Below are 85129 nucleotides of genomic sequence, written 5' to 3'. Positions count from 1 at the left end.
TGATTAGCCCCAAATAAAATACCTGAAACAATATCACATCCAGAGTTAGACCCTATTTTTAGAACATTAGATATCGTTTTTTCTAATTCACTATTTGAACTGGAAGTAAAAATCTCATAAACCAACCACATTACCGGCTGCGAAAAGTAGCCTTCTACCGCTTGCTTTAAATAGTGTTGGCTTACTTCTGTTGTCGTTCCCCACCTTTTCTGACATGCCTTGTTCACTTTGGTAAAAACTGATTTTTCTACAAAATCAGCCTCTTTGTGTAAGTATGTCAAAATAGCAAGAACACCACATATAAAATCATCACCAGAAGGTGTCAACCCCTGCCCTTTACCTATATTAATCACAATCTTTTCAGGTTCAGAAAGCAAGTCAAAGCTAAAGTAAATATCTTCTATTTTTAAATAATCAATATAACTATTTATGTGTTTATTATTTAAATTATTATTTACTCGGCTTAAAAAATAATTCTCTGCGTAAGAAATATTTTTTAATATTCTGTTTTTCTGATACTCCTCTGGCTTTGGTGGTTGTTGCCAATAAACCGCGCTCCGGCTATCAATCGATAACAAAGATTGTGCACCAAAGCGTAATATACCGCCACGAAAGTAAACTCTGTCATTTACTTTACACTGCCGAAACTCTGGTTGGTTTAAGATATCAACCTTTAATCCACAAGGTGTGTTAGGTAAAGAAGTATCAAGTAAGGAAACCCATGGCATAGTAGGATCATTGCTTATGATATTAATGGCTTTGTCAAATACACTATGAATATAACCATCAAATGCCTGATCCGGACATAGGTCTCCTTTTTCGGAAGCAAATAACATCACTATGTCACGATTATTTAATAGCCTCAATGATCGAGTTTGAGTCAGATACCCAACCAAAAATCGCACCTTGAGCTTTGATCATTTCAAGAGCGTACTTTTGGAACTCAGGGAAGTAAGAGCCAACACAATCTTCAGGAATAATACACTCATAACCACGGTCGTTTGCTTCACGAACAGTTGTATTAACACATACTTCTGTTGTTACCCCACAAACAATAAGCGTTTTAATGTTATAGTTTTGCAGAATTAAGTGAAGGTCGGTTTGGTAAAATGCACCTTTACCCGGCTTATCGATAATAGGCTCGCCTGCAGTAGGGTACAGTTCAGGGATAATGTCATGCCCCTGCTCACCACGAATAAGAATACGGCCTTTTGGTCCTTTTTCACCGATAAATGTCTTGCCAGCACGTGTTAACTTCGCTTGTGGACAATCCGTCAAATCTGCACGGTGGCCTTCACGAGTGTGAATAACCATAAGACCCGCTTCACGAGCGGCTTCTAAAACGGCCATGCATGGTTCAATTGCAGTACGTACTAGTGATACATCATTACCAAGCGCTTCACCAAAGCCACCAGGCTCAACGAAGTCACGTTGCATATCGATAATAACAAGTGCTGTTGTTTTGGGATCAAATTCTAGGGCAAAGGGCTCAGCTTTAAATGACTTAACCATAACTATCATACCTTTTGTTGTTAGTGTTTTTTGACGCTCTTTTGCGTACCCATATAGTCTAGAGCGATGCTAACAACAAAAAAAGCGAGAAAATAACGGCTAACCAATCAAAATAATTGATGCATTATTATCAAGAAAGATCCACGTCACACCAAATTCGATGTTTTGATAAACAAGGGTGTGAATAGTTAAGAAATGGTTACAACCACAAACCAATCAACGAATTTTTTGCATTAAAGCATCAAGGTTTTGCGGCATTTAGTTGTGAAAAATGAGAGCTAGGTACTGAGGGATCCCCTCATAATTTCCCTAAAGCGCAACCGTACTTGAATAGATTTTGAGCAAGTATGGTTGCCGCTACGAGCACGTCTTCCCTCGTTATTGCGTAGCCAGAATGCCGCAGAACTTCCATACCTAAGCGCACTGTTGAGAGTACCTTTCGATTACTGACAGTATTCGCTTGAAAGTGTTTATCCCAACCTTGTTTCTGTGCATGTACGCCAACAAGCCAAAATGTCAGTTGAAGCATTAGGGCGTTGACAGAGTAGCATGATACCAAAGCGCTCTGGGTTGCTAGTTCGGCTATGGCGGAGTCCTAGACCGTATGCAGAGCTTTTCAAGTCTCGGAAGGTTTCTTCTATCTGCATACGCTTTGAGTAGATCCTAACGAGTTGCTTGGGTGTTCGAATTTCAACGGGTAAGTTAGTCGCTAAAACCCATGGTTCTTTTGTCGAAGCGGAGTAGATTTTAGGTGACGGATGATGACAATTAGTCCGTGTCGAACGCTGATTTTTTCGGCCTTTAGGACGTGTATGTAGCGTCAATTATCTTGGCCGGTTTTCCGACAATTATCCTGGCCGGTTGATACCGATTTTTAACTACCGTTGCTCATCGCCATTTTGCGCCGGTAACTTTCACCTTCACAATGAAGGATTGTTGCATGATGCACCAGTCGATCGATGGCGGCGATGGTCATCGTTGAGTCGTCGAACAGTTCGTCCCATTGCTCGAATGACTTATTTGATGTGATGATCATGCTGTGTCTTTCATACCGATGCGCGATTAGTTCGAACAGCACACTGGTTTCCTGCTCGGTTTTGCGAACGTAACCTACGTCATCCACGATAAGCAGATTGTATTTATCCAGCTTCAGTAACTCGTCCTGCAGCCGAAGGTGTTGTTTCGCCTGTTGTAGCTGTTGCACGATGGCTGAGGCCGCGATGAACTTAACTTTATAGCCCTGCTCGATAAGCCCGTAACCGATGCCACTGGCGATATGAGTTTTGCCCAGCCCGCTGGCTCCGAACAGCAAGACGTTAGCGCCGAGTTTCAACCAACCGGGTTGGTTAACCAGATCGATGACCTGGTGTTTTGAGATACCGTCGACCCGTTTAAAGTCGAAATTGCCAAGGTTTTTTCCAGCCGGTAACTTGGCGTCTTTCAGCAACCGCTGTAAGCGTTTATCTTCGCGGTTTGCCAGCTCGATATGGCAGAGCTCGGATAAGTACTGCTGAGGGCTCCATTGCTCTTTAACCGCTTTATTGCCCAGCGCGTCCCATTCTTTAACCATGGTGGCGAGCTTTAGCTGCTTGAGCATGAGTGATAATAAGGCCGTTGTGTTATCCATGCAGGCCTCCCGGTATCATACTGGCATACGAGTTTAGGCTGTGTTGTTTGATGGTAAGTGACGGCTTTTTTGGCTCGATAACTAAAAAGCGTTCTTCGCATTCCCGGATGGCCGGTAATTGTCGCTGGGTAATTGACGCGGCAATAAATCGGCCTAATTGACGTTCACAACCGCTTTGTTTGGCTAAATGAAGCAGTTTTACCATGTAATAGCTGGCTTTATCGGCCGTTAGCGTGTCGTCGACATACTCCCAGATGGTTCTGTAATTGTCGTCCGGTAATAGGTCATCGCGCAGCTGTGAGTGCCGGAACGCACGCGGTTTCTTAACCAGTGCATCAATAACATGCCGGTAATTGACGCTGCGGGCGCGACCACCTTTGTCGGCATAGACACGCTCGAGCTCAAGCACGAAGTCGGTGCCGTAAAATAGGGCTAACCGGTTATCATAAAGCCGTACCAGCAATCGACTGTCAATAAGCCGTGATGGCACCGTGTAGGTGACGCGCTTGAGGCAGATCGTGCTTGTCCGCGAYACCGTGACATAATGCTCGGTGTAATTGAMRCTYATTGCCCGGGGCAGTGCCTGTAATTGTCGCTGCTCGAGTTGGTATTTGTCGCTGACGCGACGATTACGCCGAGCTACCACGCTGGCAACAAAGGCTTCATACGCATTACGGCTGTCGAAGTCGTAACTACCGCGGATTTTCAGTGCCTGCTCGACTTGGGACTTGGTGTGCCCGTGCGGACTTTCGATAGCACCGTTCTCATGCGCAACACCCGGATTGTTGCGGGTTGCTCTAAAACCATAGTGCTTAACAAGGTCGTTGAAGCGCTCCGTTAAATCATCAGCCGATGAGTGATTCTTATAAGCCGCACTCAAGCTGTCGGTACGGATTTCTTTGGGCACACCGCCGGCGGCATGTAGCGCATTTTGTAATCCATCAGAGAARGCCGCAAAACTCTCGCCGCCATAGATAACCTGGATGAACGCCCAGCCGCTRGCCGGCATCCGGTAATGAAACAGCATGTGCTTTAATGGCTCACCGGCAATGGTGACCGGCGATTTCACATGAGTAAAAYCGGTAATACCGAGCGCACCATATTCATGGGTTTGTATAAACACAACGTCTTTAGCAGGCCCGTGTAAAGAGCGCCATTTACGGATCCGGCGCTCAAGTGTTCGGCGCGATCCCGGGCTGAACTTATCGGTGTGATATTCGCAAAGGTAATCAAAAACGCCTACGGGCGTGATGTCTTTATCCAGTTCAAGTATGGGAACAACAATGCTTTCCCATATTGGCGCCAGTGGATCTTTNAAACACAACGTCTTTAGCAGGCCCGTGTAAAGAGCGCCATTTACGGATCCGGCGCTCAAGTGTTCGGCGCGATCCCGGGCTGAACTTATCGGTGTGATATTCGCAAAGGTAATCAAAAACGCCTACGGGCGTGATGTCTTTATCCAGTTCAAGTATGGGAACAACAATGCTTTCCCATATTGGCGCCAGTGGATCTTTACGTGTGCGCCACTGGCGCTTACCGTCGTTTGTTTGTTGATTGGCTTTATCAAGACGCCGGGCTGACCGCTCTGAAATACCTGCTTTAGCAGCAGCTTGGCTTTTTTGTTTTCTGTGAGTCATATAGATCGTGACCTGTTGATCCGTGATTCGTGTTCCCTGCACAGTGAACTCCCTCCGTTCTGCTGTACCGAACCTTATCAGATCAACCGGCCAAGATAATTGTCGCTAGACCGGCCACCGTAATTGTCGCTCAATAGACGTGATTTATACAGTGCAATTTGACATGAAATTGGGTTGCTCTTAGTCAACCTCTTATCGCCTAAAGTCTTTGAGCGACTTGAGGATATGCTATGTAAATTGCTGATAGGTCGACAGTTTTCCGCACCTAAATCTGCATATTGCACTTTTCCTCTGACTCGACTTAACCAGTACCAACCTAGCTTTTCAACGGATTTATACCATGGCACTTTAAAGCCTGCATCAGTAACAATGAGCGGTGTCGTATCACTCGGCAGAATGCTTGCTAGGTCGGCTAAGAATTGGTCATGAGCTTTCTTTGAACATTGCTCTGAAAGCGGAAACGCTTTCTCATAAAGAGTAACAGAACGACCGTGTAGTGCGACTGAAGCTCGCAATACCATAAGCCGTTTTTGCTCACGAATATCAGACCAGTCCACAAGAACAATCGGCATCGAATTGCCCGAACAGATAAAGCTCGCATGCCAACGGTATACAGCGAGTCGCTCTTTGTGTAAGTGACGATTACCTAATAATCGGTCGATTCGTTTGATGTTATGTTTTGTTCTCGCTTTGGTTGGCAGGTTACGACCAAGCTCGGTAAGAGTGAGCGTTTTACTCTCAAGTAATGCGTGGCAAGCCAACGTTAAACTGTTGAGTCGTTTTAAGTGTAATTCAGGGCAGAATTGGTAAAGAGAGTCGTGTAAAATATCGAGTTCACACATCTTGTTGTCTGGTTATTGATTTTTGGCGAAACCATTTGATCATATGACAAGGTGTGTATCCACCTTAACTTGATGATTTTTATCAAAATCATTAGGGGCTTCCTCAGAGCTAGGTAGGGATACAATACTAACGTAGCGCTAAAATAATGCAGAACTAACCTGCTTATAATCTCTAAAATATGCAATCTATGGAGTTTAAAATCGTGTAAATAGGAATATGGCCTATATTTCGAAGACACTATATATAATAAGGTCCTAATACTAAGCCATCTTTAGTTATTGCGTAATGATACCTTCGTCTAAAACGTCAATCTCAACGTTTCAGGCAAAGGGAAAGATAGATAGGACGCGAACGAGCTTTTGCGTTGAACGTGCGGCTTTAACAATGCCAACTCAACTGATGTTCATTTTTAATTAAATAATCGACGCACCACTCAAGGACTGGACTTTCACGTTGAGCATGCCAAGCGTAAAAAAGTTGTGTTGGCTGCTTATGCTCAATGATGGCTTTTTTTAAAACTTTTCCTTGATTGAGGCGCTCTTTAACGAGATGGTGAGGAACGTAGCCAACCCCAATTCCCTCTTCAATCATACGAATAGCAGTATTGAGCTCAGGAGCATAAATCATGGTTTGGCCGGTTAACGACCATGATACGCGTGGTAAGATGTGCTGTGAGGTATCACGAACAACGACCACAGGATAACCTCGCAGTTTCTCTGTGGTTAGTGTTCCAATATGCGATGCTAATGGATGAGTTTGGCCAACGATGAAGTCCCATTCCACTTGGCCTATCGCATGGTACACAATACCCTCCAGTTTAGGGGCTGAGTTTGGTGCGCCAATAATAAGATCAGCACGGCGGTCGTAAAGAGCATCCCAACAACCGTTGTATACTTCGACTTTAATACCTATCTGTGTGGACGGGAATTGCTTATTGAGGTCTCTCACAAGCTCGACAATGCCTCGACGGTTAATAATATTATTAATTGCGATGTCGAACGAGACATCAACTCCGCGGCTGATCATGGTACTGTTACGTACTAACTCTTCAAATGAGTCTAACATCCATCGACTTTGTTCAATAAAGTAGTGGCCAGCAGGTGTTAGCTTCACTTGTCGCCCCGTACGGTCAAAAAGAGCAAAACCAAGYTCTTCTTCAAGTTTTTTTACCGTATAGCTTATCGCGGAAGGGACACGGTTTAGGCGCTCTGCTGCAACCGCAAAGCTTCCTGAATTGGCAATAACATGGATGGTTTTTAGTGATTCTTTAGATAATGGCATGGGAACAATTACAATAAGGTCATGGGCATAATTATACTTAATTTAGGGAAAATTACTTCGCCCTTTCTGCGCAAACCACCAAAAACACTTGCCTTATCAAACTCAATTTGGTGATTTCAACTTTCCCGTTTTCTTACCAGGGCGAGATCGCGAACGTTTTTTGACCAAAACAGGATCGGTTTGACGATCACCTCTGGCTGTGATCATATAGGCCGATTCTAAAATAGTTCGGGATAGATACCGTGGATATCGATACATTTAAAGACTACTTCAGCGCCGTTGATGATAACCGCCAGAGTGCCAAGATAACCTACCCGCTTTTCGACCTGCTCTTTGCTTCATTGTCCGCGGTGATTGCGGGGTCGAAAGGATGGTACGAGATTCGAGAATACATCCTAGGGCACCATGAGTGGTTTAAGCGTAACGGTATGTTTGAAGACGGTATTCCTGCCGACGATACCATCGCTCGTGCCATCTCTTCGATTGAACCGAGTGCCTTTCAAGCCTGCTTTATCGATTGGATGAAAGCGGTCCATCAAATGACGGATGGTCAGGTGGTCGCGATCGATTGTAAAACGCTGAAAGGCTCTTACAACCGTGAAGATAGAAGCAGTACGATCCACATGGTCAGTGCGTGTGCCAGTGAAAATCATCTGGTGCTTGGCCAGCTTAAGACAGAAGAAAAAAGCAATGAAATCAGTGCGATTTCCGAGTTAATTCGCCTACTCGATTTACGCGGTGCGCTGGTCACCATCGATGCCATGGCCTGCCAAACGACGATTGCCAAGACGATTCCTGAGCAGGGTGGCGATTACTTATTAGCGGTGAAACAAAACCAGGGCAAGCTAGCGAACGCGATTACTGAGGCATTCAGTGAGCAACGTCGAACCTTCAATGACGATGTCGAGTTTGAATATGGTCACGGTCGTGTTGAATCACGTCAGTGCTATGTGCTTGATAAAGCGTGTTTATCAGGCGACTTTACCCGTTGGCCATCACTGCAAAGCCTTGTCATGGTTGAGTCTTTGCGTGTTGAAAAAGGGCGCCCGATGTCGCTGGAGTACCGCTACTATATCAGCTCAAAATCACTGACTGCCGATGAGGCAAGCCGTGCTATCCGCTCGCATTGGGGCATTGAAGCCATGCACTGGGTGTTAGATGTCAACATGGGTGAAGACGCCTGCCAAATTTATAAAGACAATGGGGCCGCGAACTTTGCCTGTCTGCGACACATGGCCTCAAACATGGTGCGGGCTGAGCCGACCAAGATCAGCTTGGTGGCCAAACAGAAGCGCTGTCTCATGAATCCCAGCTTCTTAGAGAAAGTTTTAGCCGCAGGCATACCGACGATGGTTGAAAAGTGAACACTCATGCGCTCGCCCTGGACCAGATACCTAGGTTCATCACTTGTGTTTGCAGGGATCTCGATAAGATCTGAGTCAGTCCACAAACCTTGAGCTGTATAGAAATCAGTTCCATTTTTCTCAAAATTTGATCTGCTTTTATTTTCATCAAATTCGAAATTCACCATGAGTAAAAATTATAGTCGTTTGTTAGTAGCCCATATCAAAGTCTAGTGCTAACATTTGTACACACACAAACAAAGGAATACATCATGGACACAAGAATTCAATTTCGTGTTGATGAAGAAACAAAACGTCTCGCTCAACAAATGGCTGAAAGCCAAGGTCGAACTCTGAGTGATGCTTGCCGTGAACTTACTGAGCAACTCGCTGAACAACAGAGAAAAACATTATCTCACGATGCATGGCTAACTGAACAAGTCAACCTAGCATTTGAGAAGTTTGACTCAGGAAAATCCGTTTTCGTTGAGCACCAAACAGCTAAATCTCGAATGGAAGAGCGTAAGGCCAGAATCCGTCATCGAGGTAAGTAATGATTTTATGGGAAGAAGCGTCACTTAATGATCGTGAAAAGATCTTCGAGTTTCTCTATGACTTCAACCCTGATGCGGCAGAAAAAACTGACAACCTCATTGAAGCAAAAGTAGAAAACTTGCTTGAACAACCTTTAATGGGTGCACAACAAGATGGCATCCGCGGTCGATTGCTCATTATTCCTGAGATTTCGATGATTGTTTCTTACTGGGTCGAGGGCGATATCATCCGAGTGATGCGTGTACTCCACCAGAAACAAAAATTCCCTACGGATTGATTGCTGCCTCTGGGGAACTAACGCTCGCCTAAGTGGTGAGCAACACAATACCGATGTTGCCGCAAACCACTGGGGGCCCAAAAGGCCATGTAAGAGACAGAAATATGACGGTTAGCGTACCAGAGTGCAGAATAGCTGTTTAGACAGAATCGCCTAAAATGTTGGTGAGGTCAGAGTTTGGGAGTTTGCGGGGGAGTAAATGCAAAAAAGCCGCTGACTGAGCAGCGGCTTTTTTGTATGTGGCGGAGAGATAGGGATTTGAACCCTAGAAGGGCTATTAACCCTTGCCGGTTTTCAAGACCGGTGCTTTCAACCACTCAGCCATCTCTCCGGAACGGGGCGTATAGTAGAGGCTACTCAGWGCGATGTAAAGTGTGTTTTTACTTTCTCGCGCTTAAGTGCTGAAATTATCAGCAAACACCTATTTGAATAGGTTTCCCCTCTGCCACCCCGTTGCTTATTTAACCAAAACGACCATTGATATAGTCAGACGTCAGCTTATGCTCAGGATCATTAAMCACTTTTTGTGTTGTGTTAACCTCAACCAAGCTACCAAGATGGAAATAAGCGGTGCGATCAGACACACGAGCTGCTTGCTGCATGGAATGCGTCACAATCACAATGCTGAAGTTCTTCTTCAAATCCGAGATCAGCTCTTCAATCACCCCAGTGGCAATCGGATCGAGGGCTGAACACGGCTCATCCATCAAAATAACTTCCGGTGCGACCGCAATAGTACGTGCAATACAAAGTCGCTGTTGCTGACCACCAGACAAGCCGGTTGCCGGCTGATCCAGACGATCTTTGACCTCATTCCACAAACCGGCACGTGTTAGCGATTGCTCCACCAGTTCATCCAAGTCAGTTTTACTGTCGACCAAGCCGTGAATACGCGGGCCATAAGCAACGTTGTCATACACGGATTTAGGGAACGGGTTAGGACGTTGGAACACCATGCCGACTTGTGAGCGCAATTCGACAATTTCACTCTCACGGTGGTAAATGTCAGTGTCTCCCAAAATGATGTCCCCCGTCACCTCACAGCCCGGGATCGTATCATTCATACGATTTAAGCAACGCAAGAATGTCGATTTACCACAGCCTGATGGCCCAATCATCGCAAGCACTTCTTTCTCGCCGATATCAAGGCTCACATTTTTAATCGCCGGCTTAGATCCGTTGTCATAATTAACGAACACATTTCGTGCTGTCATGCGTGGCATATCAACAAACGGAATACCACAGGTTTCACTCGGTGCTTGTGTGCTTTGTGGTGCGGCTTCCACTACATCTTCAGTCATGGTTAGGTTGTTCATTGTTGTCGTCGTCATGATTCTCTCTCCCGACTTACCAGCGTCGCTCGAGACGCTTACGCATAATCACCGCACAGGCATTCATAAAGGCTAAGAATGCCAGCAGTACCATGATTGCGCCTGAGGTGTTTTCGACAAAGCCCTTTTCAGGATTCTCTGCCCATAAATAGATTTGCACGGGTAACGCTGTGGCCGCATCGAGCGGACCAGATGGCACATCAACGATAAACGCGATCATACCGATCATCAGTAGCGGTGCCGTTTCTCCGAGTGCTTGTGCCATCCCGATAATGGTACCGGTTAACATGCCTGGCATCGCCAATGGCAAAACATGGTGAAGCACCATTTGCATCTTAGATGCACCCACACCCAAAGCCGCATCACGGACCGAGGGCGGAACCGCTTTAATCGCCGAACGACTCGATATAATAATCGTCGGTAATGTCATGAGCGTGAGCACTAAGCCACCAACGACTGGCGCCGAGCGTGGCAGATCAGCAAAGTTCAAGAAAACAGCCAGACCCAGCAAGCCAAACACAATCGAGGGGACGGCTGCTAAGTTGTTAATGTTAATTTCAATAATTTCGGTAATGCGATTACGTGGCGCAAATTCTTCCAAGTAAATCGCGGCTGCTACACCAATCGGGAAACTCAACGCCAGTGTTACCAACAAGGTGTAGAAAGACCCAACAGTCGCGCCCCAAATGCCCGCTAATTCAGCATCACGGCTATCACCATTGGTGAAGAAGCGCGTGTTGAACACGGTGCGCACGCGATTATCATCTTCCAGTTGGTTAAGCCAGTTTATGTGCTTGTCTTTAAACTGACGATTTGACTCTGGGAGTTTGCCGTCGATGTTGCCTTTGTTGAATTGGTTGACGTTATCACCCGCCAATGCCCAAATCTCAATCTTTTGTCCGACCAGATCGGGGTTTGCGGCAACACGGTCACGCAAATCATATTCCGCGCCCGTAGAGATAAAGCGAAGTAGATCACGTTTATCGCCCCGCGAGGTCACCTCTGGCATCGCATTAAATATGGCCTTCGCCAATACCGAGCGATAACTGAGGTACTCCAATGTTTCATCGTTAAGTGGTTTTCCCTCAATGCCCAAGCTTTGCTCAGTGAGATCAACCGTTAAACGGATTTCGGTGGTGTAAAACGCCGTATACCCTTGGGAGACAATCGACCCAATCAGCAATACCAAAAAGGTGAAGGCGAGAAAAATCGATGTCATACCATACCAGCGGAAACGCTTTTCTTTTCCGCGACGTTTCGCAAGGCCTGCTTTCACCCTAGCACGCTTCTCTTGCGCAATTTTTTCGATTTTATCAGTCATATTGTTCTCGATATTTTTTCACGATGCGTAGCGCCACGAAGTTGAGCGCTAGCGTCACAACAAACAGCGTGAGACCCAAAGCAAATGCAGCCAGCGTTTTAGGGCTATCGAACTCTTGGTCACCGACCAACAATGTCACGATTTGAACCGTGACCGTAGTCACCGATTCCAAGGGGTTCGCCGTTAAGTTAGACGATAATCCTGCCGCCATCACCACGATCATGGTTTCACCAATCGCGCGTGATACCGCCAGCAATAAACCACCGACAATGCCTGGTAACGCGGCTGGAATCACAACCTGACGCACGGTTTCAGAGGGGGTAGCGCCTAGCCCTAATGAACCATCACGCAGTGACTGAGGCACGGCGGATATCACATCATCGGACAGCGAGGAGACAAACGGAATGATCATAATGCCCATTACCGCACCAGCTGCGAGTGCACTTTCTGACGATGCACTGGTAAAGCCGATCGCATGGGCAACATCACGAATAAATGGCGCCGCAACTAACGCTGCGAAAAAGCCGTAAACCACTGTCGGGATCCCCGCAAGGATCTCTAAAATAGGCTTAACAATGCCACGAACACGGGGCGACGCGTATTCAGCCAAGTAAATGGCACTCATTAACCCAACCGGTGCCGCGATACACATGGCGATGAATGAAATCATCAAAGTGCCGGTAAATAGCGGGATCGCACCAAAAGAACCACTCGAGGCTTGTTGATCTGCACGCAGTGCAATCTGTGGCGACCATTCGGTGCCAAAGATGAACTCGGTCACGGGGATCATTTGGAAAAATCGCATCGCTTCAAACAACACTGAGAGCACAATGCCGAATGTGGTTAAGATTGCGAGGGTTGAGCAGAACAATAAAAAGCCCTGCATCACGTTTTCGACCCGATTGCGGGCACGTAAACGCAGTCGTAGCGAGCGCCAGCCAAAGGCTAATCCCGCCAACGCAAGTGCAGTCATTGCGGTGAATCGTAATGTGGTCCCTAAATGGTTCAGGGTTTGATAATGGTCCGCCGCAGCCAACAAGACAGCATCGTCAGTTTGGGTGATGCCACGAGCAATATTACCGATTTGACTGTATAACAAATCCGCATTGCCGAACTGCGTGACGTACGTATCGGAAATTTGTGCCATCACCAAACTGTGGATCAAGTTCGGTTCTACCGCTTGCCACAATAATAAAAGAACCAGTGCCGGAATCGCCGCCAAAATGGCGACATATGAGCCGTAATAGTTAGGTCGAGAATGCAGTTTGCTCAAGCCACCAGCCATGTTGGCAAGCTTAATAGAACGCGTTCGAGCAATAAAAAAGCCGGAAATTGCAATAATAGCAATCACGGTCATCAGCATGGGTGTTGTCATTGTTCCTCCTGAACACGAATAAAGGGGGTACGTGACACGTACCACCCTTTCGTATTCACAATGCGCTTACAAGTTTGGTTTTAAATCGACGGCAGCACTGCGTACTTGTTGCCACTCGTTTTCACCCAGTGGAATAAGGCCACGGTCAGCGAGATAACCCATGCTGCCCATTGCTTCTTCTGAGGTGAATGCTTTCACATAATCGGTCAGTCCAGGAATCACGTTCTCATGCGCTTTTTTAACGTAGAAATACAGTGAACGTGATACGGGATACTCGCCGGTACCAATGGCATCAAATGTTGGCAGAACACCCGAGATTTTAGAGCCTTGTACTTTGTCTGCGTTTTGCTCAAGAAAGCTGTAACCGAAGATGCCAAGCGCATCTGGGTTTGCTTCAAGCTTTTGCACGATCAAGTTATCGTTTTCACCGGCTTCGATGAAAGCACCGTCTTCGCGCATGCCGTGACAAATCGCTTTGAATTTGTCTTCGTTACTGTCTTCAAGTGCTGCGACTTCAGGATACTCGGAGCAGCCCGCTTCCATGGCTAGCTCAACAAACGCGTCACGCGTCCCTGATGTTGGTGGTGGACCTAGCACCTCGATTTTGGTGTTAGGCAGTGATGGGTTCACGTCTTTCCACGTGTCATTGGGGTTGTCGATAAAGTTGCCGTTAGCGTCTGGGACGGTTTTAGCGAGTGCGGTGTAGATATCTTTTAGCGTGAGATCATACTGTTGCGATACTTTCGAGTTTGCGATAGCAATACCGTCATAACCGACTTTGATTTCGACAATCTCGTCGACGCCATTTGACTGACAGCGTTCAATTTCCGAGCTTTTGATTTTACGTGATGCGTTAGTCACATCTGGAGTGTTTTCACCGACGCCCGCACAGAACAACTTAAGTCCACCGCCTGAGCCAGTCGATTCGATTTTTGGTACTGAATATTGCGACGTGCGACCGAAGCGCTCAGCAACGACAGTAGCAAAAGGGTAAACAGTAGAAGAGCCAACGATGCTAATGTAGTCACGGCTTGCCGCCGTTGCGCTACCTGAGGCCAGCACGGCCATTGATACTGTCGTCGCTGCAAAGAGAGCTTTAAGTTTCACATCAACCTCCAAGTCGATTATTTAAGTTAGTGCTGTGTAAATCAATTTATCTACACATAACGAAGAACTCGGTTAACGGGGAGACACGTTAAGCGCACAAAGTGACAGTTCCTTTATGCGATGATGAAGGTTTGATGACAGCCAGAGGCATTGGTAGCACAGTCAAAAGTTGCTCAAGGTGCGCTAGCGCTGCGCGCGGAAGTGGCTAGGATAGATGAAACATCGATAGCATAGCAGCGAGACAACATCACCATTGAGATGTTAGCTGCGAACAATTTGGATAAAGAAGGCAATGACAGATGCTAACCACAATGAGGACACACGGTTGAACACTGATGCCAAGCCATTGGTGCTCTTTTTGTGTGATGGAAAATACGGCGCGTCGTTAATGGCAGCCGCAATGATGAAAAGCAAAGCGAACAGTTTTTTTGATGTGCACTGTTATCACACAACGCAAACCATGAGCACCGATAAGGCCGCACAAGCGCTGATCCAGTTTCAAATATCGACTTACGATCTGGCGCCGGCGCCATTGGATGCGCTGACACTCGACTATGTCGATTATTTAGTTGCACTGAATCCCGCATCAGTACAATCGGGCCTGCCATTGCCAAGCTACGGCAAATTTATTCCCTGGGATGTGACCGAAAACAGCGACGCCGGGCTTGCTGCCGTTTTGCGTGCTATCAACCAAAATGTGAATTACTTTCTCTCTCTGTATTTATTTCGATAAAAAATGCGCCACTCAGGCGCATTTTTTGTTGTTATGCAATTACGGGTAACAAACCATGAAAAGCTACCACACTCAGGGTGAGCCGATCGCGCATCGTTTGGTACCCCGCTGGCTGATCGTTTTTTTGTTGGCGATGTCGAATCCACCGTTCGGTAAGCCACACGAAAAAGTAACCTGCCGTAAGCACGCTTACGGTCAGTGATAGAGGCGTCGCCCCTTTGACCAATGCACCCCATGCAAGCAAGGCGAACACATTACTGAGTACTAACGCATACCGACTCAATGTAGGGGGTGTGTTATCCAGGCCGCTCCCCCACAACACGCCGGATAAAAAGCTTAAAATCACGGCACTGTAGGTAATAAACAATTGTTCGCCAGCTAAGCCAAAAACTGTCAGCCCAGTCCAACTGACCACGAGGGCCCCCGCGAACGGTAATAGGCCAAGATAGCCTAAATTCAACATGGTGCGTTCCGATGACGATGAACGAACATCAGGTTGCGGCATTGTTTTACTCCTACTCATAAATCAGTCCAGTTCGTTTATACGGTATCACTGCCATGATGGCTGATAGCTCGTGTCGGTTTGCTGCTTTTCTCATCACTTTGCACTTCACTACCGTGATAAAAGCCTCTTTTTTTTGCAAAGAAAACGCACCTTGCGTAAATTGTTGCGCGTTTTGTTGTTTAAAAAGGAGTTACTCATGTCAACACGAAGTACGTCGGATGCGAGCAATGCCAGCACATTGCAGCATCCGTTTGCCGATTGCGTCACCCAAACGGGGCCGTTTAAGGGCGTTCATAAAAATATGATGATCGCCGCTACCCTTCTGGTTTTCGTCTTCGTTTTTTTTACCGGGTTTAACACGCACCTAGCAGCCAGTGTTTTTGCTGCTGCTCGCGGATGGGTAGAGTCTACGTTCGGTTGGTATTACATGTTGGTGCTTGTTCTCTTATTGGCCGCCAGCTTCATTATTGCAGTCACCCGTTTTGGTAATATTCGTTTGGGTGACGACGACGATCGCCCCGAATTTAGTACTTTTTCGTGGCTATCGATGTTATTTTCCGCCGGTGTCGGTGTTGGCATATTGTTTTTTGGGGTAGCCGAACCCACGCTCTACTTTGATACAAGTGGTGCGTTCGGCTACCCCAACAACCCATATGCTGATATGGCAGGCGCAACCACCATGGGATTTGATCGCGCGGCCGCTGCCCTGCGTGTTACCTACTTTCACTGGGGCTTTCATGGCTGGGCCGTGTACGTCATTGTTGGCCTCGCGCTGGCGTATTTCTCGTTCCGTAAAAAACTGCCGCTCGCGCTGCGATCCACTATTTATCCACTGATTGGCGATCGGATCTACGGGCCCATTGGCCATATCACCGATATTTTAGGTGTCCTGGGCTGCGTATTCGGTGTCGCCACCTCGCTCGGGTTAGGTGTCAGTCAGATCGCAGTGGGGCTCGATCGCTTATTTGGCATCGACCCCGGTGTCATGACTCAGGTTATCCTGATCGTTTTGATTTCAGTGGCCTCAATCATGTCGTCTCTGTCTGGCGTCGGCAAAGGGATCCGCGTTATTTCCGAGTGGAACATTATCGTCTCGGCATTGGTGATCGCTTACTTCTTATTTGGTGGCCCAACCACCTGGTTAATCCACGTCTTTGGGGCTTCACTCAGTGACTATTTGGTCGGTTTTATCCCAATGGGACTGTGGTTTCCTGAAGCACCAGGCCCAGCCGCATGGCAAAATGCCTGGACCATTTTCTACTGGGGTTGGTGGATTGGCTGGGCGCCCTTTATTGGCTTATTTATTGCCCGCATTTCTCGCGGACGTACCCTGCGTGAGTTTGTGGTTTGTGTGCTTTGCGCGCCAACGCTGATGATTTTTGCCTGGTTGGCCATTTTTGGCGGCAATGCGTTGCATCAAGAGCTTGTTGCTGAGACGGGTGTCGGTACGGCGGGAATCATTGACTTGGTGAATGGTTGGGACTTGCCTGCGGCATTGTTCGCCACAGCCGATGGCATTACCGGCGGTGGTATCTGGGGTTGGATACTGAACGCCATGATGATCTTTTTACTATTTAGCTGGTTTATTACCTCGTCCGATTCCAGCACCTTGGTGCTCACCACCATTCTGTCGATGGGCAATGATGATCCGCCGAAACGCTTCCGTGTTTTCTGGGGCACTATGATCGGCGCCGTCGCCGCGGTGCTTTTGGTCGCAGGCGGCTTAAGAGCCTTACAAACGGCCAACATGGTGACTGCATTACCTATCAGTGTATTGGTGATCTTAATGACCATCAGTGTGATGAAGTCTTTACTGGCAGAGCCGGTTGGCAAGCCCACCGCCTCGACGCCATCACAAGCGAATCGCTAGACCGGTTTCACTGACCAACGAAAGCGCCACCTCATACGGTGGCGCTTTTTATTCGAGGTCGTCGTCGCTTTTATGGATTCGCACCATCCACGGCCATCGCCAGCACACTGACCGGATGCAAGGCTTCCAACGGTGTGTTCTCTTCAATTTGCCATTTGCAGGTTTCACAATCGGTGATAGCAAAGTCAGCTTCTGCAGCTTTAATCTGAGCAAACAAACCACTACCGATGGCAATCGAGGTTTGATAGTTCTCGGTTTTAAAGCCATAGGTGCCTGCCAAACCACAACACTCGCTATCGAGCACAATCACTTCTAGCCCGGGGATCATCCGCAATAGCTCAATGGTGAACATCGCATTGCCACTGCGCTCCAAGTGACAAGGAGTGTGATACACCACCCGTTTATTGATGGGTTTTAGCTTGGGCATCTCGCCATTCATTGCCGCTTTGAGTAAAAAACGGGTCACGAAGCTAATTTGTCCTGCCACATGCTGATTGTCGACGCCCAATACATGCGGATACTCTTCTTTGAGTGTCAGCGCACATGATGATGACGTCGCGATCACTGGGCGCTCGTCGGCAACAGAATCGGCAATCATCGCGGTATTGGCGGTGGCATTGCGTCTTGCTTTATCATAAAAACCGTTAGCAATTAAGGGGACACCACAGCATTTGTGTTTCTCTAATAGCTGAACGCCATAGCCCATCGCATTCATTACTGTGACCAAGTCTTTGCCGAGCTGCGGATTGTTAAAATTCACATAACAACCGTGAAAATAGCTGACTTGTTTGGGGTATTCAGCTTGTGCCGCCGTTTGGCTTTTCATCCAGCGGCGGAAGGTACCAAAAGAATACTTAGGCAAGGATTTATGTTTATCTACCCCGATGGTGGCATGCATCACCGCTTTTACCGGTTTTAAATCCGTCATCGCATTCACAATCGGTGCCACCGGGTTCGCCAAGGTACCAAATAAATCGGTGTGGCTGAGCACGTAATCACGCATCAACTTAGGATTGATGTTTTTCTCGCCATGTTTACCCCGTGCCACGGCAATGATATCACCAATTTTCACCCCAGAGGGACAGGCGGTTTCACAGCGTTTGCAGTTGGTGCATAGTTTGAGTAGGTCGTCATAATACTCTGGATTTTTGATCCGCAGACGCTCGCCGTCCGGCCCACACTCTTTGGGGCCCGGATACGCCGGATTCACTTTCGACACTGGGCAGTACACAGTGCAGACGGTACATTTGATACACTGGTCAAAACTGGTGGGCTGCGGTGCATGGTCGCGATATTCTCGCTGTTTAAGCCATTCAGTTAACATATGGCCTCCTTAGCGTTTGCCATCACGGCAAGTGCTCGTTGTGCCGCGGCGTAGCCTGTTGCAACCGCAACGCCTCCGCCGCAACCTTCAAATACGGGGTCGTAACCACTGAGTACTGCCCCACATACAAACACGTTTTGACAACGTTTTCTGCGCGCGGTAGGTCGCAGTTGGTTATCCGTGTTAATACCGAAGGCCATAAACGGATGACTTTGCTGGCTGAAAAAGTCGTCATTGCGCCATTCACTGCGGTCAGGGCTTTGTACCATATCTAACCCCAGTGTTGGCTCGCTAACTTGGGTGCGATCCGCATTCAAGCCGCGGCTAAAATAGCTTCCCGTCGCCAAGATCACTGCCTCTGCGGTTAACGGAATATCCTCTAACTGACGGGTATGTAATGCGGTGAGGCGGCCACTGTCGTCAAACTCGCCGCTGGTGACTTGATCACCGCGTAGCAACATGCCACCTGCACTGGCAAACGCGCGCTGCAGGGCCTCTTCTATTCGAATCCCGAGTAACGAAGGCGGCATGGTGGGCACTTCATGGAAGCAACGATCGGTGCGCTGTTTAAGTGCATCCATACCCTGCTCGCCCGCGACGTTGGCAATAATAGCAGGCAAAATCACGAGCTCATCCGGTCCAGATTGCGCGATTAACTGCTCGCACAGGCTGTCAAAGGCGTTAGGCTCAGCCAGTAAGCGTGACAGATCAACCGAGCGCAATTCATTGCGGTTACGGCGCAAACGCTCCGCACCAGGAATCGAAAGCGTGATGGTGCGACTCGGGCAGGAGGCAAAATCACGCTGCGCGGTAATGGTGTCTTTGGCTAACGTCGGTTGCGCATCGCGATAGCCGTCAATGGCGGCAAAACAGAGACCCGAAAAACGACGCGGACCACGATGTTGATACACGTGCCCTTGCGATAACCACGTCGGACGCACGGTGCCCAGCGACGTGATCCGGCCATGATTGGCGTTGTCTTCTTGATGATACAAGCACACTTTTTGCGCACTGAGTTGCTGTTGGAACCAGGTTAACGAATCGGTGATCTCATCAAGGCTCACCTTGGCATAAGGGTGCTCAGGATGCTGGCGCACCAATTTGGGAATCGCCTCAAACGGTTGGGTAACCGGCTCACCATTAGGAAAATGGCCCAGTACATCAATTGAACCCGAGGAAAAATGCAGTGCACTTTGTCCCGCACTGATCATTACCGTTTTTTTGCCGGCTTCCAATGCACGTATCGCTGCCGTATACCCAGCAATGCCACCGCCAATCACCGCAATATCATAGTGAATCATTGTGAGACCTCCTGATCGACAGCTTGAGTGGACACTTGCTCATTCATTTCCGTTTTTGATTCCTCGCTCGACGACTTAGGCACATCACCGGCGCCAAATAATCCTTGATAAATCCAGTAACTAAATTCGGCTTCGCGTAAAGCGTYCCCCCAGAAGATAGGCTTGACGCCCTTCCAGCGCTCTTCAAGAAAGTCCACCAGCAGCCCAGCACTCGCTTGCCCATCTAATCCTCCGCACTCACTGAATAGGCTGGCGGCGCGATAACTGCACAACTCGCCCTGACACGGCCCCATTCCAAGACGGGTGCGACGGCGTAAATCAGTGATGTTTTTTGCATCCAACGATTGAATGGCATAATTCACCTCGCCTTTGGTCACCATTTCGCATTCGCAAATCACCGCTTGGCTGTCGTCACTTTCATCCAAAAAATGGCTGACGCGTTCGCCATGGCGATAATAGGCGGATTGATAGACGGGTTTGACCAAGCTTGCACTGGCTTTGCTGATCCCTTTGGAGGGCTCAGAGCCCGGTAGTGGCCGTGTCGCGGTTTGGCAGGCATTGCGGTTACCCAGTTTTTCAGCCACCAAATCTGTGGCTTGCTCGGCCATCAGTCGATAGGTCATGAGTTTGCCACCGGTTATGGTGATCAAACCGTCAAGGCCATCGCGCGCTTGGTGGTCAAGCAACACGATGCCGCGGCTAATATTACGACCACTGCCATCATCGTCCACCGAGACCAATGGACGTACGCCTGCATAAGCCCGTAACACCCGAGTATTGGCCATGATGGGAGCCAGCTTGGCGCCCTCGCGCATCAGCACATCCACTTCTTGTGGCGTCACCGCCAACTTATCAATTTGGTCGTACTCAATATGCTCAGAGGTGGTACCGATTAAGGAAATGGTGTCACCGGGCACCAAGATGTCCGCGTCGGCCGGTTTGCGACAGCGGTTGATCACTCGATTATTAATGCGGTAATCGAGGATCAGTAATGAGCCCTTGGCAGGAAACATTTTGATGTTGAGATCGGCATACTCACAGATAGTCTGGCCCCAAATCCCTGCCGCATTGATCACTTGCTGAGCCATAATCGAAAAGCGCTCACCCGTAAGAGTGTGGATACAATGAACCCCTTGTACCGTCGCGCCTTGGCGAATTAATCCAGTGACTTGGGTATGATTAAATACCTTGCCGCCATGTTCTTTACCGTCTAACACATTTGCCGCACACAAACGAAAGGGGTCAACCGTGCCATCGGGCACTTGCACGGCGCCTATCATGGCCGGGTTAGCATTGGGCTCTAGAGCGAGCGCCTCATGCGGTGTGAGTTTTCGTGTCGGAATACCGGCTTTATCACAACTGGCGATAAAGGTATCTTGGTAGGCCAGATCGTCTTCCGGCAAGGTAATAAACAGCCCCTTGGTATCTTCCACGCAATGACGCGCCACAGATTTAAGAATGGTGTTTTCTTGGATGCATTCGCGTGCCGATTCGGTATCCGTGACCGCGTAACGAGCCCCAGAGTGCAACAACCCATGGTTGCGACCCGAAGTGCCTGCCGCAATATCGTCACGTTCGAGCAAAATGCACGAGATGCCGCGAAGCGCACAATCGCGCATGATGCCAGTGCCGGTCGCACCGCCACCAATGATGACCACATCCGTTTCAATATAATGGCGAGTTGGCATGGGGCCTCCTTGTTACTTTATCGTAACCAGAGTGTGGCATTTTCCGTGCAACAATGACGGCGACAACATCACACTATGCGCGAAAGCGAAAAGGAAACTGCGGCTTGTTTGATTTAGGACAAACTTTTGCGTGGCGGATAGCGCGCGAATGGTGACACGGCAAATGAGCACTACAAGAAACCAGGCCACGTTTATCCGCCATTTGAGGAAAACACCTAGGAATAGCATGGTCGTGAAAAAGAAGACAAAGAAGACAGAGAAGACAAAGGCGCCATGCTCGAAAACGCGCATTGTTAATACATTGTGTATTTATTGGCTATTGTTGCCCGACCTCAAACGTTGTCGAGTCATGGTGGCGCGATAACACAGTGCCACCACGAAGCATAATCCCGCCGGAAACAACAGGGCCGTAAAGTGGAAATGCGCAAATAACGCCGCCCCTACCACGCCGCCGACAATAAACCCCGACGCAATCAGTAAAAACAGCATCAGTTTACGCTTATCAACGCGGTTACCGCGCAGCTTGCCGCCTAACATTAAGCCTAAATCGGTGACAATACCGGTTAAATGGGTTGAGCGTACAATCGCACCACTATAGGTGGTCGCCATCGCATTTTGCAGGCCACAAGCCGCCGATGCCGCCAGTTGACCAATGGCAAGGCCGCGGGATAAAAAATAAAACGCCACCACAATTAACCCGGCTTCAACAAAAAGTGCCGAGTCATAATGGCGGCCCAGCTTTAGCGTGCTACCATGCAACAAGCAGCCGGACACCGCAGCACCAAGGAAAAAGGCCAACAATAAGCCACCCAGCTGAACAACGTGCATCCACTGGCCCGCAAACAGCCCCGAGCCAAATTGCGTCGCAGTGCCTGATACGTGTGAGACGGCTTGGTGTTCAAAGCCCAACAGACCGATCGCATTGATGGTGCCGGCGATCAGTGCCAACACGAACGCCCCGGATTCAACCCACCGAGGCAAACGGGTAATCATTGGCTTTCCTTGCGTTAGTTAGTCGATGACGATGCTGGCGGGTCGAGCCTATCGAGTTGGTTATGACGGATCATCGCTTGTAACTCTTCCACATAGGCCTGCCCACGCTCAGAGTAGCGCCCTAATCCATTGGCGAGCACCGCGCCTGAAAGCGTTTTGTTTTGCTCTCGCAGACGGGCGCGGATCTCGCGTAGTCCTTGATATGCGGCATGGGTATTAAGGTTGTTGATATAGCTTTCTACCGAGGCTTGTGGCCCTTCAAACGCAGCCACTTCATGGGTTTTGCCTTCCGTTCGCTGCTTAGGCACCAGACCACACCCTTTGCTGAAACACCACTGGCCAAAGTAGTTATTGCCTTCACGTGCAAACCGCGAGGTGCCCCACGCACTCTCATTGGCTGCCTGCGCTAACACCAGCGACGGCGGAATGATATCCACTCGTTGGATCAGCGCCATCCAATTCGCTTCCTGGCTAACATCAAAGTCTGCTAACTCGTACTGATTCGCCAGCGCTTGGACGCGTTTTGTTTCTCGGCTACTTAACGCATTTTTACGCGCATGCCATGCCAACAATGCGGTACGATCGGCCCGTATTTGGCTATTAATCGTATTGACAACGGGCGTAAAGTAATCAAAAAACGCCTGCTTGCGCTCTGCCCCCGCGGCAAAAGATTGGAAATCAGGAACAAGGGGAGCTTTGGGCTGCTGACACGAGATCAAAATGGTGATAGCCACAGCAACAATAGCCATGCCAATCAAGACAAAGTTACGATGTTTCATGATGCCCCTGATGTTGTCGATGTGAGCGGTATTATACGCGAAATACCCGTTGGCGACGAATACCGCCCTCTCAACTTCATACCGGCAGCGCCACATCTATGTTAACAGGGAAAAACCACCCGAAAGCATGCCCCACCTAAATCACTATGGTCAATCTCAACATGGCCGCCGTGACGAGTGACAATTTGTTTGACGATCGCAAGCCCTAAACCATAGCCGGAACGCTTTTTATCGCGGGAACGATCCGCACTGTAAAAGGCATCAAAAATAAATGGCCAGTGTGACGATTCGACCCCCTCACCATCATCGTGTACCGCGATCACCAGCTGAGTGTCCTCACAATAGACACGCACGGCTATTTGACTGGTCGCATACTTCTCCGCATTACCGATTAAGTTGGTGATCACTCGCTTGAGCAGGTGAGGGTCGGCCTCAACACTGGGCAAATCTTGTGGTGCATCCAAACTTACGGACTTAGTGCTCAGCGCTTGCCAACGCGGCCATTGTGCATTCATCCACACAGACGTATCGAGCGTTTGCAGCGAAAATAGCGTGTTAGGATGATCAACACGGGCCAGATACAGAAGCTCATCGACCAGTGACGTCATTTCATCAGTGTCTTCAATAATACTCGCCACTTTTTTTTGCTGCTTGCTATCTAACTGGCTTTCTGCCAACAATTCAGCTTGCCATTGAATTCGAAATAACGGCGATCGCAATTCATGCGCCACCGCATTGGTTAATGCTCGGCTACTCGTAACTAAATGACCAATGCGATCGGCCATATGATTAAAGGTGCGATTCAGTGACCCAACACGCTGGTGGCTCCGCGTGGACGCACGTGCGGTAAGATTACCGTCTGCAAACTGATGTGCTGTTTTCTCGAGCGCACGGACACGGCGACTTAAAAACCACACCATAAAGAAGCTATAGATGGCAAACCCGCCGAATAAAAACACAACCAGCAAGTCTTCATTAAACGCAACGGATTGATGTAGCTTAGAGTCTGGCGCATTTTGCATACTGTAAAACGTTTGATGATCCGATAGCTTGAGCCATAGCGTGTCTTCATCATCGTAAAAGACATCAGCTTCACGGCTTTGCTGGTTAAAATAGGTTGCAACAGTTGCCGGGACAGTGTGCGTGTTGTACACATCCAGCTCTAATTCGACCTTGTCAACGTAGCCTCGGAGTACCTGCAAGGCAGCCTCTGTACCAGACGTTGCTTCAATGGCATCGAGCATATCTACAATGCCATCCGCTCTTCTTTGTTCGAGTATGGCTTCATAATCACCGAGCACGCCCTCTTCAAAGACAAAAAAAGAGGTCATGGTGATAAAAAAAACAACCACTAACCCCACATAGAATTCAATATATATTCTGCGCATGCCCGTACCTTAAACGCGAATGATAAGTATGAATAGACAGCCCTTGCTGCTTGTCCAGATAGTGCTCATGCAGATAATGCTTATGCAGAACCAGACGATATCATGATACTAAATCATCTGCGCATCGACTTCTGTCGGTGGTTTGTCACGATCCTGCACCTTATTTTTCAGCGCATTACCTTGATGGCGACATCCATTGACCACTTGTCGACATAGACAGACAAAAAAGTGACATTCATCGCCCTTTATATTGAGTACCCTGCAGCCCTATAACAATCAGGGGTGTAAATCATGAAAACACATTCAATGCTCGTTATTTTAGCATTAACGTCATCAGCCTCTGCGATGAGTGTCAATGCAAAAGAAAATACAGAAAATCGTTACTTTATCGGTTTTAAACACGGCAACACTATTTTTACAGACGCCAAATCACCGAAAATAAGGCATTGGGACATAGCAGAAGGATGGAGCAGTCATCCTGACTCGCCGTCAGGTGCAGACTTTGATGAAGTGTCAACAACATCGATCAACATCGGGAAAAACGTTTATCAGCATGGCAGCCATAGTATCGACATGTATGGTTTTTATGATTTGGGACGCTCTACGTTTACGTCCTTGAAAGACCGTTCAGAAACCAAACGTCATATAGATACCTTCGGTCTAGGCGGAAAATATAAGTATTCGATCAGTGCTACTCTTTATAGCTTTGCTGGATTGGAAGTAGGTCATTATAAAGACACGCTCAAGCATAAGGCGATAACCGAATGCAGTAATAGCAGCTATTGCTACGAAACCGAAAAAAGTCAAACCTCCAAATCTGGACTAATGACTGCCGCATTTATTGGTGCAGGTGTTAACTTAAACGAAGATGTAGACGTTGAGTTAGGGTTAAGACACCAACGCCTCAATAAAAACAAATACGATGACGAGTTTGATTTCAAAAAGTCAAACCAAATCTATCTCGGCCTTAACTATCACTTTTAATCTTCTACTAGGCAGTCATACCATGGCTGTCTAGTTCTACTATTCATACGGTCATGTTAAACAGAACATTAGCCCTCATTGCCACACTTGTTATAGTTTTATATTGTTATTTTATATCAACAACTTATTCGCCTAACAACCAACGAAACATGGCGCTTGTTGATCGCGTTATGCTCAATGAATTAGACGCATTATTTTCTTTTCCACCTCAGGACATATGGAACAATCAGTATGTGTTACAGGATCACCCTATAATATTGGTGAGTAAAAAAAAGTGGAATATATACAGCACAATATTTATCGTCAATAAACCGGACAACTACGATAGCGTTTGGCTAAAAAAAGTCGATACCTCGCCATACCAGAACATTAGCAACCTCTACAGCACACGCTGGTATGATCTAAGCACGCTGTTATGGCGATTTATTGCGAACTTCACAAACACAATGATTGAGGGTAAAGACGCATTAGTGTTTTATTATTCTGAAGGGTCTTTCCTCATTAATGACAATAGAGGTGCAGGGTTCTCACAATTCATGTCTCATGAAGCATTCCACCTGTATCACCAAAAAAGATGGAATTATGATCAAAATGGTAATGAATTTATCGCACAATACCCACATAATCATGAACACTATCAGCTACTCGCGCGCGAAATGACGCTACTTGACCAAGCGTTAGACAATTTATCAGACAAAAACGTATTAAAAAGCACGCTGCGAGACTGGGTTGCGATTAGAGAAAAACGCTATCAGCAATGGCCCCAACTCGTCGCGGAGACGAACAGTGAAACAATGGAAGGAACAGCAACATACGTAGAGCTCAAACCCTTTCTTCTATACTATGATGAAATGTTTGTTCCTGCCGCAAATGACACTGTTCTCTCATTTAATGACTATTTTAATTGGATCATTAGCAGTAACAATCACCATTTACTCGAACGAAGAATGTCTTATGAAAAGGGATTGGCGCTATGCCTCATACTTGACCAACTCTCAGAGACGTGGAAACAAACCCTTGGTGAAAATGCGCCTACGCTCTACGCGTTGATCAAAACAAGGGTCGTCACGTCAGAGCAAGCTTACCAAGTGTCAGGAACAAATAAGTAACCTTTCCCCCGTACCGTGATAATACGGTGCGGGCTCGCCGCGTCATCCATCAGTTTTTTTCGCAGTGTAACAATCTTATTGTCTACCGTTCTGTCGATACCGTCATATTCAATGCCCCGTAGCGCTTTGGTCAGTGTATCTCGAGACTGAACCGCATCGGGGTGTGACGCGAGCTGCCACAGTAAGTCAAACTCACTTTCCGTTAACGTAATGCTTTGTTCATCCAACTGGCACTGTCGGCGCGCTTGATTAAGCACAAGCCCACCATATTGCAACAGCCTTGACGGTGTTGATGGCAGGATAACTTCTGATTGACGACGCAATAACATCCGTACTCGCGCCATCAGTACTCTTGGTTTAATGGGTTTACTAACAAAGTCATCGGCGCCAATTTCCAGTGCCGCGACATGATCAAAGTCGTCATCACTGGCGGTTAACATCATAATAAGTCCGTGAAAATCATTGCGTATCTGTCGACAAATTGTTAATCCATCATCGCCAGGCAGCATCAAATCCAGCAAGACTAAATGAGGCTGATCCGCTAAAATGCGTTCTGCCGCCCCAGTACCCTGCTCTAATGCCGTTACTGTGTAATTTTGTGCCTCGAAGTACTCTGTCAGCATTTCGCGCATTTTCGGATCATCTTCAACCACAAACAAATGTATTTTTTCTTCCATTTTCACTCATAACAACGTGATTATCTTACCTATGATTACCTCAATTGTAGCCTAATTTCTACCGATTATTTCGTTTACAAACACCAGACAATTCCATACCAACTTAAGATACTTTTATTGCATCGCTGCGTTTAGAGTACTGCCAATCCGAGCGTTAGACACTTTTAAGGTAAAACACATGAAAAAACTAGCTATTATTATCGCAGCGATCGCGTCAAATGCAGCCTATGCGGGCGACACATATATCCGTAACGGCAATATCTACTCACATGAAGGACAAGCGGTCGCTGAAGTGGGTATCAGCACGACAAGTGATCTTTACAAAAGCCAAGATGACACTACCTATCTGAACCTAAACCTTGGCTATCGCGGTGAAGACTTCAACGCTGATCTAACAAATGGCCTTAACTACCGTTTTTTCGGCAATAATGATGACAGTGTGAATATCAACGCTTTTATCGGTCATGCATCAAAGGGTTACGAGAGCAAAGACGCTGATAGCCTGGCTGGCATGAAAGATCGTAATGCAGGGATCAATGGCGGTTTTAATATGGATATCAATACCGGTATGGGTGGTGTTCTTTCTACATTTGTAGGGCACGACATCACGGGCGAATACGACGGTCTAAACGCTGGCATGAAGTACATGCATATCACACACTTTGGTAAAATCGACTTCGTTCCATTCGCGGGTGTGAACTGGCTAAGTGATGATTATGTTGATCATTATTTTGGTGTAAAAGACAGTGAAGCGACCATGCAACGTTCGGCTTATAAAGGCGATAACAGCTTTACTTACAACTTAGGATACAAGCTTGTGATGCCAATGGGCGAAAACTGGGATATCAGCCAAAGTACGCAATACACCCGTTTGGGCAGTGACATTGCTGATTCGCCAATCGTAGATAGCGCTAATCAGTGGGATGCACAAGTGACCATGAGCTATCATTTTTAAGATCCCGAGCTCAGATCATAACTATTTCAATAAGGCCTCCGCTTCATCCGGAGGCCTTGTCACGTCATGGAGTTCGTATTCTTTAGCCGGATGAATATTGGGATTATAGAAAAAACTACTAAAGCGGACTTCGGAAAGAGAGGGTTAAAATAGATACAAAAAAGCCGCTGATTTTTCAGCGGCTTTTTTAGATTTGGCGGAGGGACAGGGATTTGAACCCTGGAAGGGCTATTAACCCTTGCCGGTTTTCAAGACCGGTGCTTTCAACCGCTCAGCCATCCCTCCGAACAGTTTTGTATACTAATGATGCCCTAGTGCAATGTAAAGTACTGCAACACTATTTTTTGTTTAAGTGATGGATATTCATCCGTTACTGACATGTCGCGGCTTCACATTCGGTGAACAAGTTGGTACAACGTGCATATACTCTCCATTGAGAGCTCGCATGTTACTAACTCAGGAACCGACATGACCTTAGACAGCTTTCTCGCCAAAGTCACACAAACACCCGATATGGTAATGTTTGATGAGACGATGGCGGTGATAGATGCACATTACGACTACGCGCCCACGCGATTTACTAACGGTAATCTCGCCAATAAAGCTGGACAAAATACAGGCTCTTGCAAAGTGCTCGCGTTTTGCCGGCTGCATGAGTTAACAGAAGCGCAAACGCTCGCGTGTTTCGGAGGGTACTACCGCGAGGACGTGTTGAGCCATCCCTCTGGGACTGATCATAAAAATATTCGCAATTTTATGGTAACTGGATGGAAAGGTGTGTCGTTTGACAAAATGCCCTTAAAAGCAAAAACGCGAACGCATTCTTAAATGACGTCCGATCAAAAACGGCGACCCGCGGTCGCCGTTTGCCTATGACGCCATACTTGATCGAACGCTAGCTAGTATGCTGACGCGGCAGAAATATCTCCCCCATCATACAACGTACGCTACCGCCGCCAATTGTCTCTATTGTTGTGACATCGATAGGAACCAGTTTCCCAAACTGGCGTAATGTACGCTTTTGCGCTTCTGTAAAAGCACTGTAAGCAGACAACGACATCACAATCACCGATTCGCCATGTCGATTTCGCAATTGCAAGATATTGCCACAAAGCTGATTCATTTGTGATTCACTGATCGAGACGAGCGTTTTGTCTTCGCTCAGTGTATTGCAGACCAAATCCCGCTGCCCGGCCTCTATTACCTCATCACAAACCACGGCAAACGCTTCGCCCACAGCCATCATCACATTGGTATGATAAACCGGATTGCCATCGCTCATCTCGGTGTTAAAGCTCACGACTTGTCGCATGCCCACCTTTGCTGCCCATTCGGTCAATAAAATACTGTCACAACGGTGTGAAAGCGCCGCATAAACACGCTGGTTAAGGTGATCGATAACCATTGCGCCTGTGCTTTCGAGAAACGCCTCTTCTTTATCATGACATTTGACCTTGTGCACATGATTAACGTCATAGCCGGCACGATCCAATGCTGCCATTAAACGCTCTGGCTTTACCTCCAACTGACGGTTTGGGCATGCCATAGGGTAAAGATAAAGCTCACCACTGGGCAAGGTGCTAAACCAGTTATTCGGGAAGACGGCATCCGGTGTCGCCGGATCCGAGTCAGGGTATTCCATCACCACCACATCAATACCGTGGCGACGCAAAATCATCACCATGTTATTAAACTCTGCCATGGCGCGCGTTTTTACTTCCTCGTCGGGCAATGAGGGAGCGTGTTGAAAACCATTATCCTCACTGGTTTGTGCATTAAACTTAAAATGAAGCGGGGGCACCATCAACACGGCCGACGCTGCGTGGGGATGGGATAGCGGATATTGGGTATCATAGCTCGCTAAAAACGCCATAAGCAAACCTTCTAAAACAACATGACTTAAAGAGTATAGATGGGCTATGGGGTACGCGATCAGTTTTAAACGCGCAACAGCCTCACCCGGTGGAATGAATAACCGCAGGAAAATATCATTGAAACAAGTTTTTTACAAATAGGGTTTTTTACACCCCGGTTTTTACAAATCATTTTTTTACAAATCCAGGTGAATCCGCACATTGCAGGGCGGAAGTTTAGTTAACTACACTATTAAAATAAACAGGGAGAATAGAGCATGAAACCAGCGCAGCCGACTCGCCACGAAGATAAGCGTCTTCACGCCTTGTACGATCTAGGGATATTAGATACGGGCCGTGAAGATCGATTTGAGCGAATTGTGCGTGTCGCAGCCTACGTATCTGATTGCCCGGTGGTTGCGATTAGCCTGGTTGATGAAGATCGCCAATGGTTTAAAGCCAAACGTGGGTTAGCCGTTAATCAGACTGGGCGCAGTGAGTCCATTTGTGGCCATGCTATTCATCAACTCGAACCATTTATCATTGAGGACACGCTTAATGATCGTCGATTTGATGATAACCCATTGGTAACCGGCCCTCCTAACATCCGTTTTTATGCTGGATTCCCTTTTAGTCTTGATAGCGAGCACTTGCTTGGTACCCTCTGTGTCATCGACCACAAGCCTCGTCAGCTCACTGACGCCTGTGAGCGCGCGCTGTCAGATCTCGCGCGAATCGTGGAACATGAGCTGGTCATGACTCAACAAAATGTGATCGACCCTTTGACAAGCGTATTTAATCGCCGTGGCTTTTACCGAGAAGTAACCAGCTATTTGACCGATGAGATGGTGATCGAAGATCAACATACTTTGCTGCACTTTGACGTCCGTCAGCTACAAGGCATAAATCGGCACTATGGCAAGCATGCGGGTGATGGCGTCCTGAGAGCATTTGCCGCCTGTTTAAGGGATGTCTTTGATGATACAGGCTGGATAGGACGTTTAGAAGGCTGTGAATTCGCCGTATTATTGATTCAACAAGACGTTGACGCCGTCGAAGCCCAATTAGATCGATTTTACCTAAGGCTCTGCCGGCGTTTATCGTCAGAACGTTATCCGTTTGTCTATTCGGTCGGCCTCGCCCACTTCACCCAGATCGATGAAACAGTGACATTAGAAACCATGTTATTAGACGCAACGAACGACACTCGGACATACCCTGTGCCTTCGGAAACACGTGATATTGGATAACGCTAACAAAATAGGTGAGATAAACGATGAGGAGATTGGAGCGACATACGAGGTTCGAACTCGTGACCTCGACCTTGGCAAGGTCGCGCTCTACCAGCTGAGCTAATGTCGCTTATTCAATCAAGCGCCTAAAAGCGCTTAGAAAATTGGTTGCGGGAGSCGGATTYGAACCRMCGACCTTCGGGTTATGAGCCCGACGAGCTACCAGACTGCTCCATCCCGCGTCCGTAACATCAATCATGCTTGATGTGGGCAAAACTTGGAGCGACATACGAGGTTCGAACTCGTGACCTCGACCTTGGCAAGGTCGCGCTCTACCAGCTGAGCTAATGTCGCCTATGCAATTAAGCGTTGCATCACGCTTTGTAAAAATTGGTTGCGGGAGSYGGATTYGAACCAMCGACCTTCGGGTTATGAGCCCGACGAGCTACCARACTGCTCCATCCCGCGTCCGATTTTACTGTGCACCTAGAGGAACTTGGAGGCGCGTCCCGGAGTCGAACCGAGGTACACGGATTTGCAATCCGCTGCATAGCCACTCTGCCAACGCGCCTTTGTTTTGTTTCCGTCTCTGCGGTACGGGGAGGCATTCTACGGATAAACGTGATCGAGTCAACACTTATTATTTAATAAAAGTTTCAGATGGCTGTTTTACAAACAAAAGCGTCAAACTTCGACCAATCCGCTGTTATTTTCAGCATTTATTACTGCCATTCCCCTATTCGTTGCTAAAAATCTCACGCGTCTTTCCTAAAAATTTCACGCGATCGCATAGACGAGGCGTAATGCGATAGTGACTTGTTCACCGCAGGCGATCAGCTTGCTTTACTTAGCCTCTTCACTGTTTAACCAACGAAACGTCAGGTTGATTCGCTCACCCAGCGGCTTTTGCGTTTTGGGCACACTATGTTGCCAGTGGGTTTGCGTCTCGCCTGCCATCACTAACAGTGAGCCATGATCGAGTAAAAACTCACGCTTTAGCTGTCGCTTGGGGTGACGGAATAAAAACCGACGACTCGCGCCCAGACTCACCGAGGCAATGGTCGGCTGCTTCCCCAATTCCAATTCATCGTCTCTATGCCAGCCCATGTAATCGCTACCATCTCGATAGAGATTGAGCAAGACGGTATTGAAACGGGCGTGGGTGGCGGCTTCAACACGCGCTTTCAAATCCAGTAACTCTGATGTCCAAGGACGGGGAGATAATGTGAGTCCACTGTAGGTATAAGCATGATCACCATACCAAGCTAACAAGCGCGGCTGCATCACGGTCCGCCCAAACATCGAAATAGGAAGTTGCTGCCAAGCCGTTTGTGCGCGAAGCGATGTAAAAAACGCATCCGCTTGATTGCTCGCTAGCCAGTTTGGGGACCAATAGACGTCAGCTTGGGGCATAGCTCCACCTTGCTGCGGATCAAACGTCGTGTCGGTAAAAAAACATTGTTGCTGTGGGGGGCGTGCCATACACAATTGTCACCTCGGTTCTCATATGGCATTCAGTATGGCTGTGGTTAACGAATTGGATCAACACGTCGGCCACTCATGCCATTTAACCGATACCAACCCGCAATACTAAACCGTTGCCTTTTGGCCGGGAGCACTTCATGGGGAAACGCTTCGGATAAAAAAGTGACCAGCCGTCCCGCTTTGGGCCACAGCGTTTGGCGATGCGACCCATCAGGGTTGTAAATCACGATTTCACCACCGTCTTGCTCAGACCAATCGTGGTTTAGATAGAGTACCGTCGTGACTTTACGATTTGATCGTCCCTCAAACGCATCATAATGTTTGGCATAAAAATCACCGGGATTGTACTTAGCAAAATGCGCCTCGTACTCAAACAATCCCAAGAATAAATGCCGATTGAAGGCATACTGCAAATTCGCCATTTTATCCAAAAGCGTATCGATAGCGGGCGCCATATCACGTTCTAACCAATAGATTTTGTCGCGACGAATTTGGGTGTTGGTATGCTGTTTACGCTCTCGGCCGATTGCCGCTTGATTCCACTGAGCGGGTAAGCATGCCTGCAAATCGCTAACCGCTTGCGCCGATAAAAAATCGTCACAAACACTAAGGCCATGAGTCGCAATATCATCGATGATGGTCAGTTCGTTCAAATACTTATCTCCGTCGCCAATTAGAACGGTTACCTTACTGCCTTTTGACTGGGGGGCAACCTATTTTCTTTATTGTGACGATAAGGACTATTTATAGAACCGTCGGTGTCATCACCCATATCACTCACCTTGTATTCGGCGCGAGTTTTAGGGGGCGAGCACGGCATTATGCTACTGTTAGCGGAACCTTTAAAAAGGCCTAGATTGATCACGAAAAGGCTTTTATACAGAGTCTGGGTGCAATATTATGCGCTTGACGTGTACTCGGCCAATTAGCCATTGAAGGACCATGATAATGAAGAAAATCACTCAAGGAATCACCGCAACAGCACTTGCACTCACGACTGTATTCGCAAGCGGCGTCCATGCCGAAGATAAGGTACTCAATCTTTATAATTGGGCAGAGTATATGCCCATGGATGTCATTGAAGCGTTTGAAGAAAAATACCAGGTTGATGTGAACTACTCGACATTCGAGAGTAACGAATCCATGTATGCCAAGCTTAAGCTGCTAAACAGTGAAGGCTATGATCTGGCGTTTGCCTCAACCTATTTTATTGAGCGCATGATCAACGAGGATATGCTCGCTAAAATTGATAAAAGCCAGATTGGTCATTTTAACCAGTTACGCCCAGGCTTGCTCGGCCAATCATTTGATCCAAAGAATGACTACTCGCTTCCTTATGTTTTTGGTGTCACGGGTATTAGCTACCACAGCGATTACATTGACGGTAGCAAAGTGACAAAATGGGCAGATTTATGGCGCGACGATTTTCGTGGCCAAGTCATGCTGCTGAATGATGTGCGCGACGTGTTTGGGATGGCGTTAAAAGCCCAGGGCCATAGCATTAACAGCACCGATGAAGCGGAAATTAAGCAAGCCTATCAGTCCCTGCGCGATCTGCGTGATAACGTGGTGGTTTATAACTCCGATGCGCCACACGTCCCGTTTATTACAGGCGAAGTCAATATTGGTCAGCAATGGAATGGCAATGCTCATATGGCTCAACAAGAGATCGATGGAATTGAGTTTGTCTACCCGCAAGAGGGCGCGATATTATGGATGGATAACTTTATTATCCCGAAAAACGCTGAGCACAAAACCTTGGCGCACAAGTTTATCGACTTTATGTATCAGCCTGAAAACCAAGCAAAATTAGTCGAAGAGTTTGGCTACCCCGCCCCCAACACTGGCGCCGCGGAGTATTTAGATGCCGATCTACGAGAAAACAAAACGATTTTCCCGTCTGATGAAGCCGTCAATAACGGTGAATTTACTGATGATGTTGGTGAAGCGGTGACGATCTACCAAAAATACTGGCAAATGCTGAAAAGCTAAACAGTGACGCTTTTCGAGCTTACGCCAACCGTAGGCCCTCGCTGATAGGGGGCCTTTGATGATAAGGATGTTGCCTGATGATTGATTTTCGTTCTGACACAGTGACTCAGCCTGACGAGGCGATGCGAACGGCGATGGCGAATGCCCCCGTCGGCGACGACGTGTATCGCGATGATCCTAGCGTCAATACACTAGAAGAGTGGGCCGCTTCACGCCATGGCTTTGACGCTGCCCTCTTTACTGCCTCAGGAACCCAAGCCAACCTACTGGCCTTAATGGCCCATTGTGAGCGTGGTGATGAATATTTATGTGGTCAACAGGCCCATAATTATAGGTATGAAGCCGGAGGCGCCGCCGTATTAGGCTCGATTCAGCCCCAACCGATAGACAATGCCCCAGACGGCAGCCTTCCCTTTGATAAGCTCGCGGCTGCAATCAAGCCAAACGATTTCCATTTTGCGCGAACGAAACTCTTAAGCTTAGAAAATACCATCGGCGGTAAAGTTTTACCTTTATCCTACCTGGCCGAGGCGCGCATTTTTTGTGATCACCATAAGCTGCAATTACACCTCGATGGCGCGCGCGTTTACAATGCGGCAGTCGCGTTAGGCGTCGATATCACCGCCATCAGTTGTCACTTTGATTCAATGACCATTTGTTTATCCAAAGGACTTGGCGCCCCCGTTGGCTCTCTTCTTCTTGGTTCTCAAGCCTTTATCAATAAAGCAAGACGCATACGGAAAATGCTCGGTGGGGGGATGCGCCAAGCGGGAATTTTAGCGGTTGCCGGTCAGAAAGCGCTCAATGAAAATGTTGATCGCCTGGCTCAAGATCATGCCAATGCGCAGTACTTAGCGAGTGAATTGCATCAACTTGACGGCTTTTCAACTGACGCTTATCCGGTCCAAACCAATATCGTCTATGTCGATATCGCCGATACGATCGAGCGTACACGGCTTCAAATGCGGCTGATTGAGAAGGATATTCGTGTCACATTCAGTGGTCATCCCGCTCGTTTGGTGACCCATAAAGACATCAGCCGTGAGGATATCAATACCCTTATTCGTGCGATAGCCGACTCTCTTTAGCCGCTATCATCGAAGCGCTGACTTTCTTCCTTCGCGATAAAATCGATAAAAAGCGGGCACATTAGCCCGTTTTTTGTTTATAAAATAACCAGCCAATGTAAAACTGTGACCCTATCATCGCTTTCTCCACCAAAGTCACTAAAACAATCACTTACAGTCGCTACACTAAAATCAGTAACGATTAAACGCCAATACGGGGACAGCCATGGCTCTCACTCAGCTCACCAGCGATCGCTTGTATCGTGAATCTAGCTTGAAGCACAGCGACATTACGTCAACCAAGCATCTTGCGCCACTTGACGAAATTGTCGGTCAAGATCGTGCTCGCCACGCCGTTGAATTCGCGATGTCAATTAAAGAGAAAGGTTACAACATTTACGCCATCGGTCAGAACGGACTCGGTAAACGCACCATGATGATGCGCTACCTTAACCAACACTGGCAGACTGATTCACCCGTTTATGATTGGTGCTATGTTGCGAATTTCCAAGAAGCACGTTCACCACAAGTCCTAAAACTCCCCGCGGGAAAAGGTAGTGAATTAAAAAAGCATATTGAACAGCTCATGGGTAAGCTCGCCAATGCCCTGCCAATGGCGTTTGATAATGAAATGTACTACCAACGTGCGGAAACATTAAAAAATCAACTCACTGAGCGACAACAAACGATTCTGCAAAGCTTAAGTGAAACCGCAGAAAAAAACAGTGTTAGTCTTTCTATCACGCCACAAGGGGATTATCAGTTCGTTGCCCTTAACGGTGAGGAACCACATACTGAAGACACCTTTGATGCTTTATCACAAGATGAACAGATGGCCTTCGGCAAAGTGATTGATAAGCTTGAGACTGAATTACGCGGCGTTGTTCGCCAATTGGGTGAATGGGAGTCAGAATACGCAGATAAGCAAAAAGCGCTTGATGAAGACATTGGCCAAGAAGTGATTGCCACCCATATCGCGCCACTGAAAAAGACGTTCGCAGATCTGCCCGAGATCATCACTTTTCTCGAGGCAATGCAGGCCGACATGCTGGAACACCTTGATATTTTTTTAGAAGACAGCGAAGAGCAAGCGGCACTCGCCTACGCGGCGTTAGATAAAAAGCTCCCTCGCCGTTATCAAGTCAATGTATTAGTTAGCCAACACGACGCGCAAGCCCCCATCGTGGTCGAAGACAGCCCCAGCTATCACAATTTATTTGGCTATGTTGAAAACGCCACCTTTAAAGGCACGGTCTTCACTGACTTTTCTCTCATTCGCGCCGGCAGTTTCCATCGCGCCAATGGCGGTGTGTTGATGATGGATGCCATCAAAGTGCTCGAAAAACCTTACGTATGGGAAGGCATTAAACGTGCCTTGAGCAGTCGTCAGCTCAGCGTCAGTGCGCTAGAGCGAGAGGTAACCCTCAGCGGAACCGTGTCACTCGATCCAGCCCCCATTCCACTTGATCTCAAAATTGTTTTATTTGGCGATTATCAAACGTATCAGCTTTTACAACGCTACGATGCAGAATTTAGTGAGCTGTTCCGGGTCACAGCAGATTTTGAAGATGACATGCCGCGTACAGAGAGTACTGAGCACCAATACGCCAAATTTATTTCCAGCATTATCCATGATGGCAACCTGTTGCACTGTAGCCGCAGTGCTATCGCTCGTATTATCGAGCACAGTGCACGACAAGCTGAGGATCAAAACCGTTTGTCGCTTCATTCAGCTGACATCGCTAACTTATTGCGCGAGTCCAATTACTGGGCCACGCAAGCAAAAGCGAATACCGTTGGCGCACTGCATGTTGAAAAAGCCCTTGCCAGTCGAAACATGCGGGTAAGCCGCTTACGAGACAGCATGATGCAGAATGTAGAAAACGGGGTAACGTTGATCAACACCCAGGGAACGGCTCTCGGACAGATTAACGGCCTGTCAGTGCTCAGCACCTCTGACTACAGCTTTGGTTTACCTAATCGTATTACCGCGACCACCGCGTTTGGCGAAGGTGAAGTACTCGATATAGAGCGTAGTGTCAAACTAGGCGGGCGTATTCACTCAAAAGGGGTAATGATTTTATCCGCGTATCTTGCCACGCTTTTGGGTAAAACCGATAAGATCCCGCTAAAAACACATCTGACCTTTGAACAATCGTATGGCGGCGTCGACGGTGATAGCGCCTCCATGGCGGAATTTTGTGCGATTTTCTCGGCAATGACTGAGGTGCCACTGCGCCAAGATATCGCCATCACAGGATCCATGAACCAATTTGGCGAAGCACAACCGATTGGCGGTGTGAATGAAAAAATCGAAGGCTTCTTTGACGTCTGCACACTCAAAGGGCCAAACCACCAGCAAGGGGTAATTATTCCTGCCGCCAATATTCAGAATCTGATGTTGCGCAAAGATGTGGTGCTGGCGGTTGAAAAAGGCGAATTTCATATTTATGCCGTTTCGCACGTCAGTGAAGCACTCTCGCTTTTATCAGGAGAGAAAGCGGGATTCGGTCCCGAGGGTAAAGCCCCCAACGGACTATTGACCATCGCGATGGATAAACTGAACAATCAACGCGATGCACATCGTACTTCCGCAAGTTAAAGACAGCGGCCACACTGGCCGCTTTTTTCTTCTTAGTTCACATCAGGATCGTCACTTCTCATTGTGGCAGCAATCACGTTATTGACTTTCACCATAGCTTGATCCGACGCAAAAAAAATAGCGACCTTTGCGCGTAATATGCAATGAAAACCATTCTTATTTGGATCTCGCATTATGAAACTGTCAACGCTTGGTCGCGGTCAGTCCGCGCGTATTACCAGTGTCCATCATGTGCCCGCTGTTATCCGTCACCGCCTTGCTGTTATGGGGTTAATCCCGGGCACCGCGGTGGAGCTGGTTCGGCGAGCACCGCTTGGAGACCCATTACAAATCCGGCTCGATAACGAACAACTCGTCGTTCGTCGTGACGTTGCCAAATTGATTGATGTGGAGACACTGTGATGAAAAAAAAACGCATTCTTCTTGCCGGTAACCCAAACTGCGGCAAAACCACATTATTTAATGCGTTAACCGGCTCTCGCCAAAAAGTCGGTAACTGGGCTGGTGTCACGGTTGATAAGAAAGTCGGCCAGCTCACGTTCAATCAAACAGCGAACGACAATACAGAGTGTGAAATTACCGATTTACCCGGTTTATACGCCCTAAATGCAGGCTTTGATGCCAGTCTAGACGAACAAATCGCGACGTATTCAATTGATAGCCACGACTGTGATGCGATCATTAACGTGCTAGACGCCAATAGTCTTGAAAGAGGACTGTACCTTACCTTGCAATTACGCGAGCGCGGCGTCCCGATGATAGTGCTGATCAATAAGATGGATCGGTTAGATCGCAACGGACAACAGCTCGATATCGGGAAGCTACAAGAATGGCTTGGTTGTCCCGTGCTTACCGTTACCGCATGCCAAGCCGACAGTGTGGCGACTTTCCGCCATCAGCTCGCCCACATGATGATGGAACTTCCGCATTGCGACGCCATGCAGTTAAACTATGGTGAGCATATCGAGGCATGGATCCAATCTCATCTTGGCGCCCCGTTTGCAGGCTCGGCAGCGGCACAAGTGAATCAACGCGCCCATTTGCTTGAGTGCCTAGAGCGAGATCGTTTGCCCGATGGCAATGATACGTCCCTACAAGCGTCATTTTCCCAGGCTTGCCAATCGCTGGCCGGACAAGATACCGACATTCTTATCGCCGATACACGCTACAGCTATATTCGCGATCTGGTACATGACACACGACGCGAGCACCGCCATTTAAGCCGCAATAAAACCGAAAAACTCGACAAGGTGATCCTCAATCCTTTTTTATCGCTGCCTATTTTGCTTGCCGTACTCTATGCCATGTTCGTATTTGCCATCAATATTGGCGGCGCCTTTATCGACTTTTTTGATATCGCCGCTGGCGCTGTTTTAGTGGATGGCACCCATCAACTATTAGATGGCATATTGCCCGAAGCGATAGTGACACTCGTTGCAGATGGTGTCGGTGGTGGTATTCAAACCGTAGCGACCTTTATCCCGGTGATTGCTGGGCTATATCTTTTTCTCACCGTTCTAGAAAGCACCGGTTACATGGCGCGCGCCGCCTTTTTGCTCGATGGTTTGATGCAAAAAATTGGCTTACCGGGTAAAGCTTTTGTCCCCCTGATCCTCGGCTTTGGCTGTACAGTGCCCGCCGTCATGGCAACGCGCACTCTTGAGCAAATTCATGAGCGCAAAACCGCCGCAGCAATGGCCACCTTTATGTCCTGCGGTGCACGGCTCCCCGTTTACGCCTTGTTTGCCGCAGCGTTCTTCCCGCAAAACGGACAAAACCTAGTATTTGCGCTCTACTTACTTGGGATTGCAGCGGCCGTGCTCACTGGTTTGATTTTGCGCCACACCCTTTATCCGGGCCAGAGTGAAAGTCTGTTAATGACACTACCGGACTACGAGCTCCCCCGTATGCGCCACGTGTTGAGTCATACCTGGCAAAAGCTGCGCCGTTTCGTATTGGGGGCAGGTAAAACCATCGTCATTGTGGTAACCCTCTTAACTTTCTTTAACTCTCTCGGTACCGATGGCAGCTTTGGCCATGAAGATAGCGAGACATCCGTATTATCGAAAGCGGCTCAAGTCGTCACCCCTGCTCTCTCACCCATTGGTATCGAAGAAGATAATTGGCCAGCCACTGTCGGCTTAGTGACCGGACTATTCGCCAAAGAAGCAGTTGTTGGTACCTTAAATAACCTCTATGCCCCAACCAATGCAGAACAAGACGAAGGCTCGATCAGTGATGCGCTTGTTGACGCCGTTCAAAGCATTCCCGAAAACTTATTTGGCATTGATTACAGCGATCCATTCGCGATGAGCGTGGGAGAGATAGAAAACACCGAAGCCGCTGCGCAAGAGCAAGCAGTGAGTATGGCAACGTTTGACAATTTACACCGCCAATTCACGACGACGGCCAGTGTTATGGCTTATCTGATAGTCATCCTACTGTATACGCCCTGTGTTGCCGCGATAGGAGCCTATACCCGTGAGTTTGGCCGTCGATTTGCGCTATTTATCGCGGGATGGTCAATGCTCTTAGCTGTCAGTGGCGCCACACTGTGCTTTCAAGTCAGTCAAATCGGCGTGGCGACCACTCAGGCGACAGTTTATATTGTCAGCCTTTCTGCCCTACTGATTACCATGATCGGCGTAATGCGTTATGTTGGTCGCCATCCTCATTGGTTTAAGGAGACCTATTATGATCCTGCAAAAGCTCAAAGCCAGTGTCACTCAGGCGGGTGTCATTAGTCGAGAAGCGCTTGCAAAAGAGTATGGCCTCAGTCCCGACGGGGTTGAGGCCATGATGGAGACTTGGATCAGGCGGGGCACGATCATCCGCCAATGTACTTGTCACAATCAGCAAGAGGTTCAATACCGTTTAGCGCATCATAACGAAATACAATGCTTTAGTATGGTATAGCGAGACATACAAAAACGGCGACCATTAAGGTCGCCGTTTTACTTTATAATGGTGCCCCGGGCCGGACTTGAACCGGCACAACGCGAACGTCGAGGGATTTTAAATCCCTTGTGTCTACCAATTCCACCACCAGGGCACGCAATTTTTTTTCAGCCGCTTACGCCACTGTTTTTAATTTGGAGCGACATACGAGGTTCGAACTCGTGACCTCGACCTTGGCAAGGTCGCGCTCTACCAGCTGAGCTAATGTCGCTTTGGTTGCGGGAGGCGGATTTGAACCACCGACCTTCGGGTTATGAGCCCGACGAGCTACCAAACTGCTCCATCCCGCGTCCGTATTGTACTAGCCAGAGTTCTATGGAGGCGCGTCCCGGAGTCGAACCGAGGTCCACGGATTTGCAATCCGCTGCATAGCCACTCTGCCAACGCGCCTTCGCGCTTCACCTCTCGGCTAAGTGGTTTGAATTCTACATAAGTTTTTCTGGCTGTCACGTACAAATTGTCGTTTTTAGGTTTAACCGTCGATTATTTATCCAAACGTCACATTAACACCCTTTTATTGATCACAATTCGTCCGAAACATGAAGATAAACACGATGAAAAATACCGCGATAAAAAAGTCGTCGATCCGCAGATCGGCACGCGCGCCTTAAAAAGGAGATCAAACAGCAGATAACAGGCGCTCACGTTCATCTTCTTCAATCAGTTTCCAATGCCGGCCTTGTTGCGCCCCTGCCAATTTCCAAAGCAAACATAAATCAAGATCGTTACCATGCGTCACTTGCAAACGACGAAAAATCTCTTCCGGCGCCATGCTGTAAAATGTGGAAATATCTTCTACCCCCGACTTTTTCAACATCCGCTCTATCGTCAAACGCAGGTTAGGGAGATCGCGCAAACGACGGTGATGTCCCCCAGTTTTATATGCTCTATCATTCAGCGCATGATCGCGCGACGCCTTAACCAACACCGCCAGTTCAACATCGTCCTCAATAAAGAGTGCAGTCACGTCATAATAATTCACAACCGCAGACGAGCTTTTCTTTACATGAACAAACTTTTTACACCCTTTATCAACCAACGCAGCCGTTACTATGCCGCCACCACGCAGATAAAATCGCTTATCGGTGAGTAGCGCAAACATCGCATCCTGATGGAAAAAACCAGTACCACCAAACATTGAGCGCTGCTCCATCTCGCCGAAAGTGTTTAAAAAACATGTCACTTGGGTTTTTAATTGCTTTTTCATCAAGGGCTCCTCCTGATATTTGCGTAGACATAATAACAATCCCGAAAATGACTGATAAAGTAGTCAATCTGCATGAATATTCGAGCAAAGAGGATGCATTAATTTAAAATTAAATACTATGTATTGGATCACTCATCCCCATAAAGACCACTTTCATATTGTGGAATATGTCGCATTTATGACAGGTATTTTCATCAGCTTAAAAAAGCCTTTCCATTGAGAAAGCTTTATCCATCGCACTACAGTGCGCTAAATTAGGAGTAAGCCAGTCATGAGTAGGGAGCCGGTATGTCGATACACCCTTTGTTGATTGAAACCAATCATTTATTACCAGGTGGCGTAAACACGTATATTGTGTCTGAGGCTTTCTACTTAGACGCACTCCCACAAGCAGGCGAGCCACCGCGATTACTTGTGGCCATGAAAGACATGGACGAAACCAGCTCCCAGGTTCCGCCCACTCAGCGTCCTTCCACGATTTCCCCGATTGTGACACTTTGCCAAGTGGCTGATTTTAATCGCCATGCCCCCCAGCAGATCGCACTGACATTACAGGGCATTGAAAGTGTCAAGGTGGAGGCTATCGAACGAGGAGAAAGGGATATTGACTTGGCACGGCATACTCCGTTGCCGATATGGCGACGTCAAACCGTTCCTGAGCCCTATCACTATCTGAGTGACAAGCTAAAACAATACTACCGTTCCAATCCTGGGTTGCATGACCATTTTCAGCTGACCCAATATGACGACATAGGTTGGGTCTGTTTACGCTGGTTAGAGCTGCTTCCCATTGAAGTTAAGCAAAAACAATTGTTACTTTCACAGCCTAACGCCTTATTCGTTGCCGAATTTATTGATAAACTATTGCGTTATCCGCTTACCGACCCTGAATAGGCGCGAGTTTGCTGTTTAAACCATCACCAAAGACGCCATCAGGCGCACTGATTCGATCAAAGGCGGTTCTATTTTGCTTTTGGCCGCATTACCATGCCGTCTGGTGACAAACACTATCGGGACTTATGGATCATCTGTCATTTTTCTGGGTCTCACCGGATCGCGATAAATATTTGCGCTCCCTCGAGACCGAATTTTATAAACGCGCTGTCGAAACCGTTCGCGTTAACCGCCTCTCCCTCCCCCCTTTACCGGACGCCATTCTGTCCATACAGCGCGCCAGCAAGCAGCCTGAAACCACGATGCGAGATATTGCTAACTTGTTGATGGAAGACCCTAGCTTGTGCGGCGCGGTACTCAAAGCGGCAAATTCCGCCCTTTTTGCGCCGAGGGCAACCGGACAATGCAAAGACGTTCAAACTGCCGTTTCACGTCTAGGGGTCGACCGTGTTTTAGGTATTATTACCGCAGCGGCCATTCACCAATTGAAAAGCGATGCGACGTTTTCTCGCGACTGCAACGCGCTTTTGAAGCAARGTGCACAGAAGTCGCGTGAATTTGCCGCGGCAATGGCGTTAGTGACCCAAACCATCAGACATTATTGTGATGAGCCGCTATCGGTCGAACCAGAAAAAGCACTGATTGTCGGTTTACTGGCCGACATCGGTTTGTACAGTGTGATTGGTGAGTTCCAGCGCTTTATTCATGAAGGTCACTACCTCCAATTTGATATTGCTGAGCAAGTCTTTTTTGCGCTCGCCGGCGATTGTAGCCGGTTAGTCCTGAAGCAATGGGCATTCGATCGCGATTTTATTGAAGTGGCTATCAATAACAAGCTTTACACCAAACCGCGTCCTGATATCACCTATCTTGATGTGGCAAGAATGGCGAACCACTTATTGATGTTTCGCAACCACGATGACGCGATTGAAGAGCATGAAGTAGAAATGACCGCGCCAGGCGCCGAGGCGTTATACGAGCTCTCCAATCTGGATGATCGCGAGTTTTCACGTCAACTCAACCATGTTATCGACGCCACGAGTATCTAGTAGGATATAAACGTTTGATGCAAACGTCTCATACTAAACCCGCTGAATACTCTCTCCGCTAGCAAGTAACTAGAGTGGCTCTGATGTTGAAGGCGCAAGTCACTCTGGTCTGATTTTATTGACCTGCCTATTAACTGATTGATAACCTCGAAGTCCCTTTCTTAACACCGAGCATCATCTAATGTTTTCAGGGATGTTATTTATCTTCGCGCCACTTATCGTTGGCTACTTGATCCCACTCAAGCAGCCCCGCCATATTCATACCGTGAATACGCTGACGATGCGATTGGTCATGGTTATCCTGGTGTTAATGGGGCTTAGCCTCGCGGGCTTAGACAACCTCGGCCAACATATCTCCACCATTTTGCATTTTGCCGCCACTTTCTTCATTTGTATTGGCGCCGCTAACCTTTTAGCGCTGCCGATTCTCGATAAATGGATGCCGACACAAACGCAAGGCCACCAATATAAGCTGACGTTACGTGGCATGATGTCTGAATCTGGAAAACTGATCGGCGCGGTCGCCACAGGTTTAATCGTTGGTCTACTGTGGCAACAAGATCTCTCTTGGGTCGACGCCGCCAGTGAAGGTATTTTGTTATTGTTGCTATTACTGATTGGCATCCAGCTACGCAATAGCGGCATGACGCTAAAACAAATCATCCTCAATAAGCGTGGTTTGATGATTGCCGCACTGGTGGTGGCAACGTCTTTACCTGGGGGGTTACTGGCAGCTTGGTGGTTGGGTATTCCTTATCACCATGGTTTAGCGATGGCCTCTGGGTTTGGCTGGTATTCTTTAGCCGGCATTTTAATGGGCGATGGCTTAGGCCCTGTCTATGGTGGCGCCTCGTTTATTCTCGAGTTAGGACGCGAGCTTGTAGCGATTATGATGATTCCAATATTGATTCGTCGCTATCCACTCACTGCGATTGGCTACGGCGGCGCAACCGCGATGGACTTTACTCTGCCGATCATTCAAAGCACCGGGGGTATCCGCTGTGTGCCGATTGCAATTGTCAGCGGGTTTATTCTCAGCCTCCTGGTTCCCGTCCTTATGCTCTTTTTTCTTTCTTTAGGCGGTTAATCACCCAGCCAGTTGGATCAAAAAAGGGGTAGCACCCGGCTACCCCTTTTGCAAAATGGATAATGGTAGCGCTTATTGCGCGCGCATCCAGTTGTCCATTTCAGTTCGTAGGTTGTCTGACTTAGTACCAAAGATAGCTTGTACACCACCTGATACTTTTACAACACCCGCTGCGCCAAGCTGCTTCAACTTCGCTTCGTCAACAATGTCAGTATCCGCCACAGAGACGCGCAGACGTGTGATACATGCGTCTAAAGCAGTAATGTTGTCTTTACCACCGAAAGCTGCAACCAAGTCACCCGCTAGTTCAGAGCCTGTCGCTGTCGATACATCCGCCACGGCTTCGTCTTCACGACCTGGGGTTTTCAGGTCAAGGGCGCGAATCACCACGCGGAAGACAATGTAATACAGCACACCATAACCAAGACCAAGTAGTACCAGAGTAATCACATTTTCAGCACGTGGCATCTGTACGATAAAGTCAATGAAACCGTTCGAGAAGGTATGACCGTGAACCACACCCAGTGCGTTCGTCAGCACATAAGCAGCACCCGCCATGATGGCGTGAATACCGTAAAGTACCGGTGCGATGAACAGGAACGAGAACTCAATGGGTTCAGTGATACCGGTCAGGAACGACGTCAGAGCGGCCGATGCCATGATACCCATGATTTTGGCACGGTTCTCTGGCTTCGCTGAGTGAGCGATAGCAAACGCAGCGGCGGGTAGACCGAACATTTTGAACAAGTAACCACCGGCTAGCTGACCAAAGCCGTTACCTGCTTCACGCGTTACGTCGTTAGCGGTCAAGAAACACGTCATGATACCGTTGACTTGCTCACCGGCGTTGTTAACACAGCTACCTGCTTCATAGAAGAAAGGCACGTTCCAGATGTGGTGCAGACCAAATGGGATCAATGCACGCTCTACCACACCGTAGATACCAAAGGCGGTAACAGGGTTTTGCTCTGCGGCCCAGTGAGAGAAGGTAGCGATCGCACCACCGACTGGCGGCCAGATCACAGACAGGATCACACCCAGAGCAATCGAAATAAAGCCGGTGATAATAGGCACAGAGCGTTTACCGGCAAAGAAGCCGAGGTAGTCTGGCAGCTGAATCGTGTAGAAGCGATTAAACGTCCACGCAGCAACACCACCCGCGAGAATACCACCAAGCACACCTGTCTTGATCGTATCTACACCCATAACCGGTGCCATCACATCCAGCGTAGCCACCATGATGCCGTAACCGACAATCGCAGATAGGCCCGATACACCGTCGTTATTGGTGAAGCCAAGTGCCACACCCACCGCGAACAGCAAGGCCATTTGACCAAACACCGAACCACCCGCTTGTTCCATCATGTGAGAAATGATGTCTGGCATCCAGCTAAAGTTGGCCGCACCAACACCTAATAGTATACCTGCAACCGGTAGCACAGATACTGGAAGCATCAGCGCCTTACCGACTTTTTGCAGATTAGCAAAGAGGTTTTTTGACATAGTTCTTGCTCCTAACAAGGACGTTTAACAATTGTGTCTCTGAAGACAGACCTTTCGATTCCCCCCGCAAGAGGTCACACGATACAACAGGTGCCCAGAGAACAAACGATTTGTGATTATTGAACTCACCCAAACTATAAGGGGGGAATCAGTACCTTGCCTATCCGTAACGACTTTACCGATTAAAAAGTAAATATAGATCACAAACCGAACGGGTGACAAAAACAACAAAAATAAACGTAAGATTATGATTAAAAATGACTTTTTACACTGACGGCAGATAAAAAGACCGCATAAAAAAACAGCGACTTAAAAACCTCAAAAGTTATTTCATGTAACGAAAAATCTCATGCACACGATAAACGTTACAATGGCCACTTTTTCTTTATTTTCCATGTATTTATGAGCAAATTGCGCCAGATCAAATTTCGAGATGCATTCAGTGCAAAGCAACAACCTGAGGAAAAAACAACCGATTATTGACGACAGTATAGCCAGATCATCATCAAAACGACGCGCTTGATAGCGATAAAAAGCCGCGCTTTTTGTCGTTATCATTCATGGGTACATTCAGGTAGGAAAAAGCCCGATTGAACAATCGGGCGACGTGGATTATTGCGGATTCGCACTCGAAAAAAGCGCAAAAAAGTTCCGGCTAGTGATATCACACACCGTTTCAACAGACTCACCTTTTAACATCGCCACGTATTCGGCGACCTCTTTCACGTAAGCCGGTTGGTTTTGCTTGCCACGATGCGGCACCGGAGCCAAATAAGGCGAATCCGTTTCAACCAGCAATCGTTCAAGCGGCAAACGCCGCACCACATCCTTTAGCTCCGTCGCTTTATTAAAAGTGACGATGCCAGAAATCGAAATGTAGAAACCCAGCTCAATCGCCGCCTCTGCCATTTCATAGCTCTCTGTAAAGCAGTGTAGCACACCGCCCACACGCTCAGCGCCTTCCTCGCGCAAAATCGTCAAGGTATCCTCTCGCGCGGCACGGGTATGAATAATCAGGGGCTTATTTAGCTCGACAGCGAGGCGGACATGCTGACGGAAAATCGCTTGTTGCTGCTCGGCCAGTTCCGGTTGGTAGTGATAATCCAACCCAGTCTCCCCGATCGCGACCACGCGCTCATCCGCGGCCAGAGCTTTCAGTTGCTGATAGTCAAACCCATTTTCTATATCTAAGGGATGAACACCACACGAGGCAAAAACATGAGGATAAGGGCGGATCATGTCTAACATCGCCGGGAAACTATCTAATGTAACGCCAACAGAGAGAAAATAATCGACACCCCTTGCCTGTGCTTTATCCAGAACATCTTCCACATTCTGGTGCAGCGAATCATAGTCCAGTTTGTCGAGATGGCAGTGAGAGTCTATTAACACGTTATTCTCCAATCGATAATAGCCATTGGCTAAGTACCAATTCGGTATTTAGCCCAGTATGCGTTTGCAGCTGACGCTGCAGTTGATGTAATTGTCGCAATTGCGTATGAACGTGATGAGTCGCCATCACATTCGCCACCTCAGCCACCAAGGCGTGATGATGGCGATGCAAAATAGCGTGTTTTGCGCCTTGTCGCCACTTGAGCACATCAAGTAGAAAGTGGCTCAGCCAGTCCAGTGAGGCAGGATAGTGTGCGACCAACACCTCTGATGTGTCAAATAAGCCAGCACGGCTTTTTACGTAGGTCGCGAAGCCATTGATCACCGCATGATGATGATCGAGTCCTCCAGATTCAACAAAATCACGTGCTGCCAATGGCGCACCGCGGTAAAGCGTGACCGCATGCTCAGGAACCGTGCGCTTCAACGCTTGCTCAATCCAATGCTTCGCGGTTTCGTTATCCGGCTGTGGCGCTTTCCAGACGCTGCATCGACTGATAATCGTCGCTAACAAGCTATCAAGTGACGCGGTTAGCAACACGAAGTAACATCCTTCTGGCGGCTCCTCTAATGATTTTAATAGCGCGTTAGCCGCGGCCTCACCGAGGTTTTCAACGCGCTCAATCACGATAAAACGGGCACCGCCTAGCTGCGACGTTTCCATCGCTTGACGTTGCACCTTACGCACCGCATCAATGCCTATCTGCTTACCGGGTTTTTCAGGCATCAACCAGTGCATATCAGGGTGATTACCGGCATCAAATAACTGGCAACTATGACAACACCCACATGCTTGATCGGCCTGCTGCTTGCACAAACGCACCTTGGCCAAATGACTGGCCATTGCGCGCCGACCGCTTCCTGGAGGGGCAGCCAGTAATACGGCATGTGGAAAGCGTGCGGTCACTAACAGTTGCTGCCAGTGCGTCCATACCGTATTAAACCAAGGAAACACGTGCGGGGCGGGATGGCGCGCGACGACTGACTCACTCATAACGTTTTCAGTTGCTTAAGCCACGTCAATAACGCCGTTTTAATGCTGGCGGTCACCACCTCGAGTGGTTGACTGGCATCGATAATCACCACACTCGGATCCTGGTGCGCTAACGCCAAATAACGCGCGCGAGTGCGCTCAAAAAAGTCGATCTGCATTTGCTCAATCCGATCGAGCTCACCGCGTCCACGGGCACGCGCCAACCCCATTTCAGGATCAATATCCATATATAGCGTCAAGGCGGGAGCAAAGTCACCGAGGACAGTCGCTTTTAAGCTTTCCATTAGTGCAGTATCCATCCCGCGTCCACCGCCTTGATACGCTTGGGAAGACATATCATGACGATCACCAATCACCCACTGCCCTTTTGCCAACGCTGGTTTGATCACGTTTTCAACCAGTTGAACACGAGCCGCGTATAGCATTAATAACTCGGCTTTATCTGTTAAAGGCTCCTCAGGATGGCCTTGTTTTACCAAGGTTCGTAACTGCTCCGCAAGTGGCGTCCCACCTGGCTCACGCGTAGTGATCACATCATGAATGCCGGCATCGTGGAGTACCTGCTTCACTTGACTAATGGCAGTACTCTTACCCGCCCCTTCAAGGCCTTCTACGACGATAAAATGATTGTTCATTGATTTCTCAACACTTTTAGGTAATCACGCACAGCTCGATTGTGTTCGGCCAATGTCGTGGAAAATTGATGGCCCCCTTTGCCTGTCGCGACAAAGTAGTAATAATCAGTATGTGCCGGTTGCGCGGCAGCCATGATCGACGCTTTACCTGGCATCGCAATGGGCGTAGGCGGCAACCCATTAATCACATAGGTATTATAGGGTGTCGGCGTACGCAAATCGCGCTTACGGATATTGCCATCATATTGCTCTCCCATGCCATAAATGACCGTGGGGTCCGTTTGCAAGCGCATGCCTTTGCGCAACCGGTTAACAAATACAGAGGCCACGTTTTCACGCTCACTGGCAACGGCTGTCTCTTTTTCGATGATAGAGGCTAAGATCAATAACTCATAGGGCGTTTTAATGGGCAAGTCGTCGGCACGGTATTGCCATGCTTTCTCGAGTGTGGCCTCCATGGCGCGCACGGCACGCTGTAACAGTTCAATATCCGTATCATTCACGTCGTACGCATAGGTTTCAGGCAGTAACAATCCTTCCAACTTGTCACGTGATACTCCGAGCTGTTCGGCAATGACAGCTTCACTGACCCCCTCTAGGGTATGATCTAAGTGCGGTGCGGATTGCAGCTGTGCACGCCACTGTGCGAACGTGCTCCCTTCGACAAAAGTGATTGATGCATGATACTGCTGTCCCGATCGGAGGGTGGTGAACGCTTGCGCGAGCGTTTGCCCAGGTTGAAGTTGAAATGTCCCCGCTTGAACGCGGGTTAACTCAGGATATAGATGAGGGGCAAACTTGGCCCAGAGACTTGATGCCACCCAACCTTTGGCTTCAAATTGCCTTATAACGCGTTGATAGTGCGCACCGGCCGGCACAGTGAATAATTGAGGCGATTGAATCGACAAGGGCGTCGCAACGAATGCTTTCGTCTGCCATATTACCACGGCGGCCGCTAGCACAACCAACGCCATTATCACGCTGATCCCCCCTAAAAGTCGCTTTTTTAGCACGCGTTTAACCTCTGTTGTAACACCCGAGTCAGGGTATGTGTGTTAAATGGTGTGTCGTTGATTGCCGTGACCGGCACTACTTTCATTAAGGTGTTGCAAATAAAGACTTCATCGGCCTGGTAAAGCGCTTTCTCATCAGTGTTCACCGTATGGCACTGCACATCCCCAACGCCCTCTATCACAGCCATCACTTTATCGCGCATCAATCCAGCCATCACTTTATCGCGCATCAATCCAGCCACACCGGCATACTGTAGCGCCGGCGTATAAACCACTGGGCCACTACGCCAAAAAATATTTGCAGCTGAGGTTTCCACTACATGGCCAAACATATCGCTTACCACCAGATCATCGGCTGTGGTATCAGCGAGTGCCTGTTTGAGTAACACTTGCTCGAGCCGATTTAAGTGCTTTAACCCCGCCAACGGTGAGGCGCCCAATTGAATGAGCGTGGTTGCCAGCGAGATCCCCTGTTGCTGCCACTGGTAGTAATGGGAGGGAAAAGGATGCAGACTAACGATAACCGTCGGTGCCGTGCACCCTTGGGGGCTATAGCCACGCCCACCTTGACCACGGGTGATGATCACTTTCAGAACCTGCTCACCTTGAGCCTGTTGACAGGCCAAATCAAGGGTGTGCGCTAATAGGACCCAATCAACGTCTGCAATGGCTAAACGCTGACAGGTATCCTGGAGGCGAAGAAGATGTGCATCGCGATCGAGCAACACCTTGGAATACACATGACCTGTGGTAAAACAACCATCACCAAATTGTAAGCCCCGATCGGACACCGCTATCTCAGTGCTAAGCTGTCCATTAACCCAGTGCATGATTCCTTGCCACCTCACCAATAAAAACGGCCCGACAAATCGGACCGTTATTATATCAAAATCTCTCAATCAAAATCTCTCATTACGCAGCGCTCACTGCGCGTGTCATTAGATTTTTTTGAAGATCAAAGAGCCGTTGGTGCCACCAAAGCCGAATGAGTTACACAGCGCATAATCCATTTTTACATCACGCGCATGATGTGGCACATAATCGAGATCGCACCCTTCATCAGCATTATCAAGGTTAATCGTCGGCGGTACAATTTGGTCAATCAATGACATCGCGGTAATGATCGACTCCACCGAGCCTGCCGCGCCAAGAAGGTGTCCTGTCATTGATTTGGTCGAAGACACCAAAACGCTATCCGCGGCTGCCCCCATCGCACGGCGCACGGCCTTACTCTCGGCGACATCACCCGCCGGGGTTGAGGTGCCATGGGCATTGATGTAACCAATTTGCTCAGGCGTGATGCCTGCATCACGAATGGCAGCTTCCATCGCAAGTGCAGCACCAGAGCCGTCTTCACTGGGTGATGTCATATGATACGCATCACCACTCATACCAAAGCCGACGAGCTCACAATAAATCGTCGCCCCGCGAGCTTTAGCGTGTTCATATTCTTCAAGCACCATCACACCAGCACCGTCGCCGAGGACAAAACCATCACGATCTTTATCCCAAGGACGCGAGGCCGCTTGAGGATCATCGTTGCGGGTCGACAGCGCTTTCGCTGCAGCAAAACCACCGATACCAAGCTCTGTCGAGGCTTTTTCGGCGCCGCCTGCCACCATGGCATCGGCATCACCAAACGCAATCATACGCGCCGCATGGCCAATATTGTGTAGGCCGGTGGTACACGCGGTTGAAATCGAGATATTTGGACCGCGCATGCCATAGTTAATCGACACGTGACCGGCAATCATATTGACGATGGTTGATGGCACAAAGAAAGGGCTAATTTTACGTGGACCCTTCTCCACAAATGCACGGTGGTTCTGTTCAATTAAACCAAGGCCACCAATGCCCGATCCGATCGCAACACCAATACGGTGCGCATTGTGGTCGTCAACTTGCAGTCCGGAGTCTTGAATGGCTTGAACACTGGCCGCGATACCGTATTGAATGAACAAGTCCATTTTTCGTGCATCTTTTTTCGACATGTAGTCTTCACAGTTGAAGTCTTTAACCATGCCGGCAAATTGAGTAGCAAAGGCACTGGTATCAAAATGCTCGATGGCAGAGATACCGCTTTGCCCGGCTAGCAGAGCTTTCCATGAGGACTCAACTGAGTTACCGACGGGTGATAACATACCCATGCCAGTCACAACAACACGACGCTTAGACACGATGATATTCTCCGGAGAATATTAATTTGGATTGTAGAGTAGAGTAAAAAAAACACAGGCGGTCAAGGAGACCGCCTGGTAGGATTCTGAGATTACGCTGAAGCGCCGACTACGTAGTCGATAGCGGCTTGTACAGTCGTGATCTTTTCTGCTTCTTCATCTGGAATCTCTGTATCGAATTCCTCTTCAAGAGCCATTACCAGCTCAACGGTATCCAGAGAGTCCGCGCCCAAGTCGTCTACAAATGAAGCTTCGTTTTTCACTTCTGCTTCGTCGACACCTAGTTGCTCAATGATGATTTTCTTTACGCGTTCTTCGATGTTGCTCATATTAATACTAGTCCTTACAAGATTCGCAGATGCGATATGTGCTGTAGTTTATTCATTAATGTGGAAGTTGCAAGACCTCCACGGCTGGTCAAACCACGATTTGGGGACAAATCAATCGGAGTTTGACGTGTGTCATTCCAGATTGCAACGGTCTCGATCAAATCATGTACATGCCGCCGTTAACGTGCAAGGTCTCGCCCGTCATGTATGCGGCATCGTCTGATGCTAAAAAAGCGACCGTCGCAGCAATCTCTTTAGGATCGCCTAAACGTCCCGCGGGCACTTGTGCCAAGGTTGCTGCACGCTGATCGTCACTGAGGGCCTTCGTCATATCGGTTTCGATAAACCCAGGCGCAACGGTGTTAACGGTAATGCCACGCGCAGCCACTTCACGTGCCATGGATTTAGTAAAACCAATGACACCTGCTTTTGCCGCAGCATAGTTGACTTGTCCCGCATTCCCCATCACACCGACGACAGAGCCGATATTGATGATTCGACCGCAGCGTTTTTTCATCATCGCACGCAAGACTGCCTTTGATAAACGGAAAATCGACGTCAAGTTGGTATCGATGATATCTTGCCACTCGTCGTCTTTCATACGCATCAATAGGTTATCACGAGTGATACCCGCGTTGTTAACTAGAATATCAACATCACCAAATTCTTTTTTGATCGTGGCTAAAACGTCCGCCACTGAATCCGATGATGTGACATTCAGGGCCAACCCTTTACCGTTTTCACCGAGGTAGTCGCTGATCGCTGCGGCACCGTTTTTACTGGTTGCCGTCCCGATCACTGTTGCACCGCGCTCAGCCAAAAGCTCTGCCGTTGCTCGGCCAATACCTCGGCTCGCACCTGTCACTAGTGCTACTTTTCCATCTAGTTTCATTCGGTTACCCTTTTAATTGATTCTGCCGACATCGGCCGGCAGTCACAGAATACTGTTACCGCACAGTCACACTTAGGCTGTTGCTGCCGCCAAGCTGGCGCTATCGTTAACAGTCGCACTGCTCAATGATTTGTTGATGCGTTTGGTCAATCCGGTTAGGACTTTACCTGGCCCAAACTCGAGCAGCTGCTCAACGTCTTCAGTCGCCATACGCTCAACGGTTTCCGTCCAGCGGACTGGACTATGCAACTGGCGCACCAGTGCTTCTTTAATAGCGGCTGGGTCCGTTGGTGTCGCCACGTCGGCATTATTGATCACAGGAATGACAGGCACATTAAACGTGACAGATTCAAGTGCTTGCGCTAATTTTTCAGCAGCAGGTTTCATCAGTGCACAGTGTGACGGCACGGATACCGGCAACGGTAGCGCCCGCTTAGCGCCCGCTTCCTTGCACAGTATATTAGCACGTTCAACCGCGTCTTTATTCCCAGCAATCACGACTTGACCGGGCGAGTTGAAGTTAACCGGCGAAACAACCTGATCTTGAGCGGCTTGTTCGCACGCCGTTGCGATAGCGTCATTGTCGAGACCAATAATCGCTGACATCGCACCGACGCCTGCAGGGACCGCTTCTTGCATCAATTGGCCACGTAACTCGACAAGCTTGATGGCTGCTTTAAAGTCCAATACCCCTGCACAGACCAAAGCTGAGTACTCACCCAAGCTATGACCCGCGAGTACCGAAGGCGTTGCCCCACCTTGCGATTGCCAGACCCGCCAAATCGACACTGACGCCGCCAACAAAGCAGGCTGAGTGCGGTGGGTTTCATTCAAATCTGCCTCGGGACCTTGTTGAACCAACGCCCACAGATCATAGCCAAGCACCTCAGAGGCCTCTGCAAACGTCTGCTGAACCACACCATATTGTTCAGCTAACTCACCGAGCATACCCACGGCTTGCGAGCCTTGGCCCGGAAATACGATCGCTGTTTGAGTCATATTCGTTTCCTATTAGTTTAGAACCTGACCAGTGCAGAACCCCATGCAAAACCGCCACCAAATGCTTCAAGCAATACCGTTTGACCACGTTGAATGCGTCCATCACGCACCGCTTCATCAAACGCAGTCGGTACAGAAGCCGCTGATGTGTTGCCATGACGGTCTAGGGTCAACACCACTTGATCCATCGACATCGCGAGTTTTTTCGCGGTCGCTTTAATAATTCGGTAGTTCGCCTGATGAGGAACTAACCAATCAATGTCTGATTTTTCGATTTGGTTCGCCTGAAGGGTTTCCGTGACAATATTCGCCAGCTGCGTTACCGCCACTTTGAACACTTCATTGCCGGCCATATAGAGCCAGGCTTCATCCGATACATGGGATTGGCCCCGATCGGGATACTTCAGTTTCAAAAGCTCACCAAATTTTCCATCCGCTTTTAAATGGGTGGACAAAATACCATCTTGCTCATCGGCCGAGAGCACGACGGCTCCCGCACCATCGCCAAACAAAATAACGGTAGACCGATCCGCGGGATCGCAGGTGTGCGAGAGGCGATCGGCACCAATCACAAGAGCATGTTTTGCCAGCCCATTTTTAACGTACTGATCGGCCACACTCAACGCATACACAAAACCAGAGCATGCAGCGGCAATATCAAACGCTGGACAACCTTGTATCCCCAACATCGCTTGCACATCACAGGCCGCAGCTGGAAACGCACGTTCACCACTGGTCGTGGCAACAATAATGAGATCGATATCATGTTTGTCGATGGCGGCCATTTCAATCGCCTGTACGCCGGCTTGATAAGCCATTGAGGCAACGGTGTCTGTCGGTGCAGCAATGCGACGTTCTTTGATCCCCGTACGAGTCACAATCCACTCGTCACTGGTGTCTACCATTTGTTCAAGGTCAGCATTGGTGCGAACCTGTTCAGGCAAATAGCTGCCTGTGCCCAAAATCTTACTATACATGAAGACTACTAATGCCTCTCGAGAAGAACTGCCTCTAAACGGTCACTTATCTTAGTTGGGATTTGCCGTTCGACCTCGTGCACCGCTTCAAAAATAGCGTTTTCGTAAGCGGCGATATCTGCGCGTCCGTGGCTTTTTACAACGATGCTGCGCAATCCTAGCAAACTTGCGCCGTTGTACTGGTCGGGTTTCAGCTGTTGGAGTTGATTTAAAAGCTCAGAAAATAGCCATTTCGCGATCCAGCGCTTGATAGGATGAGGATTAAGGTGCGCTTTCACCTTATCGGTGATCAAACGGGCGACGCCTTCGCTGGTTTTTAATGCGACATTGCCAACAAAACCATCACAGACAATCACATCCGTTTCACCGGTGTAAATCTGGTCGCCTTCGACATAACCCGTGTAATGCACCGATGGGCTATGCAAAAGCAAGTCAGCACAACGACGCACCCAGTCATTCCCTTTGATCGCCTCTTCACCGATATTTAATAAGCCAACCCTTGGCGTACGGCCAAGCTCTGCTTCGGCTAACACCGCCCCCATCACCGCAAACTGGAAGAGCGTATCCGCGTCACAGGCCACATTCGCCCCTAAATCAAGCAACCATTTACGTTGATGATTGGCTCCGGGCAGCGCAGTCACTAGCGCCGGTCGATCGATACCGGGTAATAACTTCAGAAGGTATTTGGATAACGCCATCAAAGCACCGGTATTGCCGGCACTGACACACGCATCCGCCTCACCACTGGCGACGCATTCAAGCGCGACACGCATGGAGGTATAGGCGCTACGTCGCAATGCGGTAGACGGGCGCATATCATTAGGGATTACGTCCGGGGCATGGACGATCGATAGTCGGGGATGATGCTGGGCATTAAGTTGACGAAGCGACGCTTGGATGCGAGATTCATCGCCCACTAGCATCACTTTTAGGTCCGCAAAACGCGACAATGCCTGCACGGAGGCAGGCACTGTGACTTGGGGACCAAAATCCCCGCCCATCGCATCGAGTGCAATGGTTAGCCTAGTCAAGGGTCAACCTTACTTGTTGATAACCTTGCGGCCACGGTAGAAACCGTCTGCAGTCACATTGTGACGCAGGTGAGTTTCACCGCTGGTTTTGTCTACAGATACAGCTTGAGTACCCAGTGCATCGTGTGAACGACGCATACCACGCTTAGAACGGGTTTTACGGTTCTTTTGTACGGCCATTGACCCTACTCCTCGTTACTTTGCTTTAAGTTTTTTAGTGCGGCAAACGGATTTGGACGCTCATCAGCAAGTGGGATTTCCCCGAACACCATGTTGTCCGTACTGACTTTGCAGTCTGTATCTTCGTGCATGGCAACTTGTGGCAAGGCCACAATCAACTCGTCTTCGACCAATTGAATCAGATCAATCTCACCGTTTTCGTCGACTAATGCCGGCTCATAAGCATCCGGTAAATTGCCCACCTGGTCTTCATTGAAAACCGGGCTATAAACGAATTCAGTTTCATAGCGATACGAGAACGGCCCCCAACAACGCTGGCACTCAAGACTCACTGAAACGGATGCTCGACCCGTTACAATTTTCAAACCTTGGGCATCAATGTCGAATGAAAGCATGACCTCTGCATCGCTATCGATGCTTTGGGTTGCCTCACCGAGGCGCAACAATCGCGACTTGTCTACAATACCATCGTAGTCGAGTTGCTTTTGGGCGCAACGGAACGGATCAACCGTCAGCGGTAGCTTTACCTTCTGCATAGGGCGCGAATATTAGCCTCCAAATGCGCTGGAGTCAAAGAAAATGTTACCTACGCGTCGCTGTTTAGGCTCGATAGCCACTCGGCCGGTTTGCCGACATCGCGCAAGTTATCTTTTCAGGTTAGACTGAGTGCGAACAATTAACAAAAATCGATCACGCGCGAGTCGTTTAGACACACTGGCGCGCTTAAAAAAGGAACGGTCATGCATACCACACAACCGCCAAAAATTGTGCTGGCATCAAGCTCCCCCTACCGCCAGGCCCTCTTAAAAAAGTTCGCCCTCCCCTTTTCGACTTTTTCACCTGCCATTGACGAAAGTCGACTCGAGAACGAACGCGCCACTCACTTAGTGGAACGGCTCGCACTCGAAAAAGCGATGGCCGGGATGTCGCTGTTCGATAACGCCATCATTATAGGCTCTGACCAAGTGTGTGTGATTGACGAGGAAGTCTTAGGCAAGCCGCATGAGCGAGACGTCGCCATTGAGCAGTTAAAGCGCGCCAGCGGCAAGAAAGTAACTTTTTACACGGGGCTGGCGGTGATTAATAGTGAAACCGGTGAGCATCAATCGGACGTTGAACCTTTTCATGTCGATTTCCGTGAGCTCACCGAGCAGGAGATTGTCCGCTACATCGATATCGAGCAACCGCTCGATTGCGCGGGGAGCTTTAAATGCGAAGGCCTAGGGATTGCCCTCTTTAACGCCATGCATGGCCGCGATCCCAATACATTAGTGGGGCTGCCACTGATTCGGCTACGCGAGATGTTAGAGAAAGAAGGGATCAGGGTTATCTAACCGGCGCGTGATCTATCAATGCGGTGAGGCTGTCCAATACAGCAACGGGACCAAAGGTCGTTAGGCTAGCGTGATCTTCAACGCCCCAAGTAACAGCCAACCGTGCCATATCCGCATTGACGGCTAACTGCATGTCATGGCCCGTATCACCGATCATAATCGCTTTCTCGCGCGCGATACCTGTTTGCGCTAACACTTCGTCTAGCATTTGTGGGTCAGGTTTAGATGCCGTTTCATCCGCGCAGCGCGTCGCAACAAATAAATCCTGCGTGCCTGTCTCTGCCATAGCCCGATCTAAGCCTGCTCGTGATTTTCCGGTAGCAACCGCTAATTGAAAGCCTTGTGCTTTTAATGCCACTAATGTGTCTTTGACGCCAGGAAAAAGCTGGCACGGTGTTGGATTGTCGTGGACAAATTGCTGACGATAATGCGCAACCCAACCCGGATACCAAACCGGATCAGCGCCGGGATAGAGTAATTGATAGCCCTTTTCCAGACTTAAACCGATCATGGCTTGCAAGCGTTCAGGCGGTAACACCGGCAACTGGCCGGTTAAACGTGCTGCCCTATCAAGGCTAGACACAATCCGTCCAATGGAATCCATCACCGTACCGTCCCAATCAAAAATCAGTAACGAATAAGAGGCAATGGCAGGATGCGGCTTTCTTATTGCCATATTTGACGCCGCATCACAATCAACAGTGGTCGGTGGTTCAATGTGCATTTTTACCTCGTGTTCTCAACTCTTACTGTTGCAAGACGCAGCGACAAAATACTGCGTATTGGCGATCTGGGAATACGGAAAAAATTATGCGTTTTTCGCCCGTAGCCCTTCAAGGGCACGCTCAAGCTTGGGCTCCATCGGCGCGCTGAGCGTCATGGTGTCTTCATTCCCCGGATGCACAAAACGGATATTGGCAGCATGAAGGAACAAGCGATCCAGTCCGACTGACCGGGTGTATGCATCAAAGCGCGGATCACCATAGCGATCATCCCATGCTAAAGGATGCCCGACATACTGCGCGTGTACCCGTATTTGATGCGTTCGTCCCGTCACAGGACTAGCCTGCACCAAGGTAGCGTCAGCAAAGCTTTCAATCACTTTAAAACGCGTTTCAGACGGTTTCCCCTTAGGGTTAACACGCACAATGCTATTCACCTCATTTTTTAATAGCGGTGCGGTGACTTTGCGCTGTTTGGCTGGCCATTTGCCCATGACTAACGCGTAATACTCTTTTTGCACCGTCTTTTCTCGAAACTGCGCCTGTAAATGTCGCAGTGCCGAGCGTTTTTTCGCAATCAATAAAATCCCTGAGGTGTCACGGTCAATCCGATGAACCAGCTCTAAAAAACGCGCCTTAGGTCGCAATGCACGCATGGCCTCAATGGCACCGAATTGCAATCCACTGCCTCCGTGTACCGCGGTCCCCGATGGCTTATTAAGCACTAACAGATGATCGTCTTCATGCAAAATACAATGTTCAAGCGCCGCTACTTTGTCTAACTTGGTGCTGGGTGCGGCTTTTTCATCTTTGTCGGGAAGACGAATAGGTGGCACGCGCACCACATCTCCCGGTTGGAGTTTATATTCCGGTTTTATCCGTTTTTTGTTAACTCGCACTTCGCCTTTACGAAGCACGCGATAAATCATACTTTTCGGGACATTTTTCAGCTGATTTCGCAAAAAATTGTCAATACGTTGGCCGGCGATATCATCATCGATGTCGATAAATCGCACTTGAGATTTTTGTTCTGTCATAACTTATTATTCTACCTCTAAGTGTGCTGACATGCACCTGTTGAGCGTACTAAAGCCGTTAAATCACGTGATAGCTATGCCGCAAAATCGCGGCAAAATCCGTTGAGTTCCGCTCTCTTCCTGCCGGGCAATCGTGCAAAAAAACGCCATATTCACTGGGTTTTTCTATCAATGCAACATAAGCCAATAAAGCCGATTGCTGGACTCTGGTCTCCCTGCTATAGTTGCGGCGTTAGTCAGAAAAGCAAACGCTTAGCTGACACACGGTTTATCGCCTGCGATAGAGATATCGCGCTTGGCAAACACGTGGCGCTCGGGGTATAAAACGCGAGTGGCGCGGTTGCGAATCGAGCAGTCGGTAACCGTCTTGCGGTTAATCCCGCAAGAGCACCATAATTCCGAATGCTTTTAAGGCGTTACGCGGCAATTGGCGTAAGACGTAAACCCAAAGCACCCGTTAGTGTGTTGACACGAGGCAATGAGTCAGTGTCAGAGCTATCCGCCATCGGTAAAAAACGGCGGACGCCAACTGTGTAATCCGGTGAGCCATAAAAACCGTTGCAGCTGGCCGATTAAAACTTGCCCGAGCGCACCCCTGATTTTCTCCAGCCGGGAGGCTGCACCATATCAGACTTGGGGTCAGGCAGCATTGGCGACTGCTCTCGTCATCAACCGCTAATAACAACGATAAATAAATGAGAAAAATCAGATGAAAAGAATGTTGATTAACGCAACTCAGAAAGAAGAGTTGCGCGTCGCATTGGTTGACGGTCAACGGTTATACGATCTCGATATCGAAAGCCCTGGCCATGAATCGAAAAAAGCTAACATTTACAAAGGACGCATTACCCGTATTGAACCCAGCTTGGAAGCGGCATTTGTTGATTACGGCGCAGACAGACACGGTTTCCTCCCGCTCAAAGAAATCGCCCGCGAATACTTCCCTTCCGGTTACAGTTATCAAGGCCGTCCCAACATCAAAGATGTGGTGAAAGAAGGCCAGGAAGTTATTGTCCAAGTAGACAAAGAGGAACGCGGTAATAAAGGTGCGGCACTGACCACCTTTGTTTCTTTAGCCGGTAGTTATCTGGTTCTGATGCCAAATAACCCGCGTGCAGGCGGTATCTCTCGCCGTATCGAAGGCGAAGAACGCAGCCAGCTGAAAGAAGCCATGTCCGGCCTCGAGCTGCCACAAGGCATGGGGCTGATCGTCCGCACGGCTGGGGTCGGCAAATCGGCCGAAGAGCTTGAGTGGGATTTAAAAGTGCTTCTTAACCATTGGCAAGCGGTGAAAGAAGCGGCAGCGGCAAACCCTGCACCTTTCCTTATCCATCAAGAAAGTAACGTGATTGCGCGCGCAATCCGTGACTACTTGCGTCGCGACATTGGCGAGATTTTGGTCGACAGCGAAAAAGTCTTCACACGGGCGCAAGAACACATCAAGCTAGTTCGTCCTGATTTTGTCAACCGCATTAAGTTTTATGATGGCGAGGTTCCACTCTTTAGCCATTATCAAATCGAGAGCCAGATCGAATCGGCCTTCCAACGCGAAGTACGCTTGCCATCCGGTGGCTCGATTGTTATCGATCCGACCGAGGCACTGACGTCTATCGATATTAACTCTGCCCGAGCCACCAAAGGCAGCGACATCGAAGAGACAGCTCGCCAAACCAACGTCGAAGCGGCAGAAGAAATTGCCCGCCAATTGCGTTTGCGTGACTTGGGCGGCCTGGTGGTGATCGACTTTATCGACATGACCCCAGTACGTCATCAACGCGAAGTCGAAAACATGCTCCGCGATTCGGTACGAATGGATCGTGCTCGCGTACAAATCGGCCGCATCTCGCGCTTTGGCTTGTTAGAAATGTCGCGTCAGCGCTTAAGCCCTTCATTGGCGGAAGCCAGTCATCATATTTGCCCACGCTGTAAGGGCACAGGCGTCATTCGTGATAACGAGTCACTGTCTCTTTCCATCCTTCGCTTGATGGAAGAAGAGGCAATGAAGGAAAACACCGCACAAGTACTCGGTATTGTTCCTGTCCCTGTGGCCTCTTATCTGCTCAACGAAAAACGCCGCTCCGTCCAGCACATTGAGAAGTACCACAATGTCAAAGTGGTGGTGGTACCAAACGCCGACATGCAGACCCCGCACTTTGATGTGGTTCGTGTCCGCGGTGGTGAAGAGATGGCTGACCTGTCTTATCAATTGCCCGGTCAAATCGACGCGTTAAAAGAAGCAGAAGCACGCGAAGAGCCACAACAAGCACGTCCAGCGAAAAAACGTGAAGAGCCTGTTCTGCAAGGCTTTGCCGCACCCGCGACACCAGCGCCAAGTGCGCCAGCTCAAGCGGCGTCGACCGAGGCATCCGCTAAAGCGACAACACCGGGGTTATTGGCAAAAGTCGGTCAGTTCATTGCTAAGCTATTTAGCGCGCCTGCCAGTGATGAGGCGACGAGCCAAACCACACAAAAGCCTGAAGCATCAAGCCAGGAACAAGGTCAGAAATCATCACGCGACCAACAAAATCGTCGCAATCAGTCTCGCGGTAGTCAATCGCGTGGCAACTCATCGGCTAGCAACCATAAGCCCGATGCGCAAGACGAGCAACGCGATAACAGCAGTAACGATCGCGGTCGTAACAATAAGCAACGTCGCCAGAATAAATCCCAAGAAGAACGTCGCGACACCAATCGTAAAGGCAAGAAGCCTCGCAACGATAACCGTAGCGACAAAGCGAAGAAAACCGCAGAGCAAGCACCAGCGGTCGAACCACAAGCCGACAGCAAAGCGGCGAAACCGCAAGCTGAAAAAGCGGATAATAAAGGTCAGAAGCCAAACGATCAGAAGGCGGAAAAAACCGAACAGGTTAAACAGCGCCGTCAACGTCGTAAGCTAAACCGTAGCGTGCGGATTAATAAAGACATCGCAGAGACACACGCGCCGGTCGAGACTGCCGCCGAGCCAGGCAAAGACTTGCATCAAGTCGGTGCCGAAGTCGCCCAACAAGCGAAACAGCAACCGGAAAACGGCAAAAAAGAAGGCCAGCAGGACAAGCGTCGTAACCGTCGCTCACCTCGCCATCTTCGCGCCAGTGGCCAGCGTCGTCGTCGCCGTCCAATAGTGAAAAGCCCAATGCCGCTCACCACGGGCATGGCCTCACCGGAAATGGCAATGGGCAAAGTGTGGTCAGCAGAGCAACCGGTCAAGGTGAGGCAAGATCGCCGTCGCCAAGATAAACGCCAAACCCATCAACCGAGTGTGAGTGGTATTGTAAGTGGTGTGGCGCGTCCTGAAATGGCGATGGGTAAAGTCATTATCATGCAAAGCAAACCGGCTGACGCGGCCCCCGTCTCAACCCGCCCTGCATCTTCTGTAGGCACACCCGCGGCTGAGAAGAAACCTGTTGTGCAGCCCGTGCAGACGCCTGAGGTGGAAACCACACCGCAAGTGGCCATTTCACCCGCACCGGCCACGACACCGGAGCATGATCCGAACGTCGATTTAGTGACCGAGAAAGTGATTGAGCGCGAGGTGGCAATCAATGCACCGACCGCCACTATTCAATATCGCCGCGCAACATCACCGATGATGAAAGCGCCGGCACCGAATGAGACAGTCGATCACAGCCCTGTGGCTATCGCCGCGTTTAACGCGCCAAACGCAGACGCCAAAGCAGCAGGTAGTGCCTGCGCTCGTGCATCAGCGTATGCGCCTGCGACCAAGCCCCAGCACTAATCGCTAGGCTTAACGGCATTCTTCAAAGGCCTCGGCATATGCTGAGGCCTTTTTTTAGATTTATTCCGCCGACGCAATACCTGTCACCCTACCCTCACTTGCAGCGATACATAGAAAAGTGCGTCAATCAACACGATTCTATCGATACTTCCTTGTCAAAGCGAAAAAACGCAGTAACGTCGTAACAGGATGCGTTCCTCAAGCCTGATTATTCACGTTAACATTGACTCAGACAGGACGAGTGAACCCACAACCTTTATTAAAGTGCTGTAGGGAAAATGCTGTTTATTATGAAGAAGTTTCTCGCTGTCTACCCATTTAAACGCCTTCATCATACCCTGATGCTGGCATTCTTGTTATTAAGCCTTCTTCCACTCACTTTGGTAGCATTGTTTTTTTTAAATGCTTATAGCCAGGATCTGCAAAAGCAAAGTACCGCGCACCTTTTATCGGTTCGAGACAGCAAACAGCAGCAAATCAATGATTACTTGAATGCCCAAGAAGCCGAAGTGCTAGGCTTTGTGGCCTCTGAGCTCGCTTATGCCAGTGGCGGCCATTTTTATGGTTTGATCGATGCATTTCGCCGCTTACGCCCTGACATTGAACAAGCCCGTCAATACGCCCAACGCCGTTATCTTCCCGAGTCAGGGAATAAAATAAAAACGCCCGTCGCCAAAGACGATCCCAACTATTCAGCCACTGAGCGTTATCGGCTGCTCCATCAACGTTATCATCGCGCTTATCAGGCGTTACTGGCACGCGCGGATTTTGATGATGCTTTACTCGTCGATAAACAAGGCAACGTCACCTACTCGGTGAAAAAATACGCCAACTACGGCACCAATTTAATCATAGGGCCATTCCGAGATACCTCATTGGGGCACACCTTCTCAGCCTTGACACAGCACAGCGAAAAAACACAAGGCAAACTTGACCCGACGCCACATGTCGTTATTTCAGATTTCTCACCCGATCAAGACGGCATACCCGTGGCTTGGCTAGGTGCACCGATTATTCAACAAGGATACCTTCACAGTTATGCCCTGTTTCGGCTACCCAACCAGGCTCTTGCCGCATTAATGGCACCAAGAGAGTCCAATGGTATTCAAACCTTATTGGTGGGAAAAGACGGCCAAGTACGTGCGCAATCAGCAACCTCTAAAGCGATCACCAACAGCACGCCAGTGATGGACAAGGCGCTAGCGGGGAACACAGGTGTCACCCGTTACCAAAGCCCCTCGGGCAACACATTACTCGCCGCTTATACCCCCATTGATAGCCATGGTTTAAAATGGGGACTCGTCGCCGAGGTACCCACGCAAGTTGCGTTTGCACGGATCCACCAATTAGAGCAGCTATTTATTGTCGCTATGCTGCTCGCGACCCTCGCCGTGGTCGTTGCATCGCATTATGTGTCTAACTTTATTACTCGACCGCTCCTTCAGCTGACGTGGGCCGCCGAAAAAGTCAGTGCCGGTGATCTCGACACCCAAATCCATCACACACGCCGGCCTGATGAAGTGGGTCGGCTAGCAGTGAGTTTTGCGCGCATGCGTCATGCCATTCGCGAGAAAATCCAGTTAATTCAACAGCAAAATAAAACCTTAGAAGCCAACCTCACCATCATCAAAGCTCAGAACCAAGAGCTGCAGTTGGCCAACACGCTAAAAGATGAGTTCCTCGCCACCACGTCACATGAACTACGCACGCCGCTACACGGTATGATAGGTATTGCAGAAGCAATGATTGATGGTGCGAACGGCCCAATTAGTCGCGACCACCAATACCAATTGTCGATCATCGTGAACAGTGGTCAAAGGCTGGCAAAACTGGTTGATGATCTTCTCGATTATCACAAAATGCGTTATGGCCAACTGGATCTCGAACAATGCCCTGTCGATGTTAACGCAATGACACAATTGGTCCTTTCACTCGCCAAGCACCTTAAAAAAGATAAACCCTTGGAGATCATCAACCAGCTGAGCGATTCGCCAGTATGGGTATACGCCGATCCGCAACGGCTCGAGCAAGTTATGTACAATCTGCTTGGCAATGCGATCAAGTTCACCGATGCAGGCAAAATAGTGATCAGTGCCGATACCATTGATGACCGTATTCGCGTTCAAGTGGTTGATACCGGCAAAGGGATCCCCGCCGAACAACTCAGCCGAGTCTTTGAACCGCTTGCCCAAGCAGTAAGCGGCCACTATCACTATCAACACGGTGCGGGTCTAGGGCTATCGATTAGCCGACAACTGATTGAACTGATGGGCGGTCAACTCTATGTCAGTAGTCAACCACAGGTCGGAACCACGTTCAGTTTCACGCTTGCCAAAGCACATGAAATGCCCGCACTGACGGATGAGACTGATCAGCATATCTCGATGTCCGAGCATATCCACCCCTTAAACGCGGATCAACACTTCCCCGAGCCAGCTGAAGCCAGCGTCCCCGCTCCAGCCGAAGACGCGCTGCATATTATGGTTGTCGATGATGAGCCGACCAATCAACAAATCCTAACCAGCTTTCTTCACATGGAAGGCTACCGTGTTTCAACCGCCAGCGATGGCCGCACTGCGATAGATAACGTGATCGCCACACCGCCAGATCTAGTACTTTTGGATGTACTGATGCCGGGAATGAGTGGCTTTGACGTCTGCGAGCAACTCAGGACACACTTCGATCATGCCGCACTTCCCATCATTATGCTCACTGCACTCAACCAGCCGGATGACAGGGTCTATGGCTTTAGCGTGGGTGCGAATGATTACCTCAGTAAACCCTTTGATAAACGAGAGCTGGCCGCACGGATTGCCACCCACCTAACCGCAAGTCAAGCTGAGCAGCGACGCCAAGAAAATCAACGCCTTGAACAGGCACTAGAGCAAAGCGCACAACAACAAGCCAGCCTGCTCGAAACACAATCTTGGCTGATCTCACAGCTGTCTCTTGCGCCCGAAGCCATGCTCGGCATGAGTCGTGATGGCCAAGTTAGGTTCGTCAACGAAGCGGCAGCACGCTTGTTTAAGCGCGATAAGGAAGACGTAAAACGCATGCACGGCCACGCACTCGTTACCGCCCCCGACCACGCCCAACATAGCGAACGCTATCAAGGGCCACTTACCGCCTTTATTGACGGAACGCCTGAGCACCTTGATGGCATGTTGTTACGCTTTCCTGCAGAATCTGATATCGACAGCCTCTACGTGATCAACAACGATGCCCCCGTTTCTCAAACCCGTATACAAAGCCTTGAAAGTGCGATTGAAGCCCTCTCTGGGTATGCATTAGGCGGCGACATTCGCCAACTGGACGCATTAAAAGCCATGGGCGGTGAGTTTGAGGCGCTGGCAGAAAAAGCTGAACATCAACAAGAAAGTAAAATCAACACCCGTAGGCAGCTCATTGTCGAAGCCATGATTGCAGGGTTAGATTACTGGGAAGAAGCCACCGGCAAAACCAAGTTCGACTTTGCCGAACAAAGCGGCTTATGGCGCGTATACCTTGATCGTAGCAGCTTACAAACGCGCACTTTAGACAAGTACCTCTTGCTAGAAACCCTTCCCAAAACGCCAAGGTGGCGCACTGTGCTGAATTCCATTCGCTTTATTCTCGATCATTGCGACAAACGTAGCACCACCCGCACTCAGCTAGAATCTTACTACCAACAACTGCGCCAACTACTGTTAGACGATTAATAACACACCCACCAACGCAATAAAGTGCCTCCCCTTCCGGGGACAGGCACTTTTCTCCTAGCTCCTTACGAGTAGCTCCTTACGAGGACAGGCATGTTTCCCTTTAGGAGGACAGACACGTTAAGTCCATGCCGTTTTTTATCTTCTTCTTACAGGTATCTTCTTACGGGGACAGGCACCTTAGTCATAAGGTGCCTGTCCCCACAATCACGATATTTTTCTAAAAGTGTCTGTCCCCGATATCTCTCTGTCACCAATACAGTGCCTGTCCTCACTATCACCCTCCTATTAAATTAATAATCGCCACAAAACAACACTATGAATCTGCCTATTCAGCATGGCTAAAAGCCATCTAAACCAAGATTAAAAGTGAAAGTGCGCGCTTTATCACAACAAAAATAAAGATAAATTTTTCGACGAGAAATAAGAGAAGGAAGGTGTGTGACATGGGTCGATATATCAATCGATAACACTGTAAATAATTGATAATAAATAATTTAAAGTTTAGTTTATTGAGGATGAGCTTCACGGTTTTGAGACTAACTGCATGGAAAATCGTCTTCTCAAGCCCTTCATTTTAACGAAAATAACGGCGATTAAAGGTGTTTTTACGGTTTTAACGATTTCGACCGTTGCAGCAAAGGGGCAACTGGGGCTTATTGAAGGGAGTTGCTGGCCGACCTCTTGCAATAACACCATGACGACAACCACAGCGGAACGTTAGCAACCGGTAACATTGAGCTCACAGGCGGTCCATTAAAGAGCTCACCACTATCCATCACGTGAACTGAAAGCAACAGTAAGGAATGGCTATGTTTTCGAGTAACAGTAGAATTGCCAGCAAGACCCTACTTGCCTCTGCAATAATTGGTGCGTTAAGCATGAGTGCTGGCGCAAGTGCTGCTGAGCGCAGTGAGCTCACCATTCACCCCAAAGAGTTCAATACCTTCGTCCGTAACTTTAACCCCTATTTAGGATCGACCTATCTTCACACGACGACCGACTTTGTCTATGAACCTTTGGTCGTCTTTAATGAACTACAAGGCAATGAGCCCGTTTTTCGTCTTGCGACGGGTTTCGACATGGCAGACGATTTAAAAAGTGTCACCTTTACCCTGCGTAAAGGGGTGAAGTGGTCAGACGGTGAAGCCTACACCGCCGATGATGTGGTGTATTCGTTTGATTTGGTCAAAGCGAACCCTGAACTCGATCAATCGGGGATTAACCAGTGGATCGACGATGTGAAGAAAGTTGATGATTACACCATCCGCTTTGAGCTCACTGAAGCTAATTCGAACGTCCCTTATGAAATTGTCAAAGTCCCCGTGGTGCCTGAGCATGTGTGGAAAAACATCGACAACCCCGCTTCATATACCAACGAGAATCCTGTCGGGTCAGGCCCCTTCACCACTATCGATACCTTTACCTCGCAACTCTATATTCAGTGCCGCAACCCGCATTATTGGGATAATGATAATCTCGACGTCGATTGCCTGCGTGTGCCACAGATTGCCAATAACGATCAGTTTTTGAGTAAGGTGATAAACAGCGAAATGGACTGGACGTCCTCGTTTATTCCCGACATTGATCGCACCTATGCCGCGGCCAATCCAAACCATCACTATTGGTATCCGGCTGCCGGCACTCAGGCCTTTATGGTCAACTTTAATGACCCCGATCCTGCCAAGCGCGAAGCGCTGACCAATGTCGATTTTCGCCGTGCTTTCTCGATGGCGATTGATCGTCAAACCATCATTGATATCGCTTTTTATGGCGGTGGCACGGTGAATGACTTTGCATCCGGCCTTGGCTATGCCTTTGAAGCCTGGTCAGACGACGCAGTGCATGAGAAATATCGTCAATACAATACTTACGATCTAGACGGCGCCAAAGCCCTGCTCGCTGAAGCCGGCTTTACAGATCAAGACGGTGATGGCTTTGTTGAAACACCATCGGGCAAATCGTTTGAGCTAGAAATTCAGTCGCCCAATGGCTGGACTGACTTTAATAACACCGTACAACTGGCGGTTGAGCAACTTGCCGATGCCGGCATCAAAACAAAAGCACGTACCCCGGATTTCTCGGTGTATAACCAAGCCATGCTCGAAGCCGATTACGATGTGGCCTACACCAACTATTTCCACGGTGCTGACCCCTATACCTATTGGAATAGCGCGTATAACTCCAACCTACAGGAAGGGGATGGCATGCCGCGGTTCGCGATGCACTACTACCAAAATGCCGAGCTCGACAAGCTGTTAGACAGCTTCTACAAAACCGCGGACAAAGATGAGCAGCTGGAAATTGCTCACCAAATTCAAGCGATTATCGCCAAGGATCAAGTCACCATTCCGGTGCTTTCTGGCGCGCAAATGTATCAATACAACACAACCCGCTTTACCGGTTGGTGGAACGAAGACAATCCGAAAGGTCGCCCCTCTATCTGGGCCGGCATTCCCGAGCGTCTTCTTCACGTACTGGACCTTAAACCCGTTCAGTAACCAATATCGGGCGCCTTGCGCGCCCGCTTTTCCACGGTGTTCACGCCACGAACATCACCACTTCGCTGTGTAAGGTGTGGGTTATGGGTTATTTTTTCCGACGGCTAACTTTTTACATGATTGCCCTTTTAGTGGCAGCAACACTCAATTTTATTATTCCTCGAGCCATGCCCGGTGATCCTGTCACCATGATGTTTGCCAACGCCTCGGTGCAAGTCACCCCAGAGCGGATTGAGGCAATGAAACAACTGCTGGGCTTTGTCGATGGCCCCCTCTATATGCAGTATTTCACTTACATGAAAAACGTGCTGAGCTGGGATTTAGGCACCTCCATCCAATTTTATCCATTATCAGTTAACGAACTGCTGGGTAAAGCGTTTGGCTGGTCGCTCTTTCTCGCCGGCAGTGCCGTGCTGCTTTCTTTTTCACTGGGCTCGATTTTGGGCATTTTTGCCGCATGGAAACGCGGCGGGAAATACGATGCCATGATCACCCCAGGCATGCTGATTATCCAAGCGGTACCGCAAGTGGTCATTGCGATGCTCGCGCTGTTTATTTTCGCGATTGGGTTGAAATGGTTTCCAACCGGATACGCCTATACGCCAGGCGTCACGCCCGACTGGACCAGTTGGACCTTTATTAAAGATGTGGCCTATCACGCCGTACTCCCGCTTTTTTGTGCTTCCATCATTCAAGTGGGCGGCTTTTTGGTCAACATGCGTAACAACATGATTAATCTGCTGGCGGAAGACTACATCACCATGGCGCGCGGCAAAGGGTTAAGCGAAAACCGCGTGGTCTTTAACTACGCGGCCCGTAACGCGCTCTTGCCCAGTGTCACTGCGCTGTCGATGTCACTGGGTATCGCCATCGGTGGCCAGCTGATTGTAGAAATTATTTTTAACTATCCCGGTCTTGGCTCGGTGCTTTTGAATGCGATTAACGCGCGAGATTACCAAGTCCTGCAAGGCCAGCTGCTGATTATGACCTTATTTATGCTCTCGTTTAACTTAATTGCTGACATGCTGTACGTGGTGCTTGACCCACGCCTGCGAACCGGAGGAAAAGAATCATGAAAGATCTCCTCACGCTTATTGTGCGCAACAAAATCGCGCGCGCGGGCTCCATCATTGTCGGCTTATTTATCTTAATGGCGATATTCGCCCCACTGCTAAGCCAGCATGCACCGGATAAACGCACCGGTAACCCGCATGAATACCCAAGCTTTGTGGTTAAAGCCGCACAAGCCAACCCAGATGGCTGGATCGCCACCCACTTAGCCGACCATCCTCGTACCTTGTTAATGTCAAAAGACGCTGAACATGCCCTCGGCACCACCCGTATGGGCCGCGATGTCTGGTCCCAGTTACTCCATGGTGCACGCGTTTCGTTAGCGGTTGGTTTTGGCGCCGGGATCACCGTGTGTGTGCTCGCCACCTTAATTGGCATTACCGCCGGCTATTTAGGCGGTTGGGTTGACGATGTGCTTACCGCCGCGATGAACATCATGTTGGTGATCCCGCAATACCCACTCTTGTTCGTGCTTGCCGCGTTTATCGGCGAAGCCGGACCACTGACGATCGCCATCATTATTGGCTGTACCTCGTGGGCTTGGGGGGCACGGGTGGTTCGCTCACAAACCCTTGCCCTGCGCGAAAAAGAGTTCGTGAAAGCCGCTGAAGTGCTGGGCGAGTCGCGCTTTCGCATCACCTTTGTCGAGATCTTGCCTAACCTCGTGCCCATTGTCGGCGCCAGCTTTATTGGCTCAGTGATGTATGCCATTGCCATGGAGTCAATTATTTCCTTCTTAGGCCTTGGCGATCCCAACACCATCAGCTGGGGGATCATGCTCTACAACGTACAAACCTCTTCGTCCATGCTGATTGGCGCGTGGTGGGAGCTGCTCGCACCTTGTATCGCACTGACCTTACTGGTGACGGGGCTTGCCTTGCTCAACTTCGCAGTGGATGAAATAGCCAACCCGCAATTACGTGCGCAAAAAGGGATGAAGCGCTGGAAAAAACTTAACCAACAAGAAAAGAAAGCCCGAGACGAGAATCCCGTTGCCGAACACATGCTGATCAGTGGAGATAAATCATGAGTCGCACCCCACTTATCTCAATCCGTGATCTGTGCGTGGACTACATTACCGATGCCGGTGATGTCCGAGCCTGCGATCACGTCAGTTTTGACATCGCCCCCGGTGAAGTATTTGGCCTGGCTGGCGAATCGGGATGCGGTAAATCCACCGTTGCCTTTTCGCTGATGCGTCTGCATAAGCCACCCGCATTTATCACCGGCGGCGAAGTGCTATTTAACGGCGAGAATATCCTCAACTATAGCGATGCCCGCATGCGTGATTTTCGTTGGCGAGAAATGTCGATGGTGTTTCAAAGCGCCATGAATGCCCTCAATCCCGTGCTGACGCTTGAAGATCAATTTTGCGATGTATTAATGCGTCACACCAATATGACCCGTAAACAAGCGGTCAATCGAGCGCAAGGCTTGCTGGAAATTGTCGATATTCACCCCAGCCGCCTGACCGATTATCCGCACCAGTTTTCGGGCGGGATGCGTCAGCGCTTGGTAATTGCCATTGCGCTAGCCCTCAACCCGAAAATGATCATCATGGATGAGCCCACCACCGCATTAGATGTGGTGGTGCAGCGCGAGATCTTACAAAAAATCTACGCGTTAAAAGAAGAGTTTGGCTTTTCGATTCTGTTTATCACCCATGACTTATCGCTCATGGTCGAGTTTTCCGACCGGATAGGGATCATGTATTCCGGTGAGCTGATTGAAGTCGCGCCGTCCAAACAAGTACTTACCAATCCCTATCACCCCTACACCGAAGGGCTGGGCAGCTCATTCCCCTCACTCACCGGGCCCAAGCGCCAACTGGTGGGTATCCCAGGTAATCCGCTCAACTTACTCGAAATCCCGACCGGCTGCCGCTTTCAAGCACGTTGCGCGCAAGTGCATGAACAGTGTCGAACCACCCAAACCGTGCTGCGCCAAATCGAACCAGGCCGTTATTCCAACTGCCACCTATACGACGGCGAGCCGATCGCCCAACAAAAAGTCTAATATCGTGCCAATGTGAGGAAGTCAGTGATGAGTACAGGTCTTGGAGAACTGCTGGTTGAAGGTAAAAACGTGGTGAAAGATTTCCCTATTAACAGCCATGCCCTTAAACAACCCATGATGCGAGCGATCAATGATGTCTCGTTCAAAATGTACAAAGGCCGTGGGCTTGCCGTGGTGGGTGAATCAGGCTCGGGCAAATCAACCACCGCGAAAATGATCGCAAAAATGTACGCCCCGACCGACGGCTGCATTGAATACCGGGGACGCGATATCACCACCATTAAAAAACGTGATGAGCTGATGCGCTATCGCGAAGGCCTGCAAATGGTCTGGCAAGATCCCTTTGGCTCGCTCAACCCCACCCATAATGTGTTTCACCATATTGCGCGTCCGTTATTGATCCACAAAAAAGTCGCCAAGCGCGACAAAGCCCAATTGAAAGAACGGGTGTTCGAGCTGCTCGAGCAAGTGGGCCTCACTCCGGCCAAAGAAACGGCGGAGAAATTCCCCCACCAGCTGTCGGGCGGCCAGCGTCAGAGGATAAACCTAGCGCGTAACATCGCCGTGGGCGCCGAAGTAGTACTCGCCGACGAACCCACCTCGATGCTGGATGTATCGATTCGTGCCGGCGTGCTTAACCTCATGGAAGAGATGAAAGTGGAGAAGCAAATGTCGCTGCTCTACATCACCCATGATATCGCCACCGCGCGTTACATTGCTGAAGACTTGGCAGTGATGTACGTCGGCCATATGGTCGAATGGGGGGACACCGAAGAGATTATTCATCGCCCTCAACATCCTTACACCCAGCTGTTGGTCTCAGCGGTGCCTGACCCCAGCAAATCCATTCACGAGGAACTAAAGGGCAACAAGGGTGAGATCCCACTGTGGACACCAGATTCCGTCGGCTGCCCTTTTTCCGGCCGCTGCCCGCATGCCACCGCTAAATGCACCGAACAGCTACCCAGCGTGACCAAGCTCGCCGACAACCACTATGTGCGCTGCTATTTGTACGAGCAATAGCGACCAATAAGGATACCATCATGCAAGTGCTGACCAATCACATTGGCTACTCGTTACACGGTGACAAATACGCGGTGATCGTCAGTGACAGCGAATCCCTCACCGGCACGCCCGTGGTACTGATTTCCCTGCCTCCTCTTACGGGGACAGGCACATTTAGCACTGCCGATAAAACTGCCTCCTCTTCCGGGGACAGGCACTTTTCTTCTGGGGACAGGCACTTTAACGAGGCCGCAGAAAGTGCAAACAATTTTACCGGGACAGGCACTTTAAAATTTACGGGGACAGACACTTTTGTTCGAGGGACAGACACAGTATCACTCGATAATGTTGTGGCGCAGTTTGAATTACACCAAAGAACACAGTTAAACAACTGGCAGATAGGTACGGCTTATACCCTCGATTTTTCTGCCTTTGCGCATCGCGGACGCTATCAACTCGTGCTATTAACAGACACACCGGTATATTCGCATCCGTTTGAGATCCGAGATGATTGCCTGTTTCACACCACGTTTTCCGACCTGCTGCATTACTTTAAATCGCAGCGGTGTAGCGGTATCTATGAACACGCGKATCAGCACGCTAAGGTATTTGGCTCTGATGAACGTGTGGATGTATCCGGCGGTTGGTACGATGCCTCTGGCGATGTGAGCAAATACCTGAGCCACCTTTCCTATGCCAATTACTTTAATCCGCAACAAATCCCGCTGTTGGCTTGGGGGCTGGCCGATCTTGCCAGTCAACTTAGCTCGGACACGCTGCCTGCGTTTATGCGTACACGCTTAGCTGATGAAGCGAAACACGGCGCCGATTTTCTTCTCCGTATGCAACACCCCAGTGGCTTTTTTTACATGACGGTGTTTGATCAATGGTCGAAAGATCCGGAGCGCCGCACCCTTTGCGCTTACGCGACGCAAGATGGGGTGATGAGTGAAGCTTACCAAGCCGGTTTTCGTCAAGGCGGTGGCATGGCGATTGCAGCCCTTGCCGCCGCAAGCAGCGCCTCACTTTGCTCAGAGCCTGACCAACAAGCACGCTATTTAGACGCTGCCATTCGTGGCTACTGGCATTTGGTTGAACATAACCATCACTACCTTGATGACGGTGAGCCCAACATTATTGACGAAACCTGCGCCCTTCTCGCCGCATGTGAGTTGCATCACGCCACTCGGCAATCTACTGGGCAACCTACAGGGGACAGTCACGCTTATTTAACGGGACAGGCACCTTTAGGTTCTGGAGACAGACACATTAGTGCGAACGGTGACTGTCCCTTTTTGATCGAGGCACGAGGTTGGATGCAAAAGCTGGTCGCACGACAACGCAGTGATGAAACTTGCCAATATTATTGGTCGGCCAATGCCGATGGGAGTCGTCCGTTTTACCATGCCGCTGATGCAGGTCTGCCCGGGTTGGCACTAGTTCGCTATCTCGATGTGGAAACCGAACCCAGTCACCAGGCTATCGCACAAACAGCACTGGAACGCGCCTGTCAGTTTGAGCTGAGCCTAACACAAACCGCCGATAACCCATTCGCGTATCCGCGTCAGTACGTCAAACCCGTCGATAGCGTTAAACAGGTGCGTCATTTTATTCCTCACCACAATGAAACCGGCTATTGGTGGCAAGGCGAGAATGCACGCTTGGGGTCACTGGCGACCTTTGCGTGTCATGCCACGCGCCATATTCAAGACGATGCGCTGAATGCGGCCCTCCACACCTTTAGCCAACGGGCGCTTAATTGGATCCTCGGTTTAAATCCATTTGATATCTGTATGCTCGATGGGCATGGCCACAACAACCCAGATTACCTACCGCACTTGGGCTTTTTTAATGCCAAAGGGGGGATCTGCAATGGCATTACCGTAGGTATGGAGGATGAAACACAGATTGCATTCAACCCCGCGCCATATTGCGATGATATGGCGCAAAACTGGCGATGGGGCGAGCAGTGGTTGCCACATGCAAGCTGGTTTATGCTCGCCATCAGTGCGCAAACGCTGACTGGCAACGGCCACTCGAACAAGGAGAACACGTGATGACTTACCGCCTCGATCTGAGTGTGATCAACGAGTATCCCAATGACACTCCGCCCCGTAGCCGAATGGGGTTAACCTTGCATAATCTCACCGACTGTCCCTTAGATCAGCTGTCTATTGCGGTACTATTTGATCGCTTCATCAACCCCAATACCCTTTCACAAGGCAGCATCGAGCAAATCGGTAGCTATTGCGTCATTACACCGGCGCATCAAACACTCGATGCCAATCAAAGCTTATACATCGAGTTTGATGCCCTCACGCCGCCATTACGGTTCCTTTGTGCGGGCTTTAAAGATGCGCTGCTCTATGCCAATGGCGAGCAATATTCAGTGATGCTCACCCCCATTAACTTGGCGCATACTCACACCACACGCTCATCGATTCCAGATGTTCATCCCGCCGAGCACGCCATTATTCCGGTACCTAAATCGGTGCGCCACCAGCCAGGATACTTTACGCTTTCACCCACAACACCGTTAATCGCAGTGGATCCACAGGCCCTTCCCGCCGCGCAGTGGTTAAGTAACGAATGGGTTCGCATGTACCCGCAAGCTGATATTGCACTCGACCCACGTCATCAAGATGCGGTCACTGGCGATCATGCCATTCTTTTACGGCCGCTACCCGACTCCGCACTTCGAGATATTACACACCGTGATGAGGCCTATCAGCTCACCGTCACCGACCAAGGCGTGGTTATCCAAGCCTGTGCTGAGCGCGGGTTTATTCACGGCTGCGCGTCGCTGTTGCAACTTTGCCAAGAGCAAAACACACAGCTTCGAATACCGGCAATAAAAATCAGCGATGCACCACGCTTTGCTTACCGAGGCATGATGCTCGATTGTGCACGCCATTTTCATTCAGTCGACACGGTAAAGCGACTGATTAACCAATTGGCCTATTTTAAGTTCAATACCTTTCACTGGCATTTAACCGACGATGAAGGCTGGCGACTGGAAATTAAAGCCCTGCCTGAATTGACGCGCTATGGGAGTCAACGCGGCCCCAATACCCGCCTTGCTCCGCAGTTCAGTCACATTGCAGAACGTCACGAAGGCTATTATCGCCAAGAAGAAGTACGTGACGTGATTGAATACGCCGCAGCCCGTGGTATTACCGTCATTCCTGAAATTGATATTCCCGGCCACTGTCGCGCAGCCATCAAAGCGCTGCCTGATTGGCTACACGATGCCGACGACCGCTCGACTTACCGCAGCGTGCAGCACTACACCGATAACGTATTATCGCCAGCCCTCGATGGCACGTATCGATTTTTAGATACGGTATTAAGTGAAGTCGCCGAGCTTTTCCCCGCCTCATGGGTCCATATTGGCGCCGATGAAGTCCCTGACGGGGTATGGACGGATAGCCCAATTTACCGGGACAGACGCATGAACGGAGAAACGACCGCTTCGCTACAGGGACAGATACTGACCTATGCTGAGCAAAAGCTTCGCGCCTTGGGCAAACGTATGGTTGGCTGGGAAGAAGTGCAGCACGGCGATAAAGTCAGCAAAAACACCGTGATCTATTCATGGCAAAGCGAAGACGCCGCATTGCATTGTGCGCAGCATGGGTTTGATGTGATTTTAACCCCGGGTCAAGCGACCTATCTCGATATGGTGCAAGATTATGCTGCCACCGAGCCCGGGCTCGACTGGGCGGGCGTCACACCATTAGAAAAAGCCTACCAATATGAGCCGCTAGCAAGCCTCGCCAGTGATGACCCAGCTCGTGAGCATATGCTAGGCGTGCAATGCGCACTTTGGAGTGAACTGATCACCAATCAGGACAGGCTCGATTATATGGTGTTTCCAAGGCTTACCGCCATTGCAGAAGCGGCTTGGAGCCACAGTGAGCGCCGTGACTGGCTCGATTATCTGGCCAGACTCAAAGCGCAATTACCGCGTTTAGACAAGTTCGGTATTCAATACCGTTCCCCTTGGGCATCGAACAAGTAGGCCGAATTCGCCCACCTGGCAGCGCCTCCTGCGCTGCCAGCTCTTTGCGCTCGCATCCCATCTGTTTATAATGCCCAACCATTGTTGTCAGTCTGAGAGTGTTTTCGGCATGCTACGCCAAGAAATTAATACCCTACTCACCCCCATTCATGGTTTTCTGCACTGTCAAACCCCCGACAGTTGGATTGACGCGGCCATCCAGCCTGACAATCAATCGATTCTTTTGCGCGATCACGCAAACTGCGAATTAAAAGCCAGCCAAACCGCGATGTGGCTGATCCGTAAATATGCAGTCGACGCGGCGAGTGGCGAGCAACTGCTGGCATGGGCCAAACCCTATGAAGACTTTGTTTATCGCCGCATTCGCGATGGGATCTTCCACGCGCGCAAAAACGGCCTCAGCGCGCCTTTAACCCCTAAAGCCGGCTTTGCCCACGGCCAAGCCTTGATTGATAAAATGGTCCGGTTAATCAAAGAAGAGTTTCATCATTTTGAGCAAGTGATTGAAATCATGGACGCACGCGGTATTCCTTATCAACCGTTAGAAGCAGGTCGCTACGCCAAAGGATTAATGCGCGCGGCACGTACTCACGAACCGGCAACCTTGGTCGATAAACTGATTATTGGCGCCTACATTGAAGCACGTTCCTGCGAGCGCTTTGCCAAAGTCGCCCCACACCTCGATGATGAACTACAAAAGTTCTACATCTCGCTACTGCGCTCGGAAGCACGCCATTATCAAGATTACCTGACGCTTGCAGAAACCATCGCCGGCGAAGACATTCGCGACCGCATTCAAGCCATCGGCGAGCGCGAAGCAGAGTTGATCCAAGCGCCCGACAGCCAATTCCGCTTTCACAGCGGTGTTCCTGCCTAACTTCTTATGGCAGCTTCTCTTTGTGGGGACAGGCACTTTTATTCAACGTGATTTCCTGCGGGGACAGGCACCTTTACACATGTCCCTACTAAGTTTCCTTTCCAGGGACAGGCACTTTTAGTTTTCGCCGGATACAAACACCTCTTGGTGACTGTCCTGGTAGTTTGCGCCTGTCCCCGTTGTTACTAATCGGGACAGACGCCTTTAGTAACTAACCAATCTCACAGTTACAGTATTTCTTGTACTGTCACGAAAAACCAGGCCAGAAAAGATGATAGCTGTTCATTTATACAGTACCTTTTACATACACCCATCTACCAAAAGGGACTGACGATGACCAAAGCTCGCGCATCTTTAGTGAACCTAGCAGCAACACCCTATTACCATTGCGTCTCACGCTGCGTGCGCCGCTCTTTTCTATGTGGCTATGACGCTCAATCGCAAAAAAGCTATGAGCATCGTCGCGCATGGATAGAAACGCGTTTGCTTACACTAGCCAAAGCTTTTTGCATCGATATCTGCGCTTACGCCATTATGAGCAATCATTATCACGTTGTCCTACATATCAATGCAAAAGCCGCCCAATCCCTGACAAATACCGACGTTATCGACCGCTGGCTAGCCTTTCACCAGGCTCCAGTACTCATCCAGCGTTTTCGTCAGGGAGAATCCCTCTCCAAATCGGAGTACAAAGCGTGCTGTCGGATCATTGAAAGCTGGCGCGAGCGTTTGATGTCTGTCAGTTGGTTTATGAAGCTGCTCAATCAATATATTTCAGCGCAAGCGAACCGAGAAGATCAATGCACGGGGCATTTTTGGGAAGGACGCTTTAAAAGTCAGGCCTTGTTGGATGACAAAGCTCTTGCTGCGGCAATGGCCTATGTCGATTTAAACCCCGTGAGAGCAGGTATCGCCAAACAGCCCAAGCATTCGAATTACACATCGATAAAAAAGCGCGTTGAATCACTCGAGCAAAATAAAGCGACACCAGCAGGCTTATTCGCCTTTGCAGGAAATCCGAGGAAATCTATGCCCGACGGCATTCCGTTCCGGCTAATGGACTATTTAGCACTTGTTGAATGGACTTGCCACAAGGGACAAGAAAGGGGCTCAAATCAGCGGCCTCCCCTACTCACACGACTGAATATGTCGAGTGAAACCTGGCTGACCACATGCGCTCATTTAGAGTGCGGAAATGTTGTAGGCTCACTGTCGAGTATCCAAGCCGTATTACCGACACTGGGCCTAAAACGCATGACAGGCGTCATGATCCCAAATCGTTGAGGCTAGCACTAAAACACGCATCAATGCGTAAGGGAATCGTCATACTAGCCCGAAAATCTACCCTACCCAATAAGCCAGCACCATTATAAACACGAACAAAACACCTACCGCTTTTAAGAGCGGCTTTAGCCCTTTGGCCCCACCTTCTGGGGACTGATTACAACATCCCATATTACCCCCTCATCGTTATTTCCCCAGGATAAACCCTCCAGTTACAGGAAGGTAAAGGCATGTTCGGATTTTAAAGAGGTAAGATTTCATTAGAGATTTTACTAGGACAGGCATCTTAACAACAGCTTGCTGTTTACTAGTGGTGACTGTCCCCGATAAAGCGGCTTGCTGGTTACTAGTGGTGACTGTCCCGGATAAAGCGGATAAAGCGAAAAGGGGATCTTGTTGGGACAGGCACATTAGCAATGCTGATAATTGTCCCATATAGCACGTTAGATGGAACAATCGCAGACAAGACATAAAGTGTCAGACGTAATGCGTCTGTCCCAACAAAAGACAGCTAATCAAAAGCGCCTGTCCCTCCAATGCTCCAAAGTGCCTGTCCCGCCAATGTTGTTCCGCCAATGTTTTCTAATACGCTGTACTCAGAAATCTGGACTCTGTATCCTACTGGCTATGAACATCTATCAAGGATAACAACGATGTGGTATCTCATTTATTCGCAAGACGTCGAGAACAGCCTACCGCTACGCAAGCAAGCGCGTGACGCACACCTTGAACGCTTACACCAACTAGAAAAAGAAAACCGCTTGATGATTGCCGGGCCAAACCCTGCTGTTGATAGTGAGGAGCCAGGCGAAGCTGGGTTTACGGGCTCGACCGTTATTGCCTGGTTTGAGTCACTATCAGCCGCAAAGGCATGGGCCGACAAAGACCCTTATGTTGCCGCCGGCGTTTATGCTGAAGTGACCGTAAAACCGTTCAAAAAAGTGCTTCCGCAGGATCCAGCCTAATGCGATATGTAAAAATACTGATGATGGCCTGCCTGGGGCTAGTACTCAGTGCATGTAGCAGCCCCCAGCATGACCAAGCCGCAGAAGCCGCAATCCAACGTGCAGACATGATTGCACAGCTACTGCCGATGGATATTGAAGGCTACTCACTGGTTCGAGCACGTGCGCAAGATGCCGTCATCGAGCTGACGCTTCTGGAGAAGAATGCCAAAAAAGCACCAGGAGAGCTCTTTTCCGGCTTAAAACGTCGTTATTGCCAAGATAGCGACATACGCAGTATGTTAGACAGTGGTATCAGCTATACCATTTTGGTTCGCGATACCCGCGGCCGACAAATCCTCAATAACGCTATCAATGCACCCAGCTGTGCTAGCTAATTAAGCACCAAGGCTGCTCCCACTCTACCGGTAAGGCTGGCCACAACTCGCCTTGGCTCGGGGGCAGCACATAGCTGTAGAGCTTGGCTGGCTGATCATCGGCAAAACGACAGGTAAATTGCAGCCCATAAGCGTGTAAGTAGCCACGATCGGCAGGCTCGCCGCCATAGTAATCATCACCGATAAGCGGTGAGCCAATACTTTTCATCGCCACGCGAATTTGATGGGTTTTACCCGTGTAAGGCCGACAGAGAAAAAATCGCCGCCCCTCACCGCCTGCAATAGAGATAAAACGCGTCCTCGCAGGGTTATCTTTGCTGGCAAGCAACTTCCAACTGCCTCGCCGACCTTTACCCATATCGCCGACAATCAATCCCTGTTTCTTACGCGGCTTTTTCGCACTTAATGCCAAATAGCACTTTTCTATCTCGCGTGACGCGAACAATCCTGAGAGGACAGACGCCGCATGAGAAGAGGTTGCCAGCAGCAGCAAGCCCGACGTCATCTTATCTAAACGATGCACAAGGTAGACCTTCTCAACCCCAATATACGCCGCGACCGCAGGCAACAGTGCCGCTTCATCGGCCTCTTTCTGCACGCTAACGCCGTGGTGCTTATTGATCACCACAAAGTGTTGGTTTTGGTCGACAATTGAAAACATAACGAAGGGATTTACCGGTTGGTCATTGAGGACAGGCATCATAACGACTTCCTCCTCAGCCCGCTAGAGCAATCATAAAAGTGCCTGTCCCCGGTAGCTACCGCCTGTCCCCGGTAGCTAGTAGCTAGGGTTGAAATGAAGATTAGGCATCTTGATGGGCTAAAAACGCATCGATATCCACGCGCGAGGGAATCGACGTTTGTGCGCCACGCTGAGTGACGGATAAAGCGGCCGCGGCATGCGCAAACCGAATCGCCTGATCAAGTGTCTGTCCCTCTATCAATCCAGTGACGAGTGCGCCATTAAAGGTATCGCCAGCGGCGGTGGTATCCATAGCATTGACAACAAAACCCGGGATTAATCTCCCTTCTTTTTGCGCTTTGTCACTTAGCCACACGCCCTGTTTACCCATAGTGATCAGCACCGTCTCAATCCCTTTTTGGTGCAGCACATTTGATGCAGCTTGCGCACTCTCGGAATCTGTCACCGCAATGCCAGTCAGGCTTTGTGCTTCTGTTTCATTCGGCGTGATAATGTCGACCGCCGCCAAGAGCGCATTGCTCAAAGAAGCCGCAGGGGCCGGATTCAGCACCACTTGGGTATTTGACGCTTTGGCATGAAAAGCCGCTTTCTCAATGCCGCACATCGGCGTTTCTAACTGCATCAGTAAATAGTCAGCCTCGGCTATTTTATCGAGATCGGCGGTAATGGCCTCCGCTGTCAGCGCCGCATTGGCCTCCGCCGATAACGCGATACTGTTCTCACCTTGATCAGTGACTTGAATCATCGCAATACCGGTCGGCGTATTCGCCTGCACCTTCATCGCACTGACATCCATCCCCTCTTGCGCATAACACTGACGAATCTGCTGGCCAAAGGCATCATCCCCCACACTGGCAATAAAGGCAACATCCGCACCGCAACGCACCGCCGCCACCGCTTGATTTGCGCCTTTGCCACCCGCAATTACCGCATAATCTCGACCGTGTAATGTCTCTCCGGGACGCGGAAAACTGGAGACGCGTAAAACATGATCGGCATTAACACTGCCGAGCACAACTAATGGACTCATTACCCTTCCTTACCGTTCAATCAATCGCGCACCGTCCAACACACTGGGCCAGACGGTGCTTATTATTGTATCTTCCCGTGCGACCCTTATTCAGCGATCGTTTCTTGACTGATCACTTTAAGCGGTACCGGAATATAGCTGTCGACTGACTCGCCTTTCAGCACTTTATCCGCCGTTTCAACACCGAGCTCACCAATCATACCCGGCTGCTGAGCGATAGTCGCTGCCAAGTGGCCACGTTCTACTGCGGCAATGCCATCTTTAGTGCCATCAAAGCCCACAATAGTGACATCTTTGCCTGATGCCTGCACCGCACGCAACGCGCCAAACGCCATTTCATCGTTTTGTGCAAACACCGCCTGCACCTCTGGATACGCAGCAAGCAAGTTCTCCATCACATTCAGACCTTTGGTGCGGTCAAAATCCGCTGGCTGACTGGCCAGTAACTCTACATCCGTACCTTCAATCGCATCCATAAAGCCTTCACCCCGTTCACCGACTTTACCCATGACAAACTGACAATCAAGGCAGCCAGCGCTTTCATTCTTTAGCCCGATTTATATGTAACGCATTGTTTTTAATTTATAATTGAAAACAAATAAAAGTGTCTGTCCCACTAACTCCACTAACTACACTAACTAAAACTAACTGACTGACTAACTGACCTGACACTGGAGAGCACTGAGAAC

At 49.2% G+C, this 85129-nt stretch carries 72 protein-coding genes, 11 tRNA genes and 4 pseudogenes; 33 read left to right on the top strand and 54 right to left on the bottom strand.

The window, feature by feature from the left end; translation table 11 throughout:
• The 7 genes and pseudogenes from BZG77_RS06550 to BZG77_RS06515 form a co-directional block, all read right to left on the bottom strand.
• The coding region (locus BZG77_RS06550; RefSeq protein ID WP_077646642.1) for a DUF2877 domain-containing protein at positions 1-836 on the bottom strand (836 nt) is incomplete at its 3' end.
• Positions 837-849: 13 nt separating this feature from the next.
• The gene (locus BZG77_RS06545) at positions 850-1512 is read right to left on the bottom strand and encodes a cysteine hydrolase family protein (RefSeq protein ID WP_077646641.1); all 663 of its coding nucleotides are present in this window, start codon (positions 1510-1512) and stop codon (positions 850-852) included.
• Positions 1513-1810: 298 nt separating this feature from the next.
• Positions 1811-2321, bottom strand: a pseudogene (locus BZG77_RS06540) (transposase); the annotation flags it as partial.
• Positions 2322-2386: 65 nt separating this feature from the next.
• Positions 2387-3139 (bottom strand): IS21-like element helper ATPase IstB, encoded by a 753-nt coding sequence (gene istB, locus BZG77_RS06535; protein WP_077646640.1) that lies wholly within the window; start codon positions 3137-3139, stop codon positions 2387-2389.
• Positions 3132-4463, bottom strand: a complete 1332-nt coding sequence (gene istA / locus BZG77_RS06530) for an IS21 family transposase (RefSeq protein WP_198532393.1) — start codon at positions 4461-4463, stop codon at positions 3132-3134. Before istA ends, istB begins: the two co-directional genes overlap by 8 nt.
• A gap of 450 nt (positions 4464-4913) precedes the next feature.
• Positions 4914-5618, bottom strand: a pseudogene (locus BZG77_RS06525) (IS4 family transposase); the annotation flags it as partial.
• Between the two features lie 379 nt (positions 5619-5997).
• On the bottom strand, positions 5998-6900 hold the full coding sequence (locus tag BZG77_RS06515; protein WP_077646639.1) for a LysR substrate-binding domain-containing protein: 903 nt from the start codon (positions 6898-6900) through the stop codon (positions 5998-6000).
• 242 nt (positions 6901-7142) lie between these two features.
• Between BZG77_RS06515 and BZG77_RS06510 the strand changes: the two genes are divergently transcribed.
• Complete coding sequence (locus tag BZG77_RS06510; RefSeq protein WP_077646638.1) at positions 7143-8264, top strand: ISAs1 family transposase; 1122 nt, start codon at positions 7143-7145, stop codon at positions 8262-8264.
• On the opposite strand, the pseudogene BZG77_RS06505 reads toward BZG77_RS06510, so the two are convergent.
• Positions 8246-8431, bottom strand: a pseudogene (locus BZG77_RS06505) (BrnT family toxin); the annotation flags it as partial. The gene BZG77_RS06510 and the pseudogene BZG77_RS06505 overlap by 19 nt on opposite strands.
• A gap of 84 nt (positions 8432-8515) precedes the next feature.
• Here BZG77_RS06505 and BZG77_RS06500 point away from each other — a divergent pair.
• Together BZG77_RS06500 and BZG77_RS06495 are read left to right on the top strand one after the other, a co-directional pair.
• A complete protein-coding gene (locus BZG77_RS06500; protein WP_077646637.1) occupies positions 8516-8797 on the top strand; it encodes a type II toxin-antitoxin system RelB/DinJ family antitoxin in 282 nt (93 codons plus the stop codon).
• On the top strand, positions 8797-9075 hold the full coding sequence (locus BZG77_RS06495; RefSeq protein WP_077646636.1) for a type II toxin-antitoxin system RelE/ParE family toxin: 279 nt from the start codon (positions 8797-8799) through the stop codon (positions 9073-9075). Before BZG77_RS06500 ends, BZG77_RS06495 begins: the two co-directional genes overlap by 1 nt.
• A gap of 240 nt (positions 9076-9315) precedes the next feature.
• On the opposite strand, the gene BZG77_RS06490 is transcribed toward BZG77_RS06495, so the two are convergent.
• From BZG77_RS06490 to BZG77_RS06470, 5 genes are all read right to left on the bottom strand, one after another.
• Positions 9316-9406, bottom strand: a tRNA-Ser gene (locus BZG77_RS06490).
• Between the two features lie 130 nt (positions 9407-9536).
• Positions 9537-10289 (bottom strand): phosphate ABC transporter ATP-binding protein PstB, encoded by a 753-nt coding sequence (gene pstB / locus BZG77_RS06485; protein WP_443216235.1) that lies wholly within the window; start codon positions 10287-10289, stop codon positions 9537-9539.
• 133 nt (positions 10290-10422) lie between these two features.
• Positions 10423-11727: a phosphate ABC transporter permease PstA gene (gene pstA, locus BZG77_RS06480; protein ID WP_077646634.1), complete on the bottom strand. Its 1305-nt coding sequence runs from the start codon at positions 11725-11727 to the stop codon at positions 10423-10425.
• Positions 11720-13102: a phosphate ABC transporter permease subunit PstC gene (gene pstC, locus BZG77_RS06475; RefSeq protein WP_021023114.1), complete on the bottom strand. Its 1383-nt coding sequence runs from the start codon at positions 13100-13102 to the stop codon at positions 11720-11722. Before pstC ends, pstA begins: the two co-directional genes overlap by 8 nt.
• Before the next feature lie 66 nt (positions 13103-13168).
• Positions 13169-14209: a substrate-binding domain-containing protein gene (locus tag BZG77_RS06470; protein WP_077461247.1), complete on the bottom strand. Its 1041-nt coding sequence runs from the start codon at positions 14207-14209 to the stop codon at positions 13169-13171.
• A gap of 292 nt (positions 14210-14501) precedes the next feature.
• Between BZG77_RS06470 and BZG77_RS06465 the strand changes: the two genes are divergently transcribed.
• Entirely contained in the window at positions 14502-14942 is a 441-nt protein-coding gene (locus BZG77_RS06465) for a hypothetical protein (RefSeq protein ID WP_077646633.1), read from the top strand.
• A gap of 31 nt (positions 14943-14973) precedes the next feature.
• Here BZG77_RS06465 and BZG77_RS06460 read toward each other — a convergent pair whose 3' ends face one another.
• Positions 14974-15447: a DUF3429 domain-containing protein gene (locus BZG77_RS06460; RefSeq protein ID WP_241844115.1), complete on the bottom strand. Its 474-nt coding sequence runs from the start codon at positions 15445-15447 to the stop codon at positions 14974-14976.
• Positions 15448-15643: 196 nt separating this feature from the next.
• On the opposite strand from BZG77_RS06460, the gene BZG77_RS06455 reads away from it, so the two are divergent.
• On the top strand, positions 15644-17317 hold the full coding sequence (locus tag BZG77_RS06455) for a BCCT family transporter (protein WP_077646632.1): 1674 nt from the start codon (positions 15644-15646) through the stop codon (positions 17315-17317).
• 70 nt (positions 17318-17387) lie between these two features.
• On the opposite strand, the gene glpC is transcribed toward BZG77_RS06455, so the two are convergent.
• The 6 genes from glpC to BZG77_RS06420 form a co-directional block, all read right to left on the bottom strand.
• Positions 17388-18641: an anaerobic glycerol-3-phosphate dehydrogenase subunit GlpC gene (gene glpC / locus BZG77_RS06450; protein WP_077646631.1), complete on the bottom strand. Its 1254-nt coding sequence runs from the start codon at positions 18639-18641 to the stop codon at positions 17388-17390.
• Complete coding sequence (gene glpB, locus BZG77_RS06445) at positions 18635-19942, bottom strand: glycerol-3-phosphate dehydrogenase subunit GlpB (protein WP_077646630.1); 1308 nt, start codon at positions 19940-19942, stop codon at positions 18635-18637. Before glpB ends, glpC begins: the two co-directional genes overlap by 7 nt.
• The gene (glpA, locus tag BZG77_RS06440) at positions 19939-21630 is read right to left on the bottom strand and encodes an anaerobic glycerol-3-phosphate dehydrogenase subunit A (RefSeq protein ID WP_077646629.1); all 1692 of its coding nucleotides are present in this window, start codon (positions 21628-21630) and stop codon (positions 19939-19941) included. Before glpA ends, glpB begins: the two co-directional genes overlap by 4 nt.
• A 309-nt stretch (positions 21631-21939) precedes the next feature.
• Positions 21940-22623, bottom strand: a complete 684-nt coding sequence (locus BZG77_RS06430; protein ID WP_077646627.1) for a YoaK family protein — start codon at positions 22621-22623, stop codon at positions 21940-21942.
• A 14-nt stretch (positions 22624-22637) separates the two neighbouring features.
• Complete coding sequence (locus BZG77_RS06425; protein ID WP_077646626.1) at positions 22638-23402, bottom strand: glucosaminidase domain-containing protein; 765 nt, start codon at positions 23400-23402, stop codon at positions 22638-22640.
• Between the two features lie 101 nt (positions 23403-23503).
• Positions 23504-24790, bottom strand: a complete 1287-nt coding sequence (locus BZG77_RS06420; protein WP_077646625.1) for an ATP-binding protein — start codon at positions 24788-24790, stop codon at positions 23504-23506.
• A gap of 291 nt (positions 24791-25081) precedes the next feature.
• On the opposite strand from BZG77_RS06420, the gene BZG77_RS06415 reads away from it, so the two are divergent.
• Together BZG77_RS06415 and BZG77_RS06410 are read left to right on the top strand one after the other, a co-directional pair.
• Positions 25082-25774, top strand: coding sequence for an outer membrane protein (locus BZG77_RS06415; RefSeq protein WP_077646624.1), 693 nt, complete (start codon positions 25082-25084; stop codon positions 25772-25774).
• Between the two features lie 149 nt (positions 25775-25923).
• Positions 25924-26883, top strand: coding sequence for a hypothetical protein (locus tag BZG77_RS06410; protein WP_077646623.1), 960 nt, complete (start codon positions 25924-25926; stop codon positions 26881-26883).
• Here BZG77_RS06410 and BZG77_RS06405 read toward each other — a convergent pair.
• Positions 26856-27560 (bottom strand): response regulator, encoded by a 705-nt coding sequence (locus tag BZG77_RS06405; protein WP_077646622.1) that lies wholly within the window; start codon positions 27558-27560, stop codon positions 26856-26858. The two genes, BZG77_RS06410 and BZG77_RS06405, sit on opposite strands and share 28 nt — an antisense overlap.
• Before the next feature lie 178 nt (positions 27561-27738).
• On the opposite strand from BZG77_RS06405, the gene BZG77_RS06400 reads away from it, so the two are divergent.
• The gene (locus BZG77_RS06400) at positions 27739-28515 is read left to right on the top strand and encodes a MipA/OmpV family protein (protein ID WP_077576666.1); all 777 of its coding nucleotides are present in this window, start codon (positions 27739-27741) and stop codon (positions 28513-28515) included.
• Between the two features lie 194 nt (positions 28516-28709).
• Here BZG77_RS06400 and BZG77_RS06395 read toward each other — a convergent pair.
• Positions 28710-28800, bottom strand: a tRNA-Ser gene (locus BZG77_RS06395).
• Positions 28801-28983: 183 nt separating this feature from the next.
• On the opposite strand from BZG77_RS06395, the gene BZG77_RS06390 reads away from it, so the two are divergent.
• On the top strand, positions 28984-29343 hold the full coding sequence (locus tag BZG77_RS06390) for a HopJ type III effector protein (protein WP_021023128.1): 360 nt from the start codon (positions 28984-28986) through the stop codon (positions 29341-29343).
• Positions 29344-29410: 67 nt separating this feature from the next.
• Here the strand turns inward: BZG77_RS06390 and BZG77_RS06385 are convergent, their stop codons facing one another.
• Positions 29411-30388 (bottom strand): arginine deiminase-related protein, encoded by a 978-nt coding sequence (locus tag BZG77_RS06385; RefSeq protein ID WP_077461233.1) that lies wholly within the window; start codon positions 30386-30388, stop codon positions 29411-29413.
• A 258-nt stretch (positions 30389-30646) separates the two neighbouring features.
• On the opposite strand from BZG77_RS06385, the gene BZG77_RS06380 reads away from it, so the two are divergent.
• Positions 30647-31618, top strand: coding sequence for a sensor domain-containing diguanylate cyclase (locus BZG77_RS06380; protein WP_077461232.1), 972 nt, complete (start codon positions 30647-30649; stop codon positions 31616-31618).
• A gap of 36 nt (positions 31619-31654) precedes the next feature.
• Here the strand turns inward: BZG77_RS06380 and BZG77_RS06375 are convergent.
• The 7 genes from BZG77_RS06375 to BZG77_RS06345 form a co-directional block, all read right to left on the bottom strand.
• Positions 31655-31730: transfer RNA gene (locus tag BZG77_RS06375), tRNA-Gly, on the bottom strand.
• Positions 31731-31765: 35 nt separating this feature from the next.
• A tRNA-Met gene (locus BZG77_RS06370) sits at positions 31766-31842 on the bottom strand.
• Between the two features lie 36 nt (positions 31843-31878).
• A tRNA-Gly gene (locus BZG77_RS06365) sits at positions 31879-31954 on the bottom strand.
• 37 nt (positions 31955-31991) lie between these two features.
• Positions 31992-32068 (bottom strand) — tRNA-Met (locus BZG77_RS06360).
• Between the two features lie 29 nt (positions 32069-32097).
• Positions 32098-32171, bottom strand: a tRNA-Cys gene (locus BZG77_RS06355).
• Positions 32172-32443: 272 nt separating this feature from the next.
• Positions 32444-33013: an alpha-ketoglutarate-dependent dioxygenase AlkB family protein gene (locus tag BZG77_RS06350; protein ID WP_077461326.1), complete on the bottom strand. Its 570-nt coding sequence runs from the start codon at positions 33011-33013 to the stop codon at positions 32444-32446.
• Between the two features lie 116 nt (positions 33014-33129).
• Complete coding sequence (locus tag BZG77_RS06345; RefSeq protein WP_077646621.1) at positions 33130-33738, bottom strand: 2OG-Fe(II) oxygenase; 609 nt, start codon at positions 33736-33738, stop codon at positions 33130-33132.
• 295 nt (positions 33739-34033) lie between these two features.
• On the opposite strand from BZG77_RS06345, the gene BZG77_RS06340 reads away from it, so the two are divergent.
• The 6 genes from BZG77_RS06340 (at position 34034) to BZG77_RS06315 (ending at position 41662) form a co-directional block, all read left to right on the top strand.
• Positions 34034-35077 carry an ABC transporter substrate-binding protein gene (locus BZG77_RS06340; protein WP_077646620.1) on the top strand — a complete coding sequence of 348 codons (1044 nt, stop codon included), beginning with the start codon at positions 34034-34036 and terminating at the stop codon, positions 35075-35077.
• 77 nt (positions 35078-35154) lie between these two features.
• Positions 35155-36165 (top strand): low-specificity L-threonine aldolase, encoded by a 1011-nt coding sequence (gene ltaE / locus BZG77_RS06335; RefSeq protein ID WP_077646619.1) that lies wholly within the window; start codon positions 35155-35157, stop codon positions 36163-36165.
• Between the two features lie 205 nt (positions 36166-36370).
• Positions 36371-38746 (top strand): Lon protease family protein, encoded by a 2376-nt coding sequence (locus BZG77_RS06330; protein ID WP_077646618.1) that lies wholly within the window; start codon positions 36371-36373, stop codon positions 38744-38746.
• Positions 38747-38920: 174 nt separating this feature from the next.
• Positions 38921-39148 (top strand): FeoA family protein, encoded by a 228-nt coding sequence (locus BZG77_RS06325; RefSeq protein ID WP_021023136.1) that lies wholly within the window; start codon positions 38921-38923, stop codon positions 39146-39148.
• Entirely contained in the window at positions 39148-41490 is a 2343-nt protein-coding gene (gene feoB / locus BZG77_RS06320) for a ferrous iron transport protein B (RefSeq protein ID WP_077646617.1), read from the top strand. Before BZG77_RS06325 ends, feoB begins: the two co-directional genes overlap by 1 nt.
• Positions 41441-41662: a FeoC-like transcriptional regulator gene (locus BZG77_RS06315; RefSeq protein WP_158011420.1), complete on the top strand. Its 222-nt coding sequence runs from the start codon at positions 41441-41443 to the stop codon at positions 41660-41662. The genes feoB and BZG77_RS06315 overlap by 50 nt, the downstream gene beginning before the upstream one ends.
• Before the next feature lie 49 nt (positions 41663-41711).
• Here the strand turns inward: BZG77_RS06315 and BZG77_RS06310 are convergent.
• The 5 genes from BZG77_RS06310 to BZG77_RS06290 all read right to left on the bottom strand — a co-directional run bounded on the left by BZG77_RS06310 (position 41712) and on the right by BZG77_RS06290 (position 42911).
• Positions 41712-41798 (bottom strand) — tRNA-Leu (locus BZG77_RS06310).
• A 41-nt stretch (positions 41799-41839) separates the two neighbouring features.
• Positions 41840-41915: transfer RNA gene (locus BZG77_RS06305), tRNA-Gly, on the bottom strand.
• Positions 41916-41917: 2 nt separating this feature from the next.
• A tRNA-Met gene (locus tag BZG77_RS06300) sits at positions 41918-41994 on the bottom strand.
• Positions 41995-42020: 26 nt separating this feature from the next.
• Positions 42021-42094 (bottom strand) — tRNA-Cys (locus tag BZG77_RS06295).
• A gap of 229 nt (positions 42095-42323) precedes the next feature.
• Positions 42324-42911: a TfoX/Sxy family DNA transformation protein gene (locus BZG77_RS06290; RefSeq protein ID WP_077646615.1), complete on the bottom strand. Its 588-nt coding sequence runs from the start codon at positions 42909-42911 to the stop codon at positions 42324-42326.
• 288 nt (positions 42912-43199) lie between these two features.
• On the opposite strand from BZG77_RS06290, the gene BZG77_RS06285 reads away from it, so the two are divergent.
• The 3 genes from BZG77_RS06285 (at position 43200) to BZG77_RS06275 (ending at position 45941) form a co-directional block, all read left to right on the top strand.
• Positions 43200-43805 carry an LON peptidase substrate-binding domain-containing protein gene (locus tag BZG77_RS06285; RefSeq protein ID WP_077646614.1) on the top strand — a complete coding sequence of 202 codons (606 nt, stop codon included), beginning with the start codon at positions 43200-43202 and terminating at the stop codon, positions 43803-43805.
• 125 nt (positions 43806-43930) lie between these two features.
• Positions 43931-44854 (top strand): HDOD domain-containing protein, encoded by a 924-nt coding sequence (locus BZG77_RS06280; RefSeq protein WP_077646613.1) that lies wholly within the window; start codon positions 43931-43933, stop codon positions 44852-44854.
• 181 nt (positions 44855-45035) lie between these two features.
• Positions 45036-45941 (top strand): lysine exporter LysO family protein, encoded by a 906-nt coding sequence (locus BZG77_RS06275; RefSeq protein WP_077646612.1) that lies wholly within the window; start codon positions 45036-45038, stop codon positions 45939-45941.
• A gap of 72 nt (positions 45942-46013) precedes the next feature.
• Here the strand turns inward: BZG77_RS06275 and ptsG are convergent, their stop codons facing one another.
• The 14 genes from ptsG to yceD form a co-directional block, all read right to left on the bottom strand.
• Positions 46014-47444, bottom strand: a complete 1431-nt coding sequence (gene ptsG / locus BZG77_RS06270; protein WP_077646611.1) for a PTS glucose transporter subunit IIBC — start codon at positions 47442-47444, stop codon at positions 46014-46016.
• A gap of 612 nt (positions 47445-48056) precedes the next feature.
• The gene (locus BZG77_RS06260; protein WP_021023145.1) at positions 48057-48836 is read right to left on the bottom strand and encodes a TatD family hydrolase; all 780 of its coding nucleotides are present in this window, start codon (positions 48834-48836) and stop codon (positions 48057-48059) included.
• A gap of 1 nt (position 48837) precedes the next feature.
• On the bottom strand, positions 48838-49830 hold the full coding sequence (gene holB / locus BZG77_RS06255; protein ID WP_077646609.1) for a DNA polymerase III subunit delta': 993 nt from the start codon (positions 49828-49830) through the stop codon (positions 48838-48840).
• Entirely contained in the window at positions 49827-50465 is a 639-nt protein-coding gene (tmk, locus tag BZG77_RS06250; protein ID WP_077646608.1) for a dTMP kinase, read from the bottom strand. The genes holB and tmk overlap by 4 nt, the downstream gene beginning before the upstream one ends.
• Positions 50462-51478, bottom strand: a complete 1017-nt coding sequence (gene mltG, locus BZG77_RS06245) for an endolytic transglycosylase MltG (RefSeq protein ID WP_077646607.1) — start codon at positions 51476-51478, stop codon at positions 50462-50464. The genes tmk and mltG overlap by 4 nt, the downstream gene beginning before the upstream one ends.
• Entirely contained in the window at positions 51472-52308 is an 837-nt protein-coding gene (pabC, locus tag BZG77_RS06240; RefSeq protein WP_077646606.1) for an aminodeoxychorismate lyase, read from the bottom strand. Before pabC ends, mltG begins: the two co-directional genes overlap by 7 nt.
• A gap of 108 nt (positions 52309-52416) precedes the next feature.
• Positions 52417-53655, bottom strand: coding sequence for a beta-ketoacyl-ACP synthase II (gene fabF / locus BZG77_RS06235; protein WP_077646605.1), 1239 nt, complete (start codon positions 53653-53655; stop codon positions 52417-52419).
• Between the two features lie 92 nt (positions 53656-53747).
• Entirely contained in the window at positions 53748-53984 is a 237-nt protein-coding gene (gene acpP, locus BZG77_RS06230; protein ID WP_025673161.1) for an acyl carrier protein, read from the bottom strand.
• 157 nt (positions 53985-54141) lie between these two features.
• Complete coding sequence (gene fabG, locus BZG77_RS06225; RefSeq protein WP_077646604.1) at positions 54142-54876, bottom strand: 3-oxoacyl-ACP reductase FabG; 735 nt, start codon at positions 54874-54876, stop codon at positions 54142-54144.
• Positions 54877-54948: 72 nt separating this feature from the next.
• Positions 54949-55875, bottom strand: coding sequence for an ACP S-malonyltransferase (fabD, locus tag BZG77_RS06220; protein ID WP_077646603.1), 927 nt, complete (start codon positions 55873-55875; stop codon positions 54949-54951).
• Positions 55876-55892: 17 nt separating this feature from the next.
• On the bottom strand, positions 55893-56852 hold the full coding sequence (locus BZG77_RS06215) for a beta-ketoacyl-ACP synthase III (protein WP_021023153.1): 960 nt from the start codon (positions 56850-56852) through the stop codon (positions 55893-55895).
• An 8-nt stretch (positions 56853-56860) separates the two neighbouring features.
• Positions 56861-57883, bottom strand: coding sequence for a phosphate acyltransferase PlsX (gene plsX, locus BZG77_RS06210; RefSeq protein WP_077646602.1), 1023 nt, complete (start codon positions 57881-57883; stop codon positions 56861-56863).
• Positions 57884-57892: 9 nt separating this feature from the next.
• Positions 57893-58063, bottom strand: coding sequence for a 50S ribosomal protein L32 (rpmF, locus tag BZG77_RS06205; RefSeq protein ID WP_021023155.1), 171 nt, complete (start codon positions 58061-58063; stop codon positions 57893-57895).
• Positions 58064-58068: 5 nt separating this feature from the next.
• Entirely contained in the window at positions 58069-58599 is a 531-nt protein-coding gene (yceD, locus tag BZG77_RS06200; RefSeq protein ID WP_077646601.1) for a 23S rRNA accumulation protein YceD, read from the bottom strand.
• A 204-nt stretch (positions 58600-58803) separates the two neighbouring features.
• Between yceD and BZG77_RS06195 the strand changes: the two genes are divergently transcribed.
• Entirely contained in the window at positions 58804-59397 is a 594-nt protein-coding gene (locus tag BZG77_RS06195) for a Maf family protein (RefSeq protein ID WP_077646600.1), read from the top strand.
• On the opposite strand, the gene BZG77_RS06190 is transcribed toward BZG77_RS06195, so the two are convergent.
• Entirely contained in the window at positions 59390-60121 is a 732-nt protein-coding gene (locus BZG77_RS06190; protein WP_241844114.1) for an HAD-IA family hydrolase, read from the bottom strand. The genes BZG77_RS06195 and BZG77_RS06190 overlap by 8 nt on opposite strands.
• 84 nt (positions 60122-60205) lie before the next feature.
• Positions 60206-61156, bottom strand: a complete 951-nt coding sequence (rluC, locus tag BZG77_RS06185; protein WP_077646599.1) for a 23S rRNA pseudouridine(955/2504/2580) synthase RluC — start codon at positions 61154-61156, stop codon at positions 60206-60208.
• 718 nt (positions 61157-61874) lie between these two features.
• Between rluC and rne the strand changes: the two genes are divergently transcribed.
• From rne to gspS2, 13 genes are all read left to right on the top strand, one after another.
• The gene (rne, locus tag BZG77_RS06180; protein WP_077646598.1) at positions 61875-64892 is read left to right on the top strand and encodes a ribonuclease E; all 3018 of its coding nucleotides are present in this window, start codon (positions 61875-61877) and stop codon (positions 64890-64892) included.
• Between the two features lie 290 nt (positions 64893-65182).
• Positions 65183-68590 (top strand): hybrid sensor histidine kinase/response regulator, encoded by a 3408-nt coding sequence (locus BZG77_RS06175; RefSeq protein ID WP_077646644.1) that lies wholly within the window; start codon positions 65183-65185, stop codon positions 68588-68590.
• 812 nt (positions 68591-69402) lie between these two features.
• Entirely contained in the window at positions 69403-71091 is a 1689-nt protein-coding gene (locus BZG77_RS06170) for an ABC transporter substrate-binding protein (protein WP_077646597.1), read from the top strand.
• A gap of 83 nt (positions 71092-71174) precedes the next feature.
• Positions 71175-72167: an ABC transporter permease gene (locus BZG77_RS06165; protein ID WP_025673154.1), complete on the top strand. Its 993-nt coding sequence runs from the start codon at positions 71175-71177 to the stop codon at positions 72165-72167.
• A complete protein-coding gene (locus BZG77_RS06160; RefSeq protein ID WP_077646596.1) occupies positions 72164-73192 on the top strand; it encodes an ABC transporter permease in 1029 nt (342 codons plus the stop codon). The genes BZG77_RS06165 and BZG77_RS06160 overlap by 4 nt, the downstream gene beginning before the upstream one ends.
• Complete coding sequence (locus BZG77_RS06155; RefSeq protein WP_077461207.1) at positions 73189-74178, top strand: ABC transporter ATP-binding protein; 990 nt, start codon at positions 73189-73191, stop codon at positions 74176-74178. Before BZG77_RS06160 ends, BZG77_RS06155 begins: the two co-directional genes overlap by 4 nt.
• A 27-nt stretch (positions 74179-74205) precedes the next feature.
• Entirely contained in the window at positions 74206-75201 is a 996-nt protein-coding gene (locus BZG77_RS06150) for an ABC transporter ATP-binding protein (protein ID WP_077646595.1), read from the top strand.
• Between the two features lie 20 nt (positions 75202-75221).
• The gene (locus tag BZG77_RS06145; RefSeq protein ID WP_077646594.1) at positions 75222-77240 is read left to right on the top strand and encodes a glycoside hydrolase family 9 protein; all 2019 of its coding nucleotides are present in this window, start codon (positions 75222-75224) and stop codon (positions 77238-77240) included.
• Positions 77240-79204 carry a beta-N-acetylhexosaminidase gene (locus BZG77_RS06140; RefSeq protein WP_077646593.1) on the top strand — a complete coding sequence of 655 codons (1965 nt, stop codon included), beginning with the start codon at positions 77240-77242 and terminating at the stop codon, positions 79202-79204. Before BZG77_RS06145 ends, BZG77_RS06140 begins: the two co-directional genes overlap by 1 nt.
• 109 nt (positions 79205-79313) lie before the next feature.
• The gene (gene miaE / locus BZG77_RS06135; RefSeq protein ID WP_077646592.1) at positions 79314-80081 is read left to right on the top strand and encodes a tRNA isopentenyl-2-thiomethyl-A-37 hydroxylase MiaE; all 768 of its coding nucleotides are present in this window, start codon (positions 79314-79316) and stop codon (positions 80079-80081) included.
• Positions 80082-80414: 333 nt separating this feature from the next.
• Entirely contained in the window at positions 80415-81365 is a 951-nt protein-coding gene (locus BZG77_RS06130) for a transposase (protein WP_077646591.1), read from the top strand.
• A 653-nt stretch (positions 81366-82018) separates the two neighbouring features.
• Positions 82019-82330 carry a YciI family protein gene (locus BZG77_RS06125; protein WP_021023168.1) on the top strand — a complete coding sequence of 104 codons (312 nt, stop codon included), beginning with the start codon at positions 82019-82021 and terminating at the stop codon, positions 82328-82330.
• On the top strand, positions 82330-82707 hold the full coding sequence (gspS2, locus tag BZG77_RS06120) for a type II secretion system pilot lipoprotein GspS-beta (protein WP_077646590.1): 378 nt from the start codon (positions 82330-82332) through the stop codon (positions 82705-82707). Before BZG77_RS06125 ends, gspS2 begins: the two co-directional genes overlap by 1 nt.
• On the opposite strand, the gene BZG77_RS06115 is transcribed toward gspS2, so the two are convergent.
• The 3 genes and pseudogenes from BZG77_RS06115 to BZG77_RS06105 all read right to left on the bottom strand — a co-directional run.
• Complete coding sequence (locus tag BZG77_RS06115) at positions 82700-83368, bottom strand: TIGR01621 family pseudouridine synthase (RefSeq protein ID WP_077646643.1); 669 nt, start codon at positions 83366-83368, stop codon at positions 82700-82702. The genes gspS2 and BZG77_RS06115 overlap by 8 nt on opposite strands.
• Before the next feature lie 142 nt (positions 83369-83510).
• Positions 83511-84440, bottom strand: a complete 930-nt coding sequence (gene rbsK / locus BZG77_RS06110; RefSeq protein WP_077646589.1) for a ribokinase — start codon at positions 84438-84440, stop codon at positions 83511-83513.
• 86 nt (positions 84441-84526) lie between these two features.
• Positions 84527-84934, bottom strand: a pseudogene (locus tag BZG77_RS06105) (substrate-binding domain-containing protein); the annotation flags it as partial.
• Positions 84935-85129: the final 195 nt, after the last annotated feature.

This window comes from Salinivibrio sp. IB643, from assembly GCF_001996105.1.
In the GTDB taxonomy this organism is placed as follows: Bacteria; Pseudomonadota; Gammaproteobacteria; order Enterobacterales; family Vibrionaceae; genus Salinivibrio; species Salinivibrio costicola.
The sequence above is the reverse complement of the archived record's forward strand: the minus strand, read 5'-3'. Positions and strand labels throughout refer to the sequence as shown.

Coding starts and splice junctions, on each gene's coding strand:
- BZG77_RS06545 (WP_077646641.1), bottom strand. CDS start 1,512: ATGGTTAAGTCATTTAAAGCTGAGCCCTTTGCCCTAGAATTTGATCCC.
- istB (WP_077646640.1), bottom strand. CDS start 3,139: ATGGATAACACAACGGCCTTATTATCACTCATGCTCAAGCAGCTAAAG.
- BZG77_RS06500 (WP_077646637.1), top strand. CDS start 8,516: ATGGACACAAGAATTCAATTTCGTGTTGATGAAGAAACAAAACGTCTC.
- BZG77_RS06495 (WP_077646636.1), top strand. CDS start 8,797: ATGATTTTATGGGAAGAAGCGTCACTTAATGATCGTGAAAAGATCTTC.
- pstA (WP_077646634.1), bottom strand. CDS start 11,727: ATGACTGATAAAATCGAAAAAATTGCGCAAGAGAAGCGTGCTAGGGTG.
- pstC (WP_021023114.1), bottom strand. CDS start 13,102: ATGACAACACCCATGCTGATGACCGTGATTGCTATTATTGCAATTTCC.
- BZG77_RS06465 (WP_077646633.1), top strand. CDS start 14,502: ATGACAGATGCTAACCACAATGAGGACACACGGTTGAACACTGATGCC.
- BZG77_RS06460 (WP_241844115.1), bottom strand. CDS start 15,447: ATGCCGCAACCTGATGTTCGTTCATCGTCATCGGAACGCACCATGTTG.
- BZG77_RS06455 (WP_077646632.1), top strand. CDS start 15,644: ATGTCAACACGAAGTACGTCGGATGCGAGCAATGCCAGCACATTGCAG.
- glpC (WP_077646631.1), bottom strand. CDS start 18,641: ATGTTAACTGAATGGCTTAAACAGCGAGAATATCGCGACCATGCACCG.
- glpB (WP_077646630.1), bottom strand. CDS start 19,942: ATGATTCACTATGATATTGCGGTGATTGGCGGTGGCATTGCTGGGTAT.
- BZG77_RS06430 (WP_077646627.1), bottom strand. CDS start 22,623: ATGATTACCCGTTTGCCTCGGTGGGTTGAATCCGGGGCGTTCGTGTTG.
- BZG77_RS06425 (WP_077646626.1), bottom strand. CDS start 23,402: ATGAAACATCGTAACTTTGTCTTGATTGGCATGGCTATTGTTGCTGTG.
- BZG77_RS06420 (WP_077646625.1), bottom strand. CDS start 24,790: ATGCGCAGAATATATATTGAATTCTATGTGGGGTTAGTGGTTGTTTTT.
- BZG77_RS06415 (WP_077646624.1), top strand. CDS start 25,082: ATGAAAACACATTCAATGCTCGTTATTTTAGCATTAACGTCATCAGCC.
- BZG77_RS06410 (WP_077646623.1), top strand. CDS start 25,924: ATGGCGCTTGTTGATCGCGTTATGCTCAATGAATTAGACGCATTATTT.
- BZG77_RS06405 (WP_077646622.1), bottom strand. CDS start 27,560: ATGGAAGAAAAAATACATTTGTTTGTGGTTGAAGATGATCCGAAAATG.
- BZG77_RS06400 (WP_077576666.1), top strand. CDS start 27,739: ATGAAAAAACTAGCTATTATTATCGCAGCGATCGCGTCAAATGCAGCC.
- BZG77_RS06390 (WP_021023128.1), top strand. CDS start 28,984: ATGACCTTAGACAGCTTTCTCGCCAAAGTCACACAAACACCCGATATG.
- BZG77_RS06385 (WP_077461233.1), bottom strand. CDS start 30,388: ATGGCGTTTTTAGCGAGCTATGATACCCAATATCCGCTATCCCATCCC.
- BZG77_RS06380 (WP_077461232.1), top strand. CDS start 30,647: ATGAAACCAGCGCAGCCGACTCGCCACGAAGATAAGCGTCTTCACGCC.
- BZG77_RS06350 (WP_077461326.1), bottom strand. CDS start 33,013: ATGCCCCAAGCTGACGTCTATTGGTCCCCAAACTGGCTAGCGAGCAAT.
- BZG77_RS06340 (WP_077646620.1), top strand. CDS start 34,034: ATGAAGAAAATCACTCAAGGAATCACCGCAACAGCACTTGCACTCACG.
- ltaE (WP_077646619.1), top strand. CDS start 35,155: ATGATTGATTTTCGTTCTGACACAGTGACTCAGCCTGACGAGGCGATG.
- BZG77_RS06330 (WP_077646618.1), top strand. CDS start 36,371: ATGGCTCTCACTCAGCTCACCAGCGATCGCTTGTATCGTGAATCTAGC.
- BZG77_RS06325 (WP_021023136.1), top strand. CDS start 38,921: ATGAAACTGTCAACGCTTGGTCGCGGTCAGTCCGCGCGTATTACCAGT.
- feoB (WP_077646617.1), top strand. CDS start 39,148: ATGAAAAAAAAACGCATTCTTCTTGCCGGTAACCCAAACTGCGGCAAA.
- BZG77_RS06315 (WP_158011420.1), top strand. CDS start 41,441: ATGATCCTGCAAAAGCTCAAAGCCAGTGTCACTCAGGCGGGTGTCATT.
- BZG77_RS06290 (WP_077646615.1), bottom strand. CDS start 42,911: ATGAAAAAGCAATTAAAAACCCAAGTGACATGTTTTTTAAACACTTTC.
- BZG77_RS06285 (WP_077646614.1), top strand. CDS start 43,200: ATGTCGATACACCCTTTGTTGATTGAAACCAATCATTTATTACCAGGT.
- BZG77_RS06275 (WP_077646612.1), top strand. CDS start 45,036: ATGTTTTCAGGGATGTTATTTATCTTCGCGCCACTTATCGTTGGCTAC.
- ptsG (WP_077646611.1), bottom strand. CDS start 47,444: ATGTCAAAAAACCTCTTTGCTAATCTGCAAAAAGTCGGTAAGGCGCTG.
- holB (WP_077646609.1), bottom strand. CDS start 49,830: ATGAGTGAGTCAGTCGTCGCGCGCCATCCCGCCCCGCACGTGTTTCCT.
- tmk (WP_077646608.1), bottom strand. CDS start 50,465: ATGAACAATCATTTTATCGTCGTAGAAGGCCTTGAAGGGGCGGGTAAG.
- pabC (WP_077646606.1), bottom strand. CDS start 52,308: ATGCACTGGGTTAATGGACAGCTTAGCACTGAGATAGCGGTGTCCGAT.
- acpP (WP_025673161.1), bottom strand. CDS start 53,984: ATGAGCAACATCGAAGAACGCGTAAAGAAAATCATCATTGAGCAACTA.
- fabG (WP_077646604.1), bottom strand. CDS start 54,876: ATGAAACTAGATGGAAAAGTAGCACTAGTGACAGGTGCGAGCCGAGGT.
- fabD (WP_077646603.1), bottom strand. CDS start 55,875: ATGACTCAAACAGCGATCGTATTTCCGGGCCAAGGCTCGCAAGCCGTG.
- BZG77_RS06215 (WP_021023153.1), bottom strand. CDS start 56,852: ATGTATAGTAAGATTTTGGGCACAGGCAGCTATTTGCCTGAACAGGTT.
- rpmF (WP_021023155.1), bottom strand. CDS start 58,063: ATGGCCGTACAAAAGAACCGTAAAACCCGTTCTAAGCGTGGTATGCGT.
- yceD (WP_077646601.1), bottom strand. CDS start 58,599: ATGCAGAAGGTAAAGCTACCGCTGACGGTTGATCCGTTCCGTTGCGCC.
- BZG77_RS06195 (WP_077646600.1), top strand. CDS start 58,804: ATGCATACCACACAACCGCCAAAAATTGTGCTGGCATCAAGCTCCCCC.
- BZG77_RS06190 (WP_241844114.1), bottom strand. CDS start 60,121: ATGCACATTGAACCACCGACCACTGTTGATTGTGATGCGGCGTCAAAT.
- rluC (WP_077646599.1), bottom strand. CDS start 61,156: ATGACAGAACAAAAATCTCAAGTGCGATTTATCGACATCGATGATGAT.
- rne (WP_077646598.1), top strand. CDS start 61,875: ATGTTGATTAACGCAACTCAGAAAGAAGAGTTGCGCGTCGCATTGGTT.
- BZG77_RS06175 (WP_077646644.1), top strand. CDS start 65,183: ATGAAGAAGTTTCTCGCTGTCTACCCATTTAAACGCCTTCATCATACC.
- BZG77_RS06170 (WP_077646597.1), top strand. CDS start 69,403: ATGTTTTCGAGTAACAGTAGAATTGCCAGCAAGACCCTACTTGCCTCT.
- BZG77_RS06165 (WP_025673154.1), top strand. CDS start 71,175: ATGGGTTATTTTTTCCGACGGCTAACTTTTTACATGATTGCCCTTTTA.
- BZG77_RS06160 (WP_077646596.1), top strand. CDS start 72,164: ATGAAAGATCTCCTCACGCTTATTGTGCGCAACAAAATCGCGCGCGCG.
- BZG77_RS06155 (WP_077461207.1), top strand. CDS start 73,189: ATGAGTCGCACCCCACTTATCTCAATCCGTGATCTGTGCGTGGACTAC.
- BZG77_RS06150 (WP_077646595.1), top strand. CDS start 74,206: ATGAGTACAGGTCTTGGAGAACTGCTGGTTGAAGGTAAAAACGTGGTG.
- BZG77_RS06140 (WP_077646593.1), top strand. CDS start 77,240: ATGACTTACCGCCTCGATCTGAGTGTGATCAACGAGTATCCCAATGAC.
- miaE (WP_077646592.1), top strand. CDS start 79,314: ATGCTACGCCAAGAAATTAATACCCTACTCACCCCCATTCATGGTTTT.
- BZG77_RS06130 (WP_077646591.1), top strand. CDS start 80,415: ATGACCAAAGCTCGCGCATCTTTAGTGAACCTAGCAGCAACACCCTAT.
- BZG77_RS06125 (WP_021023168.1), top strand. CDS start 82,019: ATGTGGTATCTCATTTATTCGCAAGACGTCGAGAACAGCCTACCGCTA.
- gspS2 (WP_077646590.1), top strand. CDS start 82,330: ATGCGATATGTAAAAATACTGATGATGGCCTGCCTGGGGCTAGTACTC.
- BZG77_RS06115 (WP_077646643.1), bottom strand. CDS start 83,368: ATGTTTTCAATTGTCGACCAAAACCAACACTTTGTGGTGATCAATAAG.
- rbsK (WP_077646589.1), bottom strand. CDS start 84,440: ATGAGTCCATTAGTTGTGCTCGGCAGTGTTAATGCCGATCATGTTTTA.